We start from the raw sequence: 102405 nt of genomic DNA on the forward strand, positions 1-102405 counted from the left end.
TCCGCCAGCCGCGTCCCGGTGAGCGCGTGCAGGGTGGCCACGTCGACGTCACCGTGGACGCGCAGCCAGGCCGCCTGGGCCTCGGCCCGGGCCGCGCCGACCTCACGCGCCGCCTGGGCCTCCGCCCGGGCCAGCGCCACCGCACGGGCCGCCTCGGCCTCGGCGAGCCCGACCGTGCGCGCCGCCTCGGCCCGGGCCCGCACCTGGTCGGCCGCCGCGGCCTCCTCCGCCTCGCGGCGCGTGTTCGCCCCGCGCTGTTCCACCAACTGCTCCTCACGGCGGGCGAGTTCGATCTGGCTGGCCAGTTCGTTCTCGGCGATGGCCCGCTCGCGTTCGACGGCGACGGCCCGCCGCTCGTACGTCGCCCGGTCGGCCTCCTGCTGGATCAGCTCCCGGGCGGGCGTCCGCAGCGCGCGCTCCACCTCCGCCTCGGGGCGCACCGCCATGACCCGTACGGTCACCACCTCGATCCCGGTGGCCGGCAACCGCGGCTCGGCGCCGAGGCCCGCCGCGACCCGGTCGCGCACCGCGGACACCCCGTCGACCAGCGCCGCGGACAGCGCGGTGCGGGCCAGCACGTCCAGCGCGTGCTGCTGGGCCGTCTCGGTGAGCAGGGTGCCCAGTTGCTCCAGCGGGGCCCCGCGCCAGGCCCCGGTGTCGGGGTCGACGGAGAAGTCCAGGCGGGCGGCGGCCAGGGCCGGGTCGCCGATCCGGTAGGTGACGGTCGCCTGCACCGACACGTCCTGGAAATCGGCGGTGCGGGCGCGGAAGGTCATGGCCAGTTCCCGGTCCTCGACCGGCACTTCGGAGAGCGCGGCGGTCAACGGCCGGAACCAGAAGCCGAGTCCGGTCCCGTCGTGCACGAGCTTGCCGTCGCGGTGGTGCCGGATGTGCGCCGTGGGCGTGGCACGCAGGTGGCGCCAGCCCAGCCGCCGGGTGATGTCGGCCATGGGAACTCCTTCTTCTCGTCGCAACGACGATAAGGGGAGATCGTCGTTATCGTCAAGAGGACGAGAATGGTCGAAGGGTCGACGGCGCGGGCCAGGGGTCAGTTCGTACTCGGCGGACCGGCCGCGGCGGGCGGAGGGGCTGCCGCGAGGAAGGAGTCCAGGGCGGCGTAGACCGCTTCGGGCCTCTCTCGCAGGGGCTGGTGCCCCGCGTCCGCGATGAGTTCGAACCGTGCGTGGGGAAAGGCCGCGGCATAGGCACGGCCGAAGCCGGGACCGACGACGGTGTCGACTTCGCCCCAGAGCACCAGCACCGGGCAGGTGACGGACGGCAGCCGGGCCAGCAGGCCGGGGTCCGCCATCGTGGGTCCCGCGTACGCGCGCAGGGCGGCCATCGAGGTGGGGGAGGGGCCGCGCCGTAGTGTCGGCGAGGGTCCCGCGGTGGGGACGGGGGCTGTGGGCGGTGGCCCGGCGGGCATGGTGACCTGCCGGCCGGGCACGACGGGGCCGATGGCGTCCACGAGGACGAGCCGCGAGATCCGCCTCTCGCGGTCGTCCAGGACGGCCTGGGTGGCGACCCAGCCGCCGAAGGACGTGCCGATGACGGTGACGTCGTGCAGGGCGAGGCGGCCGAGCAGGTCCAGATAGGTGGCGGCGAGTGCGGGTACGGAGTCCAGGCCGTCGGGCCGTACGGTGCCGTCCCAGCCCGGGTGGGTGGGCGCCAGGACCGCGTGGTCCGTCGCGAGGTGGTCGACCATGGGTGCGACGTCGGCGGGGCCGGGGCCGCCGTGCAGGACGAGGACCGGGCTGCCGTGACCTGCTTCACGTAGGTCCAGGTCGAGACCCGGGCGTACGGAGACGGAGCGGGTCGCGCGCATCAGGAGTGGTCCTGGTGCCCGGCCGGGCCGGCGGTGAAGAACGCGGCCATCTCCTGCAGGCCCCGCTCGCCGAACATCGTGTCCAGGCTGTCCGCGGAGTCGCGGGCGGTCTCCTCGCTGCGCGGGAAGAGTTCCTTCTCGTAGGCGCGCAGCGCGGCCTCGGTGTCGCCGGGGTGGGCGGCGAGGGCCAGGGCGAGCTGGGCGCCGTCGAACATGGCGAGGTTGGCGCCCTCGCCCGCGAACGGCGGCATCACGTGCGCGGCGTCTCCGAGCAGGGTCACACCGGGGACGCGCTCCCAGCGGTGCCCGACGGGCAGGGCGTGGATGCGGCGCGGGGTGATCGCGTCGGCGTCGGCGATCAGCTTGCGCAGCCCTTCGTCCCAGCCTTCGAAGTGGGCGAGGACCGCGGCCTTGGCGGCGGCGGGGTCCGAGAAGTCGACGGTGTCCAGCCAGCCTTCGTCGGCCTTGAGCGCGGTGTAGGCGTGCAGGCTGCCGTCGCTCTCGCGGTGCGCGAGGATCCCGCGTTCGTCGCCCAGGGCCATGAAGAAGCCGGGGCCGACGATCGCCGCGCTGTCCGGGTGGCGGGCATCGGCCTCGAACAGGTCGGTCTCGGCGAGGGAGATGCCGGTGTACGCGGGCCAGGCGTCCGAGAGCAGCGGCCGCACGCGCGACCAGGCGCCGTCCGCGCCGATCAGCAGGTCGGTCGTGACGGCCGAGCCGTCGGCGAACGTCACCTCGTGACGCCCGTCCCCGAGCGCCCGGGCTGCGGTGACCCGCCGGCCCCAGCGGACCGTGCCGTCGGGCAGCGAGCGCAGCAGCAGGTCGCGCAGCTCGCCGCGGTCCACCTCCGGCCGGTCGCCGGTGCCGTCGTCCGCCTCGTCCACCCGCACGGTGCCGTCCGGGCCGAGCAGGCGCATCGCTTCCCCGCCCGGGTGGACGATCTCGCGGAACGCGTCGTGCAGGCGGGCGGCGTGCAGCGCCTTCTGGCCGTTCGCCTCGTGGATGTCGAGCATGCCGCCCTGGGTACGGGCCTCGGGCGATGCCTCCAGTTCGAAGACCGCTGACTCGATGCCGTTGACATGCAGGACACGGCTGGCGGTCAGGCCGCCCAGACCGCCACCGATGATCGCGACGGGGACATGGCCAGTGCTCATGGATGACTCCTGAGAAGGGTGAGGGAGAAAACGGGCTCACCAAGAACCGTAACGAACATGTTCGTCACGAACAAGTTCTACCGCATCAACGTAACGAACGCGTTCGTTACGATCGAAGTGTGACCGCGAACAGAGAACCGATGAGCCGCCGGGACCGTCCGGCGAAACCCGCCCTCTCCCGGCGCTGGATCGTGGAGACCGCCGTACAGATCATGCGAAGGGAAGGGCTGGAGAAGGTCACGATGCGCCGCATCGCCCAGGAACTGGACACCGGCCCGGCTTCGCTGTACGTCTACGTGGCCAATACCGCCGCTCTGCACGCGGCAGTGCTCGACGCCCTGCTGGGCGAGGTGGACCTGTCGGGGGACGAGGGGGGCGAGGACTGGCGGGAGCAGCTTCGCGCGGTGATGAGGTCGTACACCCTGGTGCTGTTCGCCTACCCGCAACTCGCGCGGTCCGCGCTCGTCGCCCGCCCGAGCGGGGAGAACTACCTGCGCCTGGTGGAGCGCGCCCTCGGCCTGCTGTCCCGCGGCGGGGCCACCCGGGAGCAGGCGGCCTGGGGGGTGGACAAGCTGCTTCAGAGTGCGACGGCCACCGCTGCCGAGCAGTCGACGCGCGAACACGATCCCGCCGCCGCGGACGACTGGAACGCCACCGTGCACGCACTGGGCACCGCGAGCGCGGCCACGCATCCGGAGATCGTCGCGCACATGCCCGCACTGATCGGCGGCACCCCGGAAGAGCGGTTCCGCTGGGGTTTCGACGTCCTCGTCAACGGCATCACGCACACACCGGCACCCGTCGTGGAGGAGTGAGCCTCGGGGCTCTCGCCTCTCTTCGGCCCGCGACAGGAAGGGACGACGCCACCGTCGTAGTAGCGGACTTCGGCCGGGTTTCCGCAGCAGGTCGGCCCGGCGGCACGGGCAGCCCCTCCCCCCGGTAGGGGCTGCCCGTGGCTCGACCGGCCTCCGGAACATTCCGCGCCCAGCGCCCTGGTGTGCACGGGGCACTCCCGGTACGCCGGTGACCGGGCGCGATGGAACGGTCCGAGGCCGAGCTCAGGCCATGACCGAGGCGGCGGTCGGTGCGGTGGCCGGGGTATACGGGACAGCGGAGATCTCGCCGCTCGGGTTGGCCCTGTTCGTGCCGGCTGTCCGCGCGGCGGCGGAGATTTCGCCGCTGCCGGCCGCCGCGGGCGACGCCGCGAGGCCCGCGGCGAGCGCGGCGCAGGCCGCCACCAGCGCGAGTGCGGATCGGAGACGCATGGTTTCCTCCAACTGTCCGTCGGTCGGGATGCGCCGGCCGCAGCCGGCGGGACACTGGCTCCGCCGGACCGGCCGAGCCTGGTCGAACGTATCGAGGCGTGAGGCGGCTGATCACAACTTCCGCTGTCCCGGACAGGCCGACGACTGTCCGGGCAGGTCACAGGGAGCTCTGGCGTGCGTCCCGGACACGGTTCGCGGGAGCCGGGTCTCGGAAGCCGCGCCGGGGATGTCCTGTTGACGGATTACGTCGTTGCCCCGTTGGCAGGGACGCGGCAAGATGGCGCTTATGGGGAACCTGGGGGAGTTACCACGACACGAGGACGTGTCGCCGGACGAAGTCCGGAACTCTGTCGACTTCATCGCGTCGATGAGGCAGCTCAAGGAGCGTTCGGGCCTGACCTATCGCGAGTTGGAGGAACGAGCCACCCGCAACGGTGACGTCCTGGCCCGCAGTACCCTCGCCGACGTACTGCGCCGAACGGGCCTGCCACGCCCCGAGGTTCTGGCCGCCTTCGTCCGTGCCTGCGGGGACGGCGAGCGGGTGGACACCTGGCTCACTGCCAGGGAGCGGCTCGCCGCCGCATGCGCGAGCGCGGCGCCTGCCCCGTCCGACGACGGCGGAACCGACGACCCGTCACATACCGAACCGGCTCCGACGGACAGGCCCCGCCGGACGCGAAGGTTCACCGTCGCCGGAGCGGCCACGCTCGCGGTCTCGCTGCTGGCGCTGGTCGCCTGGACACTGCTTTCCGGTGACTCCGCCAGGTCAGGGCCGGCCGCCGCGCCCGCCGACGGCTGGGTCACCATCCGCCCCGCCCGTACGGCCGACCTCTGCCTGACCGACGGACGCGACCGCGAAGGCGCCTACGGCAGTGCTGTCGCCGTCCAACTCCCCTGCGCACAGGCGCCCGTGCCACGCACGTACCTCGAACCCATGGGTGAGGAGCTGTACCGAATCCAGTGGCACCATCCCCAGATGGGAAAGGGCTGCCTGACGGTCATGGGCGAGGACCAGCTCAAGGGCATGCTCGAGCCCCGGGAGGATTGCGCACAGGGCACCCTCTTCCGCCTGGAGCCCGCCACGGGGGCGTTCCGGCTGCGTCCGGCCACCAGCAGCGGATGCATCGGCATCGTCGGCGACGACACCACCGCGGGTGCCGAGGCGATCGAGGAACCCTGCACCGGCGCGGCCGACCAGCGCTTCATCGTCCGCTCGGGCTGACGCCGCAATCAACTCGTCACACCAAGCACGACGGCCTTCGTACTCGCCTGCCTGGCGTGTCTTGAGGGGCAGGCCTGCACGCAAGGGGTTGGTCAGGGCGCTGGAGCAGGAGCGGGCGGCACCAAAGTGGACCTAGAGCGCGTGTCGGAAGTGCTCTAGGTTGGCTGACGTGACTGGGCGGGGGCGGAGTTATCGATATGTCGGACCGGTAGGGCTGAAGGCCGCGGTCCGACCTGGTGACGGCGGGCGTCGTATCGGCTCGGCTGCTGACTTCGTCGGCTGGCTCGTGGAGCAATCGGCGATGGAGCTGGCCGAACCGTTCACCTTCGTGGTCGGCGTGGACGGTGTGCTTCGGCTGGCGCCGCGCCGGAGCGAGCACGTGGCCTGTGCCGGCGGAGACATGGTCCTGAGCGCTGGTGAGATCAGCTTCACGCGCGAGGCAGACCGGTGGAGCGTGAGCGAGATCAGCAACCAGTCCACCGGCTACTGCCCAGACGTCACCTCCTGGGCGGAGGTCGCCCGCGCCCTGGACGCTGCAGAGCTCCCGCGGCCATCCGGCTTCACCCACGAGGTGGTGTTCCGGCGATGCCCCAACTGCCAGGAGCGCAACATCGTCCGTGAGGACGACTTCGTCTGCGTCTTCTGCGGCAGCGATCTGCCCGCGGCATGGAACGTGGATCCCACCACGTGACAGCCCAAGGTCACAGCCACTCGCTGATGGCCGCGACCAGCACGGTCGCCTCATAGCGAACGGCGAGCTTGTCGTAGCGCGTGGCGACAGCACGGTGTCTCTTGATGCGGTTGATCCCACGCTCGACCGCGTGGCGCTGGCGGTAGTCGGCCGGGTCGAAGCGCGGCGGCCGGCCGCCGCGTGATCCGCGCTTCTGGCGGTTGCGTGCCTGGTCGGTCTTGTCCGGGATGGTGCAGCGAATCCCGCGGCGGCGCAGGTAGGCCCGGATTCTGCGGGAGGCGTACGCCTTGTCCGCCCGCACCCGGTCGGGACGAACGCGTGGCCGGCCGGGCCCAAGGCGGGGCACGCGAACCTTCTCCAGCACTGGTTCGAACTGCGGCGAGTCCCCACGCTGCCCGGCCGTCACCACGAACGACATGGGCTTCTGCGCCTGCTCGACGGCCAGGTGCAGCTTGGTGGTGAACCCGCCGCACGAGCGTCCCAGCCCATGATCACGAGGCTCGGTGAACACGCCACCCGGCGGCTCCTTCTGCAGATCCCCCTGGCCGCATGCTGATGAGCGCGGCACACCGTGGAGTCGACGCTCAAGTCCCATGTGATCGCACCCTTCGCATCGGCCAGGGACTGGAGCCGGGTGAGGATCCGGTGCCAGGTGCCGTTCCGCTGCCATCGACGGAAGAGGTCGTAGACCCGGTTTCACGGGCCGTATTCGACAGGGATGTCCCGCCACGGCACACCGGTCCGGATCCGGAACCGTATGCCGTCGATCAGCCGACGCCGAGGCCAGACAGGCGGTCGCCCTGCCTTCGTCCCCTTCGGCAACAACGGCTCCAGCACCGCCCACTGCTCGTCCGTAAGATCTCCCCGCCCCATGAACCATGATCATTCACAGTTCAAGATCTACTTTCGATACACGGCCTAGCGCGGTCATCGCTCGAGCACTCAAACCGCATGCACCCGACAATGTGAAGCGGTTACCGATGATAGGCCGGGAGATTGCCGATCTGGCCCACGGGCTCGAGGAGACGGGGGCGGGGGTGGAGCCGCCGAGCCGGGGAGAGCAGCTGTGTGCACTCCCCTGAGCAGGTCGCCGCTGAAGAACCCATCGGGCTTTCAGCGGTCGTCCCACCGAGCGGAGCGGCTGAGCCGGAACCCGCGGAACGCGTCGCGCTCCAGGCGAACGCCGAACCGATCGCAGTCACCGCGCCGGAACCTGCTGAGCCGCTGTCGGTCGAACCCGTCACCATCGCAGTCTCACCAGGAGGTGGATCGGGGCAGGAGCACTGGCCGCCGCCGTGGCCGTGGCGATCGGCATGTGGGCGTGGCCGGGCGACGAGAAGCCGGATCCGCGACGGACCGCGCGACCCGGCCCGGGACGGTCACCCCGTCCCGGGCCGGGCCCGGGACGCGGGATCAGTACGGGCGGTCGCCGGCGATGGCGACGCGCTCGGCGACGGGCCGCAAGGGCCCGGACAAGTCGGCGTCACCGAGTATGCCTGCCATGGCGAACTCGCCTTCCACCGCTGCTACTCAGCGACCGGGGTTCCGCTGTTCACCCTGGTGCGGGTCGCCGGACGCAGATGGACGTCCTGGCACCGCCGGGTCACCACCGCGATGCTCCCCACGCCTTCCTCACCGTAGTCCGCGGCGACAAACATGCCCGACACTCGAAGCCGGGCAAACCGATGCCACTCACCTGCAACGAGACAGCGATTGTTCAGGGCGCTCGTCGTGCCCCTCGTCCACGGCGCGCGCGGTCCACCGGCTCGGCTGATCCCACTGGCGACGCCGCCACCAGGCCCGATACCGGGCGGCCACTATCAGCGACAAGCCACGCAGACATGAAGATCGCGATCTGTAGCTGGAGTACTAGACGAGGCTTCTCTCGACGAGACTCCGTGCGGCGGCAAGGATGGCTTCCTTGGGATCCCTCGGCCGCCAGCCCAGCACCCGGCAGGCCCTCGTGTTGGAGGTCCTGCGTGCGTAGCCCAGGTCAGGCACGATTTCCCGGAGCTCCGGGTTGACGCGGGCGCCGGCTTTCACGGCGAGATTGGGCAGGGAGCGCGTCGGTACCTTCGCGGCCGCCGCGCCAAAGCTGGTCTTGATGAGCGCGCCGATTTCTTTCATGGCGACCGCGGGGCCGTTGGAGAGCAGGAACCGCTGTCCAGCAGCTTCCTTGGTGGTCATCGCCAGCAGGTGAGCCGCGGCGACGTCACGGACATCGACGATCGGGAAGTACAGGTTGGGATAGCCCGGAAGGTCGCCGCTGAGGATTCTCTTGATGATGTTGTTGGAACCGGAGACGGCGTTGCCCATAACCGGGCCCATGACAGCGACCGGGAGCATGGTGACGAGCTCCGTGGCGCTGCCCTCGGTCTCGATGAAGTCCCAGGCGGCCCGCTCGGCAAGGGTCTTGGCCTCGCCGTAGGCGTCGACGCCGTCGCCCCCTATAACGGTCCAGTCGGCTTCGGTGAAGACGTGGTCATCGTTGCGGGGGTGTCCCCAGCCGACGGCGTGAAACGCCGAGGTGAGCACCACCCGCTTGATGCCGGCTGTGTGAGCCGCCCGCAGCACACGCAGGGTGCCCTCGCGGGCGGGGAAGATGACATCGTCGGGGTTGTCGACGTGCCCGGGCATCACGGGGGAGGCGACATGCAGTACGAAGTCGCAGCCCTCGACCGCGTCAGGCCACCCGGCGTCGCTCATCAGGTCAGCAGCGACGAAGCTCAGCGCGTCGCCGTTGACCATACCTGCGTCGGTGAGCACGGCCCGGACAGCTGACTCACGGCTCAGGGACCGGACGGTGGTGCGCACGAGGTAGCCCTGCTGGAGGAGCCGCAGGATGCAGTGACCGGCGATGAAACCCGAGCCGCCGGTGACGAGAACGCGTTGCTGTGTCATAACCGGAATCTTGCCGATGACTGCGGGTATCAGCCAGGTCACTCGCTATCCTGGTAGCGGCAGGGCCAGCCACGATGTGAGCTGGAGGCTTATCGTCAACGGGTGACGGACAAACAAAATCTGCTGGGCGACTTTCTGCGCGCCCGACGCGAACTCGTCTCCCCTCAGCAGGTCGGCATCCCCGTCGTCGGCGTGCGGCGTGTTCCCGGTCTCCGCCGGGAAGAAGTCGCGATGCTCGCAGGTATCAGTGCCGAGTATTACCTGCGCCTGGAGCAGGGCCGCGACCGTAAGCCCTCGGTGCAGGTCCTGGAGTCGCTTGCAAAGGCTCTGCTGCTCGACGAGGAGACGAGCGCTTACCTGGCCAGTCTCGTTGTTGCCGGTCGGCGTCCGCGCCGCTCTCGCGCGCCCAGGGAGGTCGTCCCGTCCGGCGTCGCGAAACTTGTCACGACACTTCACCTGCCGGCGTTCGTGGAGGGGCGTTACCTCGACGTCCTGGCCGCCAACCCGCTCGCCACTGCGCTGTCGCCACGGCTCGCTGTCGGGAACAACCGACTGCGCGACCTCTTCCTCGACCCCGCCGAACAGGCTCTCTTCACGGATTGGGAAGGCGCCACTCAGGGCCTGATCGCCGGCTTCCGTCAATCCGTTGGCACGAACATCGACGACCCTCGTTTCATCGAACTCGTCGGGGAACTCTCCCTCGCCAGCCCACGCTTCCGTCACCTCTGGGCACGTCATGACATCAGGCTCATGCAGAGCGGATACATGCGCTTCGACCACCCTCAAGTCGGCCCACTGGTCCTCAACCACGAAAAGCTCAGCATAAGGAGCGCCGAGGGCATGATGCTCGTCATGGTGCACGCGGACGTGGGCAGTAAGGACGAGGAGAAACTAGCCCTCCTCGCCTCAGCGGCACTCACACCGAAGAATCACGGTAACGAAAGCAACCGGTCACGCAAGGTGTGAATCGAACTACCTTCTTCAACCTGGCCTGAGGCATCACCTGAGGAAGGCTCCACTCTGACTCGGATCGCCAGTGGCGGTGGCCCTCAAGCGGGCGTGCTCTGCATCTGGGCCTCCGCTTGGGTGTGCTGGGTGGCTGCGATCGCGCATGCGACGCGTACGAGGGCGGCAACGGCCGGTGAGTGGGCGTCCTGGGGCCACGCGATGGCCAGTGTGCAGTCCGGCAGGTCGCTGACCGGCCGGTAGGCGACCTCGGGGCGCGGGTTGCGTCGGGCTACCGAGGCGGGTGCGAAGAACACGACGCTGCCCGTTTCCACGAGGTTGAAGATCTCCGACAAGTTGGAGGCCGGCCTTGTCGCCCCGGGCCGGTGCGGCGCGGCGCGGCCGGCATCGGCCGGCGCACCGCCGGGAAGGTTCCGACCGGCCAGGTCCGCCAGGCACAGCCGGGTCCTGGCGGCCAGCGGGTCGGTGGCTGCCATGGCGACCAGGACCGGTTCGGTGATCAGCGGCTCGCTGTCCAGCCCGCGGTCGTCCATGGGGCAGAGCGCGAGCGCCACGTCGGCCAGGCCATCGCGCAGTGCCTTGGGCTGATCGCCGAACCCTCCGAGGACCAGTTCGGGGGGCAGGGCGGCGGGATCGGCGCGGTAGGCGTCCAGGATCTGCGGCAGCAGGCCACCGTCGATGTCGGCCTTGAGCGCGATGCGCAGCCGGGGCGAGGTGCTGCCTGCGTGCCGAGCACGGTGAGCGGCGGCGGTGATCGCCTCCAAGGCGGTTCTGGCGTCGCGCAGCAGGACCTCACCGGCGCCAGTGAGTTTCACCTGCCGGGTGGTCCGCTCGAACAGCGTCACACCGAGCTGCCGTTCCAGGTCCCGGATTGTGCGGGACAGCGGGGGCTGCGCCATGCCCAGCCGGGCGGCGGCGCGCCCGAAGTGCAGTTCCTCCGCGACCGCGACGAAGTAGCGGAGCTGCCGCACCTCCAGATCATTCATATCCCCAGGGTATCAATCGCGACCAGGTTGATCCTTCATTCGCAACGTTGCTCCGGGTTCACTCGAAAGCAACCGCCCGGCGCCCCTGGGGGCCGCCGTCGACCGCCACGCAGGGAGACACTCGTGATCGTCATTACTACGCCGACCGGTGACATCGGCCGACAGGTCCTGGACCGCGTCATGGACAGCGGTGAGCCGGTCCGGGTGATCGTCCGCGACCCCTCCCGCCTGCCGGAGCACGTGCGCACAGAGGTTGAGGTGGTGAAGGGCTCCCACGCCGACGCGGACACGATCGCGAAGGCACTGGAGGGCGCTGACCGGCTGTTCTGGCTCGTGCCCCCGGCCGGTTTCCGTGACGCCGGCCCCGCCAGGCGCTACTACCTGGACTTCGCCCGGCCCGTAGCCCAGGAGGCCGCGAGCCGGGGCGTACGGATGGTGCACGTCACCTCGCTGGGCCAGGGCTACCAGGACGAGGCCGGACTCCTGTCGGCCGCGCTCGACATGGACGAGCTGATCACGAGCACCGGCGTGCAGTACCGGGCCCTGGCACTGCCGTTCTTCATGGAGAACCTGCTCCGTCAGACCCAGCCGATCACAGAGCAGGGGGTGTTCTCCATGGCGAACACCGCGGACCAGCCGCTGCTGACCGTCGCCACCCGGGACGTGGCTGCCACGGCGGCAACGCTCCTGCTGGACGCCGCCTGGAGCGGACAGGCCCGCGTTCCCCTGGTCAGCCCCGACAGCCTGGCCCCCGACGCCATGGCCGAGATCATCTCCGAGACCCTGGGCCGCACGGTGCGCTACCAGCAGGTCCCGCTCGCGGACTTCCGGGCCCGCCTGGTGCAGCACGGCGCGAGCCCGGCGCTGGCCCAGGACATGGCCGACATGGTCAACGCGCAGAACAACGGAATCTACGATGCCGAACCCAGCGACCCAGCCTCCGCCGCCGCCACCGGTTTCCGCCAGTGGTGCCAGAGCATCCTGAAGCCGGCTGCCCAGTCCTGATCAGCACGCCGGTCGGTGCCCGGCGCAGCCGCCCGGTCCTCGCCGTTCTCAACGACCTCAGCACAAGTCGTTGGCGGTTCGGCTGCGTCGTGTGTACCGCTGTGCGCCGAGCGATCAGACGAATACGGCGGCCCGGCAAGGCCCGTTCAGGGGCCCACCGGCGCCGCGCCCTGCACGCCGCACGTGCGAACCACCCGGTCCCCGACGGCCACCATCTCCAGCACACCGGCCCGAGCGTGTCCTTCACGGTTCCGCCCGCTGGTCGTCGACACCGCGGAGGGCCGGCCGCGCCGGGGCGAACCCGACCGGGGCCACCCGCTTCTCGATGCTCCCCCACCTGCCGGAGCGGACCGATCTCAGCGCGATCGCCCCCGAGTACGTCGGAGAGGTGTTCACCGTCTGCCCGGCACAGCTGCCGCCCAGCAGTACGTGATCACGTCGGCTCCGTGGTCCGGCACCCACGGGGAGAGGACACCTCATCGCCGCCCGGGCAGCCCGGGCGCATCCGCAGCCACACCCGCCGGGCGCAACGTCTCGCGGAGCCGCGCCAGGTGCAGGCCGATGCCGGCCAGCAGGTCGGTGCTCCGGCCGGAGAGCACCCACTGCAACTGAAGGCCGTCGGAGATTGCCACACACTCCCGCGCGACGGCCTCGTAGTCGACGTCCGTGCGGAAGGAGCCGCCGCGGGCGCAGGCCCGGAAACGGGCGGTGAGTTCGCCGACCGTGCGTTCGTAGCGGGCCGCGAAGAGTTCGTGCGCGGCACTGGACGGATCCGCCGCCTCGGCGCTCAGTGTCACGAACAGCTCGATGAGACCGGGCTCGGCGACGAACCGCCGGGTGACCGCGAGCAGGGCGTCGAACAGCGCGTCCCCGTCCCCCTCCACGTCGGCGGCGGAGTCCACGAGCGCGGCCGCCACGTCGAAGCGGTGCTCGGCCACGGCGAGCAACAGATGCTGCTTCGACGGGAAGTAGTGCAACAGGCCGGTCGCGGTGATCCCGGCCTCCTGCGCGACACGCGTCATCGAGGTGTGCGCGTACCCGGCCGTCGCGAACTGCTCGGCGGCTGCCGCGACGATGCGGTCCCGTCTCTTGCGCCCGACGGCGTAGCTGCCACGACGTCTCGACTCGTTCATGGACCCCAGGTTACCGGCGAAAAACGAACCCATTGGCTTTTCGGTGAAAGCCGAGTACTTTCGGTTTTCGTTCTCGCCGGCCGGCGGGGGAGTCGCGAAGGAGCGCTCGGTGATCGCTGCGCCTGTCACCCACCTGACCGTCGAGTACCAGGCCCGCGCCCTCGCGGTCGCGGTGCCGAGTCCCCGCCTGTCCTGGGTGCCCGGACGGCCGCAGTCGGCGTACGAGATCGAGGTCTTCGCCGGCGGTGCACGGGTCGCGGGCACCGGGCGGGTGCCCGGCCGGGAGAGCCACCTCGTGACGGTGCCCGGCCTGCTGCTGCGGTCCGACACCGACTACGAGTGGCGCGTGCGGGTGTGGGACGAGGCGGGCGCGGTGAGCGGCTGGGCGTCCGCCCGGTTCGGGACCGCGCTGCTGGCGGCGGGTGACTGGGCGGCCGAGTGGGTGCTGCCCAAGGCCCGCCCCACCGAGACCGAGCGGTGGACCATGCTGGACTGGATCACGGGGCGCCGTCCCGAGCGGGAAACCACCGAGCGCCTCACGCCGGTGCGCCTGCTGCGGCAGCGCTTCACTCTGGACGCCCCCGTGGTGCGGGCCCGGCTGTTCATGACCGCCAGGGGTGTCTACACCGCAGAGCTGAACGGCACGGGCGTCGGCGACGAGGTGCTGGCGCCGGGCTTCGACAGCTACACCTCCCGGCTCTCCGTGCAGTGCTACGACGTGACCGCGCTGATCGGCCCCGGCGCCAACGTGCTGGGCGTGGCGCTGGCGGACGGCTGGTGGGCCGGACGGATCGGGCTGACCGGGTCGAGTGCCCAGTTCGGGGACACCACGGGGGCGATCTGGCAACTGCGGGCCGAGACCGCGGACGGGCGACGGCACCGGTTCGGCTCCGGCGGTGACGTGGTCTGCGCCGACGGACCGTGGACGTACGCGGACCTCTTCATCGGCGAGCGTTTCGACGCTCGCCTGCACGACCCCGCGTGGAGCACACCGGACTTCGACGACACCACCTGGAACCCGGTCCGGACGGAACCGGCCGATCCGGGCGTCCTGGTCCCCTTCGCCGGGGAACCGGTGCGCCGTGTCGACGAACTGCCCGCCGTGTCCGTCGTCGCGGACCCCGACGGCGGCTGGATCGCCGACTTCGGACAGGTCCTCGCGGGCCGGGTCCGGCTCACCCTGCGCGCGCCGGCCGAGGGCGGCGTCGTCACCCTCGAACACACCGAGACTTTGGACGCGGACGGCCGCTGGTTCCAGAACATCGAGGGCATCAACAAGGAGCAGCGCGACACCTACGTCGCCGCCGGCCGGCCCACCGAGACCTGGGAACCCTCCTTCACCTACCACGGCTTCCGCTACGTGCGCCTGCGCGGGACGACGGTCCCGCCCGCCCCGGACGACCTCCGGGCGGTGGTGCTCTCCAGCGACCTGCGCCGCACCGGATCCCTGCGGACGTCCGACGAGCGGCTGAACCGGCTGCACCGCAACGTCGTGTGGAGCCAGCGGGCCAACTTCCTCTCCGTCCCCACCGACTGCCCGCAGCGCGAGCGCGCCGGCTGGACCGGAGACATCCAGGTCTTCGCCCCCGCGGCCACCAACAACGCCCTCGTGGCGCCCTTCCTGACCCGGTGGCTGGACAACCTGCGCGCCGACCAGGACCCCGACGGACGGGTCCCGATCAGCTCGCCCCGCTCGGCCTACGACGACCAACTGGCCGACGCGGCAAGCGGGTTCGGCTCCATCAAGGCGTGCGCCGGATGGAGCGACGCCATCGCCCTGGTGCCCTGGGTGCTCTACGAACGGTACGGCGACCGGCGCGTCCTCGAGGACAACCTCGATGCCGCGCTGCGCTGGATCGACCACCAGCGCGCCCGCGCCGCCGAACTGCCCGAACGGCTGCGGGACATCCCCCTCGCACCGGAGCGCCGGCGCCGGCAGGCGCTGCTGTACAACGCGGGTGAGCACTTCGGCGACTGGCTCACCCCGAGCACCCTGGAGGGACGCCCCCTCCACGAGGCCATCGGCATCGCCCCGCGGCTGACGGCCGAACTGGTCGCCCCGATGTTCCAGGCCCACACCCTCACGGTCACCGCCCGCTCCGCCGCCGCCCTCGGCCGGACCGCCCTCGCCGAGCGGCTGCGCGCCGAGGCCGCCGGCGTCCGCGCGGCCTTCACGGCCGAGTACGTCGACCCGGACGGACGGCTGCCGGTCGAACTCCAGGGCCCCTACGTCCTGGCCCTCGCCTTCGGCATGGTGCCGCCCGCCACGCGCCCGAAGCTCGTCGGCCACCTCGTCCGCCTCGTCGCCGAGCGCGGTGACCGCCTGGACACCGGCTTCCTCTCCGTGCCCCACCTGCTCGACGTGCTCTGGGAGGCCGGCCACGCCGGACTGGCGCGGCGACTGCTGCGGCAGGACCAGTACCCGTCCTGGCTGTACGAGGTCGACCGCGGCGCCACCACCGTCTGGGAGTCCTGGGACGCGATCGCGCCCGACGGTACGGTCCGCCCGGTCTCCTTCAACCACTACGCCTTCGGCTGCGTCGACGACTTCCTCTACCGGCGCGTCGCGGGCATCCGCCCCACCGCCCCGGGATACCGGTCGGTCACCCTCGAACCCGACCTGACCGGCCCCCTCGACCACGCCGACGCCGAGGTGTGGACGCCGTACGGCCCGCTGGCCATCGACTGGACCGTCACCGACGGCGAGGCGGCCGTCCACGTGGACCTGCCGCACGGGGTGGACGCCGTCCTGGTCGCCGCGGGCCGCACCACCGCCCTCGGCCCGGGCGCCCACGACCTGCGCGTCACCCTGCCGACGCGGGAGTCCCGCAGGCAGTAGCACCGGAAACCTTCACGGTCATACCTCGAACAAGGGAGTTCCCGATGACCGCCAAAGCTCTTCCTCTCGCTCCGTCCGACACCTCCCCGGCCACCGGCCCGGGGCCGCGCCGCGGCTTCGTTCCCGTCCTCGCCCTCGCGGTCGGCTCCCTCAACGGGGTCCTGCTCGCCGCGGCCGTCCTCACCCTGTCCATCGCGGCCACCGCCATCGACGGCGCCCGGGCCACGACGGTGCTCTCCGTCGTCGTCGCGGCGGGCGGCACGGCCCAGCTCATCTGCTATCCGCTGATCGGCAAACTCAGCGACCGCACCGCCTCCCGCCTCGGCCGCCGCCGGCCGTACCTGATCGCCGGGGCCGTCGTCATGGCCGCCGGCGGCGCGCTGGAGGTCGTCGCCCGCTCCACCGCGATCCTCGCGCTCGCCTACGTGATCCTGTCCATCGGCGCGGTCTGCGCGCTGGTGGCGTGCCACGCGATCGTCCCCGACCAACTGCCCGCCGAGCGGCGCGGTCCCGCCTCGGCGGCCATCGGCCTCGGCGCCCCCATCGGCGCCGTGGTCGGTATCTTCCTGGCGCAGCTGGGCCAGCCCGACCTCGCGCTGATGGTCCTCTGCCCCACCGGCCTGGGCGTCGCCTGCGCGCTGTTCATCGCGGTGTTCGTGACCGACCGGCCGATCAGCCGCGCCGAACGTCCACCGGTCACGGCCCGCACGGCCCTGGCCACCTTCTGGGTCAACCCGGTCCGGCACCCCGCGTTCGGCTTCGCCTGGATCAGCCGGTTCTGCGTCTTCTTCGGCGTCTCCTGCGTCAACTCGTACCAGGCCTTCTACCTGATCGCGGTCCAGCACGTCGACCCGGCGACCGTCGGCACCAGCGTGCTCACGGCGTCCCTGGTGGGGACCGGCACGGCCCTCGTCTTCTCACCGCTCGCCGGAAAGCTGTCCGACCGGGTCGGCCGCCGCAAGCCCTTCGTGATCGTCTCCGCGGTGCTGTTCGCCGGCGGACTCCTCCTGACCGCGCTCGCCACCGACTTCACCGGCTTCCTCGTCGCCGTCGCCGTCACCGGACTGGGGCAGGGCGTCTACTTCGCGGTGGACTTCGCCCTCATCACCGAGGTCCTGCCGGACCCGGAGGACACCGCGAAGGACCTCGGCATCATGAACCTCGCGATGTCCCTGCCGACCTCGGTGGTGCCGGCCGTCGCACCCACCCTCCTCGCCGTCGGCGCCACGGCCGGCACTCCGCAGAACTTCACCGTGCTGTTCGGCGCCGGGGCGGTGGCCGCCGTCGTCGGCGCCCTGGCCGTCATCCCCATCCGCCGCGTCCGATAGCCCGGGCACACCGAATCCCCCGGCGCCTGAACAGTCTCGCGTCGCGTCCCGGCCGGCAGTGCGTCAACGGCGACCCGGACCCCGCGAGCGGCATACCCGCCTCGCCGAAGCTCCGGAGCTCCGGAGGCCCAACGAGGATCAGCGGTGCGCCGTCCGGCGGACCGCAAGGGGGCGTACGAGCCGACCGGTCGCGCCGAGTGCCGCCGTACGCCCCCTTCGGAAAGCAGCGGAACGAGTCGGCGATACTTCATGGCTGTGATGAGCGACAACACCCCCGGGTTCAGACCGCCGCAGCCCCCGGCCAGACGCCGGATCCAGTCCTGGCAGGAGGCTGAGCACAATGCCGCGGCCTGGATGCGCCACTGGGGCTACGAGGACGCCCGGGCCCGGCCCGGCGGCAGCGACGGCGGGGTCGATGTGCGCTCGCGGCGGGCGCTGGGGCAGGTCAAGTACCAGGGGGCCGCGGTGGGCAGGCCCGAACTGCAACGCCTGTTCGGGGCCCGGGGCCGGGCCCTGGACAAGCACCTGCTGTTCTTCACGGGCAGCAGCTACGCCACCACCGCGATCGCGTACGCGGCCGAGAACGACATCGCCCTGTTCGTCTACGGCCTGGACGGTTCGATGAGCGCGGTCAACGCCCCGGCCCGCCGCATCGCCACGGCACCCGCTCCGCCCCCTCCCGCGAGTGCGGCACCGGCTCCGGTGCCGGGCCCCGCCCCCATGCCGCCCGCCGGCCCGCCCCGGGAGATCCGGCCCGGCACCGGCCGGATCCTGCTGGGCCTCGTCCTGACCGCCGTAGCGCTGGTCATCCCCGGCGGCAGTTTCGAGCCCCGCCCGAGCCGGGCCCTGGTGACGCTGCTGATGCTGGTCGTCCCCGCCGTCCTGATCGTCTCGGGCATCAGGGAGAAGTCCCGTCGCCGCTACTGGCCGACCGGCCTGGGCCTGTTCCTGCTCGACCTGCCGGTGGCCTGGCTCACCAACGCGCGGCTGTGGCGCGCAGGCATCGCCGGCGACCTGGTGCCCGCGACGCTCACCGTGCTGGCCGTCACGGCCGGTACTCTGCTGCTCCGCTGGAACAGCGTGCACACCGCCGCCCCCGCGAACGGGCCGACGATCCGCCCCACTCCTCGCCACTGACCCGCACCTCGGCCACGTCCCGGCCCCGGCCCCGGCCGTCCAGGTCCGGCACAGCGGCGCATGGTCGGCCCCCCGCCGTCTCACCAGGAGAAACGCGCCCATCCGGGGGTCCACCGCCGTCGGCCCCGCCATGACCGCGTTACCCGGCGGCACAGGGGTAGCCGCTGCGGAAGGGGCCGCTCCAGAGGCGCGGGGCCGGGGCCGGCGGGAGCGGGGGACGGTCCGCGTCGGCCCGTCGAGAGGCGTGACGCATGAACGAACCATCCTCAGCCGCGCTGATCCGCCTGATGCAGCTCAGTCATATCGCCACTCTCGAGGAACTGCCGCAGGCGATCTCGGCGCACGCGGCCTGCGCCGGTCTGTGGGACGTCGCCGTCTTCGTCGTCGACGTGCGGGATACGGTGCTGCGCCGGCTCACCGGCAAGGGGCCGGACGCCGGCGCGGACGGGCAGTGGTTCACCGTCGAGAACAGCCTGCCCGGCACGGCCGCGGGGATCACCGCCAATGTCGCCGTGGCCGCCTGCCGCAACGCCCGGCGCCAGGGCGCGTCCCTGGCCGAGACCAGCCGGCAGGTGGAGAAGACGCTGATCGAGCAGTTCGGCGGCGGCCGGTACGTCACCGGCATCCTGGCCGACCTCGACATGGAGACCGGCCGGCTGAGCTGGGTGAACCGCGGTCACCACCTGCCGATCCTGCTGCGCGGCAACCGGTGGGCCACGGAGCCGGCCTGCCCGCCGGCCGGTCCCATGGGCGCCGACCTCGGACTGCCGGTCACCGAGTGCGTCCATCAGTTGGAGCCCGGTGACCGGCTGCTGCTCTGCACCGACGGGGTGGTCGAGGCGCGTGACGCCCGGGGCAGGGAGTTCGGACGGGACCGGTTCATCGAGTTCGTCCTGCGCCAGCACTCGGGCCGGCACACCCTGCACGAGACCCTGCGGCGGCTGATGGCGGCCGTGATGGCCCATCATGACGGCCTTCTCGACGACGACGCCACCGTGCTCCTCACCGAGTGGCGCGGCGGGCGGCAGCGCGACCTGACCCCGTGACGTGCCGGAGCAGGGTTTGCGCGGGCCGCGGCAGGGATACCCAGTCTGCGCTCTGTACCGCTCGACGAGACTCGATGAAGTGAGGGAGCAGCCTGCCATGGGCCACGGAGGAGACGTCATCGCGGAGCTCACCACGGACCACCGCGAGGTCGAAGACCTGTTCGGACGGATCGAGGCGTTGCCGCCCGGGGACAAGCAGCGCAAGACGTACGCCGACCAGGTGACGATCGAGCTGGTACGGCACTCGGTCGCCGAGGAGGCGTATCTCTACCCGGCCGTGCGTCAGTTCCTGCCGGACGGTGACGAGATCGCCGACAAGGAGATCGAGGACCACGCCGAGGCGGAGCGGACGATGAAGGAGCTGGAGGGCGCCGAGCCGGGCGGCGCCGAGTTCGACCGGCTCATCACCGCGCTGATGACGGAGATCCGCTCCCACCTCCGGGACGAGGAGGACAACCTCTTCCCCCGGTTGCGGACGGCGGCGTCCGAGGACGAGCTGATCAAGCTCGGCGACAAGGTCCGGCAGGCGAAGAAGACCGCGCCGACCCGCCCGCATCCGTCGGCTCCGGACACCCCGCCGGCCAACAAGCTGCTGGCTCCCGGCGTGGGCATGGTGGACCGCGTGCGGGACGCCCTGACCGGACGCGGCAAGGGCTGACGGCCCGCGCCGAACGGCCCGCACCCCGCACCTCGCACCCTCGGCCCTGCCGATGTTCCGCATCGGCAGGGCGACGTCCGAGTGGAGCGCCTCGCCGGCCGGGGCACCGGGCCCGGGGGCGGAGACGCGGAAGACTTGTTCCGGGGTTCAGCGGGCAAGACCGCGAACGCGGAACTGCATGACGCGGTAGGGCCATCCCTCCTTGGTGTTCCACTGGCTAACCGACAGGTGGAGGTCGTCGAGCGTGGACCCGGGAATGACGTAACCGCCGTACAACTGCGCCACGTGGGCGTCGTCCTCGTGGCCCCAGGACGTGCCCCGCAGCAGGGTGCGGCGGTGGGCGGTGCGCAGGTCCGCCGCGGGATGGTCCGCGACCAGGCCCTCGATCCGGTAGTCGCCCTGGTTGAACCAGGTCAGGAGCCACCGGCCGTCGAGCGGCCGCAGGCACAGCTCGCCGAACGTGCCGTCCAGGACGGGGGTGGGCGGGTTGCCCCAGCCCCAGCGGTCGCCGGCGGCTCGTCCCCACGGTTCGTAGGCGCCCGGGACGGTCAGACGGTCGGAACGGACCCGGTGCAGGATGACCGGCTTGTCCCGCTGGAACCCGGTGGACAGTACGTAGACGTAGCCGTCGTCACCGAGCGCCCAGGTGAGCAGCTGGAACATGCCGCCGTGCAGGTCCGGGGCGAACACGGCACCGGTGGGCGCCCAGGTCGCGCCCGAGTCGTCCGACCGCCAGATCTCGGTGCGCACCACGTTGCCGAGGCCCTTGTTCACCATGACGTGCAGGTACATGGTGTCGCCGAGGGTGATCACGTCGGACGGCAGCACGGTGGAGTACTCGGGGTTGTCGTGGTCGTACGGCCACAGCTGCCGGGCGTGCCGTCCGCCCACCGCGCCGGTCCAGACGACCGGGCGGCCGGGACCGGCGAAGCGCCCGTACAGGGCCACCGGCGAGCGCCACCACCCGCCGCCGACCCTGGCTTCCTCGAAGGTGTCGCCGAAGACGAACAGCAGCCGGCCGTCGGGCGTCCGGGCCGGCACGCCCAGGTCGGTGGCCGCCATGCGGAACCGGTCGGTGAGTCCCGGGCCGGTGAGGTCGGCGACCTTGGCGACGTGCAGGGGGTCGGCCGCCGCGCGGGCCGGAGCGCGGAGCAGGGGGGTGCCCGCGAACGCCGCCGTGGCGGCCGCGCGCAGGAAACCGGCCCGGCTGAGGTGGACCGGGCGGATGAGGCGCTGGGGCGGGCGTGCGGCGCCGCCGCCCGGTGTGCTGTCCGTGCTGTCGTGCATGAACGGTCCTTCGTGAAGGGTGGGCAAGGGGGCACGGGGTGCCGTCACACGTGGTGACGGCACCCCGCGGTACAGACAGGACGACAGGACGCGGCGGTCAGCAGCCGTCGAGGTAGGCGTCGTGGATCCAGACGCCGGTGCGCCCGCCCACCAGGTCGCCCATGACCCACTCGCCCTTGCGGTCGCGGTAGTTCAGCTGCTGCCCCTTGTTCACCTGGCCGAGGACCGGGTACTGGGTGCCGGGGCCGCCGCGGAAGTTGACCCCGTTGTCGTTGACGGTGCAGACGATGATCTGCTGCTGCGCGGCAGCGGACGGCACGGCCGCCGGCACGGCCTGCGCGCCCTGTGCGAGGGGGCCGGCGGTCAGGGCGAGCGTGCTGATCAGGAAGGCCGCGGCCAGTGTGCGCTTGTTCATGGGATTCCTCGTTTCCGTGCGTTGTCCGGTCCTCGGTGCGGGACCTGATGCACCGTTTGTAGCCGCTAATCTGTTGTTCAAGTCGGGTCGGCCGACGCTGAACAAACGGATGCCGAACAATCGGCGGTCCTCGGGGGGAAAGGATGAGCGCGTGCCACGGGGGGAAAGTCCTCTGGACCCGGACGGCGGTCCTCTGTTCGAATTCGCCGCGCGTTTGCGGAAACTGCGGGAGCAGGCCGGCCGTCCCACCTACCGGGATCTCGCGCGCGACACCCACTACGGGATCGCGACGCTGTCCTCGGCCGCGGCGGGGCGTCAACTTCCCAGCCTGGCCGTCACCCTCGCCTACGTCCGTGCCTGCGGCGGTGACGAGCGGGAATGGCGGCTGATCTGGCGCCGTACGGCCGACGCGTGCGCGGGCACGAACCCGCCGGCCGAGGCCGGCGCGGAAAACCGGAAAGGGAACGGCGCCAAGCCTCCCTATGCCGGTCTGTTTCCGTTCGGGGAGGCCGATGCCGGGTTTTTCTTCGGCCGCGAGAAACTCACCGCCACCCTTGTCGAACATTTGAAGGGCAACCGGCTTCTCGTGTTGTTCGGGGCATCGGGATCCGGTAAGTCGTCGGTGCTGCGCGCGGGAGTGCTCCCCGCCTTTCCCGACGACGCCTCACTGGTCTTCACTCCCGGCCCGCACCCGCTGGAGGAATGCGCCGTACGACTGGCGGCCCGGGCCGGCACCGCTCCCGGCCCGGTGCGCGCCGGACTCGCCGCCGGGCCGCACGCCTTCCACCGGGTGGTGCGGCAGATCCTCGCCCGGCAGCAGGAGGCGGGCTCCGCGGCGGACGAGCTGCTCATCGTCGTAGACCAGTTCGAAGAGGTGTTCACCGTCTGTCACGACACGGACGAACGGGAGCGGTTCGTCGCCGCGCTGGTGCACGCGACACAGGTCCCTGACAGCCGCACCCGGGTCGCCATCGCCGTGCGGTCCGACTTCTACACGCACTGCACGCGGCTGGCCGGCCTCGTCGACGCCCTGCCCCGTGCCCACCATCCCGTCGGCCCGATGACCGCCGAGGAACTGAGGGCGGCGATCGTCCAGCCCGCCGTCCGCTCCCGGCTCACCGTCGAAAGTGCCCTGCTGACGACCCTCACGGCCGACGCCCACGGCCGGCCCGGGGCACTGCCGCTGCTGTCGCACGCCCTGCTGGAAACCTGGAAGCGCCGGCGGGGCAACGCGCTCACGCTGGCCGGCTACCGCGCGGCGGGCGGCATCGAGGGCGCCCTCACCCAGACCGCCGAGGAGTTCTACGGCGCACTGAACGACGTACGGCAGACGGCCGCGCGGCGGCTGTTCCTGCGGCTTGTCGCGCTGGGCGAGGGCACCGAGGACACCAAGCGCCGGGTGCCGCGGCAGGAACTCGACAGCGGTCCGGACACCGAGTTCGTCCTCGAACAGGCGACCAGGGGCCGGCTGCTGACCGCCGACACCGACCACGTGGAGATCGCCCACGAGGCGCTGATCCGCTGCTGGCCCCGGCTCGGCGGCTGGCTGGAGGAGGACCGCGGCCAGGAGCGTCTGCGACGCGCGCTCACCGAGGCCACCACCCTCTGGGAGTCCCTGGACCACGACCCCGACACCCTGTACCGCGGCGTACGCCTCGCTGCCGCGAGGGACCTTCCCGGGCAGACGCTGACCGCCCGGGAACGGGCCTTCCTCGAGGCCGGCGAGTCGGCGGCGCAACAGGCGCAACAGCGCGACCGCCGCCGGCTGCGCCGCCTGCGCCGGCTGGTCGGGGCGCTGGCCGTCCTGCTCGTGTGTGCCGTGGCCGCCGCCGGTTTCGCGGTACGGGCCGAGCGCGCCGTCGCCCAGCAGCGCAACGAGGCCGTGGCCCTGCGGGCCGGCGAGGAGGCCGTACGCCTCAGCCCGCACGATCCGTCACTGGCCGTCCAGATCGCGCGGCCGCCTACCGCCAGACCCAGCACAAACGTACCCGGGACGCCCTGCTCAGCACCCTGTCCGTCACGTCGATGGAGCCCGCACCGGCCGGCCCCGCACCTGCCGGCCCCGGGCCGACCGGGTCCACCCCGGCCGGCCACACCCCGGTCCCGGACACCCCTACCGGGCAGACACCGGCCGTGACCGCCGACGGCCGCCTGCTGGCCATGGCCGACGGCTCGCGCGTCGTCCTGTGGGACATGGCGGATCCACGGCGGCCCCGCCGGCTCGGCAGCACCGACCTCGGCGGAGTCGGCGTGGGCCCGATCCAGTTCACTCCGGACGGCGACACACTGCTCGGCGCGGGCGGCGACCGCGCACTCCGGTCGTGGGACGTGTCCGACCCGCACCACCCCAGGCTGCTGTCGAAGCCGCCCACACGGCACACCGACGCCGTCTACTCCATCGCCGTGCGCCACGACGGACGCGTCGCCGCCACCAGCAGCTACGACGACACCATCCGCCTGTGGGACCTCGCCGACCCGGCCCGCCCCCGCGTGCTCGACGTGCTCACAGGACACAACGGCAATGTCAAACCCGTGGAGTTCAGCCCCGATGGCAGAACTCTGGCCTCCGGCTCCGACGACCGCCGCATCCGCCTCTGGGACGTGACCGACCCGCGCCACGCCGCCCCCGTCGCCGTCCTCGAGGGACACCTGCACTTCATCGACGCCCTCGCCTACAGTCCGGACGGCCGCACCCTGCTGAGCGGGAGCGACGACCACACGGCGAAACTGTGGGACATCAGCGCGCTTCCCCGGCCCCGCGAGCTGGGTGAGCTGGCCAGGCACGCCGACATCGTCACCGGCGTGGCCTTCGCCGCCCATGGACGCACGGCGGCGACCGTCGGCATCGACGGCGTGGTGAACATCTGGGACGTGACCGACCGCACCCGCCCCGCCCCCCTGGCCCACCTCACCAATCCCCGCGGGACGGTCAAGGAGGTGCGCCACCTCACCTCGGACGGCACGTTCCTCACCGTGACCGCCCACTACAGCGTCCAGATCTGGTACACCGACCTGGACCGGGTGCTCGCCGACGCCTGCGACCGCGTCCACCGCAGCATCAGCCGCACCCAGTGGACCCGGCACTTCCCCCGTCTCGACTACACCCCGCCCTGCCCGCGCCGCGCATGACCCGGACCGCGCCGGGCCGAGGCCGCGCGCGGCGCGGGCTTCACCGCCGCCTCCTGCCGGTGCTTCGCACGGGCTGGTAGTGGCAGGTGGCGGATTCGAGCAAACCCTCGCCGTGCGCGGCGCCGTGCAACCCCGCACGTACCGCGCCGGCCTCCGCTTTCCGCAGGTTTCCGGTGACCACCGCGATGGGCCCGGTGGTCTGGACGGCCTCAGGGACGGCGCCGTGACGGCCGAGCAGAGCGAGCACGGCGGGCAGATCGTCCGCCGGCGTCTCGAGCACGAACCGGTCGACGGGCTCGCAGACCGTCGTGCCGCACCGGCGGACGGCTTCGCGGACGACCAGGTCGGTCGTGCGCCGCACCTCGGCGGCGCGTGGGCCCGCCGAAGGGTAGCCGCTGTCGGTGACCCTGACGCGCAGGTCGGTCACCCGCCATCCGTGCGGACCGACCGCCAAGGGCTCGTGCAGGTACTCCAGGAGCGCCGCCCGGTATCCGCCGACGTTGCCGTACACATGCAGCGGGATCGTGGCCCGGTCCGCGGCGACGACGAGTTCCACGCCCGCGCCGGGCGCGGTCGGTTCGACCGTCACCGCGAGCGTGTAGCCGTACAGATGGCCGGGTTCGCCCAGGCGCAGCGCGGCGCGGCGCTCCCGGTGCCCGACGGTCGTTCCACGCAGACCACCCCGGTGTCGCGGAAGTCGACGGCGAGGCCGTAGTCGGCCGCCAGCGTGTCGGCCAGGACCTCCTGCTGCACCTCGCCGTAGACGCGGATCCGGGCGGCACCGTGCTCGGGCCGCAGGGCGATCACCGGATCGCTGTCGGCGAGTTCGCGCAGCGCCCGGTGCACCTCGTCCTGCCGGGCGGGAGCCCGGGCCACCACCCTGGTCTCGAAGCCCGGTTCCGGCAGCGCGGCGGCCGTCGCGGTGCCGGCTGGGCGGCGGCCGAGCCAGTCTCCGATCCGGGCGCCGTCGAGGCCCCGGACGCGGGCGATCTGGCCGGCCGTGGCACGAGGACGCTGGACGGCGCCGCCGGGTTTCGAAGACCTCCACGGCCGTCACGGTCGCCGACCGGCCACCGTCCAGCGACACTCGGTCGCGGACGCCGAGCGTTCCGGCACGCATCCGCACCGTGCAGACCCGCTGCCCTCCCGGTGACCGTTCGACCTTGAAGACCTGCGCCGCCGCCGGTGCCTGATCGTCGCCCGGTGCCACGGGCAGCAGTTCGGTGACGGCGCCGATCAGCGCCCGGACGTCGGCACCGGTCCTGGCCGACCCGAACAGCACCGGATGCGCCTCACCGGCACGCGTGAGACGTCCCAGGGCCGCACGCAGCCGCGACGGCCCGACCGGGCGAGCCCCGTCCCGCGCGAGCCAGTGGCTGAGCAACTCCTCGTCGTGGTCGGCGAGCAGCCCCGTCAGCCGCTCGGCCTCGACCGGGTCCTCCCACCCGCACGGCACGGCCTCGGCCGCGGCCGTGCCGGGGCCGAGTACGTGACCAAGCGGTACGAGAGCCGTACTCAGGCGGCTGCGCATCCTCGCGAGAACCGTCCCGGGAGCGGCGCCGGCCCGGTCGATCTTGTTGACGAAGAAGACCACGGGAATGCCCAGGCGGCGCAGCGCCCGGTACAGCACGATGGTCTGCGCCTGTACGCCCTCCACGGCGGACAGCACCAGGACCGCGCCGTCGAGGACCGTCAGGGACCGGTCGACCTCGGCGATGAATCGGGATGGCCCGGGGTGTCGACGAGGTTGACGGCGACGTCATCGATCTCGAACGCCGCGACGGCGGCGCGGGTGGTGATCCTCCGTCGCCGTTCCAGGGCCAGGGTGTCGGTCCGGGTCGTGCCGTCGTCCACCCGGCCGACCCGGTCAATGGCCCCGCCGACGTGCAGCAGTGCTTCGGTCAGACTGGTCTCCGGGCCGGCGGTCATGTCGCCTCCCGGGCCCCGTCCGCCCGCGACAGCAGTCCGTCGACGAGGTCCACCAGACCTTCGCGGTGGGTGTCCCGGGTGGTGATCTCGTCCCAGCGGTCGGCGAGCGAGGCGAGCCGGGGGAACTCCTCCGGCGTCAGGGCGGCGAAGACCGAGGATGTCGTGCAGTGCCTGGCCGGCCGCGATCAGCCGCTCACGCGGATCGGCGGGCAGCGCGGGGCGCGGGAAGCGCTGGGCGTGCCGTTCGAGCAGCAGGAGCAGCAACTCGTCCTTGTCGCGCACGTAGTGGTACAGCGCCATCGCCGTGCTGGACAGTTCCTGCGCCAGTCGGCGCATCGACAGCTTCTCGGGTCCTTCCTCGTCCAGGAGGCGCTGGGCCGCCGTGAGGATGGCCTCCTGGGACAGCCGGGGCGGACGGCCGGTGCGGCGGGCCTGAGACGACGTCATCCTGTGTCCTTCTGTTGCTCGTGCCGGGTACGGAACGGCCGCCGGGCCGCCGAGGCGGTCGCCCGCGTCGCGGGCGGGCCCTGGAGGCGTCGTGCTTCGGGGCCGAGGGCCGGGGCGTGCGACGGGAAACGAGCCGGGGACGGTGCCCGTGTGGCCGTCGGGAGGCGACCGCGCTGCCGGGGACGGGGCGTCCCTGAGGAACTCAGTGGCTCAAGCGGCGGCCCAGTCCCGCAGTTGCCGGGCGATCCGGGCGACGCCGAGCGTCCCGCGGGCCGCGTCGCGTACCAGCGCGACCGCTGCCTTGGGCGGGTAGTCGAGGGCGTGCGCGTTGAGGGCCAGATAGGCCTCGGTCGTGTGCCAGGCGAAGGGCTCGTTCGAGTGCTCCAGGCACGGCAGCCTCGCCAGGGTGTGCAGCAGGGCGGCGGCCTTGAGGTACGGCGATCCGTAGATGTCCCGCTCCATCGCCCGGGCGTTGACCCGGGCGACGGCCGCGTACAGCGGTCCGTAGTCGTCGACCTGCGGATCGCCGTCGAGCAGCTCGGCGGCGTGCAGCAGAAACGTGACGTCGAGGGGGTGCGGAGGTTCCTGCTCGCTCACGCGGCGTGGTCCCGCCCCTGCTGAGCCAGCTCCCGCAGCGCCTCCTGCTCGCTCGCCCGCTGCTCCGGGCCGGCGTCGACGGTGCTCGGCTCGGCCGCGAAAGCCGCCCCGCTGCGGGCCATGGACGCCTTGAAGCCCTCCAGGAACCGCTGTTCCACCGCGGTCGCCCGGTCGTAGGCGGCCGAGAGGATGTACTCCTGCATGCTGACCCCGGCCTGCTTGGCGGCCGCCGCGATGGCCGCCCGCTGCGCGGGGTCGGGGAAGCGTAGGTTCATCGCTTTGGGATCCGGCATGGTACCCACGGTACCAGCAGTACCACCCGGGCGGCAGTGCGGGGCGCCCCGCAGGCCGGAGCGCCGATCGCGGCGCACAGCCGCCCGGCGTGCCTCAGCCGGTCAGGCCGGCGCTGGTCAGCCAGATGTGCGCGCAGGTCGCGGACGCCTCTTGCAGCTTCTCGCGGGATTCCTGCGAAGCGTGGTAGAAGGTCCGCTCGATCATCCAGCACAGGGCGCGTGCCATCGCCGAGGCCTGATCCGGCCGGGTGCCGGCCGCAACGCCGGCCCGTTCCAGGACGGCCGTGATGGCCGCGATGAACAAGTCGGCCGTGTGGCTCCACAGCCGGCCGATCTCCGGCACGGTCAACGACAGATCGATGGCCGTGCGCATGACCAGACCGTGCTCGTTCCACAGCTCGACCGTGCGGTGCATGGCCGCTGCGACGGCCTGACGCGGCTCCTCGGCCCGCGCGGTGGCCAGGGACCGTTCCCACAGATGCTCGACGGTCCGGGCCACGAGCGCCGTGACCACCTCCTGCTTGGAGCCGAAGTAGAAGTACAGGGCGCCGCGGGTGATGCCGGCGCCCTCGGCGATGTCGCCGACGGTCATGGCGTCGTAGCCCTTCTGCGCCAGCAGGGCCTCGCAGGTGTCCAGGATGGCCCGCTCCCGGACATCGCCCTTGCGTTCGGTGGGACGTCGGCCCCGCGCGGGGGGTCGGCCGGGCATCAGAGCTGTGCGCCTTCGGCGAAGTCGGTGGTGCGGGAGAGGTTTTCCCAGGTGCGGATGTCCTCGTCCACGGACGCCCGCGCGGCGGTGACCAGGCGCAGCGCGTCCGAACCCAGGACGAGATGGGCCGGCGGCCGCTCGACGGATGCGATGTGTACGACGGCGTCCCCCGCCTTGGCCGGGTTGCCCAGCTGGTTCCCGCTGGCCTGCTGCCGTGCCTCCCGGATGGGGCGGAACAGTTCGTCGTAGTCCTCGATGGTGCGCGCGGCGCGGGTCATGGAGCGGCCGGCCCAGTCGGTGCGGAAGGAGCCGGGCTCGATCGCCGTCACATGGATCCCGAACTGCGCGACCTCCTTGCCCAGTGCCTCGAGGATGCCTTCCAGGGCGAACTTGCTGCCGCAGTACGCGGACATGCCGGGCACGGCCATGAGCCCGCCCATGGAGGTGACGGCCATCAGGTGCCCGCGGCGACGCCGGCGCATGCCGGGCAGTGCCGCCCGCAGGGTGGCCGCCGCTCCGAAGACGTTGACCTCGAACTGCCGCCGCAGCTCGGTGAGCGGTGTCTCCTCGAAGGTGCCCTCCAGGCCGTAGCCGGCGTTGGCGACCACGACGTCCAGCGGACCGACGCTCCGCTCCGCCTCCGCGACCACGGCTGAGACGGCGTCGTCGTCGGTCACGTCCAGGAGGCGGCCGTGCGCGCGGTCGGGTGCGAGCTCTTCGAAGGCGCGCAGGTCCTTCTCCGCGCGGACGGTGCCGACGACGGTGTGCCCGGCGGCCAGGGCGGCCTGGGCGAAGGCCCGGCCGAGGCCCGTGCTGACGCCGGTGATGAGCCAGTTCCGCTGCTGCATGGGTGCTCCAGGAAGGTCCGGTGGAAGGAAGCTGGTCAGCCCCCTCGGATAAAACTCTACACCTCGTCGATTTTTATCGTTGCCCTGTAGATTCTGCTGGGCCGGTCTTCCGCCCGCATGCCGAAGGGCCCGCAGCGGCGCCGGACCGGCTGGCTACACTCACCACGGGGCGCTCATGGCAGCGGCCCGCGCCGTGCGCGGCGTCAGCGAGCCGCCGGCCGACGCGGACCGGCCCCTCCGGCCGGCGAAGCAACGGGAGGGGAAACACATGAGCTCCGAAAGGCCGCAGCGGCCGGAGAAGCCGGGTGCGCCTGTCGGACGACGGGTCTTCCTCGGCACGCTCGGCGCCGGTGCGCTCGGCGTCCTCGCCGCCCCCGCGTTGCAGCGTGGTTTCGAGTCGTTCCTCGGCGGTGCCGCCGAGCGGGACCCGACCGGACTGACCGGCCTGCTGCCGAACGGTGGCGGATTCCGCTACTACTCGGTGACCTCGTCCGTACCGGCCAAGGACGCCGACACCTACCGGCTCGGCGTCGACGGCCTGGTCGACCGCCCGGCGACGTACACCCTGGCCGATCTGGAGGCGATGCCCCAGACCCGTATGGTGCGCGACGTCCAGTGCGTGACCGGCTGGCGGGTGCCGGGGACCCCGTTCCAAGGGGTGCGGCTGTCCCGGCTGCTGGACGCCGCGGGAGTGCGCGCCTCCGCCGGCGCGGTGCGCTTCACCTGCTTCGACGGCGCCTACTCGGAGAGCCTCACGCTGGAGCAGGCGCGCCGCCCGGACGTCCTGGTCGCCCTGCGCATGCAGGACCAGGACATCGGGCACTCCCACGGCGGTCCGGTCCGCCTCTACGTGGCGCCCATGTACTTCTACAAGTCCGCCAAGTGGCTCTCCGGCATCACCGTCACCGAGCACGTGCGACCGGGGTATTGGGAAGAGCGGGGCTACGACATCGACGCCTGGGTGGGCCGTTCGAACGGGCGGGACGATGAGCCCACGACCTGAGTCCGCGCCGGCCGCCGGGCGGCTGCCGCGGTTCAGCCGGGCCGAGCGCTGGGCCCACCGCGCGACGGCCGTGCTGATGGGCGTTTGTGTCCTGACCGCGGCCTGCCTGTACCTGCCGCTGTTCGCCGAACTGGTCGGCCGCCGCGCCCTGGTGGTCACCGTGCACGAGTGGTCGGGCGTCGCCCTCCCGGTCCCGGTGCTGATCGGCCTCGGCTCCCGGGCCCTGCGCGCGGACCTGGGCCTGCTGAACCGCTTCGGTCCGCACGACAGCCGGTGGCTGCGTGCCGTCCTGCGGCGGGACAAGCGGCCCGGGGCCCGCCCCGCGCACAAGTTCAACGCCGGACAGAAGCTCTTCGCGTCCTGGACGGCCGGTGCCACGCTCGTCATGCTCGGCACCGGTCTGATGATGTGGTTCACCCACCTCACCCCACTCATGTGGCGCACCTCGGCCACGTTCGTCCACGACTGGCTGGCCCTCACCCTCGGCATCGTCCTGGCCGGTCACATCGGCATGGCCCTGGGAGATCCGGAGGCGCGCCGGGGCATGCGCACCGGTTCGGTCGGCGAGGAATGGGCGAACCGGGAGCATTCGCTCTGGACCGGCGGCCCCGACGCCTGAGGTAGAACGTTCGGTCTTGACATCCCCCTGCCGCATTGCCATTCTGGCGATACAGAACGTTCAGTCTCGCGGAACGGATGCCCGGTTGGCGCCTTCTGTCCGGCCGTCGGACACGCCATCCCGTCGTGGCACCCACGGGCAGGGCAACACCGCACCCACGTCAGGTACTTCGCGCCGACGCGGTCTGCCTCCCGCTCCGCGCATCCACCGAAAGGAACACCGTGAGCACCCTTACCGCGCCGTCCCGCAGCGCCGGGACGGCCGCTGCCCTGCGGCGGTTGTACTTCGTCCGGTTCGCGTTCGCCATCGTCTGGGCCCTCGTGACGCTGCCGATGGCCTCGAAACTGAGCCCGGTCGTGGTCGTGCTGCTCGTGCTGTATCCGCTGTTCGATGTCGGCGCGGCCCTCGTCGACGCGAAAGCCTCGCGCCGCACCGGATCACCCGCGTTGCTCTACGTGAACATGGCGGTGAGCCTCGCCACGGCCCTCGGAGTGGGCGTCGCCGGCGCGTCCGGCATACCGGCGGTACTGCGCGTGTGGGGCGCCTGGGCGGTCGTGGCCGGGCTGGTCCAGCTGATCGTGGCCGTCCCGCGCCGGAAGATGGGCGGCCAGTGGCCGATGATCCTCAGCGGCGGCATCTCGACGCTGGCCGGGGCGTCCATCTTCACGTCGGCCGGCGCGGACGACCCGACCCTCTCCAGCGCGATCGGCTACGCCGTCCCGGGCGCCGTCTTCTTCCTCGTCTCGGCCCTGCGCCTGGGCCGCGCCGCCAGGCAGGACTGACGGAATCGGGCGACGCCGCCGCCCGGTCGGCGCCGGAAGCCGAATGCCGAACCCGATCGGCTCGGTTCGTGGAGGCGTCGCCAACCTCGGTTCACCTGGGACGAGTTCAGACCGCCCGGTCCGCGACGGGAGGCACCGGCGTTTCTCCGACGTGCACACGAAGGAGCCCTTCGACGCCCCGCAGGAAGGTCTCGCAGATCAACTCGGGGTCGAAGAGGCAGCCGGCCGCCATGGCGCCGTCCCTGAGCATGACCAGGTGCCGGGCGGCCGGGTCGGCGGGGGCGTCGGTGGCCTGTGCCAGCAGGTCCGTGACGGTGTTCAGGAACCACTCGCGGTGGGCCAGCACGGCTTGGTGGACCGGGTGGGCCGGATCGGGGTATTCGGCCGCCGCGTTCAGGAAGGCGCAGCCGCGGAAACCGGGTGACCGGATGCCGTCGGCGATGGACCTGGCGACCGCCCGCACCTTGTCGACGGCCGACCGGCTGCCCGTCTGCGCGGCGTCGGCCTGGCCCCGCATCATCCGGTCGGCTTGGTCGAGATAGGCGAGAACGAGGTCTTCCTTGCCCACGAAGTGCCGGTACAGCGTGGCCCGGGTCACCTTCGCCTCCGCGGTGATCCGGTCGATGCCGACCGAGTGGATGCCCTCCGCGTAGAAGATCCTGGTTGCCGTGTTGAGCAGCCGCTCCCGGGCCTCGGAGGTGGTGCCGCTCGCTGGACGCGTACTCATCCCGCCAGAATACACAGACGTGAGGTAGAACGTTCGCTCTCGGCCGTGGGCGGGGCCGGGCTCCTGCCGCCGGGTTCAGATCTGCTGGTCGTCGCGGTGCCGGCCGAGGCCCCGGCCGTAGCGTTCGGAGATGCCCGGCATCAGGCTCCCGCCGTCCGCCGGACGGTCCAGACCGAAGACATGGCCGGGGAAGTCCAGGTCCTTCTGCACCGCCCAGATCGCGTCGTGATCGTCCGGCGGAAGGACGCGTACCGGGTCACCGACGGCGACCCAGCCGATCGGCACCATCGAGTCGGCGGGCAGCACGGTGCGCAGATGCACGACGCCGTTGATCCGCACCTCGGAGCGGATCCCGATCCGCGCTCCGTTGAAGACGCGGCTGCCGGTGGCCAGGAAGACCTCGTCCTCGACCCGGCAGCCGGTCAGGCAGGAGGTGGGGCCGACCAGGACCTGCCGTCCCACAGTCAGCGGATCCCGCCGGGTGCCACGCAGGACGGCGTTCTCCATCACGATGCTGCCCTCGCCCAGCTCCACCGGCCCGCCCTCGGCGGTCAGCACCGCACCGAACAGCACCCGGCACCCGGCCCCCACCCGGACGTCCCCGCACAGCGTGGCGGTCGGAGCGACGTAGGCCGTGGGATGGACCGTCGGCGAACAACCCTCGTGAGCGATCAGCATGGCCGCGATCATGCCGCGTCCCGGGACGCCGGCGTACACCGGGTCCGGGCGGCGGCCGGCCGCAATCGAAGAGTTGCCGCAATCGAAGAGATGTCGTACGGCGCACCGGACGGGTGAATCTGCCGGTCCGCGCGGGACACCGACCCGGCCGCCCAAAGCCCCCGGTAGCGGGCGAAACGATTCGCTGTCCGGACAAGTCCGGTTGACCGCCTACCCGGTGCCCGCCATCCTGAACGCCGGGCCGGGGGAGCCGCCCGGACGCCCGCGCCAGGCCCCTCGCACCCGTGCCGGTGCACCACCCACCGAGAGGGGCCGCTCCTTGGCAGGCAGCAAGCCCGAACTGAGCGCGCTCAGGGCGACCAAGTACACCTCGTCCAAACGCACCGCCGGACACCTGGAACGCCTGCGCCGCCTCGGCTACCACACCGGCCTGCGCGCCCTCGACGTATGGGACACCGTGCGCGGCAGGGAGCACCCGCTGCTGCCGCCCCGCCGCCACCGCCGCTTCGTCGGCAACGGCGACTTCCTGGAGGTGGGCCGCCGGATCACCGCGTACATGCGGGACGAACTCGGCCTCGGCCCCGGCCACGACGTGCTCGACGCCGGCTGCGGTCCGGGCCGGATCGCGGTGCCGCTCACCGACGTCCTCACCGAGGGCTCCTACCTCGGCTTCGACATCGTGCCGCACGCCATCGAGTGGTGCGCGCGCACCATCACCCCCCGCCACCCCCGCTTCCGCTTCGCGCACGTCGACATCCGCCAGGAGATCTACAACCCGGACGGCACACTGGACGCGGCCGGCTTCCGGTTCCCCGCCGAGGACGCGGCCTACGACATCGCCGCGCTCGTCGGACTGATCAGCCACCTGCGCCCGGCCGAGACGGAGAACTACCTGGCCCAGTGCGCCCGGGTACTGCGGCCGGGCGGGCTGTGCTTCGCCACCGCCTACCTCCTCACCGACCGGGCCGCCGCGAACATGGCGCGCGGCACGACCGCGTTCACCTTCCCGCACGACCGCGGCGACCACCACGTGCACTCCGAGGAGGAACCCACGTACGCCATCGCCTACCGCCCCGACCACCTGCTGGCGATGGCGTCCCGGCACGGGCTGCGCCTGCGCCGCGAACCCCGGCCGGGGACCTGGGGGACCTCCCCGAGCCGTCCGGCCTCGATGGACCTGCTCGTCCTCGAACGCGACTGACGGGCAACACCCCCGATCACCGACCACAAGGCAAGGATTCCCGTCCCGCCCATGACCGACATCACCAGCCCCGCATCCACCCCCGTCGACGGCACCCCCGGCGTCATCGTCGTCTCCGGCATCTCCGCCGCCGGCAAGTCCACCGTCGCCCAGGCCCTCGCCGAGCGCCTGCCCCGCTCGGCCCACGTGCGCGGCGACACCTTCCGCCGCATGGTCGTCAACGGCCAGGCGCACATGACCGCCGACGCTCCGCCGGAGGCCGTCGCCCAGTTGCGGCTGCGCTACCGCCTGGCCGCCACCGCCGCGGACGCCTACGTCGAGGCCGGGTTCACGGCCGTCGTCCAGGACCTCTTCCTCGGCGAATACCTGGCCGACCTGCCCCGGCTGATCCGCAGCCGCCCGCTCGCCGTGGTCATGCTGGCACCCGACCCGGAGGTCGTGGCCCGGCGCGAGGCGCAGCGCGCCAAGTCCGGTTACGGACCCGACTGGCAGCCCGCCGCCATGGACAAGGTGCTGCGGGACAGCACCCCCCGCATCGGGCTGTGGCTCGACACCTCCGAGCAGACGGTCGAGGAGACCGTCGACGAGATCCTCAAGCGCGCCTGGACCGAGGGCGCCGTCACCTGACCGCGCCCCGCGCGACTCCCCTCCGGGGCCCGGCCGGTCCGGGCCCCGGCCACCCGGCGCGCCCCGCGCCGAGGAAGGACCACGTGTGCACACCCGGCACATCGGCGGCCCGCACGGCACCCCGGTGGGTGCCGTCGGCCTCGGCTGCATGGGCATGTCCTACGCCTACGACCCCGCCGGCCGCGACGACGCCACCTCGACCGCCGTCCTGCACCGCGCCCTCGACCTCGGCGCGAACCTCCTGGACACCGCCGACGTCTACGGCCCCCACACCAACGAGGAACTCGTCGGCCGGGCGCTCACCGGCCGCCGCGACCGGGCCTTCCTCGCCACCAAGGCCGGCTTCGTCGCCGGGGGGAGCCGGCTGCGCCGCGACGGCCGGCCCGCGCACATCCGCGCCGCCGTCGACGCCAGCCTGCGCCGGCTGCGCACCGACCACGTCGACCTCTACCAGTTGCACCGGGTCGACCCCGAGGTCCCGCTGGAGGAGACATGGGGCGCGATGGCGGAGACCGTACGGGCCGGCAAGGCCCGCCACCTGGGCCTGTCGGACGTGAGCGTCGAACAGGTGCGCCGCGCCGCGCGCGTCCACCCCGTCGCCGCCGTGCAGGCCGAACTGTCGCTGTGGACCCGTGACACCACCGCCGAACTGCTGCCCTTCACCGAGCGGGAGGGCATCGCCCTCATCGCCTACGCGCCGCTCGGCCGCGGCTTCCTCGCCGGCCGCTTCACCGCCGCCGCCGACGTGCCCGACGGCGACTACCGCCGCCACAACCCGCGCTTCACGGACGGTAGCTTCGCGGCCAACCTCCGCCTCCTGGACGCCGTGCGCGCCGTCGCCCGGCGCCGCGGCCGCACCCCCGCGCAGACCGCGCTGGCCTGGGTGCTCGCCCGCGGCCCGCACGTCATCCCCATCCCCGGCACCAAGAACCCCGGGTACCTGCACGACAACGTGGCCGCCGCCGACGTACGGCTGCACGACGACGACCTCGCCCTGCTGGACGCCCTGCCGGCCGCCACCGGGGCCCGCCAGTGACGCGGCCCGCTCCGGCTGGTACGGCCCGCCCGGAAGGAACCGCGCCCGTGTCCGCAACCGACCGGTCGACCCTGCGCCGCGGCCTCGGGGTGCTCGCCGTCGCCGTCCGCGAGGAACCCTGGATCTTCGCCGCCGCCCTGGCCGCCAGCGCCCTGTACGGCGTCGCGCCGGTCGCCACCTCCTGGACGCTGGGCCGCATCACCGAGGACGTCGTCCTGCCCGCCTTCCGGGACGGCCGGACCAGCGCCGCCGCCCTGGCCGGCGCCGGGCTCGCCGTCTTCGGCGTGGCGATGCTGCGGGTCGTTGGGGTCATCGGACGCCGGGTCGGCGCGGGCATCATGCAGTTCCGGCTCCAGGCCGCCTACCGCCGCAAGGTCGCCCGGCGCTATCTGCGGCTCCCGCTGTCCTGGCACCAGCGGCACCCGGCCGGCCAGCTGCTGTCCAACGTCGGCGCCGACGTGGAGGCGGCCTGGGCGCCCATCGTGCCGCTGCCCAGCGCCATCGGCGTGGCCGTCATGCTCGTCGCCGCCATGGTGTCCATGTTCGCCGTCGACCCGGTGCTGGCGGCGGTGGCGCTGCTGGTCTTCCCCGCCATCGGCCTGCTCAACGTCGTCCACCAGCGCCGGCTGACCCCGCTCGCCCAGCGCGCCCAGGCGCTGCGGGCCGAGACCAGCGACATCGCCCACGAGAGCTTCGACGGCGCCCTGGTCGTCAAGACCCTCGGCCTGGAGGAGCACGAGACGGCCCGGATGAACGAGGCCGCGGGCCGGCTCCGGGACGCCAACGTGGCGGTCGGCCGCACCCGGGGACGCTTCGACCCGCTGCTCGACGCCCTGCCGAGCCTGGGCATCCTCGGCGTCCTGGCCGTCGGCACCGGCCGGCTCGCCGCGGGCGCCATCGACGTCGGCGAACTCGTGCAGGTCGCCTACCTGTTCACGATGATCGCCTTCCCGGTACGCGCCTTCGGCTGGGTGCTGGCCGAACTGCCCCGCAGCGCCGTCGGCTGGGCCCGGGTGCGCCACGTCCTGGACGCCGGGGGCGACCTGCCCACCGGGCGGCTGCGACTCAACGACGCCGGCCCGATCAGCCTCGACACCCGGGGCGTCAGCTACGGCTACGACGACAGCCTCGTCCTGCACGACGTCACCCTCAGCGTGGGCTCCGGCCGGACCGTCGCCGTCGTCGGCCCCACCGGCTCCGGCAAGTCGACCCTGGCCACCCTCATGGTGCGGCTCGTCGACCCGGTGCGCGGCGACGTGCTCATGGACGGCCTCGACGCCCGCGAGATGCGCTCCGGCGAGGTCTCCTCGGCGGTGGCGTTCGTCCCGCAGGAGACCCTGCTGTTCGACGACACCGTGCGCGGCAACATCCTGCTGGGCCTGGAACTGCCCGACGAGCGGGTGTGGGAGGCGCTGGAGGCCGTCCAGGCCGCCGAGGTGGTCCGGGCGCTGCCCGAGGGCCTGGACACCCGCGTCGGCGAGCGCGGCGCCACCCTCTCCGGCGGGCAGCGCCAGCGGATCGCGCTGGCCCGCGCCCTGGTGCGCCGCCCCCGGCTGCTGGTCCTGGACGACGCCACGTCGAGCATCGACCCGCAGGTGGAGGCCCGCATCCTGAGCCGGCTCCGCGCGGCCCGGGTGCCCTCCACACTGGTCGTCGTCGCCTACCGCCGGGCGACCATCGCCCTGGCCGACCACGTCGTGTACGTGGACCGCGGCCGGGTCCGCGACAGCGGCACCGACGCCGAACTGCGCGCCCGCTGCGCCGGCTACCGCGACCTGGTCACCGCCTACGAGCACGAGCAGAACGGCCAGGACGGCCGGGAGCCGCGGCCGGATCCGCACGACACCGACGGGAGGACCGCGTGAACAGCCGTACCAGCAGCCGTATCACCGGCGAGGGACGGGGCGCCTGGGGGACGTTCCGGCGGGCCCTGGAGGTGTCGCCGGGACTGCGCGAAGGACTGCTGGGCGTGCTGCTGCTCGCGCTCCTCGCCGCCGGCGGCCGGGTCGTCGTGCCTATCGCCGTGCAGCTCACCCTCGACGACGGCATCCGCGCCGAACAGGGCCCGCGCACCGGCTTCGTGCTGGCCACCGTCGGCGTGTGCGCCGCCGCCGTCCTCGTCACCGCCCATGTCACCTACCGCATGAACCACCGGCTCTACCGCAGCGTCGAAGGCGGCCTGGCCACCCTGCGGGTCAAGGTGTTCCGCCGCGTGCACGACCTGTCGGCACCCGCGCTCACCTCCGAACGCCGGGGCGACCTGGTGGCCCGGGTCACCGCCGACATCGACCAGTTCAGCACCTTCCTCCAGTTCGGCGGCATGTTCCTGGTGAGCCTGTGCCAGCTGCTGGTCGGCAGCGCCGTGATGTTCGCCTACTCCTGGCAGCTCGCCCTCATGGTCTGGGCGGTGTTCACCCCGCTCGCCCTGGTCCTGCCCGCGCTCCAGCGCCGGCTCTCCGCGGCGTACGGCCGGGTCCGGGCCCGGGGCGGCGACATGCTCGCCGCCACCGGGGAGGCCGTCGTCGGCGCCGCCGTCATCCACGCCTACGACGCGGGCGACCTGATCGGCCGGCGGATCGACACCGCCGTCGAGGAGCACCGGCGGGCGCAGAGCCGCGCCCAGCGGCTGGTGGCCCTAACCCTCTCCAGCGGCGAGGTCGCCGCCGCGCTGGCCATCGGCGGCGTGGTGAGCCTCGGTGTGCTGCTGGGCGTCGGCGGCCGGATGAGCGCCGGCGAACTGGTGGCGTTCCTGTTCCTGGTCACCCTGTTCATCGGACCGGCACAGATGAGCACCGAGGTGCTGAACGAACTCCAGAACGCCCTGGCCGGCTGGCGGCGCGCCCTGGCCGTGGTCGACACCCCCGTCGACGTGCCCGACCCCGCGGCGGCGGGCCGCCCGCCCGCGCCGGGACCGGTGGAGATCCGGTTCGAGGACGTCGCCTACGGCTATCCGGGCGGCCCCCCGGTCCTGCACGACGTGACGGTGCGCATCGCCCCGCGCACCCGGGTCGCCGTCGTCGGGGAGACCGGCTCCGGCAAGTCGACGTTCGTGAAGCTGCTGATCAGGCTGGACGACCCGACCGCGGGCCGGATCACGCTCGGCGGGGTACCGCTGCCCGAGGTGCCGTTCGCCGCGCTGCGCGGCCGGGTCGTCATGGTGCCGCAGGACGGCTTCCTGTTCGACACCACGGTCGGTGAGAACATCGCCCGCGGCCGGCCGGACACCACCCCCGAGGACGTGTGGCGGGCTCTGCGCGACCTCGGCCTCGAGGGCTGGTCGGCCGGGCTGCCGAAGGGCCTCGACACCCCGGTGGGACAGCGCGGCGAGGCGCTGTCGGCTGGGGAGCGGCAGCTCGTGGCGCTGGCCCGGGCCTACCTCGCCGACCCCGACCTGCTCGTCCTCGACGAGGCCACGTCCGCCGTCGACCCGGCCACCGAACAGCGGCTCCAGCGCGCCCTGGAGCAGGCGACCCGGGGCCGTACGGCGGTGTCGGTGGCCCACCGGCTGTCCACCGCCGAGGCCGCGGACCACGTCCTGGTCTTCGACGGCGGCCGCATCGTCCAGCAGGGCAGCCACGCCGAACTCGTCGCCCGGCCCGGCCGGTACGCGGACCTGCACGCGGCGTGGATGTCGGCGACCGGGGCGCCGGAGGGGTGAGAGGCCCCGCACGGATGGTCAGTCCACGCCGTGCATCAGCCGCCGCAGCCGCCCCCGGGCCAGGGCGAGGGCGGCCGAGACGAGCAGGGCCGCCGCGCCGAGGACGGCGAAGTACCGGCCCGGCGGCCACACCGCGGCGAGCCGGACCACCTGGGCACTGAGCGCGCTGCCCAGCGCCACGGACAGGAACCACAGGCTCATCACCCGGTGGGCCAGCCGGACCGGCGCCAGCCGCGTGGTCACACTCAGCCCCGTCGGGCTCAGCAGCATCTCCGCCACGATCTGTACCAGGAACGCCACCACCAGCCAGAGCGGAGTGACCCGCCCGGCCCCGGCCGACCAGCCCGCGCCCGCCATGACCAGCGAGGCCGCCCCCAGCCCGCCGAGGGCCAGCGCGAACTTCGCCGGGGTGCCCGGCTGGCGCCCGCCCAGCCGCAGCCACAGCGCCGCGCACCCGCCGGCCAGCAGGACGCTGTACAGCGGGCCGAGGGACTGGAACCAACTCGTCGGCACCTGACGGCCGGCCAGCGTCCGGTCCACGTGGTCGCGGGCGAACAGGCTGATCAGGGAACCTCCCTGCTCGGCGACGGTCCAGAACACGGTGGCGGCGAGGAACAGCCACACGTAGGCCGTCAGCCGGCCGCGTTCCACCGGGTCCGGGCCCGCCGAGCGGAACAGCACCGCGAAACAGACCAGCGCGACGACGGCGGTGAGCGCCGTGACGGCCTGCACTACCGCCTCGGTGGGGGAGTGGCCGCAGCACCGCGCCACGCCGTATCCGGCCGCCAGGAACACCACCGCCGCGCCCCCGGCACCCACCGCCCGGTACGTGGCGGCCGGTGACACCGGGCGGGCCCGCCGCCGCACGGGCAGCCGGTCCCGGCCGCGCACGCACACCAGCAGGCCCACCAGCATGCCGGCCGCGGCGGCGCCGAACCCGGCGTGCCACGCCACGCGTTCACCGAGGTATCCGGTGACCAGCGGAGCGGCGAACGCGCCCAGGCTGATGCCCAGGTAGAACACGGAGAACCCGGCGTCCCGGCGGGCCGCGGCCCCAGCCGTGTCGCCGCCCTCGGCGTCGTAGAGCCGGCCCACCAGGGTGGAGACGCCCGGCTTGAGCAGGCCGGTGCCGGCGGCGACCAGGAGCAGACCGGTGTACGTGGTGCCCGCGCCGGCCGGTACGGCGAGGACGCAGTGCCCGGCGGTGATGACCACGCCGCCCCGCACGATCGCCCGGTAGGAGCCCCACAGCCGGTCGGCGATCCAGCCGCCGGGCAGCGCCAGCAGGTTGACCAGGGCGCCGTACACGCCGAAGACGGCCGCGGCGGTGTGCGGAGCCAGGCCGAGGCCGCCGTCCGTGACGGGGGCGGCGAGGTACAGCACGAGGATCGCCCGCATGCCGTAGAAGCTGAACCGCTCCCAGGTCTCGACGCCGCACAGCGTGAGCAGGCCGCGCGGGCGGCGGGTGCCGTCCGCGCCGCTCCGGCGCACCGGTCCGTCCGGCTCCGTCATCCCGCCCCGCCCCCCGTTCAGTTGCTCAGGCCCTCATGGGCGGGCGGGCTTCTCGTCGAGGACGAGGTCCGGGATGCCGTCGGTGACCGGGTAGGTACGGCCGCAGTCCTCCTGACGGCAGGTCAGCCGGGTGCCGGCCGGGTCGGCGGTGAGCGGCGCGGTGCAGGCCGGGCAGGCGAGGATGTCCAGCAGACGGCGGTCGAGGGGCATGGTCGCTCCAGAGGCGGTGGTGGCGGGCGGGCGGTGTCCGTGCGCCGCGTGCAGCAGCGCGCGGAGTGGGGCGGCGGCCTTGAGGAGCACCTCGCGGTACTCCTCGGCGGGGTCGGAGGCCAGGACGATGGCGCCGCCCGCGCCCACCGTCCAGTGGCCGCCGGAGCGGACGGCGGTGCGGATGACGATGTTCAGGTCGGCGCCCCCGCTCAGCCCCAGGTAGCCGATCGAGCCGGCGTACACCCCGCGCGGCGTGCCCTCCAGGCGGTCGATGATCTCCATCGTGCGCCGCTTGGGCGCTCCGGTCATCGAGCCGCCCGGGAAGCACGCGCGCACGCAGTCCAGGGCGTCGGTGCCGGGCCGCAGCGTGCCGCGGACGGTGGACACCAACTGGTGGACGGTGGCGTAGGTCTCCACCCGCATCAGCCGGGGCACGTGCACGCTGCCGATCTCGCAGACCCGGCCCAGGTCGTTGCGGAGCAGGTCCACGATCATCAGGTTCTCGGCCCGGGTCTTGGGGTCGCGGCCGAGCCTGTCCCGCAGCCGGGCGTCCTCGGCGGGGTCCGCACCACGTGGCGCGGTGCCCTTGATGGGCCTGCTCTCCACCCGGCGGTCCGCACCGATCCGCAGGAAGCGCTCGGGCGAGGAGCACACCACCTCGGTGTCGCCGAACCGCAGGAAGGCCGCGTACGGCGCCGGGCTGAGGCGGCGCAGGACGGTGTGCGCCAGCAGACCGTCGGCGGCCACCGGCACCCGGACGGTGTCGGTCAGGCAGATCTCGTAGCTCTCGCCCGCCCGCAACTCCTCCTGGCAGTGCCGGATGTCGGCCAGGTAGCGGGCCTCGCCCCGGGACGGCCGGTACGGGAGCGGGGCACCGGGCGGCGGCAGCGGGCGGGGACGGGCCGGGGGCAGCGCGGTCAGGCGTTCGGCCGTGCGGCGCAGCCATGTGCCGGCGCGCAGCGCGTCCGCCGGGTTCTCGCGGGCCAGACACAGCAGGTAGGTCGTGGCCCGCTCGTGGTCCACGGCGACGAGCCGGTCGGCGAACACCCACACGGCGTCGTCCCCGGCGGAGCGGCGGACCGGCTGCGCCGCCCCGCAGTCGGCGCGCAGTTCGTAGCCGAACCAGCCGACCCAGCCGCAGGTGAAGTCGAAGGGCAGGGCGGGCGGTTCGATCCGGCGCCGGGCCAGCCGGGCCCGCAGGTGGTCGAAGACGGTGCCGGGCACGGTGGTCACCCCGTCCGCGTCCGTCACCTCCACGCGGCCCGAGCCGGCCCGGTAGCGGACGGTCTCGGCGAGCGGGCCGGCGGCGTCGCCCAGGAAGGAGAAGCGGGCGAGCCCCGGCTCCACCCGGGAGCTGTCCAGCCAGAAGGCGTGCGGTGAGCGCGCGTACAGCGCGCGGAACACCTCCTCGGTGTCCGGGGCCAACGGCAGTACGCGTACGTGCAGGCGGTGACGGACCCGCGCGGCGGCGGACGCCGGACGCGGGGCGGGGAGCGCGGGGGGCACCGGGCCGGGCGTCCCGCGGGACCGGGACGGGCCGGACGCCAGCCGGGCGAAGTTCGCGATCAGCCGCTCGCCGTGTTCCGTGGCCACCGACTCCGGGTGGAACTGCACGCCCCACCGGGGCAGCGACCGGTGGCGCACCGCCATCAGGACGCCGTCCTCCGCCCACGCCGTGGCCGCCAGCTCCGCCGGGAGCGGCTCGGCGACCGCCAGCGAGTGGTAGCGCACCCCGGTGAAGTCCTGCGGCAGCCCGGCGAACAGGCCGTCGCCGCGGTGCCGGATCGGGCTCAGGTGGCCGTGGCGCGGCACGGGGGCCCGGCCGACCCGCGCGCCGGCCGCCAGACAGATCGCCTGATGGCCCAGGCAGACCCCGAGCACCGGCAGCGGCCAGCGGGCCAGCAGCCCGGCCGTGAAGCCCAGATCCCGGGCCCGCCCCGGGTGCCCGGGACCCGGGGAGACCACCAGGGCGTCGAACCCGTCCGGGTCCAGCCGCCGCAGGGCCGCCGCGTCGCAGGGCAGCACCAGCGGTTCGGCGCCCGTGGTGCGGGCGATCAGCTGGAACAGGTTGTGGGTGTAGGAGTCGTGGTGGTCCACGAGCAGGATGCGCATGAGAGCTCCGTAAGCTGTCGGCGGGCGGGGCGGTCGCTCAGTGACCCATCGCGAGCCCTCCGTCGACGGGGACGACGGCACCGGTGAGGTAGCCGGCGGTCTCGGAGGCGAGGAACGCCACGACGGCGGCGATCTCCTGCGGGCGGCCCGCCCGGCCCAGCGGCGTCGCGGCCAGGATCGCGGCGCGGCGGTGCGCCGGCAGGTCCGAGGTGAGCGCCGTGTCGACGAACCCGGGCAGCACCACATTGCACGTCACCCCGCCCGGACCCAGTTCCCGCGCCGCGCTGCGGGCCAGACCGGTCAGCCCGGCCTTGGCCGCCGCGTACGCGCTCTGACCCGCGGTGCCGAGCACGGCCGCCACCGACGACACCAGCACCAGCCGGCCCCACCCGGCGCCGGTCATCGCCGGTGCCGCGCGGCGCACGATCCGCCAGGTCCCGGTGAGATTGACGTCGGCCACCCGCTGGAAGGACGCCGCGTCGGCGCGCACCAGCAGCCCGTCGCGGCGCATGCCCTGGGCGGCGACGACGATCTGCACCGGTCCGTGCCGGGCCGCCGCGCCGGCGAACGCCGCGTCCACCTGGTCCCCGTCGGTGACGTCGCAGCGCACCGCCCACAGCCCGGCGGGCCCCGGCCCGGGCACGCCCCGGGCGGCGACGGCCACCCGGTGTCCCCGGGCCGCGAGCGCCTGAGCGGTGGCCAGGCCGATGCCCCGGGTCCCGCCGAACACCAGGGCGGACCGGCCCGTCGTACCTCCCCCGTCGGTCATGGCAGCGGCACCGCCCGGTGCAGGGGCTCCATGAAGTTGAGCGCCACCGGACGCAGTTCGGCGTGCAGGGCGGCGTACCGGGCGAGGACCTGACCGGGCCCGGCGTCCAGGACGGTGCCGACGCCCGCGGCGGCCAGCACGCGCATGCCGTCGTTCCAGCGCACCGGCGCGCACAGCTGGCCCAGCAGGTCCGCCCGTACCTCGCCGGCGTCCAGGGTGGTGCGCCCGGTGGTGTTGAGCAGCAGGGGCACGGCCGGCGGGCTCAGCCGCACCGCGGTCAGCGCGGGACGCAGGGCCTGTCGCACGGGTTCCATCAGCGGCGAGTGCGACGCGACGCCCGCCGGCAGCTCCCGCACCCGGACGTCCCCGGCGGCCAGGGCCCGCCGGGCGACCGCGCGCACGGCCGCCGCGTCACCGGAGATCACGGTCTGGAGCGGGCCGTTGAAGCAGGCTGGCACCACCGTGCCGTGCTCCGCGGGACAGTCGGCGCACCACTCGGCGACCCGCCCCGGCGGTATGCCGCCCAGGGCCACCATCAGGGCGGGCCGCTGCCGGGTCCGGGCACTCATCAGCCGGGCCCGCCGGGCCACCAGCCGCAGGGCGTCGTCGAAGTCCAGGCAGCCCGCCTCGACCAGCGCGGCGAAGTGTCCGAGGCTGTGGCCGGCCACCACGGCCGGCGGCGCCCACCGGCCGCCCAGGTGCCGGCGCAGCGCGGTGGCCGCCGCCAGCCCGGTGGCCACGATCGCCGGGTGGGAGACCTCCGCCGTGCCCAGTTCGGCCGGGGTGCCCGCCCGGCACAGCTGTACGAGGTCGAGGCCGGTGGCCCGCGCGGCCCGCTCCAGGACGTCCACCGCACAGGGGAACGCGGCGCACAGCCGCTCGGCCATCCGGGGCAGTTGGGAACCGGCGCCGGGCAGGAGCAGGGCGTACCGGCCGCGGGCGACGGCGTCGTGCACGGGGGCCGTCATACGGCCCCGCCTTCCTGCGCGCGTCCCGTGGGTCCGCGGTCGTGGCAGCGGTCCTCGCCGGCCTCCTGCCACAGCCGGGCGGTGTGCACCTTGCCGGTCCCGGTGCGCGGCAGCGCCGCCCGCAGATGGAAGCGGGTGGGGACCTTGTACGCCGACAGGACGCGCGCCACCTGCCGGCGCACGGCGATCTCGGTGACGCCGGCGTCGGCGGCGACGAAGGCCGCGAACCGGTCGCCGGGCCCGCCGGCGTCCTCGGGCGGCGCGGCCACCCAGCACTCACGGACCCCGGGCACCGCCAGCACCGCCCGCTCGACCTCCCGCGGGTCGACCTTGCGGCCGGCCACCGAGATGCGCCGCGTGACACGGCCGGTCACGGTCAGCTGCCCGGGGGCGGGCAGCCGGCCGGTGTCGCCGGTACGGAACCAGCCGTCGTGGTGGGAGGCGGCCGACAGGCCGGGCAGCCCTCGGTAGACGACGGGCATGGCGCCCTCCTGACGCAGATGGAGTTCGCCGAGGTCGTCCGGGCCGGGCGCGGTGAGCCATCCGCCGTCCGGGGCGCGCAGGCGGGCGGTGACGCCGGGCAGCAGGCGCAGCGGGCCGCCGGGGGCGTCGGCCGCGTACCCGATCTGCCCGAACTCCGTCGACCCGTACTGGTCCCGCGGCGCCACCCCGGTGGCGTCCCGCCAGGCGTCCGCCGTCGCGGCGGACAGCGGCTCCCCGGCGCTGACGCACAGCCGCAGCGCGTTCGGCGCGAGCGGCACGTCGCTCGCCAGCACCGCCCGGTAGAGGAACGGGACGCTCTGGACGACCGTGATGCCGCCGTCCCGGATCAGCCGGCCCAGCGTCGCGGGCGCGGCCGGGTGCGGGGCGAGGTGCAGGGCGGCGCCGGTCAGCAGGGCCGGCAGGACGGCGACCCCGAGGGCGTAGGCGTGGTGCAGCGGGGTGGTGCACAGGATGCGGTCCGCGCCGCGGTACCCGGCGAGTGCGACGAAGGCGGCGGCGTTCGCGACCGTCACCCGCCAGTCCTTGCGGACGACCTTGGGCAGCCCGCCGGTCCCCGACGTGACGAGATCCAGGTACGCGGCCGGCGGCCCGGTGCCGGCGGCTTCGGCCGTCCCGCTGTCGGGTCCGGGAGTGCGCCAGCCGGTCAGTCCGGCCCGCGCGGCCACCCGGGCCCGTTCGTCGGCGGTGGCCCGGGCGTCGTACAGGACCACCTCCCGTCCCTCGGCGGTCGCCGCCAGCAGGGCGACGAGCGTGCCGGGGTCGTTGCGGGCGAGCAGACCGAGCCGGGCGCCGGGGGCCGGGCCGTCCCGGCGCAGCCGGGCCCTCGCCCGGCCCACCGAAGCGGCCAGTTCGGCCCAGGTGAGGGTGGTGTCCCGGTGCCGTACGGCGGGCCGGTGCGCGGCGCCGGCGGCACGGGCCGCGAGCAGGTCGGGGACGGTCCCGGGATCCGGGTACGCGGTCGCGGTCATCCGGTGCCTCCCGGGCGCAGCAGCAGACGGGAGCCGCCGCCGGTCAGCTCCAGGGGGGCGCCGGCGCCACGGCGGTGCCAGTCGGTCAGGGCGGTCAACGCCTCGCCGGGATCGCCCCGTTCCGCGCCCCCGCCGTCCGTCTCCTCCCGGACGGCGGGGTGGGCGCCGCCGGGGCGCCAGCCGGTGACCTCGCCCCGGCCGCCGGTGCCGGCCAGCACCACGGCGGCCGTGCGCAGCGGGACCGGGCCGGTGGCGGCCGGGTCCGCGGGCGGCGGCCAGTGCGCGGCGGCGACCAGGACCTGTCCGCAGCGGCCCGCCGCGATCAGCGCGGCGGCGTACCCCAGCGCGTCGACGCCGCCGGCCGGACCGGTCAGGGTGACCGCGGTGCCCGCCAGGCCGAGCCCGATGCAGAGCAGTCCGGTCAGCGAGTGCGCCGAGTAGTGCAGGAAGCACTCCGGGGCCAGCCAGCGCGGGCCGTGCCGGTCCAGTACCTCGGCGATGTACGCGGAAGTGGCGGCCGTGGCGTGGTGGAAGGCGGTGACACAGCCCAGCGGACCGGCGTCCCCGGTCCCCGCCGCGGCCAGCGCCTCGCGCGCGGTGGCGAGGAGTCCGGGGCCCAGTGTGTCGCGCACGGCGAGCGGCATCCGGGGCACGCCGGCGGCGGTCCGGGGCACCGCGGGCAGTTCCCGGGCGGTCTCGCGTACGGCGGTCGCGGCGATCCGCGCGGTCCTCGGTGCCGACGGGGTGACAGGTGTCGCGAGGTCAGGCCGCACGGTCGAACACCACCGCCACGTTGCTGCCGCCCAGGCCGCAGGAGAGGGTGAGCGCGGTCCCCGGCGGTCGCGGCGGGGGAGCGTCGCCCAGGTTGAGGTGGTCCCAGCGCGGATCGCGGTCGGCCAGGCCGAGGGTGGGCAGCACCTGGCCGCGCAGCAGGGTCAGCACGGTCACGATCGCCTCCACGGTGCCCGCCGCGCCCTGGCAGTGGCCGAGCGCCGCCTTGCTGCTGACCACGGGGACATGGGGCAGCCGGGCGCCCAGCACCGCGTGCAGGGCGCCGAGTTCGGCCACGTCGCCGTGGCGGGTGCCGGCGGCGTGCGCGTTGACGTACCCGATCCGCTCCGGTGCGGTGCCGGCGTCCGCCAGCGCCTGCCGCACCGCCGAGGCGATTCCCGCGACGTCCGGCCGGGCGGCCTGGCTCGCCGCGTTGCTGCCGCCCCAGCCGCGCAGCCGCGCCAGTGGCGCGTCCGCGCCGCGCTCCAGGACGAGGGCGGCGGCGCACTCCGAGATCCGGATGCCCGAGCGGCGCGCGGCGAACGGGCGGCAGCCGCCGGGGCTGAGCGTGCGCAGCGAGGCCAGGCCGTGGAACGCCGTCTCCGTGACGGTGTCGGCGCCGCACACCAGCGCCCGGTCGGCGACCCCGGCGCGCAGCAGATCCGCGCCGACCCCGAGCGCGGTGGCGCCCGCCGCGCTGGCGTTGCCGACCTGCACCACCGGCCAGTCGGGGCCGGGCGGCGCGTACGGCGTCCAGGACGCCCCCGCCGGCCCGCGCCCCTCGTGCCAGGCACGCCACGCGGCCCCGGACGGGAAGCCGCCGCTGTCGGTGGTGCCCAGCACCAGCACGGTACGAGTGCCGTCGCCCCCGCCGCCGCCGCGGGTCTCGGCGTCGGCCACGGCGTCCGCGACCGAGCGGTGCACCAGGTACGGCAGCCGCTGCGGATGTCCGGGCGGCGGCGCGCCGGGACCCGTCGCCTCCTCGGGCACCAGCCCGATCCGGTGGGCGCCGGTGCGCGAGGCGTCGAAGTGCGTCACGGCCCGGAAGGCCACCTCCGCGCCCGCGCAGGCCCGCCACAGCGCGTCGACGCCGGCGCCGCCGGGCGAGAGCACGCCGAGCCCGGTGACCGCGACCGGGGCCGTCGCGGTCACCGGGTCCCGCCGCGCGGGCGGCCGTGCGCGGACAGGTGCCGGACCAGGGCGCCCACCGAGTCCGCCAGGTCCCACAGCTCGCCGTCCGCGATCCGCTCGACGCCGCACTCCCGTTCCAGCGCGGCCAGGACCGCCACGATGTCCAGCGAGTCGACGCCGAGGTCCGCGAACGGTTCCTCCCGGCCGATGCCGTGCGCCGTCCCGGGCCCGATCCGCTCGGCCAGCCGGGCCCGGACCAGGTGCTCCAGCGCGGCGGACCGTGCCACCGCGCCGTCCTCGGTGCGTTCCATGACCTCTCCCCTCGTGGGTGCCCCGGTGCACGCGGGCGTGGTGGTGCCCGCCCGCGCGCGCGGGCGGGCGGGTGGTTCATCGCCGGGCGGTTCATCGGTGGTGGCCCGGTCCGGCCGGCGCTGGGGCTGCGGTCCGGCAGCCGTGGCCAGCTCCGTGCGGCGGTGGACCTGGACGGCGGTGCGCCGCCAGGTCGTGACGGCCGCGACGCAGTGCGGGGCGCGGGCCGGTACGCCGCGCACCCACCAGCCCGCCAGGTCACCGGGTCCGGCCACGGTGACCCGGCCCAGCGCGTCGCACCGCGCGCCCATCCGGGCCAGCGCCGGGCCCAGCGCGGTACCGGTGGCCTTCGCGTACGACTCGGCCGCCGTCCAGGCCGCCAGTACGGCGGCGCGCCGCACCGGCACCGGCAGCCGGGCGAGCAGCGGGTGCTGCCCGGGGCCGAACAGCCGGGGCGCCAGCTCCTCCACCCGCGCCGCCCGCCGCGCCGTCTCCACGTCGACACCGAGCGGCCCGGTCCGCTCCCCGACCGCCACCGCGACCAGGACTCCCGTGTGCGCGACCGACAGCGACCAGCGCGGGCCGCCCGCCCCGGCCAGCCGCACCGGACCGTGGTCCGCCGCCCCGCAGCCGGGGCAGCGGGCGACCAGCGGCACGTCCGGCGGGGGCACGCCGAGGCGCACCGCGAGCACCGACCGCAGCAGCCCGCGGGCCACGACGAACCGGTCGGCGGCCGCACGGTCGCGCATCGTGCCGGCCCGCTCCCGTTCACCGGGGCCCAACAGCCCGGCGCAGTGGCGGACCGCCCCGCTCGTCACCAGCGCCTGGTGCAGGTCGGCGGTCACGGCAGCGCGCTCTCGTCGAGCCGCTCCAGGATCTCCCCGGCCGTCTCCCGCGCCCGCTGACCGCTCGTGTCCAGCCACAGGCCGAGGCGGGCGGTGTCCCGGCGGAACACCGCGTCCAGCTCGGCGGCGCCCCAGCCCGTCCCGTCGTACGCCTGCCGGGCGCGCTCCGCGTCCCGCCGCAGCACCGTCTCCGGCGACGGGGCGAGGACCACGACATGGCAGGGCCGGACCCCGTCCAGCAGCCGGACGAACTCGGCCAGGTGCGCGCCCAGCAGATTGTCCTCGGCGACCACGGTGAAGCCCGCGGCGTGGTACGAGCGGGCCAGCGCCGCCAGGTGCCGCAGCCGCAGTCCGTACTGGCGCAGCGCCTGCGGTGACGGGTCCGGCGTCATCTCGGCGCGGCCGGTGACCACCATGCGGCGCAGCACGTCCCCCTCGATCAGGACCGCGGGATCGAACCGGCGGGCCAGCAGCGCCCCCACGGTGGACTTGCCGCTGCCGGGCACGCCGGTCACCACCAGTACCCGGGACCCGGCGGTCACCGGGCGGCACCCGCCGCGGCCGGCGCGGCACCGGCGCGGTCGCCACCGTGGTGGACGTGCCAGTCCAGCGGCGGTTCGCGCCGGGTCAGCAACTCCACCAGCAGCCGGTTGCCGACCGGCTCGACCTTCTGGAAGACCCGCTTGACCGCCTCGGTGCCGGCCGGCCCGAGGGAGTCGGGCAGATACCGTTTGAGCTGCTCGAACAGCAGCCACTGCCGGCCCTTGCGGTTCTTGGCCACCCGCTCCACGTACTCGGGCCGGATGCCGTACTTGGCGGCGAAGTGCCGCAGGGTGCGCGCCGTCCACGCGTCGCTCCAGCGCAGCATGAAGTACGGCAGGTCGTCGCGGGCGAAGGGCGGCGGCATCCGGTACGTGATCACCGACGCCGGTTCGAACCACACGGTGCCGCCCGCGTCCAGCACCCGCTGGCTGAAGTCGAGGTGCTCCCGGGTGGTCAGCAGCCCCTCGTCCATGCCGCCGACCCGGTCGATGACCGACCGGCGCACCAGCGCGCAGTGGAACTCGATGATGTCGCACCGCCCCCGGCGCAGCTCCTCCTCGGGCACCTCGGAGAGGTGCTTCGTGTAGTACCGCTGGGTCTGGGTGAAGTCCCGGGTGCCCCACACCCCGGAGAACTCCATGTCCCCGCCCGCCATGTGCACCGTCTGCTCGTCGAGCGGACCGTGCAGATAGAGCGGACCGACCATCGCGGCCGCTTCCTCGTCGGCGCAGGCGACCAGCGGCCCGAGCCAGCCCGGCGTGTACTCCACGTCGTTGTCGAGGAAGACGACGTACTCGCCGCGCGCGTAGCGCAGTCCGATGTTGCGGGCGCAGTTCGGCGAGACGTACTTGTTGACGCGGACCGCGGTGAAGCCGTGCACGTCGCTCAGCGCGCGCAGCCGCGCCCACCGGTCTCTGGGCGAGTTCACGTCGACGTACACCACGTGACACGGCACGTCGGTGCGGGCGTAGAAGCTGTCGAGGGACTCCTCGGCCCAGGAGAAGCGCTCGCGGCTGGTGATGACGGCGGTGACGCGGGGCGGGCTGTCCATGGAGGTCTCCGTCTGGTCAGGCGGGGCGGGCGGTGAGCAGGGCGTAGTGGCCGTAGCCGGGAGTGACCGAGCAGTCGGTGAACCCGGCCGCGCCGAGCAGCGCGGCCAGTTCGGGCAGGGTGCGCAGCCGGCCGCCGGTCATCACCGCGAGGGCCAGCGAGTAGCCGGTGACGGCCGGCGAGCGGCGGGCCGCGTCGTCGGGCAGCACCTGGTGCACCAGGAGCCGGCCGCCGGGAGCGAGGGCGGCGCGGGCGCGGTCCAGCAGGACGCGGCAGCGCGCGTCGTCCCAGTCGCTCAGCACGTCCGCGAAGAGCACCCGGTCCTGGCCGCCCGGCCACGGCTGCGCGAACATGTCGCCGGGCCGCAGCCGGACCCGCCCGGCCAGCCCCGCCCGCGCGAGCAGCCGGTCCGCTTCCCGGGCGACCACCGGCAGGTCCAGGACGGTCGCCCGCAGGAGCGGATGGCGTCGGGCCAGGGCCACGGCGAAGGTGCCGACCCCGCCGCCGGGTTCCAGGAGCGTGGTGCAGCCCGTCAGGTCCAGCCGCTCGGCCAGGGCCGCGGCGGGTGCGGTGGAGTGCGCGTGCATGGCCCGGGCGAACCGCTCGCCGTGCCGGGGCGAGCGCTCGTGGGTCTCCCAGATCGCCCGGCCCCGGTAGCCCTGGGGGACGCCGGTGGCGACCAGGTCCCGCACGGCCGCGCAGCGGTCGTCCCAGCCGAGGGTGAGCATCGGCCCCCAGTAGTCGTCCGCGTCGGGGAGCAGGAAGACCCGGGTCTCCTCGGTCGGGTGGTACCGGCCGCCGTGCACGGCCAGGTGACCGAGGGCGGCGAGGTGTTCGAGCAGCACCGAGGTGCCGGCCCGGTTCCACCCCCGGGGCCCGGCGAGCCCGGCCGGATCGCTCGGGGCGGCGGCGAGCGCGGCGAACACCCCGAGGCGGTCGGCGGCGGCCACCGCGGGCAGCCGGTACTGGGACATGAACACGTCCATGAGCAGCCGGTCGTCGGGGCCCGCCCAGGGGGCCGGTGCGGTCACCGGGCCTGAGCCGCGCCCGCGGCCAGGACATCCAGCAACTCGCCGACCGTGCGGTAGCGCTGCGGGTCGATGTCGTCGTTGTCGAACGTCACCTCGTGCCGCTGCTCGAAGTGGGTGAAGACGTAGGCGAGGGTGATGGAGTCCAGCCCGAGGCGGCTCATGGGGTCGCCCTCGGCGAGGCCGTGCGCCACCTCGGGCGGGGTCTCGCACTGTTCGACCAGCACCGTCCGCATCTCGTCGAGGACGGCCGCCCGGTCGGTGGACGCCGGGCCGTCGGTGGGGTTCGCGGTCATCGTGACCTCTTCTCTCTCCTGGGATACGGCTGGGATACAGCGCTTGGGATGTCAGGCGAAGGACAGGTCGGGCAGCGGCCGGCCCTGCCCGAAACACCACTCGGCCTCGCCGCGCAGGCGCCGCACCAGCCGGCTGCCGTCACCACGGGCACGGGGCGGCGCCGACCCGGTGTGCCGGGCCGCCGCCCGCAGCAGCTCCGCCAGGGCGTCGGCGAGGACGGCGAGTTCCTCGTGGGCCATGGCGTAGACGCCCTCGGAGCGGAACCGGTGCAGGCCGAGCAGCAGCAGGCCGAGCTTCTGCGCGCGGGCCGCCGCCGCCAGCGCCGCCCGCGAGACGTCGGCGGTGCGCGGGTCGCCGGACCCGGCCAGCGCGTGCCCCAGCAGGAAGAGCTGCGGCTGCACGTCCCCGAGCACCCACACGTCCATCCCCTTGGCCAGCAGCAGCGGCAGCCGGGCCCCGGACCACACCGTGCCGTGGAACGCGCGCAGTTCGGCGACGTCCTCGGCGAGCGGCACCAGCGACGGCGGCAGCGCCGCGGCGGCCACCTCGTGCGGGCGGCGGGTGTCCGGCGGCGCGGTCCGGGCCGCCACCGCGTACCGGGTGCACGCCGCGCGCAGCCCGTCGGTGACGGGCAGCACCCGGCGGTGGCCGTCCTCGGCGGGCGCGTCGGTGTCCAGCAGATGCAGCCCCCGCGCGTCCAGCCGGTGGGCCAGCACCATGTGGTGGTGGTAGTGCTCGGCGCCCTCGTGGTCGTCGCCCGGCCAGTGGTGGCCGTCCGGCATGAGGATCACCGGCGTGCCGCCGCCGACCAGCGCGGCGACGTCCGGCCAGTGCCGCCCGCCGGTGCCGATGCCGGTCAGCCGCCAGCGCACCGTGCAGGCCGGGAATTCGCTCAGCGGCCCGTACCAGGTGCCGCGCCGCACCAGGTCCAGCGGCACGGTCAGACCGCGCGCCACCGCGCCCGCGGTGTACCCGTGGTGGAGCAGCACCGCCTCCACCGACCGCAGGAAGCACCCCAGCCCGTCCAGGCCGATGTTCTTCCAGCCCAGCGCGGCGGCCGGGTCGAAACGGTAGGACGGCGCGTTCTCGGCGGCGGCCGCGCCGCTCACGCGGTCCGCCGGGTGTTGCGCAGCACCGTGGCCACGATGGTCAGCGTCGGGTTGTGCCCGCCCGAGGTGGGGAACAGGCTCCCGTCGGCGACGAACACGTTGTCCATGGCGTGCATCCGGCCCACCCCGTCGGTGACCCCGGCGGCCGGGTCGTGGCTCATCCGCAGACCGCCCAGGGTATGGAAGTTGCCGGGCACGGTGCCCGGTTCCCGCGGGAAGAGCCGCGACCGGGTCTCCGGTACGGCGGCGACCGCGTCGGCCCCGGCCGCCCGCAGCAGGGCGGCCAGCCGCGGCAGACAGAACCGCTGCGCCGTCAGTTCGTGCCGGTGCGGCGCCCACGAGATCCGGGGCACCGGCACCCCCAGCCAGTCCCGCACCGCCGGGTCGAGCGTGACGCGGTTGTCCCGCTGGGAGATGTCCTCCCCGTGCATCTGCACCCCGAGCAGCCGGTCCCGCAGCGGGCTCTGCCGCATCAGCCGGGCGAACGCCGGGCCGTACGGCGAGCCCGCCGCCAGCAGCGGCAACAGCCGCCGGTAGACATGCCCCTCCCGCACCCGCCCCGGCTGCCCGCCGCCCAGCTCCACCACACCGCCGCGCAGATACGGCAGTCCCGCCGCGCGGGCCGCCGCCCGGGCGCCCGGCTGGTCCGGGTCGGCGAAGTCGTCCAGCGCGTGGGTGACGTTCCGGCCGCGCGCACCGCGCACCCGCTCACCGAGGAACAGTCCGTACGCGACCGAGTACCAGTGGAACATCAGGTGGCGGCCCAGCAGCCCGGACCGGTCCGGCAGTTCGGACAGTGCCGCCAGCCGGCAGCTCTCCACCGCCGAGCCCGCCAGCACCACCCGGTCGGCGGGCAGCTCGCTCCGCCGGCCCTCGGCGTCCGCGTACACCACACCCCGGGCCCGCCGCCCGGTGTGCCGTACCGCCACGGCCGTGCACAGCGAACGGACCTCCGCGCCGGCCAGCACCGCGCGCCGCAACGCCGTCAGGGCGCTGCCCCGGGCGCCGCCCGGACAGCCGTAACCGCAGCAGGTACCGCAGTCGGTGCACACCGGACGGCCGTCGTAGGGACGGGAGTTGGCGGCCATCGGCATGGGGTACGGGGCGAGGCCCAGGCTCCGGGCGGCGGCGGCCACCCGCACCGACGAGGTCTGGTCCGGCCCCGGCGGCATCGGGAAGTCCCGGGTGCGCGGGGCGCGGCGCAGGGTCAGCGCGGGCAGGGCGGCCCGGTCGCCCTGCACCCCGAGGAGCGCCTCGGCCTCGTCGTAGAAGGGGGCGAGCTCCGCGTAGTCGAACGGCCAGTCCACCACGTCCGCGTCCGGCAGCGGCCCCAGCGTGCTGCGCTTGGCGAAGTCGAGGTCCCACAGCCGGGGCGTCTTGGCGTCCCAGTGCACCGAGCCGCCGCCGACGGCCGCCGGCAGCGCGTTGACGAACCCGGTGACGGGTCGCCCGGGCAGCGCCCGGTCCGCGTAGACCCGGGGCTCCGCGAGCGGGTCGGGGTACTCGAAGCCGCGCACCGGGCCCTTGATCTCGTCCGGCGAGAACACATGGCGGGGCGCCGCCTCGCGCAGGTCCTCGAAGTGGCTCGGACCGCGCTCCAGCACGGTGACGTCCCAGCCGGCCTCGGCGAGCAGCATCGCCGCCGTCGCCCCGCCCGGCCCGCTGCCCACCACCACCGCGCGCTCAGCCACCGTAGCCGCCCGTGCCGGCCAGCAGCCGGGCCGCCTCGGTGAAGTGCCGGGCGAGTACGGCGACGGGGTCGGCGCCCGGTTCGCCGTACGGCGTGACGGGATCGGGGCGGGGCCGGCCGGTGACCGGGTACGTGGGCAGGGGCAGCACCGTGGGACCCGCCGGGGCGGGCCGGCCGCGGTAGACGGGGTCGCCGTACGTCCCCTCCACGGCGTGGTCGAAGAGCAGATCCCGGAAGTCCGCCGGCGCGGTGCGCAGCGCCCGGTGCCGGTCCGCGAGCGGGGCGCGGGCGAAGTCGCCGCCCGCGAACCGGTCCAGTTCCGGTACGCCCGCGCGGTAGCCGCGGCCCAGCTCCGCCACCCGGCGGCGCCAGCCCGTCCGCTGGGCGGGGGACAGGGGCAGGAAGGAGCCGTCGGGGCGGCCGGAGGCGTAGACGAGCGGCGGGTCGACGGCGAACGCGCCCAGCAGCCGGTCCGCGTACCGCACGGCGTCCGCCTCGTGCGACCCGGGGACGAGCAGCGCCATCGCCGCCCGGACGGTGTCCGCCTCATGGGGCGCGAAGAACAACCACTGCTCCAACTCGTCACTGTATGAGGGGCTTTGCGGGTATTCATGGTCTTCGTCATGTCCGTTCATGTCCGTCCTTCGGCCGAGGAGATCCGCATGACCCAGTCCGCGAGCGATGTGTCCGCCCTCACCCGGCGGCTGCTGGCCACCGGGACGCCCCGCTTCACCGGGGAGCACGGGGTGGAGGTTCACACCCTGGTCTGTGCCGACCACGTCCCGCTGTACCTGTTCGCCGCGAAGTCGCTGGCGCGCTGCTGGCCCGAGGTGACGCCCGTGGTCCACGACGACGGCACGCTCGGGCCGCGTGACACCGCCCGGCTGCGCCGCCATGTGCCGGGCGTCCGGATCATCGGCCGGGCCGAGGCCGACCGGCGGGTGGAGTCGCTGCTCGGTGACTGCCCCACGCTCGCCGCGGTGCGCCGGGGCAACGTCCGCATCCTCCAGCTCGTCGACTACTTCCTGCTCAGCGAGGCGCCGTCGGTCGTCGGCATGGACAGCGACGTGGTGTTCCTGTCCCGTCCGCACGCCCTCGTCGAGTGGGCCCAAACCGCGCCCGGCGAGCGGCCCGACTTCTGCTACTCGCCCGAGTTCGGCTGGGAGCCGCAGGGCGTGCACTGGATCGCCGACCGGCTGCCGGGCACCCCGTACGTGCCGTACATGTGCTGCGGCTTCACCGCCGTCGACACCGCGCGCTTCTTCGACGCGGACTTCCTGGAGCGCACCCTGGCCGCACTGCCCCGCGAGATCGCCTTCGCGCCGCGCTACGTGACCCAGATGGCGTACTCGCTGCTCGGCGGGCGGCTCGGCGGGAAACGCACCCGCGATCTGGGCGAGCCGTACCGCTCCGGCCGGCTCGCCTGGCTGCCCGCCATCGAGGACCGGGTGATCTGCCACTACTTCGCCTCCCACGACCGCGCCACGGCCTACGACAACCTGTCCGAGGAGGGCCCGCTGCTGAGCCGCGCGTTGACCGGCTGAGCGTCGGGGCGTGTCCCGGCCGGCGGGCTGCCGGAGCGCGGTCATACCGGCACCGCCCGGCCGCCCGCGTCCGCCGAGCGGTACGCCGCCTCCACGATCCGCGCGGTGTCGACGATCTCCCGGGCCGGGGCGGCCCACCGGCCGGGGTCGCCCAGCACCCGCCGGAAGTCCTCGTACATGGGCGCGAACCACTCCAGGTGCGTCTGGTCCTTGCTCGGCGACACCAGGGAGCGCCGCCACTGGCCCCGCTCCGTGCGGCCGGTCACCGTCGCGTCGTCCACCCGCACCGACCCGGCCGGGCCGTGCACCGCGTAGTGGTTGGAGCGTTCGCCGCTGGTCCAGCTCAGCTCGATGTCGCAGTGCCCGTCGCCGAAGTCCAGCCGCAGCCGGGCCGCCTCGTCCACCGCCGAGCGCGCCCCGCCGGCCCGGGACACCGTGCACGACACCCGCTCGGGCGCCCTGCCGAACAGCCGCAGCGCCATGTAGACGCAGTGCGTCCCGTGGTCCAGCAGGATGCCGCCGCCCGCCAGTTCGGGGGAGCGGCGCCAGTCGGGCGCGTACCCCGGCACACCGCGCGCGTGCCGGTCGCGCAGGATACGGAAGGTCGCGGACTTCGGCGGCCCGAGCCGCGCGCCGGGATCGGCACCGGGGGCCGTCGCCCCGGCCAGCGCCCGCATCACCGGGGACGTCCCGTAATTGTGGGCGGGGAACAGCAGGCGCCCGCGGGACCGGGCGAGTTCCGTCAGCTCACGTGCCTCGGCCGCCCGCGCGGCCACCGGTTTCTCGCAGATCACGTGCCGGCCCGCGGCGAGTGCGGCGCGGGTGAGGGGCGCGTGGAAGGCCGGGGGAGCGCACACATCGACCACGTCCACCGCCCGGCCTGTCTGCGGCGCCCCGGCCAGCACCTCAGCCAGAGTGGCGGCCACCCGGCCGTCCGGCAGCCGGGCGGCGGCCAGCGACCGGCGGTCGGGCGACGGGTCGACGACGGCCACCACCTCCGCGTCCGGCAGTAGCGCGTAGCCGCCGAGCCGGGCGCCGCCCGCGGTGCCGAACCCGACGACGGCCACCCCGATCGGCACCTCGCGGCCGACCGGGACCGGCGCCGAGGACCGGGAGGCCGGGCTCATGCCCGGCCTCCCGGCGCCACCGGCGGACGGGCGCCGCCGGCCGCGACGAGCGGGCCGTGCACGGCGGGGGAGGCCGCCACGACATGCCCGTCCCGGGGCGTGAACGCCTCGCCGCCCCACCCCGTGACCACCCCGCCCGCCTCCTGGACCAGCAGCGCGCCCGGCACGGTGTCCCACACCCCGACGCCGAACTCCAGATAGCCGTCGTACGACCCCGAGGCGACCCGGCACAGACCGGTGGAGGCGCTGCCCGGCTCCCGGATCTCGAACCCCGCGCCGAGCAGCCGGTCGGCGACGGACCGCTGCCGCTCGCGCACCACCCCGTCCGTACCGAAGCCGGTGCCCGCCAGCGGCCGTCCCGGTGGTGCCCCGGCGACCCGCAGCGGCACCCCGTCGCGGAACGCGCCCGCACCGGCCACCGCCCGGAACTCGGTGCCGTACTCGGGCAGCCGGATCACCGCCAGCCGGGTGCGGCCCGCCACCACCAGGGCCACGGCCACCGCGTAGTCGGGCAGCCCGCGCAGGTAGTTGGTGGTGCCGTCGAGCGGGTCCACGATCCAGGTCGGCCGGTCGCCTTCGGCATCGACCGGGTCGGACTCCTCCGAAATGATCCCGAAGCCGGGCGTACGGTCGCGCAGGACGGCCAGCGCCCGCCGCTCGGCCGCCAGGTCGGCGTCGCTGACCGGTGCGTCGCCCGCCTTGGTGCGTACCTCGCGGCGGGTGCCGCGGCGGCGCATCAGTTCGTCGGCGGCCTCGGACGCGGCGAGCGCGGCGGTCGCGGTGAGCTTGTCGGTCGCGGTGAGCATGTCGGTGTCGGTGTTGATGTCGGGAAGCATGGTCACCGCGCGCCCCCGGTCCCGATCCCGATCAGCGTCTCGCGGATGATGCCCACGGCCGTCTCCGCGACGTCCCGGCCGACGTTGAGCGGCGGGTACAGCCGCAGCGTGTTGCCGCCCAGCATGACCAGCACACCCGCGTGCAGCAGCTCCAGATAGACCCGCTGGACCAGGTCGCGGGGCGCGGGTTCGCGGGTGTGCCGGTCCGCGACCAGCTCGATGCCGAGGGCGAGGCCCAGTCCCCGCACATCGCCCACCAGAGGCGCCAGCTCGGTCAGGTCGGCCAGTTGGCCGAGCATCTCCCGGCCCCGCACGGCGGCGTTGTCGACGAGTCCGTCGTCCGTGATGACACCGGTGGTCGCCGCCACCGCCCGGCAGGCAGCCGGGAACGCTCCGAAGCTGGACGAACTGGCGCTGGGCTCGGAGAACGGCGCCGCCGCCATGGTCCCGGCGCCCGCGACCACCCCCGTCACCGGATACCCGCCGCCCATGCCCTTGCCCACCGCCAGTACATCGGGCCGCACGGCCTCGTGCTGGTGGGCGAAGGCCGCGCCGGTGCGGCCGAAGCCGGTCATCATCTCGTCGGCGATCAGCAACGCGTCGAACTCCCGCGCCACCTCGCCGAGCGCCGTGAGATACCCCGGCGGGGGCACCACGTTCCCGGACCGGCCCTGCACCGGTTCCACCACGATCGCGGCCAGCGCCCCGGTGGAGTTCTCCTTGATCACGTCCCGGGCGTGTGCCACGCAGGCGAACCCGCACGAGGCGGGCCGCAGCCGCAGCGGGCAGCGGTAGCAGTTGGCGTACGGCGCGGAGAAGTATCCCGGCGGGAGCGGGCCGAGGCCCGCGCGGGCGCCGGCGGTCAGTGCCAGCGAGCCCATGGTCTTGCCGTGGAAACCGCCCCAGAAGGACAGGAACTCGTGCTTGCCGGTGACGGACTTCGCCAGCCGCAGCGCCGCCTCCACCGCCTCCGTGCCGCCGCTGTAGAGCTGGATACGGTCCAGCCCCGCGGGCAGGAACCCGCGCAGTGCCCGTGCCATGTCGAGCCGGGCGGGGGAGCCGAAGGCACCCGCGGTGGCCCGGCGCAGCTCCGCGGCGAGCGCCGCGGTGTAGCGCGGCTCGGCGTGGCCGAGGGAGTTCACGCCGCCCGCGCCCTGGAAGTCCAGCACCCGGTTGCCGTCGATGTCCACGAGCTCCGCGCCGTTCGCGTCGGCCACGCACAGCCGGGCCAGCAGCATCACCGCCTGTAGCCCCGGGCCGATCACCTCCTGCTCGGCGGCCCAGTGCGCCTCACTCCCGGTGCGCGGCCGCAGCATGCCCAGACCGTGTCCCGTCCCCGGGGTGCCGGAACCCTCCGCCGCTCCGGCACCCCGCTGTCCGTCGGTCTGCTTCTCCGTGGTCTCGGTCATGTGCCGTCCTCTTTTTTCCGGGGCCGCCGGTCCGCGGGCAGCAGTCCGTCCGCGATCAGCGCCTCGAAGCCGCGCCGGGCCGCGCCGACCGCGCGGTCGATGTCGTCGTCGGTGGTGGCCGCCGCGATGAACCAGTGGTGGTTGGGGTGGAGGAAGACGCCCTCGCGGATCGTCGCCGCGTAGAAGGACCGCTTGGCCCGCTGGTCGGCGTCGCCGTCCCCGAACCGGAAGTCGAGGAACGGCATCGGCGGATGCCCCACGACATCGACGGGCGCGCCGAACTCCGCGGTCAGCGACCGCAGTCCGTCCTGCAACCGCTCGCCCATCCGCCAGATCCGCTTCAGGTGGTCGCCACCGCGCAGCTTGCGCACCGTGGCCAGGGCCGCCGCCATCGCGTCCGCGTTGGCGTAGTAGGTGGAGGAGATGTGCACCCGCTCCAGGGTGCGCAGCACGTCGGCCCGGCCGGTCAGCGCCGAGATGGCGTAGCCGTTCGCGAACGCCTTGCTGAGGGTCACCAGGTCGGCGGTGACGCCGTAGTACTCCTGGGCGCCGCCCAGGGCGAGGCGGAAACCGGAGCGGATCTCGTCGAACACCAGCAGCGTGCCGTGCTCCCGGGTCAGCTCCCGCACGCCCTCCAGGAAGCCGGGCGCGGGCCGCTCGATCATGAACGGCATCATCACCAGACAGGCGATCTGCCCGGGGTGGCGGGCGAAGACCGTCCGCAGCGAGTCGAGGTCGTTGTAGGTGAAGCTGTCCACCAGCGCCCGGCTGACCGCCGGGATGCCGTGGTCCCACTGGGCACACCAGTCGTGCCACCCGTTGTAGCCCCAGCGCACCACCCGGTCCCGGCCGGTGAAGGCCCGGGACAGGCGTACGGCCGCGCCGGTGGCGTCCGAACCGGTCTTGAGCAGCATGCCCATCTCGGCGCCCGGCACGAACTCCAGCAGTTCGGCGATGAGTTCGCTCTGCACGGGTTTCATCAGTCCGACGGCGAAGCCCCGCCGGATCTCGCGCACCACCGCCTCGTCCACGTCCGGGTCGGCGTGGCCGAGGACGACCGTGCCGTAGGAGAGGAAGAAGTCCAGGTACTTGTTGCCGTCCACGTCCCAGAAGTGGGCGCCGTGGGCGCGTTCGGCGAAGACCGGGTAGTGGCCCTCGATCATCTGGTCGGCGGCGATGACTTTCTTGCGTTTGGCTGCCAGAGCGTCGATCCGCTCAGCCCTGCGGTCGAGTGCGAAGGAGCGGTCCAGTCCCAACGGTGTGCCTTTCGTCGTGGCGAAACGGCGGTGCGGGGCGGATGGAGATGCGGGTGGGCGGAGGAGGGGGCGTCAGCCGCGGGCGGTGCGGACACACTGCAAAAGAGCGCCCGCGCGGTGCCGTACGCCGGAGAGGTCTCCGCCGTGCAGGGCGTCCCCGACGAGCGGCCGCCCGAGCGCGACGGCGTGCGCGCCCGCGGCGAGATAGTCGGTGAGGTCGTCGGCGGTGACACCGCCGGTCGGGACGAGCGGGATGTCCCCGAACGCCATGGTGAGCGAGGCCAGATAGGCCGGGCCGCCCAGCCGGGCCGGGAAGAGCTTGACCAGCGCGGCACCGAGCCGCCACGCCTCCATCACCTCCGTTGTGGTGAACGCGCCGCACACCACGGGGACGCCCAGCGTCCGGGCCTCGTCGAGGACCTCGGGCAGCACGCCGGGGGTGAGGAGGTAGTGCGCGCCGGCGTCCACGGCGCGCCGCGCGGTCTCCCGGTCCCGTACGGTCCCGGCGCCCACCAGCGCGGCGCCGGTGGCCACGCTGCGGCGGACGGCGTCGAGGGCGCCGGGTGAGGTCAGGGTGATCTCCACGGCCCGGATGCCGGACTTGCCGAGTTCCTCGGTCACGGCCGGCACGCTGGGGGAGTCCGGCTCGGTGAGCATGGCGATGAGCGGTGTGTCCGCCACCTCGGCGGCCAGGTCGGTGCGTTGGTCCCCGGTCATGGTCGTCCCCGCTTCTCCAGGACGACGATCTGACGCCGGGTCCGCCGTACGACCGGCCGGTCGGGATCGGGCAGCGCCCGCAACGTCTCGATGAAGGGCGCCACTTGCCGGTCGAAGACGGTGTCGTCCACGGCCCACAGGTGGAAGAGCATGCGCTGCTCGAGTCCGGAGGCGATCAGCTCGGGACTGTGTTCGTGGGTCGCCGCCTCCAGTTCGCCGACCTCCACGGCGGTGAAGCCCACCGATTCGGCGAGCGGGACGATCCGCTCGGCCCGGTCGTCGGCCTCCGCCGTGCGGGACTGGATCTCCTCCATGATCCGGCTCACCGGATGGTCGTCGAAGAGGATCATGCCGGGCACGACCACGTAGCGTCCGCCCGGCTCCAGTACGCGGTGCACCTCGCGCAGCCCGGCCCGCAGATCACCCACGACATGGGTCACCCAGACGCTGTAGACCTGCGTGAAGGTGCCGTCCGGGAAGGGCAGCGCGGTCAGCGAGGCCGCGGCGACGGTCCGTCCGATCCGCTCGACGGCCTTGGTCAGCATCGAGTGCGACAGGTCGATGCCGACCACCGAGTGTCCGAGATCGGTGAGGGCCAGGGCGACCACGCCGGTGCCCGTGCCCGCGTCGAGGAGCAGCGGCCCTTTCACCGTGCGCTCGGCGATGGCCGGCGCGATCCTCCGGCCGCGCGCTTCGCCGCCCCGCGTCCGGTCGTAGAAATCGGCCGCGGGAGAGAAATTGACAGACGGTTGCACGGTCACCCACTTAATGGTCGTGACTTATGGAAGAAACCCGAAGCGGCAGAAAGACTTGAACGGCAAGTGGAAGCGGTAAGAAGTGGTGAGCGGAAGTGATGAGGGGAGCGGTAAGGGAAGTGGTAAGGGAATGTCACGGGCATCGAAAAGGTGCGGGCCCGGGGTCGAGCCTGTTCGAGGGCTTTCCGGTTTTCAGGGAAGGAGCACGGGGCCTCCGTCGGTGCGGCGGACCACGACGACGGACGCGCGGGGCTGTGCGGAACCGCCGTCCGGCCAGTGCGACGCCGGATGGAGCGGGTCGGCCCCCGGCACCTCACCGGGGTGCTGCACCGAGACCAGTACGAAGTCCTCCCCGATGACCGGACCGCAGCACTCGGCACTCGTGGGCACCGTGAGGAACCGTCGCACCAGCCCGCGCTCGGGACCGCTCAGAGGCACCATGTACAGCCCGTCGTTGCGACCGCCCCGGCCACCGGCGTCGGTGGCGAGCCACAGGTTGCCGTGCCCGTCGAAGGCCAGGTTGTCGGGGCAGGAGACCGCGCTGACCAGGCTCTTGTCGAGGCCCGCGTAGTACGTCCCCGGCTCCTCGGGGTCGCCGCAGACCAGCAGCAGCCGCCAGCCGAACCGCTCGGCGGCGGGGTGGTCGCCGCGTTCGCACAACTCCAGCACATGCCCGTCGCGGTTGGCGGAGCGCGGATTGGCCCTGTCCGGCGCGGGCCGCCCGGACGCGCCGCGCTGGTCGTTGTTGGTCATGGCGGCGTACACCCGCCCGGTGCGGGGGTGCGGCTGCACGTCCTCGGGCCGGTCCATGGGGGTGGCGCCCGCCCGGTCGGCCGCGATCCGGGTGAAGACGTACACCTCCTCGGCGCTCATCCCCGCTACAAAACTCCGGTCGCCGTGCGCGAGCGGGAGCCACCGGCCCGTGCCGTCGAAGGCCTCGTCCGCCCCGGCGAGCCCGCCGTTCTCGCCGGTGCCCTGGTCGGCGCCGTCCGGGGCGAACCGCGCGACGTAGAGCGTGCCGGAGTCCAGCAGCCGCTTGTTGTGCGCGCGGTCGGCGGCGGTGCCGCCCGGGCGCAGCCGGCCGTCCGACACGAACTTGTACAGGTATTCGAAGCGCTCGTCGTCCCCCATGTACGCCACGACCCGGCCGTCCGGGGCCACGGTGATGTTGGCGCCCTCGTGCTTGAAGCGGCCGAGCGCCGTGTGCTTGACCGGCACCGAGTCCGGCTCCAGCGGATCGACCTCGACGATCCAGCCGAACCGGTGCGCTTCATGGGGCTCGCGGGCCAGGTCGAAGCGGCTGTCGTACCGCTCCCAGCCGCGCAGCGACGGGCCTTCGGGGAAGCCGTAGCGCCGCAGTCCCTCCCGGACCCGCGGGTCGGTGGCCCGCTCGGCGTGCGCGAAGGGCATGTGCACGTTCTCCTCGCCGGAGAGAACCGTGCCCCAGGGGGTGGTGCCGCCCGAGCAGTTGGCCATCGTGCCGAGGACCCGGGTGCCGGCGGGGTCGGCGGAGGTGCGCAGCAGCGCCGAGCCGGCGGCGGGTCCGCGCATCTCGAAGGGGGTGAGCAGGGTGATGCGGCGGTTCCACCGCCCGTCCACCACCGTGGTCAGCCGCCCATCCCCGGCCCGCCGCACCAGCGTCACCGACAGGCCGTACGCCATCCAGGCGGTCCGCACGTGGGAGCGCGTCGGCGCTCGCGGGTCCCAGTCGGGGAACATCAGCGGCTCGGTGGCGTACTCGTGGTTGGAGACCATGAGCCACCGGTCGGTGCCGCGCAGCGGGACGAGGGCGCAGTAGTCGTTGTTCACCCCGAACTGGCCGGCCTGAGCGGCCTCGCTCTGGTGGTCGAAGTCAAAGGGCGGGGCGCCCGGCAGCACCGGATCGCCCCAGCTGATGAGCACCTCATGGGTGAAGCCCTCGGGAACGGTCACCCGGTCGCCGGTGTCGGGCGGCACCGGCTCGAACCCCCGCACGGCGGCCTTCTCGGACGGACGCACCGGCGCGGCCGCGGCCGGAACCGCGGCCGCGCCCCCGGTCGAGGACACCAGAGCCAGCGCGCCGCCGCCGAGCAGGGCCCGGCGCGAGAGGGTGTCGCGCAGCAATTCTCCGAAAGAGGTATTTCCCGAGGTGTTCGGTGCGTCCTGGGCACAGGCGTTCCCGCATTTGAAGATGCAGGTGTCCGGAGAGAGCCGGGTTCCCTCACCGCCGGTGAGAAGAGGCAGGTGCCGCAATGACACGCCGAAGGTCCTTCCTGTGGAGCTTCTGTGCAGCCTTTCGCCGTCAGTATGCATGAGGGCCAACTGGGCGACAATCAGGCTTTTGAAGCGTTCCGGCGCGGAATACCGGCGTGCACGGCGCGTGCAATTCACGACGGGCGCGCGAAGGGCGAATCGACGGACCGCGCGCCGGTGGCCCCCCTCATGGCCGGCCGGCGGCACCCGGCCCGCTTCCCGACACGGTCGGCCACGGTACGGACGGCGCCTCCCGAGGTGCCTCGGCCTGCACCCGCATCCGGCGGCGCCCACGCCGGCCCGGGGCACGGGCCCTGTGAAACCGCTGGCACGACCATTCGCGGTCACTCACGACCACTCGCGTGAGTGACCCTTCGCACTCGCTGGCGCATCACCCGCTCGACGCCCCCGGGTGAGCCGCCATACTCGCTGTGCGGCCCGACTCGGGCGCCGCGGGAGGGGAGTGACATGACCGAGGTGCTGGTTCTCCATCACGGACACGGGCTGACCGCCGGTGTCCGGGCGTTCGCTGAGCGACTGCGGCGGGCCGGGCATGTCGTCCATGTCCCGGACCTGTTCGAGGGGAGGGTCTTCGACCGGCTCGAGCAGGGCATCGACTACGCCGAGAAGGTCGGGTTCGGCACGGTCGTCGCGCGCGCAGTCGCCGCCGCCGAGGGACTGCCCGCCGACCTCGTCTGCCTCGGGTTCTCGCTCGGCGTCCTGCCGGCGCAGAAGCTGGCCCAGACCCGCCCCGGTGTGCGGGGCGCGCTGCTGCTCGAGGCGTGCCTGCCGGTCTCGGAGTTCGGCGGTTCCTGGCCCCGGGACGTTCCTGTGCAGATCCACGGCATGGACGCGGATCCGTTCTTCGCCGGGGAAGGCGATGTGGACGCCGCCCGTGTACTGGTCGAGACGGCGGCGGATGCCGAACTGTTCCTCTACCCCGGCGGCAGCCACCTGTTCACCGACAGCAGTCTTCCGTCCTACGACGAACAGGCTGCCAGGCAGGTCGGTCATCGGGTCCTGGACTTCCTCGACCGTGTCGGACAGCCCCGCACCCTCGCGGCCGAGGGACGGCCCCGCGACCGCGGCGTGGGGATGCCGGGTCGCCGGCCTTGACGCCGGCGGGTCCGTCGCACTCCGATGCGCCGGGCCGGTCGGAGCCGGGCTCCGTCACGCCGGCGTCCGGCGCAGGCCGTCGAGGACGGTCTCGAAGAGGGGGCCCAGGTAGCCGGGGTCTTCATTGACCTTGGCGATGGCGACGATCAGGTCGAAGATCTGCTCCAGCGTGAGGTCGTCGCGGATCTGCCCGGCTTCCTGGGCGGCGGCCAGCAGGGGACGCCCCGCCTCGAGGGCCCGGCCGGGACGCACTGCGCTGGCAGCCCGTCCTGGACGGTGACCTCGTCACCGCCACGCCCGAGGAGGCGCTCGCCGAACCCGGCGCGATCGAGGCCCTGCTGATCGGCACGACCACCCAGGAATGGAACTTCATCCTCGGCGACCTCACCACCGCCCCCGGCGCCGACGCCGTCCGGCAAGGCATGGCCAACCTCGGCTACACCGCCGAGGACCTCGATACCTACCTCACCGACCTCGGCAGCGGCAATCCCGGCCACGCCCTCGCCCAGGCGCTCAGCGACCGCACCTTCAGGCGCCCCGCCCGCCGCGTCGCCGACACCGCGGCCCGCGCCGGCATCCTCACCCACACCTACCAGTTCGCCTGGTCCGCCCCGCATTTCGGTGCCGCCCACTGCGCCGACCTGCCCTTCGTCTTCGACCACCTCGACGCACCCCAGGCCCCCGGACTCCTCGGCCCCGACGCGCCCCAGCAACTGGCCGAGCGCATGCACACCGCCCTCGTCCGGTTCGCACACGGTGACAGTCCGGGCTGGAGCGCCTACACCACCGACGAACGCCGCACCATGGTCTTCGACCACGACTCCCACGAACGCACCGACGGCCTCGCCAGGACCCCCGACAACCTTAAGAAGCACCCGTGAGGGCGGCCCGCGGCCGAGACGGCTGATCGAGAATTTCCGCGCCGTGCGGCGTGACCTGGGCGCCGCGGTGGCCAACCAGATCGCCCGGGGCATCGTCGCCGCTCCCCACCGGGAGGGAGGCCAGGCCCAGTACGTGCCCGTGCCCGCCTCGGACACCGGCCGCACGACGCCGGCGGACACCCGGGCCTGGGCGCTGGAACGCCTGGAAGAACCGCTCACCGTGCCCCAGTTGACCCGCCATGCCGGAATGTCCGAACGCTCTTTCATGCGCCGGTTCGCCGAGGAGACGGGCACCACGCCCTTGCGGTGGCTGGTGGGCGCGCGGATGGGACTGGCAGGCGAACCGCTGGAGGCCACGAACCGCTCCGCCGACTTGGTCGGGCGCGAATCGGGACTGGGCTCGGCCGTCAATCTGCGGCTGCGTTTCCGGCGCACGCTCAACACCACGCCGACCGCGTACCGGCGGGCCGTCAGTCGCCGAGTCCAGCCCGCCGGTATCTGACCGGTCCGCCGCGCCGGTCCCGCCGACGGCGATGACCATGACGGCCCAACCTCCGTCGGACAAACAGCTGATGGGACACCTGCCGCGCGGAGATCGCGCCCTGCGGATGGTCACCAAGGGCGGTGAGCAGCCGCAGACGGTCGAGTTCTCGGCGTTCAACGAGCCTTTGCGCTCCCGTCAGGGCTGGTCGCCCACCAGAGTGATCGCGCGGGACTCGGGAACTCCCAGCATCAGCAGGCTCGTGATCGTCGCCGCGCGGGCGCCGCGGGTCCCGTCCGACAGGTCGCTGTCCGCGATGGCGAACACGACGCCGTAGGCGACCTGGCTCAGGATGCCCGCCGGCAGGTGCTGTGCGAACACATCGCTGTCCTGGCCCCGTTCCACGAGGTCGGCGAGGAGGTCGTCGACCGGCCCGAGCAGGCCGTGGATCGCTTCGCCGTACTCGCCGCGGCGCAGCGCCAGCAGCACTCGGTACCGGTGCGCCACCGGCCAGAGGCGGGCGATGAACGCGACCCACGTCGCGTCCGCTTCCGCGTCGGCGGCGGTCACCTCGGTGAGCACGGCGGTCATCTCCGCGACCGCCCGTTCGGTGAGTGTCCGGATCAGGTCGAGGCGCGAGGGGAAATGGCCGTAGACGGTGCGGCGGACGACGCCGGCGGCGGCGGCGATGTCGCCCATTCCGGCGTCGGGGTTCTCGCCCAGCACATCGAGGGCGATGTCGAGGATGCGGTCGCGTGTCTCGTTCATCGAGCGCGCACGGGAGGACTCGGTGGGCATGCGCACCAGTGTTGCACACCGGTGTGCAGCGGAGTAGGTTGCACAGCAGTGTGCAGCGAGCGGGTGCGCGCTGTGCTCCCAAGCGCAGGAGAAGAGGAGAAGGCAATGACCGCACCGACGCCGCCGGCCTCGGCCCCCGTCCGCCCTTTCACCGTCTCGATCCCGGACGTGGAGATCGACGACCTGAGGCAACGGCTGGCCAGGACCCGGTGGCCGGATCCGGAAACGGTGGGCGACTGGTCGCAAGGGGTCCGTGTGCAGAACGCCAGGTCCCTGGTCGACTACTGGGAGCGCGGCTACGACTGGCGGCGCTTCGAGTCCGGGCTCAATCGCTTCCCCCAGTTCCTGACCGAGATCGATGGACTGGACATCCACTTCATCCACGTCAGGTCCCAGAATCCAGGCGCGATGCCGCTGATACTCACGCACGGATGGCCCGGCTCGATCGTCGAGTTCCTGAAGCTGATCGGCCCGCTGACCGATCCGGTCGCGTTCGGAGGAGACGCCGCCGACTCGTTCGACGTCGTCGTCCCCTCGCTCCCCGGGTTCGGGTTCTCCCAGAAGCCCACGGAGACCGGGTGGAACGTAGCGCGCGTCGCGAGCGCGTGGGTGGAGCTCATGAAGCGCCTCGGCTATTCGCGATGGGCCGCGCAAGGCGGCGACTGGGGCGCCGTCGTCACCACCGCCCTCGGGGCCATGCGGCCCGAGGGTCTGCTCGGAATCCATCTGAACACCCAGTACGCCTTTCCCGCCCAGATCCCCGACACCCTGTCCCCCGAGGAGCGCCACGCCGTGGAGACCCTCGCTCACTACACCGGCGACCTCGGTGGGTCGAACCACCTCCAGCGCACGAAGCCGGAGACGGTCGGATTCGCCCTGGCGGACTCTCCCGCCGGCCAGGCGGCCTGGATCTACGAGAAGTTCCAGTCCAAGACCGACAACCACGGGCTCGCCGAGGACGTCCTCAGCATGGACGACATGCTCGACGCGATATCCCTCTACTGGTTCACCAACAGCGCGGCGTCGTCCGGACGCATCTACTGGGAGAACCAGTCAGGCACTCTCGCCGGCCCGAAGCTGACGCTTCCGGTCGCGGTGACCGTCTTTCCGAAGGACATCCCACTCCTGCCGCGAAGCTGGATCGAAGACACCTACCGCGATCTGATCCACTACGGCGAGGCCGACAAGGGCGGGCACTTCGCGGCCCTGGAACAGCCCGAGATCCTGGTCGGCGAAATCCGCGCCGGCCTGCGCCCCCTTCGTGCCTGACGCCAACGCGCGAGCCCAGCGGCGTCACTTGGCCGCGGCCCCGCTCCCGGGCGCCCAGGTGCCGGAACACGGTGCAGCGGCTCAGGCGGACTCCCGCACCACCAGCTCCGTCGGCAGGATCACCGCTGCCGGATCCTCGCCGCCGACCTGGGCTAGCAGTACCCGTACCATCTCCGAGCTGATCCGGTCCCACGGCTGCCGGATGGTGGTCAGCGCGGGGCTGGCCGCCAGCGCCGCCGGGGAGTCGTCGAAGCCGCCGACGGCCACGTCCTGCGGCACGCGCCGGCCGGCCCGCCGCAGCGCCGAGAGCACGCCCTGCGCCATCAGGTCCGAGGCGACGAACACGGCGTCCAGGTCGGGCGTCCGGTCGAGCAGCAGCTCGGCGCCCGCCTCGCCGCTGGCCCGGCTGTAGTCGCCGGAGACGATGAGCCGGTCGTCGATCGCGAGCCCCGCCCTGGCCAGTTCCTCCTGGTAGCCGGCGAGTCGCTCGACACCGCCGGGGGTGTCGAGCGGACCGGTGACCACGCCGATCCGGCGCCGGCCGAGCGAGAGCAGGTGCCGGACCATCTCCCGGGCGCCGTCCCGGTCGTCCGCGGCCACGTAACTCACCTTGGAACCCAGCCCGATCGGCTTGCCGCAGGCCACCAGCGGCACCCCCGCCTCCCGCAGCTCCTGGGCCACGGGATCGCCGGAGTGGCTGGAGACCAGGAGCACTCCGTCGACGTGCCCCGCGGTGATGTAGCGCGTGATGCGGCGTCGTTCGTCGTCGGTTCCGGCCAGCATCAGCAGCAGCGGGATGTCGTGCGCGGCCAGCGCCTGGGTGCAGCCGCGCAGCAGGACGTTGAAGTTGGGGTCCTCGAAGAAGCGTTCCTGTGGTTCCGTCAGGAGGAAGCCCACCGAGTCCGAGCGGCCGGTGATCAGTGAGCGGGCGTGCCGGTTCACGACGTACCCGGTCCGGCGGATCGCGGCGTTGACCGCTTCCTGCGCCGCCGGACTGACGTAGTGCCCGCCGTTGAGGACGCGCGAGACGGTTCCGCGCGAGACACCCGCCTCGCGCGCCACGTCGTGAATGGTCGGCGGTCTGGGCCGGCCCCCCGTGTTGCTCATGGTCATGACTTTACGGCCCCGGACAGCAGGTCCAGGCTCCAGAACCGCTGGACCACCAGGAACAGCGCCACCAGCGGGAACACCGCGAGGAACGCGCCGGTGACCACCAGCGTGTACAGGGCGGGAGTGTTCGCGCCCTGCTCCAGCAGGGTGTACAGACCGAGGGTGATCGGGAACTTCTCGTCGTCGCTGAGCATGATGTACGGCAGCAGGAAGTTGTTCCAGATCGCCACGAACTGGAACAGGAAGACCGTCACCAGACCCGGCATCATCATCGGCAGCGCGACCCGGGTGAAGATCCGCCACTCGCTCGCGCCGTCCATCCGCCCGGCCTCGACCACGTCCGCCGGAACGGCCGCGGCGGCGTAGACGCGGGCCAGGTAGACGCCGTACGGGGAGAGGATCTGCGGCAGCAGCACGGACAGGTAGGAGTCCGTCAGGTCGGCCTGGGCCAGCAGCAGGTACTGCGGGATGGCGAGGATCACCGGTGGCATCAGCACCCCGGCCAGCAGGACGTTGAACATCGCCTCCCGGCCGCGGAAACGGTATATCGCCAGCGCGTACCCGGCGCACGCCGACACCGCCGCGGAGAGCAGCGCCCCGGCCACGGCGTACAGCGCGGAGTTGCCCATCCACCGCCAGTACACGCCGTCGCGGTAGGCGCTGAGGTCGGCCAGGTTCTCGGTGAACCCGCTGCCCGGCAGGAAGGTGAAGGTGGAGAACAGCTCGCTGCCCGACTTGGTGGAGGCGATCACCACCCAGGCCACGGGCAGCAGGCAGTAGACCGCGCCGAGCAGCAGGGTCACGGTGGGGACCAGCGCGATCCGCCCGCGCCGCGGGGGTCGCCGGGCGGCGTCGGAGGCGGTGCCCGCGGCGGGCGCGGGATCGCGCAGGGCGAGGGAACTCATCGTGCCGCCTCCTGCTTCTGACGACGGTTCGCGGCCCGCAGGAAGCCGAAGGACAGCAGGAGCGTGGCCAGGGCGATGATGGTCGCCTGCGCGGCGGCGGCGTAGATGTCGCCGTTGCCGAAGGCGTCCTGGTACACCTTCATCAGCGGACTCCAGGTGGTGGAAACGGAGTTGGTGAGCGGTTTGAGGGTGGTCGGTTCGTTGAACACCTGGAGGGTGGCGATGATCGAGAAGAAGAAGGTCAGCACCAGCGACGGCGCCACCATCGGGATCTTGATGCGCAGCGCGGTCTGGAGCGGTGTGGCGCCGTCCAGCTTCGCCGCCTCGTACACCTCGGCCGGGATGGAGCGCAGCGACGTGTAGATGACGATCATGTTGAAGCCGGTGCCGCCCCAGACCGCGATGTTCGACAGGGCGAGGTAGAGCGGACCGCCGTCCAGCAGGTCCGGCTGCGGCAGGCCCAGCTTGTCGAGGACGAAGTAGAACGGGCTGACGTCCGGCAGGTACAGGAACCCCCACAGCAGCGCCGCGACCACGCCGGGGACGGCGTACGGCAGGAAGATCGCGAGCCGGGTGTACGGGGCGAGCCGTACTCGTTCGGAGTCGAGCATCAGCGCGAACAGCAGCGCCAGGCCGAGCATCACGGGGACGACGATCGCGCCGTAGCCGAGGACGCGCAGCGCGCCGTTCAGCAGTTCGCTGTCGGTGAGGGCGTCGGTGTAGTTCTCCAGGCCGGCCCAGACCTCGGTGCGGGCACCGGAGCCGAGGCCCAGGCCGGAGACCCGCACCTTGCGGAAGCTGAGCCAGACCGCGTAGCCGATGGGCAGCGCGAAGAACAGGGCGAACAGGAGCGTCGCGGGGAGGAGGAAGGTGTACGGGGCGGCCTTGACCCCGTACCCCCTCCGGCGTGCCGTACTGCTCACTTCGCGACCTCGAAGCCCTGCTTCGTCAGGTCGGCGACGGTGTCCTGCTGCATGGCGGCCAGCGCGGCGGTGAAGTCGGACTTGTTCTTGGCGGCGGCGCCGAAGGCGTCCCTGAAGGTGGTGTACGCGACGTTGACGTTCGGGCCCCAGGCGGACGGCGCGGTGCTCTGCGCGATCTCGGCGGCCTTGGTGTAGAAGTCGGCCTGGTTCGAGAAGTACTCCGGCGGCTCGGCGAACGCGCCGCTGGTCTGGGCGGCGGTGGCGGCCGGGTAGATGCCGCTCTCCTTGGCGAGCGCGTTGAGGGCCTCGGCGTCGGTGTTCAGCCAGGCGGCGAACTCCGCGGCGGCGTCCTTGTTGCCGGAGTCCGTGGTGACGCCGGTGGAGGAGCCGCCCCAGCTGCCGGTGACGTTCTCGCCGGCGGACCACTGGGGGAGCGGCGCCATGGCCCACTTGCCGGCGGTGTCGGGCGCGGCGGTGGTCAGGGTGCCCGGCGCCCACACCGCGCTGACCCAGGCGATCTGCTTGCCGGTGTTGAGCGCCTTGTTCCAGGCCGGGGTGTACATCGGCTGGTTGTCGATGGCACCCTCCTTGACCAGCCCGCCCCAGAACTCGGCGACCTTCTTGGTGGCCGCGTCGTCGATGCCGACCTTCCACTTCTCGCCCTCGGTGGTCCACCACTTGGCGCCGGCCTGCTGGGCCAGGCCCGCGAAGAGACCGGAGTCGTTGGCGGAGAAGGTGGTGAGGTCGGTGTCCGGGGCCTTCTTCTTCAGCGCCCGGGCGGTCTCGGCGAACTCCTCCCAGGTGGTGGGGACGTCGAGGCCGTACTTCTTGAAGAGGTCGGCGCGGTAGTAGAACATCATCGGTCCGATGTCCTGCGGCACCGCGTAGACCGCGTCGGTGCCGAGGGTCGTCTGCTGCCAGACGCCGTCGGCGAAGTCGCCCTTGGCGTCGCCGACCTCGCCGGATATGTCGGCCAGCGCGTCGTTGCTGACCAGGGTGGGCAGTGCCTGGTACTCGGCCTGGACCAGGTCGGGCGCCTTGCCGGCCTTGTGCGCGGTGAGGATCTTGGTGACCAGGGTGTCGCCGGACGCCTGCTTCTTGACCGTGACGGTGATCTGTTCCTTCTTGCCCGGCCCCTTGTTCCACAGGTCGACGACCTTGTCCATGCCGGGCGTCCAGGTCCAGTACGTGAGCGAGACGGGACCCGACTGGGCCTCGTCGTCCTGTGATCCGCAGGCGGCGAGCGCGGTGGCGCCGAGTGTGACGGCGACGGCGGTGGCCACGAGGCGACGGTGCTTCGTGTGCGGCATGGAAATCTCCCTGAAACCCTGAAAACAGAGCCCCCGCCCGTCGCGGGGACCTGCCATGCGTCTGTGAGCGTTCACAGTAGAGAAACGTTCCGGACACTTGTCAATGGTTGTTGCTGTGCGGTTATGTTGGCCTCGCGCCCTCAACCAAGTGTGTGCACGTTCCCACAAAATCGACCGACTCGGGAGACTTACATGCCGGAGACCGCCCCCAAGGGCCTCGCCAGGCTCGCCTTCGGCGGGGACTACAACCCCGAGCAGTGGCCGGAAAGCGTCTGGCAGGAGGACGTCCGGCTGATGCGGGAGGCCGGCGTCTCGATGGTGAGCGTGGGCATCTTCTCCTGGGCGCTGCTGGAACCCGCCCCGGGGACCTACGACTTCGGCTGGCTCGACCGGGTGCTGGACCTGCTGCACGAGAACGGCATCCGCGTCGACCTCGGCACCCCCACCGTGGTCCCCCCGGTCTGGTTCTTCCGGGCCCACCCCGAGGCGCTGCCCGTCACGGCCGACGGCAGCCGCTACGAGTTCGGCTCCCGCGGCGCCATCTGCCACAGCAACGCCGACTACCGGGCCGCCGCCGCGAACATCACCACGAAGCTCGCCGAGCGCTACGGCGACCACCCCGCACTCGCCCTGTGGCACGTCCACAACGAGTACGGCGTCCCCGTCTCCGCCTGCTACTGCGACTCCTGCGCCGCGCACTTCCGCCGCTGGCTGGCGACCCGGTACGACACGGTCGACGCGGTGAACGAGGCATGGGGCACCGCCTTCTGGGGCCAGCGCTACGGCGGCCTCGACGAGATCAACCCGCCCCGGCTCACCCCCACGGTCGGCAACCCGGCCCAGGCACTGGACTACAAACGGTTCGCCGACGCCACCATCCGCGAGAACTTCCGCGCCGAACGCGACATCCTGCACCGCCGCTCACCCGGCGTCCCGGTCACCACCAACTTCATGACCGCCCTCAGCCAGTGCGACTCGATCGACTACTGGGCCTGGGGCCGCGAGGTCGACCTGGTCACCAACGACCACTACCTCATCACCGACGGCCGCCGCACCCATGTCAACCTCGCGATGGCCGCCGACCTGACCCGCTCGGTGGCGGGCGGCGCCCCCTGGCTGCTCCTGGAACACTCCACCTCGGGCGTCAACTGGCAGCCGCGCAACCCCGCCAAGACCCCCGGCCAGATGGCCCGCAACTCCCTCGCGCACGTGGCCCGCGGCTCCGAGGGCGCGATGTTCTTCCAGTGGCGGCAGTCCCGGCGCGGCGCCGAGAAGTTCCACTCGGCGATGCTGCCGCACGGCGGCACCGGCACCCGCGTCTGGCGCGAGGTCGTCGAACTCGGCGCGTCACTGGCCGAACTGGACGAGATCCGCTCCACCCGCACGGTCGCCGACGTGGCCGTCCTGTGGGACTGGCACTCGTGGTGGGCGCAGAACCTGGAGTGGCGGCCCAGCGAGGACCACGACGCCCGGGAACGCGCCGACGCCTTCTACGAGGCGCTCTACGACCGCCACCTCACGGTCGACTTCGCCCACCCGGAGGCCGACCTGTCGGCCTACCCCCTGGTCGTGGTGCCCGCGCTGTACCTGATGACCGAGGCGGCCGGCCGCAACCTCACCCGGTACGTCGAGAACGGCGGCACGCTGCTGGTGTCGTACTTCTCCGGCATCGTCGACGAGCACGACGCGGTCCACGAGGGCGCCTGCCCCGGCGTACTGCGCGACGTGCTCGGGCTGACCGTCGAGGAGTTCGCACCGCTGCTGAAGGGCGACACGGTCGAGGTCACCGGCCCCGGCGGCACCGGGCTGGCCGCCGACGTCTGGACGGAGTTCCTGGTCCCGCGCGGCGCCGAGACGGTGTGGACGTACGCGGACGGCCCGGCCGCCGGCCACCCCGCCGTCACCCGGCACCGCCTCGGCGAGGGCACCGCCTGGTACGTCTCCACCCGCCTGGCCGCCGACGGCCTGGACGCGGTGCTGGCCCGCGCCGCCGAGGACGCCCAGGTCCCGGCCCGTCCCGACCTGCCCCGGGACGTCGAGGTGGTGCGCCGTACCGGCGAGCACGGCAGCTACCTCTTCGCCATCAACCACACCGGCACCGACGTCAAGGTGCCCCTGGACACGCCCGGCACCGAACTGCTGACGGGCGAGAGCGCCGCGGGCCGCTTCGAGGTTCCCGCGGGGGCCGTACGGGTCGTCCGGCTCGACGGCTGACCGGACGGTCCCCGGTCCGCGGCAGCCCGGTGCGCCGCGGACCGGGGACCACCCGCACCACCCCCCGGACGGGGACTACCCGCACCACCCCCCGGGACGGGGACTACCCGCACCACCCCCCCGGACGGGGACCATCCGCACCACCCCCCCGGACGGGAACCACCCGCACCACCCCCGAACGGGCACCACCCGTCCTCCGTCCGGGGGCGTTTTTCCCCACCCACGTCGAAGGGACGACGAACGATGATGTTCCATCCCAGACACACCCTCAGAGCCCTGCTGCTGCCCCTCGCCGCGGGGCTCGCCCTCAGCCTGGCACCCGCGCCCACCGCTCAGGCGGCGAGCACCCTCACCAACGGTGGCTTCGAGACCGACGGCACCGCGGCGGCCGTCCCCGTCGGCTGGACTGAGTACGGCTCGGCCGGTGCCTCCTACGTCGAGGCGGGCGGCCACGCGGGCGGTTACCGGCTGACCCACTGGGCGTCCACCGCCTACCAGGTGGAGACCTCCCAGTACCTCTCCGGCCTCGCCAACGGCAGCTACCGGCTCACCGCCTGGGTCCGCTCCGGCGGCGGCCAGAACTCCGCGTACTTGGCGCTGCGCAACTGCGGCGGCACCGAACAGCGCACCGCCCTCCCGGTCTCCGCGAGCGGCTGGATACGGATCGTCGTCCCGGTCACCGTCACCACCAACCAGTGCACCGTCAGTGTCAACAGCGACGCCAACGCGGGCAACTGGATCAACGTCGACGATCTGACCCTCGCCCCCGGCACCGGCGGCACCACCGTGCACGGCGCGGACATCTCCTCCCTCGCCAAGAGCCAGGCACTGGGCGGGACCTACCGTACCGCCGCCGGCTCCACCGCTGACCCGCTCACCGTCCTGCGCTCCGCGGGCATGAACTACGCCCGGCTCAAGGTCTGGGTGAACCCGGCCGACGGCTACAACGACAAGGCCCACGTCCTCGCCCTGGCCAAGCGGATCAAAGCACAGGGCATGAAGCTGCTGGTCGACTTCCACTACTCGGACTCCTGGGCCGACCCGGGCAAGCAGACCAAGCCGGCCGCCTGGGCCGGACACTCCTACGCCCAGCTGAAGACGGACGTGTACACCCACACGTACGACGTGCTGAACGCGCTGAAGGCGCAGGGCACCACCGCCGACATGGTCCAGGTCGGCAACGAGATCAACGGCGGCATGCTGTGGAACGAGGGCTCCACCAGCAACTGGACGCAACTGGCCGGCCTGCTCAACTCCGGCTACGACGCGGCCAAGGCGGTCAGCTCCACCACGACCGTGGCACTGCACCTGGCCGAGGGCGGTGACCTGGCGGGCACCCGCTGGTGGTTCGACTCGGCCGTCGCGAACAGCGTGCGGTTCGACGCCATCGGCCTGTCGTACTACGGGTACTGGCACGGTGCGCTGTCCGACTTCCAGACCACCCTGGACGACGCCGCCACCCGCTACGGCAAGCCGGTCTTCGTCGCCGAGACGGCCTACCCCTTCCGGCTCGACAGCGAGGACGGGCAGGAGAACATCATCGACCTCGACACCGAACTCGTCGCCGGCTACCCGGCCACCACCGCCGGGCAGACACGCTGGATGAACGACATCGCGAGCGTCGTGGAGGCCGTCCCGAACGGCCGCGGGCTGGGCGTCTTCTACTGGGAGGCCACCTGGACCGCCGTCACCGGCAACGGCTGGGACCCCGCCGACCCCGCCTCCGGCAATGGCTGGGAGAACCAGGCCCTGTTCGGCTACGACGACCGGGCGCTGCCGGCGATGAGCTGGTTCGGCCACCGCTGACCCGGCCCGCTCACCGCCGCCGACGGCTCGCCTCGCGGATCCGCGCGGCACCCGGACCGCGCCAGGAGGGTGCGGCCGGCCGGGTGCCGCGACCGCGCCGGTTCCGGCGGGGTTCCGGGTTGTGCCGCCGGGACCTAGCGGATCAGCGCAGCAGGGTGTCCAGGAAGGGGCTGGAGATCACGTGGTGGGGGTCGAGCCGCTCCAGGGCCGCGACGGCCTCGTCCCAGCCCGGGCCGCCCCCGGCGCGCAGGGCGGCGGGGACGGTACGGGTCAGGACGTCCGGGTCGGACCACGCGGCGGTGTCGGTGTAGGCCCAGCCCTTGGACCACTCCACCCGGACCGTCGCCCGGTCCCCGTCCAGCGCGAACAGGAACTGCTCGACCTCCCGGTAGAAGCGGTGCAGGGCGGGGGTGGCCGGCAGGGAGAGGATGTCGATCCATACGGCCGTGTCGGCGTCCGGCCGGTCGGGGCGCGGTCGCAGGGCGGACAGCAGCGGCGGCCGCGCGCCGGGCACGCCGCACACGGACGGGTCCTCCAGACCGGTCACGCGGATCTCCACCTGGCCGTTGACCGGGTACTCGCCGCGCGCCGCGTACTCGGCGAGCAGCGTGCGGTAGAAGTCGGCGAATTGGCTGACCACCCATTGCAGATCGGCGCGGCGGACCAGGACGGCGTAGCCGTTGGCCGTCTCGCGCAGCGTGGTGGGCCGTATGTACTCCAGCAGGTTGCGGGAGGCGCCCCACAGGTCCGACCGCAGCCCGCCCGCCAGCAGGTGGGTGAGGACGTCACCGGTCAGCACGTCCCGCACCAGGTCGCCGGAGAGCAGCACGTCGGTGATGTCACCGGTCAGCGCCACCTTGGCCAGCAGGTACTGCACCTGGCCGAAGAGCGGCGCGCTGGCCCAGGCCCCCGAGACCAGGGATCCGGCCAGCCGGGCCACCGGTTCGGGGAGGGAGTCGGAGAACGGGTAGTTGTACGGCTCGTCGACCACGCGGGAGCCCAGCGGCCGTCGCGGAGTCACGCTCCAGACCTTCAGCCAGGGCTTGTCGGTGAACGCGAACCAGATCGCCTCCGCCCGGCCGGTGCGGTCGACGAACTGGGCCAGGGTCCGCTTCCCGGCCGCGCTCGCGGGGGCGGCGAACAGTTCGGCGGCCGGGATATCCAGGAGGGACTGGCAGCGCAGGTTCTGGTCGGCGCCCACCCGCAGGACGGCCTCGGTGACGAGTGACCGGCCGAGGTGGGTGAGGAGCGCGTCGCAGTCGGGTTCCGCCCGGCCGACGGTCCGCAGGACGTAGCGGTTGGTGGCCTGGTCCCAGACGACCGCGGTCAGTTCGGTGACCAGGTTGCTCAGCGAGCCGTAGCCGTGCCCGGGCGGCGGGCTCTCGCCGGTGGCGGGGACGGCCGTACCGTGCGCGCCGATGGCGAGCGCGCCGCCGACCGACAGCTGTCCGGGGGCCGGCGCGGCGGTGACGCCGAATCCGGCGGCGCCGGCGAGCGCGAGCAGGTCCTCCAGGGTGGCCCCGGTCTGGGCCCGGACCTCGGCCGAGCCGTCGGCGGCCCGCCGCTCCAGTGACATGGCGGTCAGGTGGGCGGTGGTGTCCAGCAGGACGACCCGGGTCGCGGCGGGGGTGTCGTCGGCCACCGTGAGCGGGGCCCAGCCGTGCCGTTTGCCTTGCGCGCGTACCGTCCAGCCCGCGCCGTGCGCCCAGTTGACGACGTCGAGCACGTCCTGGGGGTGGCGCGGGGCGCAGGTCCACAGCTGGTCGGTGTGAATCTCACCGGCCCAGTTCTCGTAGACGCGCCGGTAGAGGTCGGGGCCGGCCGGGAAGTCCGGCGGCGCCGGGGCCGCGTCGGCGGCGTACGCGCCGTCCGGCCGGACCAGTCCGCGCAGCAGCCACACCGCGCCACCCGCGACGGCCGACGACGCGAGCAGGTCGCGCCGCGACAGCCCACCGCCGTGAACCGAGGAATCACCGGCCATCCCTGAGACCTCCCCATGTCCCGCCGGACTCAGCCGTACCGAGCCGGTCGAGTGCCCACGCTACCCGGCAACCGGCGGGCCGCGCCCGGCTCCGACACAAGCCCCGAGAAGACGGAACGGGCCTCGTCCTCGCGGACCACTCGTTGTCACTGGTCCGGGGTTCGCGGCGGGGCGAACAGGGACCGGAGGGTGCGGGTGGCTGTCTCGCGCAGCCAGGTGTGGGCGGGGTCGTTGTCGTGGCGCTGGTGCCAGAGCAGGTGGAGGGGCACTTCGGGCAGTTCGAGCGGCAGAGGCAGTGTGGTCAGGCCGAGCTGGTGGCGGGCGGCACGGGTGGCCGCGTCGGGGAGGGTGACCACGAGGCCGGTGTCACGGGCGAGTTGCAGGGCGGTGGCCGTGGTGGGGGCGGAGGCGACGACGCGGCGCCGGTGGCCGAGTGCGGCCAGGGCGTCGTCGATCCGGTCGTGCAGGCTGCCGCGGCGCGAGACGGTGACGTGTTCGGCGGCCGCGTACCGCTCGGCGGTCATGGGCTGTCCGGTGAGCGGGTGGTCCGGACGGACGGCGAGGACCAGCCGGTCCCGGCCGATCAGGCGGTGGCGGATGTCGGGCTGGGACGGCGGACCGGCACTGGAGGCCAGGTCGACCTCGCCGCGGCGCAACTGGGGGGTGTCGTCACCGGGCTCGGCGGTGAGGCGCAGTTGCACGCCGGGGGCCTGGCGGTGCACGGCGGCGATCAAGGCGGTCCCGCAGGTGCTGGCGAGGGCGTCGTGCCAGCGGACGGTGAACACCCGGGCCAGGATCGCCAGGTCGAGTTCGGCCTGAGCGGACAGCAGTTGGTGTGCTTGCTGTACCAGGGCGTGCACTTCGGTTCGCATGGCCAGGGCACGGGTGGTGGGGGTCATGTGGCGGCCGGTGCGAACCAGGATCTGGTCGCCGGTCACTTTGCGGATACGGCCCAGCGAGCGGCTCATCGCGGGTGCCGTGACATGGAGCCGGGCTGCGGCGCCGGCCACGCTGCCTTCCTCCAGCAGGGCGTCCAGGGCGGTGAGCAGATTCAGATCCAGTTGCATGGCAGTCACTTTACAAGTGAATAGCATGCACTTGTTGTTAACTGTCGCGGCTTCTACCTTCGAGGTGCGGGGCCGGGCGGAAAGCGCCCGAAGCCGCCCCGCCGCCAACGGAATCCAGGAGTACGTCATGACCACAGCCATGCCTTCAGGCCTCGACACCACGCTGCTGCCCGCGGTGACCGCCGCGACGAAGGCCGCGGGATCCGTCCTGCGGAAGCGCTACACGATCCACGCCCGGGGCGTGAGCCTGGCGGAGGTCGTCGGCGAGATCCACGCCAATGACGAAGCGGTCCTGGCTGTGCTGCGCGAGGCGCTGCTGACGGCCCGGCCGGGGTCGCGGTGGGTGGAGGACGAGCTGGCGGGCGGGGCGCTCCCGCCGGGCGAGTGGTGGGTCGTCGACCCGGCCGAGGGCAACATCAACCATGTCCACGGCATGCCGGACTGGGCCGTCACCGCCACTCTGGTGCGCGACAACCAGCCGGTGCTCACGGTGGTGCACCTCCCGCTGACCGACGACACCTACACCGCCACCGCCGGCGGCGGCGCCCGACTCAACGGTCGCCCGCTGACCGTGTCGGCCAAGGACGACCTGGGTGCCGCGCTGATCGGCACCGGGCAGGCCCGCCCGGGCGAGAGCACCGACACCTTCCGCCGGATCGGCGCGTCGGTCACCGCCATGCTCACCGCCGGTCTCGTCGTGCGGGTCTCGGTCCCGGCCACCCTGCAACTCATCCACGTCGCCGCCGGACGCATGGACGCCTTCTGGCAGTTCTCCGACGTCCGCTCCGGCCTGGCCGCCGGGGCCCTGCTGGTCACCGAGGCCGGGGGCACCGTCACCGACCTGGACGGCACGCCCTGGAGCGCGGGCAGCCGCGACTTCCTGGCCGCCGCCCCCGGCATCCACACCGCGGCGCTCGACGTCCTGTCCCGGATCTGACCGGCCCGCGGCACCCCGAACTCCCGGACTCCCCAGTCACCAAGGAGCAGCACCATCATGACCAGCATCGGCATCCTGGGCGCCGGCCGCGTCGGCACCGCCCTCGCCCACGCTCTCGCCGCGGCGGGACACCACGTCACCCTCGGCCGCCGCGGGAACAGCGAGGAGACGCCCGCGTCGGCGGCCGCCCTCCGCCACGCCGACCACGCCACCACCGCCCGCACCTCGGACGTGGTGATCAACGCCACCCCCGGCGACAGCACCCTGGACCGGCTCACCGCCCTGCGGGGCGAACTCGCGGGCAAGATCCTCATCGACGTCTCCAACGCCACCCGCGATGCCGCCGACGGGCTGCCCGGCGACCTGTGCTACCCCGGCAGCAGCCTCGCCGAGCGGCTCCAGGCCGCCCTGCCCGGCACCCATGTCGTCAAGACCCTCAACACCATGCTGTTCATGGTCATGACCGCCCCCGGGGCGCTGACCACCCCACCCACCGCCTACCTCTCCGGAAACAACGAGCCGGCCAAGAAGACCGTCGCCGCTCTCCTCGGCGACCTGGGCTGGCAGCCCGGCTGGATCGAGGACCTCGGTGACATCACCACCGCCCGCGCCACCGAAGCCATGATCCTCGTCGTCCCCCACCTCATCCGCCGCAACGGCTTCACGCCCTTCGCCGTCTCCCTCGCCCACTGACCCGGACCCGGGGGCGGGCGGGGCCGGCGCGGATCGTCCGCCGCGGAACCCGACGTGGCGGGGGACTGTGCGTCGGGGTCAGCCGCGGGGCAGCGCGCCCAGGAGGGTTGTGGTCAGGCCCAGTTGCAAGGAGTCCCTCAGGTTCAGGTGGAAGCGGGCGAGGTCGGGCTCGGCCTCGTAGGCCGCCCGCAGGCTGGGCGGGGGTGCGGTGTACGCCGGCAGCGCGCCGGCCAGGAGCATGGTCTGCAGACTGAACGGCGTCGCGTTCTCGCCCAGCTCCGGCAGGTACTTCAGGAGCAGGGTGGTCATGGTGGTCAAGCGGTCCAGGGAGGCGCGCTTGTAGCGTGCGACGACCTCGACGGAGACGTTGCGCTCCAGGACGCTGCTCTGTGCGCCGAAGAGGTCGCACAGCACCACTCGGCCGGAGAGCGAGCGGCTGAGAATCTCGGCCACCCCTGCCGCTCGCCCGGCCATGGGCCGATCCTCGTCGACGCCGGCGGCCAACTCGCCGGCCAGTTCCGTCAGCCACTCCTCCAGGAGGCGGTCCAGCAGTTCCAGCAGCACCGCCTCGCGGGACTCGAAGTAGCGCAGCACGTTCGGCTTCGCCAGCCCTACCCGGCGGCTGAGCTCGTTCAGGGTGACCGCGGCCACGGGCATCTCGTCGAGCATCGCCGACGCCGTGTCGAGGATCGCCCGTCGGCGGATCTCCCGCTGCTCTTCGGTTCGCGCCCGCTGGAAACTCACGGCCACCAGCCTAACTTAGGTACCCCCGGTACGTTGACAACGTACCGGGAGTACTTTAGCGTCGTCGGTGCAAGATACCTCCGGTACGTTAGCTAGTGGGGAGCCTGACATGAGCAAGAAGTGGACGACGGCGGACATCCCGGATCAGCACGGGCGGGTGGCCGTGGTGACCGGGGCCAACACCGGACTGGGGTACGAGACCGCCAAGGCCCTCGCCGAGCGCGGGGCGTCCGTGGTGCTCGCCGTGCGCGACGTGGTGAAGGGCGAGCAGGCCGCGGCCCGCATGACCGGCGACGTCACCGTGCGGGAACTGGACCTGACCTCGCTCGAATCCGTCCGGACCGCGGCGTCGGCGCTGCGGTCCCGGCTCGACCGCATCGACCTGCTGATCAACAACGCCGGCGTGATGTACACCCCGAAGCAGACCACCCGGGACGGCTTCGAGATGCAGTTCGGCACCAACCACCTCGGCCACTTCGCGCTCACCGGACTGCTGCTCGACCTGATGCTGCCGGTGCCCGGCTCGCGCGTGGTGACGGTCAGCAGCACCGGCCACCGCATCCGGGCCGCGATCCACTTCGACGACCTGCGGTGGGAGCGGTCCTACAGCCGGGTCGCCGCCTATGGCCAGTCCAAGCTGGCCAACCTCATGTTCACCTACGAGTTGCAGCGCCGGCTCGCCACTCACGGCACCACCGTCGCGCTGGCCGCGCACCCCGGCATGTCCAGCACCGAGCTCGCCCGCAACAGCCCCGCCGCCCTCCGGCTTCCGCTCACCTGGCTCGCGCCGCTGATCACCCAGACGCCGGCGATGGGCGCGCTGCCGACCCTGCGCGCCGCCACCGACCCCGCCGCGCTCGGCGGCCAGTACTACGGCCCCGGCGGACGCAACCAGATCAAGGGCCACCCCCGGCTGGTCACCTCCAGCCCGCAGTCGTACGAGGCAGCCGTCCAGCAGCGGCTGTGGGCCGTCTCCGAAGACCTCACCGGGGTGCGGTTCCCCGTCATCCAGTCCGAGCGGAACTCACGTCTTTCCGGTTCGGCCGGCACCGTATAGCCCGCGAGGACGCCAACTTCCGTGATCGTGAGTCCGGGAGCAGATGGGAACCTGCGCCCGCTTTCCGCCTGATTCCGTGAAGATATTCCGTATCGGCGTGTGCCCTTTCCCAGGGCCCTCGACCATGAGGTGAGGCACGGGTTCCGCGGACCACAAGGGTGCCGCCGTGCCGCACGGGGACGGTTCGCATGGCGATACGCATCCACTTCACCGACGCAGACCTGGCCCACACGAGGCTGGCGCAGGCCCCCGATCCCCTGTGGGAGGCCTTGTTGAGCATGCACCTGCTGCAGACGGCGGACGGCGCGGCCCACTTCGGTCCTTGGCGGCGCACGGTGCGCCGGCAGCTGTCCGACCCGGTACGCGATCTTCTCCGGTTCGCTCCGCCGTCCGGCTACTCGGCGGACTTCCTCACCCCGGCGGGCGGCGGGGGCGGCCTGGAGGCGGGGATCGGCGCGCTGCTGTCCACCCCGCGCCGACGGTTCCGGCACGACCTCACCGAACTGGCCGCCGGGGGCCGCCCGTTACCCCGGTGGGCGGGAGCACTCGCGGACGGCGACGATGACGCCGTCACCCACCTCGCCCGCGCGCTGCGTACCTATGTCGGGGTCGCCGTGACTCCCTGGTGGGAACAGATCCGGGCGCGGATGTGCGCCGAACGTGCCAGGCTCCGCCGGTCGCTGGCCGGCGGAGACCTCCAGGGGCTGCTTACCGGGCTGCACCCCGGCCTGGTCTGGCAGCAGCCGGTCCTCGAGGTCGTCGGCCCGGTCGCCGACCGTGACCTCCACCTCGACGGACACGGACTGCTCGTCCTGCCCTCGTACTTCTGCTGGCGCCGGCCCACGCTGCTGAAGGATCCCGCCCTGCCCTGCGTGGTGGTCTACCCCATGACGCACGACGGCGCTCCGGACGCCGCTTCCGCACCCGGTGCGGGCGGCCGGCAGCGCCTGCGTTCCGTGGCGGCGCTGCTCGGACACACGCGCGGTGAGATCCTGGGGGCGGTCGCGGGACGCAGCAGGACGACCACGGAACTCGCCTGCGGCGCGGGCGTCTCGCCCGCCACCGCCAGCCATCACGTCGGCGTCCTGCGGCAGGCGGGGCTGCTGGACAGCCGCCGAGCGGGGAAGGCCGTGCTGCACTCCCTCACCCCGCTCGGGCTGGCGGTCCTCTACGGCGACACCGCCAGGCAGGTCACGGTTCCACCGGCCGACCGCTGGGATACTTGCACGGGACCGTGACGTAGCACTGGAAGTACGGGCCCGGGATGTCCTGCCCGATCTCGAACGTGTCATTGCGGCCGAGATCCTTCACGACCATGTTCGTGAGGTTGTAGTAGAAGATCTGCTGGTCGGAGTGCTCGGTGTACAGCAGGTTGCTGGAGTTGTAGTCCTTCGCGTAGACCGACTGCGTGAAGGGCACGCTGTCGACCACCTCGTCCGTGCCGGGCCAGCGGATGTAGCGCTTCATCTCCGCCTTGACGGACAGAGTGACGAGACGGCCGTCGTTCTGGCTCCAGAAGAGGTTGAGCCATTGGTACTGGTACTGCCCGAGGCCGATGATGGCGCGCACGAAGATGCTGCTCTCGAAGACGACCTCGCCGTTCTCGGTGGTGCCGTACCGCAGGGTGTCCTCGGTGCGGCCGCGGTACTCGCCGTCGACGTAGCCGGTCATGGGACGCACGTCGTCGGGGACGTAACGCCTGGTCGTGCTCTGCTTCGGCTTCTCGCCGGCCTCTTTCGCCGTGACGGTGGCGATTCCCTTGAAGCAGGTGAAGTTCGCTCGGCCGTGCGGAGCGGCACTTCGCACCGCGTCGGTGCACGGGTCGGCGGAGTCGGGCACGGCGCTCGCGGCGGAGAACCCGACGAGCGGCGTCATGAAGACCGTCGCGAGGGCGGTCGCGAGCAGGGTGCGCGGACGAACCTTCGATGGGGGCAACGGAACCTCCCGGAGCGGGTGATGACGGTGGTCGTTTCCGGTCTCCAGGCTCTGGCGCCGGCACGTCCGCCTCAACTCCTTTCGAGGAGCTTCTAACGGTCCGCCTGCCGCGGCGGCCGCGACCGGGGCGCTGGTGCGGCGGACCCGTCCGCCGGTTCGGCGACCGTTCTCACGCGCCGCGGGGCCGCGTCCGGGTCCGGGTCCGGCCGGGCGGGGTCCGTCAGCGCCTTCGTCAGTGTCTCGTGGCCGAGGTCCACCACGGTGCCCGCCGGGGAGGTCGGGTTCAGGTACAGGCGGTGGTCCTCGGGAAGGCGGGACAGCAGTTCGGGCACGGTGTGCCGGACGAAGGCGAAGGCGCCGGCGGCCGCCAGGTGCTGGGGTGCCGTGTAGGCGGGCACCACCGGGCCGCCGTCCGTGACCGTCGCCGTCACCGGTGCGCCGTCGGGCAGGGTGAGCACCAGCAACCGGGCCTCCGCCAGGGCGTGGAGCACCGCGTCCAGCGAGCCGTAGCCGGTGACCGCGAGGTGCAGCGCGGCGTCCACGGGGTCGGTCGGCTCCGGCCAGCCGAGCGCCTCGGGCGTCGGACGGTAGGTGTCGTTGCCCTCCCACTCCTCGACCCTGCCGTCGGGCCCCGACCGCCAGCGCCCGGCCACCGCCGAGGCCGGCGGCGGGCTCCCGGCGTGCCAGCCGGGGTCGACCGAGCTGATCCAGTGGTCCGGGGCGAGCCGCGCGATCTCCTCGACGTCCGCCGGCGCACGGGGCGGCGCAGGCGCACGGGCAGGCGCCGGGGACGAGGGAAGGGCCTGGGACGCGCTGCCGCCGGAGGCGACGCCCCGGGGCGGGCTGTCGTCGTGTGCTGTGATCATGACGTCCCGCACGCTAGGGGCCCTGGGTGGCGTGGAGGTTGCCGCAAGGTCGCCGACGGCCGGCCGGTGGAGGTCATCGCCCGGCGACCGCCGAGGACGGCACCGGATCGGCCGTGGTGCCCGGCGGCCCGTCAGCGGACGACGGTCCGTAGTGGGCCTCGTCCCCGTCCGGTCCGACGAGCGTGAGGTCGAGCCCCAGGTCCGCGGCGGCCACGGCGGCCGCGACCGCCGTGACGGTCACGAGCCCCGCGGCCTCGCCCCACCGGCGCAGCAGCCGGTAGCGCTGCGCGGGAGTGAGCGTGACCTCCGCGACCGGCACTCCGCCGGTCAGCGCCGCGAACGCGTGCTGGTCCTCCGGCAGCGTCACCCCCACCGCCGCCAGGTCACCGGGCGTGAGGGTGGTGCGCCGGCCGGCCCACCCCGGGCCGGACAGCCGCGCGGACACGCGCGTCGCGGCGTCCGGCGCGGCCAGCCGGAATTCGACCCAGCGGTGCAGCGCGTCGCCGGCGTCGGGACCGGCCAGCAGTGCGCCCAGGCCGGGCCGCTCCAGCCGGTCGGCGGCCCGGTCGGTGACCGCCGCCGCCAGCGCCCGCGGCAGCCAGTCGGCGGTGTCGGAGGGCCGGGTCAGGGTCAGCGCGGTGGCGGGAACGGCGGGGGCGGCCGCCGGGCCGGCCGCGGGTTCGGCGGCGACCGGCGGCGCCGCGGACTTGACCTGGTCGGGACGGACATGGACGCCGAGCCGTTCGGTGAACAGCGCGGCCACGTTGTCCAGCCAGCCCGCGGCCGTCTCGGGAGCCACGCCCGGACGGACCGACTTGCTCATGTAGCGGCCGGACTTGTCGTTGACCGTCCAGGAGCGCAGCGCGGCGTTCCACCGGAACTCGCCGGAGACCCGGCTCGCCCCCGGCCCGGTCCGGCCGTCACCGCCGAACTCCGCGGCGATGCCGGTGTGTCCGAGGCCGTCGAGCTCCGCTTTCAGCTGCTCCGCCGTGAGACCGGGGCGCTTGGTGCGCAGGCCGGCCAGCAGGTCGACCGTCTGGTCGTCGCTCAGTACGGTGGACGGTTCCTCGCTGCCCACCAGGACCCGGCCGTCCGGGGTGACCGTGTAGAGCCACACGGCGTCCCGGTCGCCCGTCAGGAGCAGGTCGGGATCGATCTCGTCCAGCGGTGTCCACAGCGGATTGACGCGTACGTCACCCTGGTCGTCCCGTTCCTCGTCCTTCACCCGCTTGGGCTGCACCGGGTCGCCGAAGTCGCCGTCCCGTTCGAGGTCCTGGGCCCGCAGCCGGGCGAGCAGCGGAGCGGACAGCCCCTCGGTGAGCCGGCGCACGTACGCCTCGCTCGCCCCGTGCCGCCGGGCCAGCCCCGCCAGCCAGTCGCGGTCGTCCCGGTCGGGGCCCGGCGCGGGCGGCGCCTGCGGCGGGGCCGGGGGCGCCGGGGCGGGTGCGGCGGGGGAGGGCTGCGGGGGCGTGCCGTCCGGGTCCAGCGACCGGTAGTGGTCCGTGCCGTTGTAGTGGACGTGGACGGCGGGCCCGGTGGCCGCCGGATCCAGCGAGCGCGTGCCGAAGCCGCCGGTGCCGTCGGGCTCGACGACGATCAGGTCGACGCCGAGCGCGCGGGCCACCAGCAGCGGAACCTCGTCGTAGAACGGCGTGTGCCACAGGTCCGGCGCGGCCAGCGCGCGTGCGACGAGGGCGTCGTGGCCGAGAGCGAGGAACTCTCCCCGGCCGTACGGGATGCCGCGGGCGCCGACCTGGCCGAGCGGCCTGCTGCGCACGCGCCGCCACAGGGCGTCGGCCACGGGGTCCGGACCGGGCGTGCGCAGCACGTCCATGAGCCGGGTGCGCAGGGTGTCGGCCTGCTCCCGTGCGACCAGGCGCTGTTCGAGCCGCCGGTCCGCGGGCGCCGCCGCCTCCTGCGCGGTGGGCGCCGGCAGCACGGCCCGGACGGCGTCGCCCGGCAGGTCGGCCAGCAGCTCCCGGTCCTCCGGCCGGTCCGCCAGGGCGAGCAGCCGACGGCGCCGCGCGGCCTGCGCCAACTGCGCGTCGACCCGCTCGCGTTGCCGCTGGGTGAGATCCGGCGGGCGGCTCTGACCGAGGATGCCCAGCAGGCTGTCGAGGTCCGGGAAGAGATCCTGGACCAGGGTCTCCAGCGGGTCCCGCTGGGCGTGCTGGGCGCGCAGCCCGGCGGCCGAGGCGCCGGTGTACCAGCGCACCAGCCGGTCGCGCAGCTGCCGTACCGTCAGACCGGCCGCGGGCGAGGCGGGCGCCTGCGACGCCAGGCCGCCGAGCACCGCGTGCATCAGGCAGTCGCCGTCGGCGGGCACTTCCCGCAGCAAGAAGGAACGGTCACCGGCGGTGACGCGCGCTCCGGTGAGCGGGGCCCGCGCCTCGGCCGTGCCGCCCGCCCTGGTGCCGGTCCCGGTGCTGCCGGGGGCGGGCACCTTCAGCGGTGCCTCCTTCAGCGGTGTCTCCTTCGGTGGTGTCTTCTCAAGTGGGGGCGGAGACGGTTCCTGCGGGGCGGCCGGGAGCTTCTTCGGTGGCGCGGCAGGGGAAGTCTCCGGCAGGACCGGTGGCCGGCCGGAGGCCGGGTCGAGGGGGCGGGGCAGGGCGGCCAGATAGCTGTCCCCCTGCCGGTACAGCGTCGCCTCCGGTGGCGCCGGCACCTCGGGACCGGCGGGGAAGCGCCGGTGGGAGCCGTCCTCGCCGACCACCGTCAGGTTCACGCCGAGCGTGCGCGCGGTGGTGGACGCCGCGAGGTCGGCGGTGGCGCTGTCCCAGTGCCGGCCCCGGCGCAGGTGCAGCCGGACCAGCCGTTCCCGCTGGAACGGGGTGAGGGCGTCGCGTACGGCGTCGGGCAGGCGTCCCCCCGCCGCCTCGACGGCGGCCCGCTTGGCGGCGTTGCGCGGACCCGCCAGCGAGGCCCTGAGTTCCAGCTCGCGCAGGCGGAAGGTCGCCCCGGGGTCGAGGGGCGCGTCGGCGGGGAGCGCGCGGCTCGCCGAGATCTGGCTCGCCAGCCGGTCCGGCTGCCGGTTGCCGCCGAGGGCGTGGGCCAGGGCGGCGTAGAAGCCGTTGCCGTCGCCGTCCGGCCGCCGCAGGTCGTAGGTGCGGGTGCGGCTGTCGAGCCCGGTCGCGGTCAGGGTGCGGTGGTCGGAGTCGGCGTCGAAGGTCACGGCGGAGTCGGGATCGCCGGGGCGCCACGGCGGTCCGGCGTGCGCGGGCCGTCCCTGCGGACCGTCGCCGCCGACCTTCGTCCTCTCCTTGCCGTCGTCCCCCTTCCGGCCGTCCTTCCCGTCGCCGCTCTTCCCCTCGCTGTCCTTTGCGCCCCCCTTCTTCCCGTCGTCCTTCTTCCCGTCGTCCTTTTTCTTGCTGTCGTCCTTCGTACTGTCGGTGCCCTTCCCGTCCTTCTTCCCGTCCTTCTTCCCGTCCGGGGCCGGCGGGGTGAAGGTGACCTCGGACGGTTCCGGGGTGCTGCCGAGGGTGCGGCGGCCGGCCTCGGTGGCGTGCAGCTGGTGCCAGCGGGTGAGCCGGTCGGCTCCCTCACGGACCCGGGCGTACTCGTCGGCGAGCGCCTCGGCCGCGGTGCGCAGATCCCGCAGTTCCTCGCCCAGTTCGTCCAGTCGCCGCTGGGCGGCGTCCCGGGCCGCGCGGGCCGCCGACACCTCATCGGCGGCCGCCCGCACCAGGCCGTCCAACCGTGCGGCGGCCCGCTCCCGCTGCTCGTCCTGGAGCCGGGCCCAGCCGTCGTGCTCCGGTTCGGCCGCGGCGGCCTCGTCGGTGATTTGCCGCAGCGCGGCGCGGGCCGCGGCGATCTCGGGCAGGCTGTCGGCGTCACGGGCGGCGAGCGCGGCCAGCGCGCGTTCCGCCCCGGCCAGCGCGGCCTCCCGCACGGGCCCCTCGGCGCGCCGCCGGTCCCAGTACTTCTTGTCGGCGGCCGTCCACTCCTTGTCGGCCTTGGTGACCGCGTCCCACGCCTTGGCGACCTTGGGCGGGAAACCGGTGTCGTCGATCAGCCCGAGGTCCCGGGCCACGTCCTCGCGCACCCAGGCCAGCACCGTGGTCTCGGTCTCCATCGCCTGCGGTCCCCGCTGCGGATTGCCGAACGGGCTGCGCACGGCCCGCGCCACCCGGCTGTCCCGGACGTGGTGATGCACGCCGGCCACGCTCAGCCAGGTGGTGGGCACGGCGAAGAGGAACGAACGGGTCGTGTTCGGCTTGACGTTGACCGAACCGAGCCGGTCGCCCTGCTGGGCGAGGGCGTCGGAGTCGGTGGCGGAGTCGCCGGGGCCGGTGGCGCCCATCTGGTTGGTGCCGGTGGTCTGGGAGGAGGTGAGGGGGCCGCCGCCCAGCGAGGACTCGGTGGTGCCGACGCGGGCGGCCGACATGCCACCGCCCTGCGTGTCCCGTTTGGGGGCCTCGTGCTTCATGCCGTCGGCGACGGCCAGCAACTGGGCCCGTCCGAGGTCCGGCTTGGAGTACATCGCCAGGTCGCCGTCGGCGCCGCCGAAGAAGCCCCGGTCGGTCAGACCCGGTATGCGATAGCCGTCGGCGTCGAGGGTGTGGTCGTAGAAGGCGCTGAGGGCTCCGTTGCCCGTACCGTCCTCCAGGTTCTGCGCCGCGCCGGTGCCGGCCCGGGTCAGCGGGGTGTCCGCCGCCCGGGCCAGCAGCTCGGCGCTCGGTGTGCCGTGCTCGGGCAGGTCCAGGCCGGTGTCGTACGCCGACGCCAGCGCGAGCGTGTTGGCATCGCGCAGTTGCTTCAGACCGACGATCCGGCGGACCTTGAACCCGTCCTCCGGCAAGGTGAACGGCTTCGTGCTGCCGTCGCCCGGGTGCCGTACGTCGCGCCAGCCCCCGGCGCCCATGGTGCGGGGCACGGCGACCTTGCGGGGCGCGCCGGGCGGCGGCAGTTCCGGCGGGGCGAGCGGGTCCGGGGCCGGCTCGGCGCCGTCGGCCGGTCCCGGGGAGGCGGGGTCGGGGCGCATGAGGCTCAGGGGGTAGTGCTCGATCAGCTCCCCGACGTCGCCCTCGGCGTCGACGGTCAGCCGCGACCGGCCGATGACCTTCCGCCACCACCGCCCGGTGCGGCGCCCGAGGGCGCCGAAGGTCCCGCCACCAGCGTCGCGGCCGGTGCCGTCGGGTCCCGCGGGGGTGCCGGTGTCCGTGATGTCCAGGCTCAGCCGGAGCCGGTAACGCGTGACGTACTCGCCGTGCGCCTGGGTGGTCGTGGCGGTGGCGATCCGCACGCTGCCCTCGGAGCGGGTCTGCGACACGCTCTGCTGGGTGGCGCCGACCTCGGAGTAACTGGGGCCGGCCGCCCGGGCCACCGAGTTCCCGGTGTGCACCCCCTCGGTGACCGTCGTGCCGACGCTCGCGCCGGAGGCCCGGCCGCGCATCTCGGCCACCGTCTCCACGGCCTGCCGGTGTTCCTCCAGTTCGACGCTGTGTCCCAGACCGGCGAACCCGGGCCGGTCGCCGTCGCTGACCGCGGACCGCGGCACCTTGACGGGGATCAGCTCCGCCCGCACCGCGACCTGCCGGTCACCGACCCAGGTCCGTACCGTGTCCGAGCCCCAGCGGCCGATCTCCGCGGGCACCGACACGCCGGAGCCGGTCATCTCCTTGCCCAGCGCGCGCACCACCCGGTCGGAGACCAGCCGGTGCACGGTGTCCCGGTCGGCCTTGGACAGCCCGAGGGGACGCAGCCGGCGGTCGAAGTCCCGCAGGACCGGCGCGGTGTTGAGGGAGTTGACGGTGAAACCGCCGAACGGGTTGTCCAGCAGCCACGGCTGCGGCGACCAGGTGCGCCGGGTGTAGCGCGGCACATCGCCCCAGCGGTCGCTGAGCAGCCCCAGCCGGTAGGCGCTCTTCTCCGGGATGTGCGCCGTCCAGCCGTCGTTGACCAGCACCCGCCGGCCCGCGGCACCGGCCAGCCGGCGCGGCAGGTGCCGCAGGCCGGTGGCAGCGCGGCCGACCGTGGTGGAGGCCGCCGCGATCTCGTGCTGGACGTCGCCGGTCACCAGGACCTGGCGGTTGAAGTCCTTGCGGTTGATCTCGGCGAGGGCGATCCGGGAGACCTGCCGGGCCCGGGAGCGGTCGAGACGGTAGGGGCTGACCACGACACCGTAACTGCCCGTCACTCCCGGGCCGGTGGCGTGGGACTTGAGGAAGACCAGCTGGCCGCCGACGAACAGGGTGCTGGTGCGGCTGTTCCGGCCGGCGGCCTGGGTGGCGCCGCCGAGGGTGGTCTCGGTGTCGACGCCGACCGGGCCGGTCAGCGCGGTCAGGGTGCCGGGCACGACCTTGGTGCGGTGGGCCAGTACCGAGGAGCGGTTGAGGTAGGGCGCCTTCGCCCACAGCCCCGAGCTCCGCCAGCCGGTGGCGGCGGAGGTCTGGTCGAAGTTGGCGGTGAGGTACTGGCTCTGGAAGGCCCGCATCGCGGCGTCGTGCGCGGGGGCGCCCTGCTGGGTCAGCAGCCACGACCCGCCGGACGCCTCCTTCAGCACCTGCTCGGCGGCAGCGGCGAGCCCGGGGTGCGAGGTGACGGTGAGCGTCAGGAACGGGTGCTTGTGGTGGTCCGGGGTGTGGCGGCGGGCCGCCTGGTCGAACAGGGTGCGGGTGGTCAGCGCCAGATCGCGGGCGGACCGGCGCGGGACGGGCAGCGGAACACCGTGCAGCGGGCCGGGGGCCCGGCCGGCGCCGCGGGTGGGAACGTGTTCCACCGGGATGCTCAGCAGCACCCGGCCGACCACCGCCGCGCCGGGCGGCACCGCGTCCGGCGCGGTGCCGTCCGGCGCGGTGCCGGCCGATGTGGTGCCCGCACCGCCGAGCAGATCGGTCTCCCGCTCGCGGAAGACGAAGGGCTGGGTGCCGAGCAGGTTGAGGAAGAGGACACCGCGCAGCAGGCTGCGGAACCGCCAGAAGCCACCGCGCCGCGCGGTCAGGGTGAGCCGGTAGCTGTACAGGTCGGCGCCCTTGGTGCCGATGGCCATCGCCTCGTGCGTCACGCTCGGCCCGTATCCGCTGTCCGAGTCGCTGCGGACGCCGTACCGTACGCCCGCGCTGCCGGTGCCCGCCTGGGACGGGCCGCCGATGTCGTCGGTGCGGGAGTCGCGCAGCGAGAGCAGTCCCTCGAAGCCGGCGTGCAGACCGCGGCCACCGCTCTGCCGGCCGCCCAGGTTCTCGCTGCCGGGCGCGCTGAACCGCAGCCGCAGGTCCTTCTGCCGGCCCTCGTAGCGCCGCCCGGTCAGCTCCGCGTCGATCCACACGTACCGCAGTCCGCGTCCGATCCGGCCGGACTCGACCAGCGGGATCCGCAGCCCGGTGGTCATCATCGCCTCCAGGTTGCCCGCCATACCGTGGTGGTTGAGCGTGTTCAGTACCTCCAGGGTGTTGTTCAGCACGATCTGGAAATGGTCCGGACCCCGCCAGCGCGGGTTGTCCGGGTTGAGTTCGGCAAGCGGGGCGACGAGGTCCGGGTAGGCGCGGGCGACCTGCGTCAGCACCTGTTCCGCGAAGTGCTCGGGGAAACTGCGCCGCGCACCGCCGACGGTCCGGGTGAAGGCGCCGTCGTCGAAGGTGAACTCCTCCGGGCGCGCCATGCCGAGGGTCGTCGGCCGGTCCGCGGCCAGGTACGGCGGCACGGCGGGCTCGGTGTCGCGGGTGACCCCCCGGTCGAGGCCGGCCAGCCGGCGGGCCTCGGTGCGGGTCATCCGCTCCACGGCCCAGGTGTGGAAGGTCCGGGTGTGCGGCGCGGCGCTCCACCGCGCGGGCGGGTTCTTGCGCAGCTTGCCCGGCCGGCCGGCCCCGTCGCCGTGCTGGTCGGGCAGCGGCGCCTTGGTGTCGGGCGGCGCGGTCACGGTGACCGTCTTCTGGACGAAGTACAGACCGGTGGGGTCGCCCTTGGCCTGCCCGGACGTCTTGATGGCACCGGTGCCGCCGGTGGTGCCGGTACGGCCGCGGGAACTGCCGTAGCGGATGTTGCCGCCGAGCAGCATCCGCAGGTCGAACTTGCCGTGCCCGGTGCCGAAGAACTGGAAGGACGGGCCGAGCGCGCCGCCGGCCTCGGTGCTCTTGCTGTGGCCGACGACCCGCTCGTTGCGGACCGTGGCCTGGGTGATGTCGCGCAGCTCCGCCGCCGTGGTCTCGCTGATGAGCTGCGCCGCACCGGACCGCACCTCCACGGTGAACACGCCGAGCGGCGCGGAGCCCGCGGAATCACGGAACAGCGGCGGGGTGGTGGTGCGGCCGGCGTTCTGCACCCGGCTCATGCGCTGGAAGCCGTCGGTGGAGAAGAAGTCGGTCAGCTGCGCGCCGGCCAGGCTGTCCGACGCGACGCCGAGCCGCTGGAGCGCCCAGTCCCGCACGTGCGCCATGGGGCCGAACGCCTCGGTGGTGACCAGCCGGTAGGCGGGCCGGCCGCCCAGGTCCATGTGCCGCGGCAGCCGGTCGGCGGGCGGCTTGTCCTGGGTGAGGCTGTCGGCGAGCCGGGCCATCAGCCCCGCGCGGACCGCGAAGCCGAACGCCACCCCGCCCCGGCTGCCCGCCGTCAGACTCCGGTCGGCCGCGTCGACGGGCCGGCCCAGCCGGTCGGTGACCTCGATGTCGTACCAGACGTCGTCGAGATGGGCGTGCGAGCCGTCGGTGGTGCGGGTCTCGTTCTGGTTCATGGTCTGGTCCTGAAGACCGTACTGGATCTGTTTGCCCCAGTGCTTGCGGAAGAAGACCCGGCCCCACACCGTGTACTTGAACTTGGCGGGGCCCAGTGGGACTGTCGGCACCAGCGAGGTGGAGGTGCTGTTGACGGCGGTGCGACCGGTCGTGGTCGTGGTGCGCGCCATCGTGTCGACCTTGACCGGGTTGGCGAAGCCGAAGGCGAACCGGTCCCACCTGCCGTACGGGCGGGCCGTCACCCGGAGCACGCGGGTACGGCCGTTCGCGGTCCGGTAGGTGAACTGCTGGCCGTCGCCGAAGAAGCCCTGCGGACGCTCCCGCAGCCTCCGCCGGAGGTCCTCCTCCAGGCTCCGCCCGAACCCGCCCCACCGCTTGTCGGGCGCACCGGGACGCACCCCGGCCCGGCCCAGCTGCCCGGTGATCTCCGCCGCGACCTGATCGGTGCCGCGCAGCACACTGTCGCTCTGGCCGAGCGCGTAGGACCGCTGGAGCAGTTCGGGTGCGAGGCCCGGGTACAGCGCGGCGACACCGCCCATGTACGCCGGCAGCCGGGAGCCGTCGGAGAACCGCACCGGCCCGCCGCCGTCCACCGGCGCGGGAGGCAGGTCGCGGTCGACGCGCGGCGGACGGCGCAGGTCGAGGTCGCGGCCGACCCAGCCGAGCCGGTTCGCGCCGCGGGGCCGGACCGGTGGTGCGGGCGGGCCGAGGGGCGCGGGGAGGTCCGGCGGCCCGGGCGGCGGACCGTCCTCCGGGATGGTCGCCAGGGGAGCCCGGGACCCCGCCGTGGTGGCGTTCTTGCGGGCGGCGGGTGCGGTGGTGGTCGTGCCGCGCCCGTCGGTCCCGCCGGCGGAGTCCTCGCCGGCGGCGGTCGGCGTCAGTGTCGCGGTCGGGGTCAGTGTTGTCGGCGGGGGCGGCGTCGCGGTCGGCCGGGCGTCCGCGGTGGGGGTCGTGGCGGGGGCCGTGGCGGTCGTGGTCGGCTGCGCGGAGCCGGCCGGTACCGACGCGGGGGCGGGTGCCGGGGGCCGGGGCAGGAACAGGTCCCTGGGATGCGTGCGGCTCCAGGCGGCGTTCAGGTCCGCGCCCACGGTGAGCGGTCCCGTGGTCCCCTGGCGCCCGAGGCCCGCCGCGCCCCCGGGCGCCCAGACGGACCGGGCGGTGGCCGAGGCGACCGCCAGCCGCAGGGGCTGCGGCTGTGGGACACCGGCCTGCGGCAACGCCTCGGTACCCGCGTGCGGGACGGCCAGGACGACGTCGGTGTTCCACAGGTTCCGGCCGGTCAGCTCGGGGTCCCGGGCGACCAGTTCGGCGAACTCCGCGTACGGCACGGCGAGCCGCCGGCCGCCGGGCAGGGTGATCGCGACCCGGCCGGGCCCGGCGTCGGCCGCCGCGACGACGTAGGCCGGGCCCCGGCCGCGCCCGGCCCAGGGAGCCGCCTGGGTGCCGGTACGCCGGTGGGTGCCGTCCGGCTGGGGTGTGGTGATGCCGAGGACCGAACCGTCCAGGGGCGCGCCCGGCACCGGGGAGACCCAGTTGCGGCCGGCCGGCCGCCCGTCGGTCCCCGGCAGCAGGGTCTCCGCCGCGAAGGCGCCCAGCTCCTCCAGATGGAAGGCGGCCAGCTCCACCGGATCGGACGGGTCCCGTCCGACGGCGATCGCCCGGGTGGCGAGCCGGCCCAGCTCGGCCCGGCGCCCGGCGTCGGGCGCGGGCAGATGCAGCACCCGGGCCGCGGTGCCGGCCACGTCGCCCAGCCCGTTGAGCCACTCGACGGCCTTCACCTGCGCCCAGTACAGCCGGGCCACCTCCGCCTCACCGACCGGTTCGGCGGCGTCCAGGCGGAGCACCCTTCGGGTCGTCGCCGGCAGGTCCGCGAGGTTCCGGGTCTGCTGGGCCACCCCGACGAGATGGGGCACGCGCGCGAACCGGCTCAGCGGGGTGCCGGCCGGCGCGGCGGCCGCCCGGGCCAGCAGGCCCCGGAAGGCGGTGGCGTCCACCGGGCCCGGGCCGCCACCGTGGTCCCGCAGCTGCGCGAAGGCCAGCCGCTGGAAGAGATCCATGGTGAAGGGCCCGGTGCCGGCCAGGGCCGGGTCGGCCTGCCGCATCGTCTCCAACGCGCCGATGCCGCGCAGCAGATCGCCGTAGGAGGGGTCGTCGTCGATGCCGGGGCCCAGGGCCAGGCGCAGGGCGCGCACCAGTCGCAGGGTCCGCGCGGTGGTCTCGGCGGGCACCGGCTCCGGGCCGGTGTGCAGACCCGCGGTCCGGGCGTGGGCGGCGAGTTCGCCGTCGGACGGCTCGGGCCGGAACTCCCGCACCTGCCCGCCCCTCCCGCGCGCGTCGGTGTACGCCTCCAGCCAGAAGTGCGAGGTGTCGCCCGGGTCGTTGTGGTGTCCGGCGGGACGGTCGACCGCCCGGACCCGCTTGCGAGTGCCGTTGGCCACGGTCTGGGCGGTGGGGATGTCCGCGAGCGGGTCGGCGGCCGGCTGCGGGCGGCCGGCCAGGTCGCCGGCGCTCCCGGTCCCGCCGCGCTGGTAACTTCCGCCGGTCCAGCAGGCGTCGAGGTAGATCCAGTCCGACTCGCGCAGGCGCCGTACGCTCGGCCGGCGGGAGAGCCAGCGGGTGAGTTCCTCGCCGGACGCGTGGTAGGTGCTGCCGTCCTCCTGCGGGACGGAGACGGTGTGCGGCGAGGCGTGCATGATCAGGTGGTAGACCTGCTCGTCGGGGCCCGCCCCCACGGTCAGCGGCGTCTGCGAGGTCACCCCCAGGGCGCCGGGGTGCCGCCGGGCGAAACCGGTGATCCGGTGGACGTTGCGGGCCCGGAACTCGCGCACGCCGGCCAGTTCGGACGGGTTGAAGGCCATCCGGCCGAGCTGCGGATTGCCGCTCTCGTCGGCGACGATGGTGTGGCTGATCACGCGGCGCTCCCACTGCGGAACGTCGTCGCGGTCCTCCGGCACCACCTCACCGGGCCGGCTGCGGATCCAGTCGCCCCGGGGCACGCCGGGCCGGTCCTGGAGGGACAGCGGAACCCGGGCGGCCCCGTCCCGGCGGCCCAGGACCGGCTGACCGCTCGTGGACCACACCTCGCGCCCGAGCCGGTCGGCGAGCGCGCGCGGCAGCTCCAGCTGCCGGCCACCGGCGTAGGGCACCACCAGCAGGACGGGGACCTCAGGCGGCAGGGACGACAGCACCGGGTCCAGCGCGAGCAGTTCGGCGAGGACGGCCGGCGGCGCGGAGACCCGGGTGCCGTCCTTGGTGCGGACCAGGATCGCGTGCGAGTTGCCCGACGCCATGACGACGTAGGGCCGCGGCTGTCCCGACCGCGGACTCCAGGGGGCGGGGCGCGGTGTGCTCTCCTCCTCCTGCCCGTCGGCACGGCGCACCTTCACGGTCGTGGTGTCGGGGTCGATGTCCAGCCCGTGGCCGGCGTCGGGGGCACCGGTCCACACCCGCCCGTACGGAGTGCCGTCCGCCCCGGTGAGCGCGTTGGGCGTGCCCAGACCGCCCCGGAGAGCGAGCCCGAAGGCGGCCAGCGCGGCGAGCGTGGGGGCCTGTTCCGTCGCCGGGTCCAGCGCGATCCGGAAGAGGTCGCCGTGGTGGTCGTGAGTGACGGGGGTGCCCGGTTCGAGGAGCAGCACCTGCCGTGCGACGGCGTCGAGATCGAGGGGCCCGGGGCCGGGCGCGGGGCCGGGGCCGGCCTGCCGCAGCGCGTCGAGCCGGCCGGCGGCGTCCAGGAGGGAGGCGTGCAGGGGGTTGCTGGTGATGCCGGCCCCGAAGACGCGGGCGAGTTCGGCGGAGTGCACGGGGTCGGGCCGTCGCGCGGTGGAGGGGCCGGGCCCAGGCTCCGCGGCGTGGACCGGGTGCTGGTCCTCGGGCTCGGGAGTGTCGAGATCCATGGCGGCGGAGCCGAGGGAGCTCGTGGGCGACTGCGGCGCAGCCGAGTCCGCGACGGGAGTCAGGTCCAGGCCGGTGGGAGCCGCGGACGCCGCGCCGGTGGTGACCGGGAGGTGTGTCCCGGCGCTGCTCGTGGTGGAGACGGGCTCGGGCGCTCCGTGCGTCCGGGGCAGTTCCTCACCCGCCCGGTCCGGCAGTCCCAGCCCCTCCCGCAGCTGATCGGCGAGACCGGCCGCGGCGTCGAGTCCGCCCCCGTCCGCCAGCAGTTCGGCGACCTGCCGTACGGCGTCCCGGTACGGTTCGTCCGCGTACCGGGGATCGGCGAGCACCGGGTGCGACTGGGCCGGCAGTACGAGGTCGACCGCGGTGTCCCAGTCGCGGCGCGCGCCGGGTGCGTCCGCGCCGGCCGGTCCGGTCCGGGCGAAGTCCGCGTGAGCGTCCTGCCACAGACGCAGGGTGGCGTTGGCGGCCACGGCGTCGAGGGACGCGGGCCAGGGGCCGGACCCGGCCATCAGCACCTTCACCTGGTCGACGACGGGCAGGTCACCGAGGTCCAGGGACAACGAGCCACCGCTGAGCACGGACCGCACCTGCTGCTCGGAGGTGAGCGGAACGCCGGCACGGTCGAGATCCTGGACGGTGACCGACGCGTCGGAGGTTGACCCCGGCAGGCCCTCAGGGACATCGGCGGCGGTCACCTGAGTCGCGATGAACCGACGTTGACCGTCGTCCAGGGGTATGTCGGTGTCGGTGTCGGTGTCGGTGTCGGTACTGGTGTCGGTGTCGGTGTCGGCGGCGTCGGGGTTCGCGGAGGCCGCGGGGTCTGTCTCCGTGGCGGGGGGCGATGCCGGGGGCGTGGGGGAGGCCGTGTCGTCCTGCTGGCCCGGGGTCGGCGTGCGCGACGGGGTGCCGGTGGACGGAGCGGGGGAGGAGGAGGCCGGGCTGGGACTGCCGGTGGTCGTCGTGCCGGTCGGCCCGGAGGTGGGGGAGGGCAGTGGGGCCGGGGTGGTGGTGACCGGGGTGCCGGTGCCGGTGTCGGTGCCGCCGGGCGTGGGGGTGTCGTTGTCGGACGTCGCGGACGAGGGCTGCTGTTGAGTCGTGTCGGCGTCCTGGACGTCGCCCTCGCCCTGCGGCTGGGACGTCGTGGCGCCGGGGCGGGGCGTGTTGCCGGTGGCGGTGTTTGGGCCGGGGTTCGTCCCACCGGTGGTGGTGTTTGCGCCGGGCACAGTGTTTCCGGCGGTGGTTGGATCGCCGATTGGGTCGCTGGTTGAGTCGCGGCCCGGTTCCGTGTTCCCGCTGGTGGCCGTGTTCCCGTCCATCCCCGTGCTGTCCCCGGAGACGGTGTTCACGTCGGGCGTTGCGGACGTCCGGGTGTTTCCGGACGTCGTCGGGCCCGTCTGTGACACCGGGCCGTCGGTCGTGGTCGCACCCTGGGTGCGGACGCCGCCCGGCCCCGGGGAGGAGCCGCCCGCAGCGAGGTCGGGGCCGCTCGTCGTGATGTCGGGACCGTCGATGTCCACGTCGGCCAAGTCGACGTCCAGCGGGCCGTTGCCGTTGATGCCGTCGCCGGTCAGGCCGAGGTCCAGGTCGGTGGACTGGGTCGGGGGCCGGTCGGTGCTGCCCGTGCCGGACGTGCCTGTGGGCGACGCGGAGGAGGTCACCGGGCCCGGTCCGGGCGTGCCGGGCCCGGTGCCGCCGCCGCCCGAGGGTGTCTCCTGCGGCGAGGAGTCACCGCTGTCCGAGGTGTCCGGCGGTGCCACCGAGTTCACCGTCGGCGGTGTGTTGAGGTTGAACTTGTTGCCGAAGGCCGCCGCGCCCTGTTCCAGATGGCGTTCGCTGACCGCGCTCAGTCCGCCGCCCAGGAACGTCATCGGTCCGTCGGTGGGGAAGTGGAAGATGGCCGCGGTGGCCATCTCGCCCAG

At 73.6% G+C, this 102405-nt stretch carries 82 protein-coding genes and 2 pseudogenes (1 of these 84 running past the window's edge); 31 read left to right on the forward strand and 53 right to left on the reverse strand.

Annotated elements, in window-relative coordinates; translation table 11 throughout:
* From AB0G32_RS19065 to AB0G32_RS19075, 3 genes are all read right to left on the reverse strand, one after another.
* On the reverse strand, positions 1–950 hold the 5' portion of the coding sequence (locus AB0G32_RS19065) for an SPFH domain-containing protein (RefSeq protein WP_361164087.1). 88 nt of this gene lie to the left of the window's left edge; only the first 950 of its 1038 coding nucleotides appear in the window; the start codon lies at positions 948–950; its stop codon lies off the left edge, out of view.
* Positions 951–1048: 98 nt separating this feature from the next.
* Positions 1049–1825, reverse strand: coding sequence for an alpha/beta hydrolase (locus AB0G32_RS19070; RefSeq protein WP_361164089.1), 777 nt, complete (start codon positions 1823–1825; stop codon positions 1049–1051).
* Positions 1825–2979: an FAD-dependent monooxygenase gene (locus AB0G32_RS19075; RefSeq protein ID WP_361164091.1), complete on the reverse strand. Its 1155-nt coding sequence runs from the start codon at positions 2977–2979 to the stop codon at positions 1825–1827. The genes AB0G32_RS19070 and AB0G32_RS19075 overlap by 1 nt, the downstream gene beginning before the upstream one ends.
* A 119-nt stretch (positions 2980–3098) precedes the next feature.
* Between AB0G32_RS19075 and AB0G32_RS19080 the strand changes: the two genes are divergently transcribed.
* A complete protein-coding gene (locus tag AB0G32_RS19080; protein ID WP_361164093.1) occupies positions 3099–3794 on the forward strand; it encodes a TetR/AcrR family transcriptional regulator in 696 nt (231 codons plus the stop codon).
* Between the two features lie 243 nt (positions 3795–4037).
* On the opposite strand, the gene AB0G32_RS19085 is transcribed toward AB0G32_RS19080, so the two are convergent.
* Positions 4038–4244 (reverse strand): hypothetical protein, encoded by a 207-nt coding sequence (locus AB0G32_RS19085; protein ID WP_361164095.1) that lies wholly within the window; start codon positions 4242–4244, stop codon positions 4038–4040.
* A 367-nt stretch (positions 4245–4611) separates the two neighbouring features.
* On the opposite strand from AB0G32_RS19085, the gene AB0G32_RS19090 reads away from it, so the two are divergent.
* Positions 4612–5466 carry an XRE family transcriptional regulator gene (locus tag AB0G32_RS19090; protein WP_361164097.1) on the forward strand — a complete coding sequence of 285 codons (855 nt, stop codon included), beginning with the start codon at positions 4612–4614 and terminating at the stop codon, positions 5464–5466.
* Between the two features lie 169 nt (positions 5467–5635).
* Positions 5636–6157 (forward strand): hypothetical protein, encoded by a 522-nt coding sequence (locus AB0G32_RS19095; protein ID WP_361164246.1) that lies wholly within the window; start codon positions 5636–5638, stop codon positions 6155–6157.
* Positions 6158–6167: 10 nt separating this feature from the next.
* Here AB0G32_RS19095 and AB0G32_RS19100 read toward each other — a convergent pair.
* A pseudogene (locus AB0G32_RS19100) lies at positions 6168–7030 on the reverse strand (IS5 family transposase).
* Between the two features lie 996 nt (positions 7031–8026).
* The gene (locus tag AB0G32_RS19105; protein ID WP_361164099.1) at positions 8027–9100 is read right to left on the reverse strand and encodes an aldehyde reductase; all 1074 of its coding nucleotides are present in this window, start codon (positions 9098–9100) and stop codon (positions 8027–8029) included.
* Between the two features lie 60 nt (positions 9101–9160).
* Between AB0G32_RS19105 and AB0G32_RS19110 the strand changes: the two genes are divergently transcribed.
* The gene (locus AB0G32_RS19110; protein ID WP_361164101.1) at positions 9161–10024 is read left to right on the forward strand and encodes a helix-turn-helix transcriptional regulator; all 864 of its coding nucleotides are present in this window, start codon (positions 9161–9163) and stop codon (positions 10022–10024) included.
* 83 nt (positions 10025–10107) lie between these two features.
* Here the strand turns inward: AB0G32_RS19110 and AB0G32_RS19115 are convergent, their stop codons facing one another.
* A complete protein-coding gene (locus tag AB0G32_RS19115; RefSeq protein ID WP_361164103.1) occupies positions 10108–11010 on the reverse strand; it encodes a LysR family transcriptional regulator in 903 nt (300 codons plus the stop codon).
* 123 nt (positions 11011–11133) lie between these two features.
* Here AB0G32_RS19115 and AB0G32_RS19120 point away from each other — a divergent pair, with 123 nt between their 5' ends.
* Positions 11134–12015 carry an NAD(P)H-binding protein gene (locus AB0G32_RS19120; protein WP_361164105.1) on the forward strand — a complete coding sequence of 294 codons (882 nt, stop codon included), beginning with the start codon at positions 11134–11136 and terminating at the stop codon, positions 12013–12015.
* A gap of 476 nt (positions 12016–12491) precedes the next feature.
* On the opposite strand, the gene AB0G32_RS19125 is transcribed toward AB0G32_RS19120, so the two are convergent.
* Complete coding sequence (locus AB0G32_RS19125; protein ID WP_361164107.1) at positions 12492–13148, reverse strand: TetR/AcrR family transcriptional regulator; 657 nt, start codon at positions 13146–13148, stop codon at positions 12492–12494.
* Between the two features lie 109 nt (positions 13149–13257).
* On the opposite strand from AB0G32_RS19125, the gene AB0G32_RS19130 reads away from it, so the two are divergent.
* The 5 genes from AB0G32_RS19130 (at position 13258) to AB0G32_RS19150 (ending at position 20156) form a co-directional block, all read left to right on the forward strand.
* The gene (locus AB0G32_RS19130; RefSeq protein WP_361164109.1) at positions 13258–15987 is read left to right on the forward strand and encodes a family 78 glycoside hydrolase catalytic domain; all 2730 of its coding nucleotides are present in this window, start codon (positions 13258–13260) and stop codon (positions 15985–15987) included.
* Positions 15988–16031: 44 nt separating this feature from the next.
* Complete coding sequence (locus tag AB0G32_RS19135) at positions 16032–17315, forward strand: MFS transporter (RefSeq protein ID WP_361164111.1); 1284 nt, start codon at positions 16032–16034, stop codon at positions 17313–17315.
* 258 nt (positions 17316–17573) lie between these two features.
* Positions 17574–18452, forward strand: a complete 879-nt coding sequence (locus tag AB0G32_RS19140; protein ID WP_361164113.1) for a restriction endonuclease — start codon at positions 17574–17576, stop codon at positions 18450–18452.
* A 251-nt stretch (positions 18453–18703) separates the two neighbouring features.
* Positions 18704–19498: a PP2C family protein-serine/threonine phosphatase gene (locus AB0G32_RS19145; protein ID WP_361164115.1), complete on the forward strand. Its 795-nt coding sequence runs from the start codon at positions 18704–18706 to the stop codon at positions 19496–19498.
* 97 nt (positions 19499–19595) lie between these two features.
* A complete protein-coding gene (locus AB0G32_RS19150) occupies positions 19596–20156 on the forward strand; it encodes a hemerythrin domain-containing protein (protein WP_361164117.1) in 561 nt (186 codons plus the stop codon).
* 147 nt (positions 20157–20303) lie between these two features.
* Here AB0G32_RS19150 and AB0G32_RS19155 read toward each other — a convergent pair whose 3' ends face one another.
* Both AB0G32_RS19155 and AB0G32_RS19160 read right to left on the reverse strand, forming a co-directional pair.
* A complete protein-coding gene (locus tag AB0G32_RS19155) occupies positions 20304–21443 on the reverse strand; it encodes a DUF4185 domain-containing protein (RefSeq protein ID WP_361164119.1) in 1140 nt (379 codons plus the stop codon).
* Between the two features lie 97 nt (positions 21444–21540).
* Positions 21541–21858, reverse strand: coding sequence for an SH3 domain-containing protein (locus AB0G32_RS19160; RefSeq protein WP_361164121.1), 318 nt, complete (start codon positions 21856–21858; stop codon positions 21541–21543).
* Positions 21859–22009: 151 nt separating this feature from the next.
* On the opposite strand from AB0G32_RS19160, the gene AB0G32_RS19165 reads away from it, so the two are divergent.
* Positions 22010–23995, forward strand: a complete 1986-nt coding sequence (locus tag AB0G32_RS19165) for a helix-turn-helix transcriptional regulator (protein WP_361164123.1) — start codon at positions 22010–22012, stop codon at positions 23993–23995.
* Entirely contained in the window at positions 23992–24987 is a 996-nt protein-coding gene (locus AB0G32_RS19170) for a WD40 repeat domain-containing protein (protein WP_361164125.1), read from the forward strand. The genes AB0G32_RS19165 and AB0G32_RS19170 overlap by 4 nt, the downstream gene beginning before the upstream one ends.
* A 40-nt stretch (positions 24988–25027) precedes the next feature.
* Here AB0G32_RS19170 and AB0G32_RS19175 read toward each other — a convergent pair whose 3' ends face one another.
* From AB0G32_RS19175 to AB0G32_RS19205, 7 genes and pseudogenes are all read right to left on the reverse strand, one after another.
* Positions 25028–25576 (reverse strand): hypothetical protein, encoded by a 549-nt coding sequence (locus tag AB0G32_RS19175; RefSeq protein ID WP_361164252.1) that lies wholly within the window; start codon positions 25574–25576, stop codon positions 25028–25030.
* Positions 25573–25863, reverse strand: coding sequence for a hypothetical protein (locus AB0G32_RS19180; RefSeq protein ID WP_361164253.1), 291 nt, complete (start codon positions 25861–25863; stop codon positions 25573–25575). Before AB0G32_RS19180 ends, AB0G32_RS19175 begins: the two co-directional genes overlap by 4 nt.
* 394 nt (positions 25864–26257) lie before the next feature.
* Positions 26258–27363: pseudogene (locus AB0G32_RS19185) on the reverse strand (GTP-binding protein); the annotation flags it as partial.
* Between the two features lie 210 nt (positions 27364–27573).
* Complete coding sequence (locus tag AB0G32_RS19190; RefSeq protein WP_361164127.1) at positions 27574–27960, reverse strand: fic family toxin-antitoxin system, toxin component; 387 nt, start codon at positions 27958–27960, stop codon at positions 27574–27576.
* Positions 27957–28253 (reverse strand): DUF1778 domain-containing protein, encoded by a 297-nt coding sequence (locus AB0G32_RS19195; protein ID WP_361164129.1) that lies wholly within the window; start codon positions 28251–28253, stop codon positions 27957–27959. Before AB0G32_RS19195 ends, AB0G32_RS19190 begins: the two co-directional genes overlap by 4 nt.
* A 94-nt stretch (positions 28254–28347) precedes the next feature.
* Positions 28348–28962, reverse strand: coding sequence for a TetR/AcrR family transcriptional regulator (locus AB0G32_RS19200; RefSeq protein ID WP_361164131.1), 615 nt, complete (start codon positions 28960–28962; stop codon positions 28348–28350).
* Positions 28962–29810, reverse strand: coding sequence for an oxidoreductase (locus AB0G32_RS19205; RefSeq protein WP_361164133.1), 849 nt, complete (start codon positions 29808–29810; stop codon positions 28962–28964). Before AB0G32_RS19205 ends, AB0G32_RS19200 begins: the two co-directional genes overlap by 1 nt.
* A 268-nt stretch (positions 29811–30078) precedes the next feature.
* Here AB0G32_RS19205 and AB0G32_RS19210 point away from each other — a divergent pair, with 268 nt between their 5' ends.
* The 3 genes from AB0G32_RS19210 to AB0G32_RS19220 all read left to right on the forward strand — a co-directional run bounded on the left by AB0G32_RS19210 (position 30079) and on the right by AB0G32_RS19220 (position 32214).
* The gene (locus AB0G32_RS19210; RefSeq protein WP_361164135.1) at positions 30079–30813 is read left to right on the forward strand and encodes a molybdopterin-dependent oxidoreductase; all 735 of its coding nucleotides are present in this window, start codon (positions 30079–30081) and stop codon (positions 30811–30813) included.
* On the forward strand, positions 30797–31432 hold the full coding sequence (locus AB0G32_RS19215) for a cytochrome b/b6 domain-containing protein (RefSeq protein WP_361164137.1): 636 nt from the start codon (positions 30797–30799) through the stop codon (positions 31430–31432). The genes AB0G32_RS19210 and AB0G32_RS19215 overlap by 17 nt, the downstream gene beginning before the upstream one ends.
* Positions 31433–31653: 221 nt before the next feature.
* Complete coding sequence (locus AB0G32_RS19220) at positions 31654–32214, forward strand: hypothetical protein (protein WP_361164138.1); 561 nt, start codon at positions 31654–31656, stop codon at positions 32212–32214.
* Positions 32215–32320: 106 nt separating this feature from the next.
* On the opposite strand, the gene AB0G32_RS19225 is transcribed toward AB0G32_RS19220, so the two are convergent.
* Positions 32321–32941, reverse strand: coding sequence for a TetR/AcrR family transcriptional regulator (locus tag AB0G32_RS19225; protein WP_361164140.1), 621 nt, complete (start codon positions 32939–32941; stop codon positions 32321–32323).
* A 75-nt stretch (positions 32942–33016) separates the two neighbouring features.
* The gene (locus tag AB0G32_RS19230) at positions 33017–33619 is read right to left on the reverse strand and encodes a gamma carbonic anhydrase family protein (RefSeq protein ID WP_361164142.1); all 603 of its coding nucleotides are present in this window, start codon (positions 33617–33619) and stop codon (positions 33017–33019) included.
* 319 nt (positions 33620–33938) lie between these two features.
* On the opposite strand from AB0G32_RS19230, the gene AB0G32_RS19235 reads away from it, so the two are divergent.
* The 5 genes from AB0G32_RS19235 to AB0G32_RS19255 all read left to right on the forward strand — a co-directional run bounded on the left by AB0G32_RS19235 (position 33939) and on the right by AB0G32_RS19255 (position 40141).
* Positions 33939–34820 carry a class I SAM-dependent methyltransferase gene (locus tag AB0G32_RS19235; protein WP_361164144.1) on the forward strand — a complete coding sequence of 294 codons (882 nt, stop codon included), beginning with the start codon at positions 33939–33941 and terminating at the stop codon, positions 34818–34820.
* Between the two features lie 51 nt (positions 34821–34871).
* Entirely contained in the window at positions 34872–35447 is a 576-nt protein-coding gene (locus AB0G32_RS19240; protein ID WP_361164146.1) for an AAA family ATPase, read from the forward strand.
* An 85-nt stretch (positions 35448–35532) separates the two neighbouring features.
* Entirely contained in the window at positions 35533–36483 is a 951-nt protein-coding gene (locus AB0G32_RS19245) for an aldo/keto reductase (protein WP_361164148.1), read from the forward strand.
* Between the two features lie 47 nt (positions 36484–36530).
* Positions 36531–38348: an ABC transporter ATP-binding protein gene (locus AB0G32_RS19250; RefSeq protein ID WP_361164150.1), complete on the forward strand. Its 1818-nt coding sequence runs from the start codon at positions 36531–36533 to the stop codon at positions 38346–38348.
* The gene (locus tag AB0G32_RS19255) at positions 38345–40141 is read left to right on the forward strand and encodes an ABC transporter ATP-binding protein (RefSeq protein ID WP_361164152.1); all 1797 of its coding nucleotides are present in this window, start codon (positions 38345–38347) and stop codon (positions 40139–40141) included. Before AB0G32_RS19250 ends, AB0G32_RS19255 begins: the two co-directional genes overlap by 4 nt.
* Positions 40142–40159: 18 nt before the next feature.
* Here AB0G32_RS19255 and AB0G32_RS19260 read toward each other — a convergent pair whose 3' ends face one another.
* From AB0G32_RS19260 to AB0G32_RS19330, 15 genes are read right to left on the reverse strand one after another with little or no spacing between them, the layout of a single operon-like run.
* Positions 40160–41653 carry an oligopeptide:H+ symporter gene (locus AB0G32_RS19260; protein ID WP_361164154.1) on the reverse strand — a complete coding sequence of 498 codons (1494 nt, stop codon included), beginning with the start codon at positions 41651–41653 and terminating at the stop codon, positions 40160–40162.
* Positions 41654–41686: 33 nt separating this feature from the next.
* Positions 41687–43975 (reverse strand): aminodeoxychorismate synthase component I, encoded by a 2289-nt coding sequence (gene pabB, locus AB0G32_RS19265; RefSeq protein WP_361164156.1) that lies wholly within the window; start codon positions 43973–43975, stop codon positions 41687–41689.
* A gap of 37 nt (positions 43976–44012) precedes the next feature.
* Positions 44013–44744: an SDR family oxidoreductase gene (locus tag AB0G32_RS19270; RefSeq protein ID WP_361164158.1), complete on the reverse strand. Its 732-nt coding sequence runs from the start codon at positions 44742–44744 to the stop codon at positions 44013–44015.
* Complete coding sequence (locus tag AB0G32_RS19275) at positions 44741–45712, reverse strand: ACP S-malonyltransferase (RefSeq protein WP_361164160.1); 972 nt, start codon at positions 45710–45712, stop codon at positions 44741–44743. Before AB0G32_RS19275 ends, AB0G32_RS19270 begins: the two co-directional genes overlap by 4 nt.
* Positions 45709–47184, reverse strand: coding sequence for a class I adenylate-forming enzyme family protein (locus tag AB0G32_RS19280; protein WP_361164162.1), 1476 nt, complete (start codon positions 47182–47184; stop codon positions 45709–45711). Before AB0G32_RS19280 ends, AB0G32_RS19275 begins: the two co-directional genes overlap by 4 nt.
* Positions 47181–47957 carry a hypothetical protein gene (locus AB0G32_RS19285; RefSeq protein ID WP_361164164.1) on the reverse strand — a complete coding sequence of 259 codons (777 nt, stop codon included), beginning with the start codon at positions 47955–47957 and terminating at the stop codon, positions 47181–47183. The genes AB0G32_RS19280 and AB0G32_RS19285 overlap by 4 nt, the downstream gene beginning before the upstream one ends.
* Positions 47947–49107 (reverse strand): beta-ketoacyl synthase N-terminal-like domain-containing protein, encoded by a 1161-nt coding sequence (locus AB0G32_RS19290; RefSeq protein WP_361164166.1) that lies wholly within the window; start codon positions 49105–49107, stop codon positions 47947–47949. Before AB0G32_RS19290 ends, AB0G32_RS19285 begins: the two co-directional genes overlap by 11 nt.
* The gene (locus tag AB0G32_RS19295) at positions 49104–50240 is read right to left on the reverse strand and encodes a 4'-phosphopantetheinyl transferase superfamily protein (RefSeq protein ID WP_361164168.1); all 1137 of its coding nucleotides are present in this window, start codon (positions 50238–50240) and stop codon (positions 49104–49106) included. Before AB0G32_RS19295 ends, AB0G32_RS19290 begins: the two co-directional genes overlap by 4 nt.
* Complete coding sequence (locus AB0G32_RS19300; RefSeq protein WP_361164170.1) at positions 50237–50782, reverse strand: AAA family ATPase; 546 nt, start codon at positions 50780–50782, stop codon at positions 50237–50239. Before AB0G32_RS19300 ends, AB0G32_RS19295 begins: the two co-directional genes overlap by 4 nt.
* Positions 50779–51834 (reverse strand): glycosyltransferase, encoded by a 1056-nt coding sequence (locus AB0G32_RS19305; protein ID WP_361164172.1) that lies wholly within the window; start codon positions 51832–51834, stop codon positions 50779–50781. The genes AB0G32_RS19300 and AB0G32_RS19305 overlap by 4 nt, the downstream gene beginning before the upstream one ends.
* Before the next feature lie 16 nt (positions 51835–51850).
* A complete protein-coding gene (locus AB0G32_RS19310; protein ID WP_361164174.1) occupies positions 51851–52864 on the reverse strand; it encodes a methyltransferase in 1014 nt (337 codons plus the stop codon).
* Complete coding sequence (locus AB0G32_RS19315) at positions 52861–53157, reverse strand: acyl carrier protein (protein ID WP_361164176.1); 297 nt, start codon at positions 53155–53157, stop codon at positions 52861–52863. The genes AB0G32_RS19310 and AB0G32_RS19315 overlap by 4 nt, the downstream gene beginning before the upstream one ends.
* Positions 53158–53208: 51 nt before the next feature.
* Positions 53209–54267, reverse strand: coding sequence for a hypothetical protein (locus tag AB0G32_RS19320; protein ID WP_361164178.1), 1059 nt, complete (start codon positions 54265–54267; stop codon positions 53209–53211).
* Complete coding sequence (locus AB0G32_RS19325) at positions 54264–55958, reverse strand: GMC family oxidoreductase (protein ID WP_361164180.1); 1695 nt, start codon at positions 55956–55958, stop codon at positions 54264–54266. Before AB0G32_RS19325 ends, AB0G32_RS19320 begins: the two co-directional genes overlap by 4 nt.
* Positions 55951–56535, reverse strand: coding sequence for a hypothetical protein (locus AB0G32_RS19330; protein ID WP_361164182.1), 585 nt, complete (start codon positions 56533–56535; stop codon positions 55951–55953). Before AB0G32_RS19330 ends, AB0G32_RS19325 begins: the two co-directional genes overlap by 8 nt.
* Before the next feature lie 84 nt (positions 56536–56619).
* Between AB0G32_RS19330 and AB0G32_RS19335 the strand changes: the two genes are divergently transcribed.
* Positions 56620–57501 carry a hypothetical protein gene (locus AB0G32_RS19335; RefSeq protein WP_361164184.1) on the forward strand — a complete coding sequence of 294 codons (882 nt, stop codon included), beginning with the start codon at positions 56620–56622 and terminating at the stop codon, positions 57499–57501.
* Between the two features lie 41 nt (positions 57502–57542).
* On the opposite strand, the gene AB0G32_RS19340 is transcribed toward AB0G32_RS19335, so the two are convergent.
* The 7 genes from AB0G32_RS19340 to AB0G32_RS19370 all read right to left on the reverse strand — a co-directional run bounded on the left by AB0G32_RS19340 (position 57543) and on the right by AB0G32_RS19370 (position 65704).
* Positions 57543–58628: a Gfo/Idh/MocA family oxidoreductase gene (locus AB0G32_RS19340; protein ID WP_361164186.1), complete on the reverse strand. Its 1086-nt coding sequence runs from the start codon at positions 58626–58628 to the stop codon at positions 57543–57545.
* Positions 58625–59464 carry an inositol monophosphatase family protein gene (locus AB0G32_RS19345; RefSeq protein WP_361164248.1) on the reverse strand — a complete coding sequence of 280 codons (840 nt, stop codon included), beginning with the start codon at positions 59462–59464 and terminating at the stop codon, positions 58625–58627. The genes AB0G32_RS19340 and AB0G32_RS19345 overlap by 4 nt, the downstream gene beginning before the upstream one ends.
* Positions 59465–59466: 2 nt before the next feature.
* Positions 59467–60873, reverse strand: coding sequence for an aminotransferase class III-fold pyridoxal phosphate-dependent enzyme (locus AB0G32_RS19350; protein ID WP_361164188.1), 1407 nt, complete (start codon positions 60871–60873; stop codon positions 59467–59469).
* Positions 60870–62129 (reverse strand): aminotransferase class III-fold pyridoxal phosphate-dependent enzyme, encoded by a 1260-nt coding sequence (locus tag AB0G32_RS19355; protein WP_361164190.1) that lies wholly within the window; start codon positions 62127–62129, stop codon positions 60870–60872. The genes AB0G32_RS19350 and AB0G32_RS19355 overlap by 4 nt, the downstream gene beginning before the upstream one ends.
* Positions 62130–62201: 72 nt before the next feature.
* Entirely contained in the window at positions 62202–62846 is a 645-nt protein-coding gene (locus tag AB0G32_RS19360) for a bifunctional 4-hydroxy-2-oxoglutarate aldolase/2-dehydro-3-deoxy-phosphogluconate aldolase (RefSeq protein ID WP_361164192.1), read from the reverse strand.
* Entirely contained in the window at positions 62843–63607 is a 765-nt protein-coding gene (locus AB0G32_RS19365; protein WP_361164194.1) for a class I SAM-dependent methyltransferase, read from the reverse strand. The genes AB0G32_RS19360 and AB0G32_RS19365 overlap by 4 nt, the downstream gene beginning before the upstream one ends.
* Positions 63608–63793: 186 nt before the next feature.
* Complete coding sequence (locus tag AB0G32_RS19370; protein WP_361164196.1) at positions 63794–65704, reverse strand: PhoX family phosphatase; 1911 nt, start codon at positions 65702–65704, stop codon at positions 63794–63796.
* Between the two features lie 597 nt (positions 65705–66301).
* On the opposite strand from AB0G32_RS19370, the gene AB0G32_RS19375 reads away from it, so the two are divergent.
* Positions 66302–66949, forward strand: a complete 648-nt coding sequence (locus AB0G32_RS19375; protein WP_361164198.1) for a dienelactone hydrolase family protein — start codon at positions 66302–66304, stop codon at positions 66947–66949.
* 54 nt (positions 66950–67003) lie between these two features.
* Here AB0G32_RS19375 and AB0G32_RS19380 read toward each other — a convergent pair whose 3' ends face one another.
* Positions 67004–67201 carry a hypothetical protein gene (locus tag AB0G32_RS19380; RefSeq protein WP_361164200.1) on the reverse strand — a complete coding sequence of 66 codons (198 nt, stop codon included), beginning with the start codon at positions 67199–67201 and terminating at the stop codon, positions 67004–67006.
* 17 nt (positions 67202–67218) lie between these two features.
* On the opposite strand from AB0G32_RS19380, the gene AB0G32_RS19385 reads away from it, so the two are divergent.
* Complete coding sequence (locus tag AB0G32_RS19385; RefSeq protein WP_361164250.1) at positions 67219–67830, forward strand: carboxylesterase family protein; 612 nt, start codon at positions 67219–67221, stop codon at positions 67828–67830.
* A 67-nt stretch (positions 67831–67897) separates the two neighbouring features.
* Positions 67898–68332, forward strand: coding sequence for a helix-turn-helix domain-containing protein (locus tag AB0G32_RS19390; RefSeq protein WP_361164202.1), 435 nt, complete (start codon positions 67898–67900; stop codon positions 68330–68332).
* 177 nt (positions 68333–68509) lie between these two features.
* Here the strand turns inward: AB0G32_RS19390 and AB0G32_RS19395 are convergent, their stop codons facing one another.
* Positions 68510–69109: a TetR/AcrR family transcriptional regulator gene (locus AB0G32_RS19395; protein ID WP_361164204.1), complete on the reverse strand. Its 600-nt coding sequence runs from the start codon at positions 69107–69109 to the stop codon at positions 68510–68512.
* 105 nt (positions 69110–69214) lie between these two features.
* Here AB0G32_RS19395 and AB0G32_RS19400 point away from each other — a divergent pair, with 105 nt between their 5' ends.
* On the forward strand, positions 69215–70378 hold the full coding sequence (locus AB0G32_RS19400; RefSeq protein WP_361164206.1) for an epoxide hydrolase family protein: 1164 nt from the start codon (positions 69215–69217) through the stop codon (positions 70376–70378).
* Between the two features lie 81 nt (positions 70379–70459).
* Here the strand turns inward: AB0G32_RS19400 and AB0G32_RS19405 are convergent, their stop codons facing one another.
* Genes AB0G32_RS19405 through AB0G32_RS19420 form a run of 4 tightly spaced genes read right to left on the reverse strand, consistent with a single transcriptional unit; the run spans position 70460 to position 74626 of the window.
* Complete coding sequence (locus AB0G32_RS19405; RefSeq protein WP_361164208.1) at positions 70460–71491, reverse strand: LacI family DNA-binding transcriptional regulator; 1032 nt, start codon at positions 71489–71491, stop codon at positions 70460–70462.
* Positions 71488–72393, reverse strand: a complete 906-nt coding sequence (locus tag AB0G32_RS19410) for a carbohydrate ABC transporter permease (RefSeq protein WP_361164210.1) — start codon at positions 72391–72393, stop codon at positions 71488–71490. Before AB0G32_RS19410 ends, AB0G32_RS19405 begins: the two co-directional genes overlap by 4 nt.
* On the reverse strand, positions 72390–73316 hold the full coding sequence (locus tag AB0G32_RS19415) for a sugar ABC transporter permease (protein WP_361164212.1): 927 nt from the start codon (positions 73314–73316) through the stop codon (positions 72390–72392). The genes AB0G32_RS19410 and AB0G32_RS19415 overlap by 4 nt, the downstream gene beginning before the upstream one ends.
* Positions 73313–74626, reverse strand: a complete 1314-nt coding sequence (locus tag AB0G32_RS19420; protein WP_361164214.1) for an extracellular solute-binding protein — start codon at positions 74624–74626, stop codon at positions 73313–73315. The genes AB0G32_RS19415 and AB0G32_RS19420 overlap by 4 nt, the downstream gene beginning before the upstream one ends.
* A gap of 192 nt (positions 74627–74818) precedes the next feature.
* On the opposite strand from AB0G32_RS19420, the gene AB0G32_RS19425 reads away from it, so the two are divergent.
* Together AB0G32_RS19425 and AB0G32_RS19430 are read left to right on the forward strand one after the other, a co-directional pair.
* The gene (locus AB0G32_RS19425) at positions 74819–76840 is read left to right on the forward strand and encodes a beta-galactosidase (RefSeq protein WP_361164216.1); all 2022 of its coding nucleotides are present in this window, start codon (positions 74819–74821) and stop codon (positions 76838–76840) included.
* A 246-nt stretch (positions 76841–77086) separates the two neighbouring features.
* Positions 77087–78646 (forward strand): glycosyl hydrolase 53 family protein, encoded by a 1560-nt coding sequence (locus tag AB0G32_RS19430; RefSeq protein WP_361164218.1) that lies wholly within the window; start codon positions 77087–77089, stop codon positions 78644–78646.
* 142 nt (positions 78647–78788) lie between these two features.
* Here AB0G32_RS19430 and AB0G32_RS19435 read toward each other — a convergent pair whose 3' ends face one another.
* Both AB0G32_RS19435 and AB0G32_RS19440 read right to left on the reverse strand, forming a co-directional pair.
* The gene (locus tag AB0G32_RS19435) at positions 78789–80627 is read right to left on the reverse strand and encodes a cholesterol oxidase substrate-binding domain-containing protein (protein WP_361164220.1); all 1839 of its coding nucleotides are present in this window, start codon (positions 80625–80627) and stop codon (positions 78789–78791) included.
* 146 nt (positions 80628–80773) lie between these two features.
* Entirely contained in the window at positions 80774–81694 is a 921-nt protein-coding gene (locus AB0G32_RS19440) for a LysR family transcriptional regulator (protein WP_361164222.1), read from the reverse strand.
* Between the two features lie 127 nt (positions 81695–81821).
* On the opposite strand from AB0G32_RS19440, the gene AB0G32_RS19445 reads away from it, so the two are divergent.
* Both AB0G32_RS19445 and AB0G32_RS19450 read left to right on the forward strand, forming a co-directional pair.
* Positions 81822–82631 carry an inositol monophosphatase gene (locus AB0G32_RS19445; protein ID WP_361164224.1) on the forward strand — a complete coding sequence of 270 codons (810 nt, stop codon included), beginning with the start codon at positions 81822–81824 and terminating at the stop codon, positions 82629–82631.
* A 57-nt stretch (positions 82632–82688) separates the two neighbouring features.
* Positions 82689–83324, forward strand: a complete 636-nt coding sequence (locus AB0G32_RS19450) for an NAD(P)-binding domain-containing protein (RefSeq protein ID WP_361164226.1) — start codon at positions 82689–82691, stop codon at positions 83322–83324.
* Positions 83325–83402: 78 nt separating this feature from the next.
* Here the strand turns inward: AB0G32_RS19450 and AB0G32_RS19455 are convergent, their stop codons facing one another.
* Entirely contained in the window at positions 83403–84068 is a 666-nt protein-coding gene (locus AB0G32_RS19455) for a TetR/AcrR family transcriptional regulator (RefSeq protein ID WP_361164228.1), read from the reverse strand.
* A 109-nt stretch (positions 84069–84177) separates the two neighbouring features.
* Between AB0G32_RS19455 and AB0G32_RS19460 the strand changes: the two genes are divergently transcribed.
* The gene (locus tag AB0G32_RS19460) at positions 84178–85125 is read left to right on the forward strand and encodes an SDR family NAD(P)-dependent oxidoreductase (protein ID WP_361164230.1); all 948 of its coding nucleotides are present in this window, start codon (positions 84178–84180) and stop codon (positions 85123–85125) included.
* A 188-nt stretch (positions 85126–85313) separates the two neighbouring features.
* Entirely contained in the window at positions 85314–86363 is a 1050-nt protein-coding gene (locus AB0G32_RS19465; protein ID WP_361164232.1) for a winged helix-turn-helix domain-containing protein, read from the forward strand.
* On the opposite strand, the gene AB0G32_RS19470 is transcribed toward AB0G32_RS19465, so the two are convergent.
* The 3 genes from AB0G32_RS19470 to AB0G32_RS19480 form a co-directional block, all read right to left on the reverse strand.
* The gene (locus AB0G32_RS19470) at positions 86317–87060 is read right to left on the reverse strand and encodes a hypothetical protein (RefSeq protein WP_361164234.1); all 744 of its coding nucleotides are present in this window, start codon (positions 87058–87060) and stop codon (positions 86317–86319) included. The two genes, AB0G32_RS19465 and AB0G32_RS19470, sit on opposite strands and share 47 nt — an antisense overlap.
* Before the next feature lie 92 nt (positions 87061–87152).
* Positions 87153–87926, reverse strand: coding sequence for a type VII secretion system-associated protein (locus AB0G32_RS19475; RefSeq protein WP_361164236.1), 774 nt, complete (start codon positions 87924–87926; stop codon positions 87153–87155).
* A 73-nt stretch (positions 87927–87999) separates the two neighbouring features.
* A complete protein-coding gene (locus AB0G32_RS19480) occupies positions 88000–102396 on the reverse strand; it encodes a lonely Cys domain-containing protein (RefSeq protein ID WP_361164238.1) in 14397 nt (4798 codons plus the stop codon).
* Between the last annotated feature and the right edge of the window lie 9 nt (positions 102397–102405).

This window comes from Streptomyces sp. NPDC023723 (assembly GCF_040639815.1).
Lineage (GTDB): Bacteria > Actinomycetota > Actinomycetes > Streptomycetales > Streptomycetaceae > Streptomyces.

Excerpts from the sequence above, each read along its gene's own strand:
- AB0G32_RS19070 (WP_361164089.1), bottom strand. The coding sequence starts at position 1,825 with ATGCGCGCGACCCGCTCCGTCTCCGTACGCCCGGGTCTCGACCTGGAC.
- AB0G32_RS19075 (WP_361164091.1), bottom strand. The coding sequence starts at position 2,979 with ATGAGCACTGGCCATGTCCCCGTCGCGATCATCGGTGGCGGTCTGGGC.
- AB0G32_RS19085 (WP_361164095.1), bottom strand. The coding sequence starts at position 4,244 with ATGCGTCTCCGATCCGCACTCGCGCTGGTGGCGGCCTGCGCCGCGCTC.
- AB0G32_RS19090 (WP_361164097.1), top strand. The coding sequence starts at position 4,612 with ATGAGGCAGCTCAAGGAGCGTTCGGGCCTGACCTATCGCGAGTTGGAG.
- AB0G32_RS19115 (WP_361164103.1), bottom strand. The coding sequence starts at position 11,010 with ATGAATGATCTGGAGGTGCGGCAGCTCCGCTACTTCGTCGCGGTCGCG.
- AB0G32_RS19125 (WP_361164107.1), bottom strand. The coding sequence starts at position 13,148 with ATGAACGAGTCGAGACGTCGTGGCAGCTACGCCGTCGGGCGCAAGAGA.
- AB0G32_RS19135 (WP_361164111.1), top strand. The coding sequence starts at position 16,032 with ATGACCGCCAAAGCTCTTCCTCTCGCTCCGTCCGACACCTCCCCGGCC.
- AB0G32_RS19140 (WP_361164113.1), top strand. The coding sequence starts at position 17,574 with ATGAGCGACAACACCCCCGGGTTCAGACCGCCGCAGCCCCCGGCCAGA.
- AB0G32_RS19145 (WP_361164115.1), top strand. The coding sequence starts at position 18,704 with ATGAACGAACCATCCTCAGCCGCGCTGATCCGCCTGATGCAGCTCAGT.
- AB0G32_RS19150 (WP_361164117.1), top strand. The coding sequence starts at position 19,596 with ATGGGCCACGGAGGAGACGTCATCGCGGAGCTCACCACGGACCACCGC.
- AB0G32_RS19155 (WP_361164119.1), bottom strand. The coding sequence starts at position 21,443 with ATGCACGACAGCACGGACAGCACACCGGGCGGCGGCGCCGCACGCCCG.
- AB0G32_RS19160 (WP_361164121.1), bottom strand. The coding sequence starts at position 21,858 with ATGAACAAGCGCACACTGGCCGCGGCCTTCCTGATCAGCACGCTCGCC.
- AB0G32_RS19195 (WP_361164129.1), bottom strand. The coding sequence starts at position 28,253 with ATGCCGGATCCCAAAGCGATGAACCTACGCTTCCCCGACCCCGCGCAG.
- AB0G32_RS19200 (WP_361164131.1), bottom strand. The coding sequence starts at position 28,962 with ATGCCCGGCCGACCCCCCGCGCGGGGCCGACGTCCCACCGAACGCAAG.
- AB0G32_RS19205 (WP_361164133.1), bottom strand. The coding sequence starts at position 29,810 with ATGCAGCAGCGGAACTGGCTCATCACCGGCGTCAGCACGGGCCTCGGC.
- AB0G32_RS19210 (WP_361164135.1), top strand. The coding sequence starts at position 30,079 with ATGAGCTCCGAAAGGCCGCAGCGGCCGGAGAAGCCGGGTGCGCCTGTC.
- AB0G32_RS19215 (WP_361164137.1), top strand. The coding sequence starts at position 30,797 with ATGAGCCCACGACCTGAGTCCGCGCCGGCCGCCGGGCGGCTGCCGCGG.
- AB0G32_RS19225 (WP_361164140.1), bottom strand. The coding sequence starts at position 32,941 with ATGAGTACGCGTCCAGCGAGCGGCACCACCTCCGAGGCCCGGGAGCGG.
- AB0G32_RS19230 (WP_361164142.1), bottom strand. The coding sequence starts at position 33,619 with ATGCTGATCGCTCACGAGGGTTGTTCGCCGACGGTCCATCCCACGGCC.
- AB0G32_RS19240 (WP_361164146.1), top strand. The coding sequence starts at position 34,872 with ATGACCGACATCACCAGCCCCGCATCCACCCCCGTCGACGGCACCCCC.
- AB0G32_RS19260 (WP_361164154.1), bottom strand. The coding sequence starts at position 41,653 with ATGACGGAGCCGGACGGACCGGTGCGCCGGAGCGGCGCGGACGGCACC.
- pabB (WP_361164156.1), bottom strand. The coding sequence starts at position 43,975 with ATGCGCATCCTGCTCGTGGACCACCACGACTCCTACACCCACAACCTG.
- AB0G32_RS19270 (WP_361164158.1), bottom strand. The coding sequence starts at position 44,744 with ATGACCGACGGGGGAGGTACGACGGGCCGGTCCGCCCTGGTGTTCGGC.
- AB0G32_RS19275 (WP_361164160.1), bottom strand. The coding sequence starts at position 45,712 with ATGACGGCCCCCGTGCACGACGCCGTCGCCCGCGGCCGGTACGCCCTG.
- AB0G32_RS19280 (WP_361164162.1), bottom strand. The coding sequence starts at position 47,184 with ATGACCGCGACCGCGTACCCGGATCCCGGGACCGTCCCCGACCTGCTC.
- AB0G32_RS19305 (WP_361164172.1), bottom strand. The coding sequence starts at position 51,834 with ATGGACAGCCCGCCCCGCGTCACCGCCGTCATCACCAGCCGCGAGCGC.
- AB0G32_RS19315 (WP_361164176.1), bottom strand. The coding sequence starts at position 53,157 with ATGACCGCGAACCCCACCGACGGCCCGGCGTCCACCGACCGGGCGGCC.
- AB0G32_RS19335 (WP_361164184.1), top strand. The coding sequence starts at position 56,620 with ATGACCCAGTCCGCGAGCGATGTGTCCGCCCTCACCCGGCGGCTGCTG.
- AB0G32_RS19340 (WP_361164186.1), bottom strand. The coding sequence starts at position 58,628 with ATGAGCCCGGCCTCCCGGTCCTCGGCGCCGGTCCCGGTCGGCCGCGAG.
- AB0G32_RS19345 (WP_361164248.1), bottom strand. The coding sequence starts at position 59,464 with ATGCTTCCCGACATCAACACCGACACCGACATGCTCACCGCGACCGAC.
- AB0G32_RS19350 (WP_361164188.1), bottom strand. The coding sequence starts at position 60,873 with ATGACCGAGACCACGGAGAAGCAGACCGACGGACAGCGGGGTGCCGGA.
- AB0G32_RS19360 (WP_361164192.1), bottom strand. The coding sequence starts at position 62,846 with ATGACCGGGGACCAACGCACCGACCTGGCCGCCGAGGTGGCGGACACA.
- AB0G32_RS19375 (WP_361164198.1), top strand. The coding sequence starts at position 66,302 with ATGACCGAGGTGCTGGTTCTCCATCACGGACACGGGCTGACCGCCGGT.
- AB0G32_RS19395 (WP_361164204.1), bottom strand. The coding sequence starts at position 69,109 with ATGCCCACCGAGTCCTCCCGTGCGCGCTCGATGAACGAGACACGCGAC.
- AB0G32_RS19400 (WP_361164206.1), top strand. The coding sequence starts at position 69,215 with ATGACCGCACCGACGCCGCCGGCCTCGGCCCCCGTCCGCCCTTTCACC.
- AB0G32_RS19405 (WP_361164208.1), bottom strand. The coding sequence starts at position 71,491 with ATGACCATGAGCAACACGGGGGGCCGGCCCAGACCGCCGACCATTCAC.
- AB0G32_RS19410 (WP_361164210.1), bottom strand. The coding sequence starts at position 72,393 with ATGAGTTCCCTCGCCCTGCGCGATCCCGCGCCCGCCGCGGGCACCGCC.
- AB0G32_RS19420 (WP_361164214.1), bottom strand. The coding sequence starts at position 74,626 with ATGCCGCACACGAAGCACCGTCGCCTCGTGGCCACCGCCGTCGCCGTC.
- AB0G32_RS19425 (WP_361164216.1), top strand. The coding sequence starts at position 74,819 with ATGCCGGAGACCGCCCCCAAGGGCCTCGCCAGGCTCGCCTTCGGCGGG.
- AB0G32_RS19430 (WP_361164218.1), top strand. The coding sequence starts at position 77,087 with ATGTTCCATCCCAGACACACCCTCAGAGCCCTGCTGCTGCCCCTCGCC.
- AB0G32_RS19435 (WP_361164220.1), bottom strand. The coding sequence starts at position 80,627 with ATGGCCGGTGATTCCTCGGTTCACGGCGGTGGGCTGTCGCGGCGCGAC.
- AB0G32_RS19440 (WP_361164222.1), bottom strand. The coding sequence starts at position 81,694 with ATGCAACTGGATCTGAATCTGCTCACCGCCCTGGACGCCCTGCTGGAG.
- AB0G32_RS19445 (WP_361164224.1), top strand. The coding sequence starts at position 81,822 with ATGACCACAGCCATGCCTTCAGGCCTCGACACCACGCTGCTGCCCGCG.
- AB0G32_RS19450 (WP_361164226.1), top strand. The coding sequence starts at position 82,689 with ATGACCAGCATCGGCATCCTGGGCGCCGGCCGCGTCGGCACCGCCCTC.
- AB0G32_RS19460 (WP_361164230.1), top strand. The coding sequence starts at position 84,178 with ATGAGCAAGAAGTGGACGACGGCGGACATCCCGGATCAGCACGGGCGG.
- AB0G32_RS19465 (WP_361164232.1), top strand. The coding sequence starts at position 85,314 with ATGGCGATACGCATCCACTTCACCGACGCAGACCTGGCCCACACGAGG.
- AB0G32_RS19475 (WP_361164236.1), bottom strand. The coding sequence starts at position 87,926 with ATGATCACAGCACACGACGACAGCCCGCCCCGGGGCGTCGCCTCCGGC.
- AB0G32_RS19480 (WP_361164238.1), bottom strand. The coding sequence starts at position 102,396 with ATGGCCACCGCGGCCATCTTCCACTTCCCCACCGACGGACCGATGACG.